This window comes from Promicromonospora iranensis (assembly GCF_028994805.1).
Classification (GTDB): Bacteria; Actinomycetota; Actinomycetes; order Actinomycetales; family Cellulomonadaceae; genus Promicromonospora; species Promicromonospora iranensis.
This window is the reverse complement of sequence record NZ_JAJQQP010000013.1, coordinates 56,018-153,064: the sequence shown is the minus strand read 5'-3', so window position 1 is coordinate 153,064 and position 97,047 is coordinate 56,018. Positions and strand designations below refer to the sequence as shown.

At 72.9% G+C, this 97,047-nt stretch carries 92 protein-coding genes, 3 pseudogenes and 1 riboswitch (1 of these 96 running past the window's edge); of the genes and pseudogenes, 44 read left to right on the top strand and 51 right to left on the bottom strand.

From position 1 onward, the window contains the following. Together LUM46_RS21360 and LUM46_RS21355 are read left to right on the top strand one after the other, a co-directional pair. Positions 1–204, top strand: a pseudogene (locus LUM46_RS21360) (alpha/beta hydrolase); the annotation flags it as partial. A 263-nt stretch (positions 205–467) separates the two neighbouring features. Then, a complete protein-coding gene (locus LUM46_RS21355) occupies positions 468–1,295 on the top strand; it encodes a hypothetical protein (RefSeq protein WP_274996737.1) in 828 nt (275 codons plus the stop codon). Between the two features lies 1 nt (position 1,296). Here LUM46_RS21355 and LUM46_RS21350 read toward each other — a convergent pair whose 3' ends face one another. Next, on the bottom strand, positions 1,297–1,530 hold the full coding sequence (locus LUM46_RS21350) for a hypothetical protein (RefSeq protein WP_274996736.1): 234 nt from the start codon (positions 1,528–1,530) through the stop codon (positions 1,297–1,299). Between the two features lie 82 nt (positions 1,531–1,612). On the opposite strand from LUM46_RS21350, the gene LUM46_RS21345 reads away from it, so the two are divergent. Next, positions 1,613–2,365, top strand: coding sequence for an alpha/beta fold hydrolase (locus tag LUM46_RS21345; RefSeq protein WP_274996735.1), 753 nt, complete (start codon positions 1,613–1,615; stop codon positions 2,363–2,365). 43 nt (positions 2,366–2,408) lie between these two features. Here LUM46_RS21345 and LUM46_RS21340 read toward each other — a convergent pair whose 3' ends face one another. Then, complete coding sequence (locus LUM46_RS21340; RefSeq protein ID WP_274996734.1) at positions 2,409–2,933, bottom strand: DUF1990 domain-containing protein; 525 nt, start codon at positions 2,931–2,933, stop codon at positions 2,409–2,411. A gap of 208 nt (positions 2,934–3,141) precedes the next feature. Here LUM46_RS21340 and LUM46_RS21335 point away from each other — a divergent pair, with 208 nt between their 5' ends. Beyond that, positions 3,142–4,152 (top strand): alpha/beta fold hydrolase, encoded by a 1,011-nt coding sequence (locus LUM46_RS21335; protein WP_274996732.1) that lies wholly within the window; start codon positions 3,142–3,144, stop codon positions 4,150–4,152. On the opposite strand, the gene LUM46_RS21330 is transcribed toward LUM46_RS21335, so the two are convergent. Both LUM46_RS21330 and LUM46_RS21325 read right to left on the bottom strand, forming a co-directional pair. Next, positions 4,079–5,326 (bottom strand): cytochrome P450 family protein, encoded by a 1,248-nt coding sequence (locus LUM46_RS21330; protein WP_274996731.1) that lies wholly within the window; start codon positions 5,324–5,326, stop codon positions 4,079–4,081. The genes LUM46_RS21335 and LUM46_RS21330 overlap by 74 nt on opposite strands. Before the next feature lie 130 nt (positions 5,327–5,456). Next, positions 5,457–6,704 carry a cytochrome P450 family protein gene (locus LUM46_RS21325; protein ID WP_274996730.1) on the bottom strand — a complete coding sequence of 416 codons (1,248 nt, stop codon included), beginning with the start codon at positions 6,702–6,704 and terminating at the stop codon, positions 5,457–5,459. Between the two features lie 234 nt (positions 6,705–6,938). Between LUM46_RS21325 and LUM46_RS21320 the strand changes: the two genes are divergently transcribed. Next, positions 6,939–7,952 carry a hypothetical protein gene (locus tag LUM46_RS21320; RefSeq protein WP_274996728.1) on the top strand — a complete coding sequence of 338 codons (1,014 nt, stop codon included), beginning with the start codon at positions 6,939–6,941 and terminating at the stop codon, positions 7,950–7,952. A 166-nt stretch (positions 7,953–8,118) separates the two neighbouring features. Here the strand turns inward: LUM46_RS21320 and LUM46_RS21315 are convergent, their stop codons facing one another. Further along, positions 8,119–9,012, bottom strand: coding sequence for a hypothetical protein (locus tag LUM46_RS21315; RefSeq protein WP_274996727.1), 894 nt, complete (start codon positions 9,010–9,012; stop codon positions 8,119–8,121). Positions 9,013–9,145: 133 nt separating this feature from the next. Between LUM46_RS21315 and LUM46_RS21310 the strand changes: the two genes are divergently transcribed. From LUM46_RS21310 to LUM46_RS21300, 3 genes are all read left to right on the top strand, one after another. Then, positions 9,146–9,496, top strand: coding sequence for a GntR family transcriptional regulator (locus LUM46_RS21310; protein WP_374726989.1), 351 nt, complete (start codon positions 9,146–9,148; stop codon positions 9,494–9,496). 128 nt (positions 9,497–9,624) lie between these two features. Further along, positions 9,625–10,425: a DUF899 family protein gene (locus tag LUM46_RS21305; RefSeq protein WP_274996723.1), complete on the top strand. Its 801-nt coding sequence runs from the start codon at positions 9,625–9,627 to the stop codon at positions 10,423–10,425. A 187-nt stretch (positions 10,426–10,612) separates the two neighbouring features. Continuing rightward, entirely contained in the window at positions 10,613–11,353 is a 741-nt protein-coding gene (locus tag LUM46_RS21300; protein WP_274996722.1) for an alpha/beta fold hydrolase, read from the top strand. A 41-nt stretch (positions 11,354–11,394) separates the two neighbouring features. Here LUM46_RS21300 and LUM46_RS21295 read toward each other — a convergent pair whose 3' ends face one another. The 3 genes from LUM46_RS21295 to LUM46_RS21285 form a co-directional block, all read right to left on the bottom strand. Further along, entirely contained in the window at positions 11,395–11,847 is a 453-nt protein-coding gene (locus LUM46_RS21295) for a hypothetical protein (RefSeq protein WP_274996721.1), read from the bottom strand. A gap of 79 nt (positions 11,848–11,926) precedes the next feature. Beyond that, positions 11,927–12,826 carry a serine hydrolase gene (locus LUM46_RS21290; RefSeq protein WP_274996720.1) on the bottom strand — a complete coding sequence of 300 codons (900 nt, stop codon included), beginning with the start codon at positions 12,824–12,826 and terminating at the stop codon, positions 11,927–11,929. After that, positions 12,823–13,767 carry a LysR family transcriptional regulator gene (locus LUM46_RS21285; protein ID WP_274996719.1) on the bottom strand — a complete coding sequence of 315 codons (945 nt, stop codon included), beginning with the start codon at positions 13,765–13,767 and terminating at the stop codon, positions 12,823–12,825. Before LUM46_RS21285 ends, LUM46_RS21290 begins: the two co-directional genes overlap by 4 nt. A 97-nt stretch (positions 13,768–13,864) precedes the next feature. Between LUM46_RS21285 and LUM46_RS21280 the strand changes: the two genes are divergently transcribed. Continuing rightward, positions 13,865–14,896, top strand: a complete 1,032-nt coding sequence (locus tag LUM46_RS21280) for an MBL fold metallo-hydrolase (protein WP_274996718.1) — start codon at positions 13,865–13,867, stop codon at positions 14,894–14,896. A gap of 62 nt (positions 14,897–14,958) precedes the next feature. Next, positions 14,959–15,390 (top strand): hypothetical protein, encoded by a 432-nt coding sequence (locus LUM46_RS21275; RefSeq protein WP_274996717.1) that lies wholly within the window; start codon positions 14,959–14,961, stop codon positions 15,388–15,390. A gap of 33 nt (positions 15,391–15,423) precedes the next feature. Here LUM46_RS21275 and LUM46_RS21270 read toward each other — a convergent pair whose 3' ends face one another. After that, positions 15,424–16,401 (bottom strand): hypothetical protein, encoded by a 978-nt coding sequence (locus LUM46_RS21270; protein ID WP_274996716.1) that lies wholly within the window; start codon positions 16,399–16,401, stop codon positions 15,424–15,426. Positions 16,402–16,534: 133 nt separating this feature from the next. Between LUM46_RS21270 and LUM46_RS21265 the strand changes: the two genes are divergently transcribed. Continuing rightward, on the top strand, positions 16,535–17,257 hold the full coding sequence (locus LUM46_RS21265) for a TetR/AcrR family transcriptional regulator (protein WP_274996715.1): 723 nt from the start codon (positions 16,535–16,537) through the stop codon (positions 17,255–17,257). A gap of 21 nt (positions 17,258–17,278) precedes the next feature. Here LUM46_RS21265 and LUM46_RS21260 read toward each other — a convergent pair whose 3' ends face one another. After that, complete coding sequence (locus tag LUM46_RS21260) at positions 17,279–18,175, bottom strand: NADP-dependent oxidoreductase (protein ID WP_274996714.1); 897 nt, start codon at positions 18,173–18,175, stop codon at positions 17,279–17,281. A 114-nt stretch (positions 18,176–18,289) separates the two neighbouring features. Between LUM46_RS21260 and LUM46_RS21255 the strand changes: the two are divergent. Beyond that, a pseudogene (locus tag LUM46_RS21255) lies at positions 18,290–18,604 on the top strand (MarR family winged helix-turn-helix transcriptional regulator); the annotation flags it as partial. A 157-nt stretch (positions 18,605–18,761) separates the two neighbouring features. On the opposite strand, the gene LUM46_RS21250 reads toward LUM46_RS21255, so the two are convergent. The 4 genes from LUM46_RS21250 to LUM46_RS21235 all read right to left on the bottom strand — a co-directional run bounded on the left by LUM46_RS21250 (position 18,762) and on the right by LUM46_RS21235 (position 22,423). Beyond that, positions 18,762–19,988: a YibE/F family protein gene (locus LUM46_RS21250; RefSeq protein ID WP_274996713.1), complete on the bottom strand. Its 1,227-nt coding sequence runs from the start codon at positions 19,986–19,988 to the stop codon at positions 18,762–18,764. Between the two features lie 45 nt (positions 19,989–20,033). Beyond that, complete coding sequence (locus LUM46_RS21245; RefSeq protein ID WP_274996712.1) at positions 20,034–20,867, bottom strand: HAD family hydrolase; 834 nt, start codon at positions 20,865–20,867, stop codon at positions 20,034–20,036. Positions 20,868–20,996: 129 nt separating this feature from the next. Further along, positions 20,997–21,572, bottom strand: coding sequence for a putative glycolipid-binding domain-containing protein (locus LUM46_RS21240; RefSeq protein WP_274996808.1), 576 nt, complete (start codon positions 21,570–21,572; stop codon positions 20,997–20,999). 92 nt (positions 21,573–21,664) lie between these two features. Then, positions 21,665–22,423 carry an SDR family NAD(P)-dependent oxidoreductase gene (locus LUM46_RS21235; protein ID WP_274996711.1) on the bottom strand — a complete coding sequence of 253 codons (759 nt, stop codon included), beginning with the start codon at positions 22,421–22,423 and terminating at the stop codon, positions 21,665–21,667. Positions 22,424–22,609: 186 nt separating this feature from the next. Between LUM46_RS21235 and LUM46_RS21230 the strand changes: the two genes are divergently transcribed. From LUM46_RS21230 to metE, 5 genes are all read left to right on the top strand, one after another. Then, the gene (locus LUM46_RS21230) at positions 22,610–23,554 is read left to right on the top strand and encodes an AraC family transcriptional regulator (protein ID WP_274996710.1); all 945 of its coding nucleotides are present in this window, start codon (positions 22,610–22,612) and stop codon (positions 23,552–23,554) included. A 49-nt stretch (positions 23,555–23,603) separates the two neighbouring features. Beyond that, a complete protein-coding gene (locus LUM46_RS21225; RefSeq protein ID WP_274996709.1) occupies positions 23,604–24,527 on the top strand; it encodes a phosphotransferase family protein in 924 nt (307 codons plus the stop codon). A 9-nt stretch (positions 24,528–24,536) separates the two neighbouring features. Then, entirely contained in the window at positions 24,537–25,028 is a 492-nt protein-coding gene (locus LUM46_RS21220) for a GNAT family N-acetyltransferase (RefSeq protein WP_274996708.1), read from the top strand. A 204-nt stretch (positions 25,029–25,232) separates the two neighbouring features. Beyond that, on the top strand, positions 25,233–26,396 hold the full coding sequence (locus LUM46_RS21215; protein ID WP_274996707.1) for a Cmx/CmrA family chloramphenicol efflux MFS transporter: 1,164 nt from the start codon (positions 25,233–25,235) through the stop codon (positions 26,394–26,396). Between the two features lie 160 nt (positions 26,397–26,556). Next, a riboswitch (SAM riboswitch) is annotated at positions 26,557–26,659 on the top strand. 8 nt (positions 26,660–26,667) lie between these two features. Then, positions 26,668–29,076, top strand: a complete 2,409-nt coding sequence (gene metE, locus LUM46_RS21210) for a 5-methyltetrahydropteroyltriglutamate--homocysteine S-methyltransferase (protein ID WP_274996706.1) — start codon at positions 26,668–26,670, stop codon at positions 29,074–29,076. A 130-nt stretch (positions 29,077–29,206) separates the two neighbouring features. Here metE and LUM46_RS21205 read toward each other — a convergent pair whose 3' ends face one another. The 6 genes from LUM46_RS21205 to LUM46_RS21180 all read right to left on the bottom strand — a co-directional run bounded on the left by LUM46_RS21205 (position 29,207) and on the right by LUM46_RS21180 (position 36,303). Further along, on the bottom strand, positions 29,207–30,754 hold the full coding sequence (locus tag LUM46_RS21205; RefSeq protein WP_274996705.1) for an RICIN domain-containing protein: 1,548 nt from the start codon (positions 30,752–30,754) through the stop codon (positions 29,207–29,209). A 195-nt stretch (positions 30,755–30,949) separates the two neighbouring features. Continuing rightward, on the bottom strand, positions 30,950–31,954 hold the full coding sequence (locus LUM46_RS21200) for a LacI family DNA-binding transcriptional regulator (protein WP_274996704.1): 1,005 nt from the start codon (positions 31,952–31,954) through the stop codon (positions 30,950–30,952). A 2-nt stretch (positions 31,955–31,956) separates the two neighbouring features. Next, complete coding sequence (locus LUM46_RS21195; RefSeq protein WP_274996703.1) at positions 31,957–33,168, bottom strand: sugar ABC transporter permease; 1,212 nt, start codon at positions 33,166–33,168, stop codon at positions 31,957–31,959. After that, on the bottom strand, positions 33,165–33,950 hold the full coding sequence (locus LUM46_RS21190) for an ATP-binding cassette domain-containing protein (protein ID WP_274996702.1): 786 nt from the start codon (positions 33,948–33,950) through the stop codon (positions 33,165–33,167). Before LUM46_RS21190 ends, LUM46_RS21195 begins: the two co-directional genes overlap by 4 nt. Next, entirely contained in the window at positions 33,947–34,996 is a 1,050-nt protein-coding gene (locus LUM46_RS21185) for a substrate-binding domain-containing protein (RefSeq protein ID WP_274996701.1), read from the bottom strand. The genes LUM46_RS21190 and LUM46_RS21185 overlap by 4 nt, the downstream gene beginning before the upstream one ends. A 122-nt stretch (positions 34,997–35,118) precedes the next feature. Then, positions 35,119–36,303 carry an ROK family transcriptional regulator gene (locus LUM46_RS21180; RefSeq protein ID WP_274996700.1) on the bottom strand — a complete coding sequence of 395 codons (1,185 nt, stop codon included), beginning with the start codon at positions 36,301–36,303 and terminating at the stop codon, positions 35,119–35,121. Positions 36,304–36,592: 289 nt separating this feature from the next. On the opposite strand from LUM46_RS21180, the gene LUM46_RS21175 reads away from it, so the two are divergent. The 7 genes from LUM46_RS21175 to LUM46_RS21145 all read left to right on the top strand — a co-directional run bounded on the left by LUM46_RS21175 (position 36,593) and on the right by LUM46_RS21145 (position 44,315). Then, a complete protein-coding gene (locus LUM46_RS21175; RefSeq protein WP_274996699.1) occupies positions 36,593–37,861 on the top strand; it encodes an ABC transporter substrate-binding protein in 1,269 nt (422 codons plus the stop codon). A 131-nt stretch (positions 37,862–37,992) separates the two neighbouring features. Then, positions 37,993–38,895, top strand: coding sequence for a carbohydrate ABC transporter permease (locus tag LUM46_RS21170; protein ID WP_274996697.1), 903 nt, complete (start codon positions 37,993–37,995; stop codon positions 38,893–38,895). Further along, a complete protein-coding gene (locus LUM46_RS21165) occupies positions 38,892–39,782 on the top strand; it encodes a carbohydrate ABC transporter permease (protein WP_274996695.1) in 891 nt (296 codons plus the stop codon). Before LUM46_RS21170 ends, LUM46_RS21165 begins: the two co-directional genes overlap by 4 nt. 135 nt (positions 39,783–39,917) lie before the next feature. After that, on the top strand, positions 39,918–40,319 hold the full coding sequence (locus tag LUM46_RS21160; RefSeq protein ID WP_274996694.1) for a GNAT family N-acetyltransferase: 402 nt from the start codon (positions 39,918–39,920) through the stop codon (positions 40,317–40,319). A gap of 85 nt (positions 40,320–40,404) precedes the next feature. Then, the gene (locus LUM46_RS21155; RefSeq protein ID WP_274996693.1) at positions 40,405–40,581 is read left to right on the top strand and encodes a hypothetical protein; all 177 of its coding nucleotides are present in this window, start codon (positions 40,405–40,407) and stop codon (positions 40,579–40,581) included. A gap of 229 nt (positions 40,582–40,810) precedes the next feature. Continuing rightward, complete coding sequence (locus LUM46_RS21150; protein ID WP_274996692.1) at positions 40,811–42,649, top strand: HNH endonuclease signature motif containing protein; 1,839 nt, start codon at positions 40,811–40,813, stop codon at positions 42,647–42,649. A 433-nt stretch (positions 42,650–43,082) separates the two neighbouring features. Then, a complete protein-coding gene (locus LUM46_RS21145) occupies positions 43,083–44,315 on the top strand; it encodes an amidohydrolase (RefSeq protein ID WP_274996805.1) in 1,233 nt (410 codons plus the stop codon). A 9-nt stretch (positions 44,316–44,324) separates the two neighbouring features. Here LUM46_RS21145 and LUM46_RS21140 read toward each other — a convergent pair whose 3' ends face one another. Genes LUM46_RS21140 through LUM46_RS21130 form a run of 3 tightly spaced genes read right to left on the bottom strand, consistent with a single transcriptional unit; the run spans position 44,325 to position 47,318 of the window. After that, on the bottom strand, positions 44,325–45,140 hold the full coding sequence (locus LUM46_RS21140; RefSeq protein ID WP_274996691.1) for a TIGR03619 family F420-dependent LLM class oxidoreductase: 816 nt from the start codon (positions 45,138–45,140) through the stop codon (positions 44,325–44,327). 29 nt (positions 45,141–45,169) lie between these two features. Next, positions 45,170–46,219, bottom strand: coding sequence for a proline racemase family protein (locus LUM46_RS21135; protein WP_274996690.1), 1,050 nt, complete (start codon positions 46,217–46,219; stop codon positions 45,170–45,172). Then, positions 46,206–47,318, bottom strand: coding sequence for an alcohol dehydrogenase family protein (locus LUM46_RS21130; RefSeq protein WP_274996689.1), 1,113 nt, complete (start codon positions 47,316–47,318; stop codon positions 46,206–46,208). The genes LUM46_RS21135 and LUM46_RS21130 overlap by 14 nt, the downstream gene beginning before the upstream one ends. A gap of 123 nt (positions 47,319–47,441) precedes the next feature. Here LUM46_RS21130 and LUM46_RS21125 point away from each other — a divergent pair, with 123 nt between their 5' ends. Continuing rightward, the gene (locus LUM46_RS21125) at positions 47,442–47,915 is read left to right on the top strand and encodes a hypothetical protein (protein WP_274996687.1); all 474 of its coding nucleotides are present in this window, start codon (positions 47,442–47,444) and stop codon (positions 47,913–47,915) included. A gap of 5 nt (positions 47,916–47,920) precedes the next feature. Here LUM46_RS21125 and LUM46_RS21120 read toward each other — a convergent pair whose 3' ends face one another. After that, the gene (locus LUM46_RS21120; protein WP_274996686.1) at positions 47,921–48,568 is read right to left on the bottom strand and encodes a TetR family transcriptional regulator; all 648 of its coding nucleotides are present in this window, start codon (positions 48,566–48,568) and stop codon (positions 47,921–47,923) included. 65 nt (positions 48,569–48,633) lie between these two features. Here LUM46_RS21120 and LUM46_RS21115 point away from each other — a divergent pair, with 65 nt between their 5' ends. After that, a complete protein-coding gene (locus tag LUM46_RS21115) occupies positions 48,634–49,479 on the top strand; it encodes an SDR family NAD(P)-dependent oxidoreductase (RefSeq protein WP_274996685.1) in 846 nt (281 codons plus the stop codon). Positions 49,480–49,501: 22 nt separating this feature from the next. Here LUM46_RS21115 and LUM46_RS21110 read toward each other — a convergent pair whose 3' ends face one another. After that, positions 49,502–50,098, bottom strand: a complete 597-nt coding sequence (locus tag LUM46_RS21110) for a TetR/AcrR family transcriptional regulator (protein WP_274996684.1) — start codon at positions 50,096–50,098, stop codon at positions 49,502–49,504. A gap of 151 nt (positions 50,099–50,249) precedes the next feature. On the opposite strand from LUM46_RS21110, the gene LUM46_RS21105 reads away from it, so the two are divergent. Beyond that, a complete protein-coding gene (locus LUM46_RS21105) occupies positions 50,250–51,128 on the top strand; it encodes an SDR family oxidoreductase (RefSeq protein ID WP_274996683.1) in 879 nt (292 codons plus the stop codon). Here the strand turns inward: LUM46_RS21105 and LUM46_RS21100 are convergent. Continuing rightward, positions 51,094–51,597, bottom strand: coding sequence for an ACT domain-containing protein (locus tag LUM46_RS21100; RefSeq protein WP_274996682.1), 504 nt, complete (start codon positions 51,595–51,597; stop codon positions 51,094–51,096). The genes LUM46_RS21105 and LUM46_RS21100 overlap by 35 nt on opposite strands. 64 nt (positions 51,598–51,661) lie before the next feature. Here LUM46_RS21100 and LUM46_RS21095 point away from each other — a divergent pair, with 64 nt between their 5' ends. Continuing rightward, positions 51,662–52,366: an ArsR/SmtB family transcription factor gene (locus LUM46_RS21095; RefSeq protein WP_274996680.1), complete on the top strand. Its 705-nt coding sequence runs from the start codon at positions 51,662–51,664 to the stop codon at positions 52,364–52,366. Here the strand turns inward: LUM46_RS21095 and LUM46_RS21090 are convergent. Then, positions 52,363–52,815 (bottom strand): winged helix-turn-helix transcriptional regulator, encoded by a 453-nt coding sequence (locus LUM46_RS21090; protein WP_274996678.1) that lies wholly within the window; start codon positions 52,813–52,815, stop codon positions 52,363–52,365. The two genes, LUM46_RS21095 and LUM46_RS21090, sit on opposite strands and share 4 nt — an antisense overlap. A gap of 101 nt (positions 52,816–52,916) precedes the next feature. Between LUM46_RS21090 and LUM46_RS21085 the strand changes: the two genes are divergently transcribed. Then, entirely contained in the window at positions 52,917–53,774 is an 858-nt protein-coding gene (locus tag LUM46_RS21085; protein WP_274996676.1) for an SDR family oxidoreductase, read from the top strand. Between the two features lie 96 nt (positions 53,775–53,870). Further along, entirely contained in the window at positions 53,871–54,884 is a 1,014-nt protein-coding gene (locus LUM46_RS21080) for a zinc-binding dehydrogenase (protein WP_274996675.1), read from the top strand. A gap of 31 nt (positions 54,885–54,915) precedes the next feature. Here the strand turns inward: LUM46_RS21080 and LUM46_RS21075 are convergent, their stop codons facing one another. Then, positions 54,916–55,080 (bottom strand): hypothetical protein, encoded by a 165-nt coding sequence (locus LUM46_RS21075; protein WP_274996673.1) that lies wholly within the window; start codon positions 55,078–55,080, stop codon positions 54,916–54,918. A 45-nt stretch (positions 55,081–55,125) separates the two neighbouring features. On the opposite strand from LUM46_RS21075, the gene LUM46_RS21070 reads away from it, so the two are divergent. Further along, positions 55,126–55,806, top strand: coding sequence for a TetR/AcrR family transcriptional regulator (locus LUM46_RS21070; protein WP_274996672.1), 681 nt, complete (start codon positions 55,126–55,128; stop codon positions 55,804–55,806). Positions 55,807–55,839: 33 nt separating this feature from the next. Here LUM46_RS21070 and LUM46_RS21065 read toward each other — a convergent pair whose 3' ends face one another. The 3 genes from LUM46_RS21065 to LUM46_RS21055 form a co-directional block, all read right to left on the bottom strand. After that, complete coding sequence (locus LUM46_RS21065) at positions 55,840–57,333, bottom strand: PepSY-associated TM helix domain-containing protein (RefSeq protein WP_274996670.1); 1,494 nt, start codon at positions 57,331–57,333, stop codon at positions 55,840–55,842. Positions 57,334–57,478: 145 nt separating this feature from the next. Next, positions 57,479–58,117 carry a hypothetical protein gene (locus LUM46_RS21060; protein WP_274996668.1) on the bottom strand — a complete coding sequence of 213 codons (639 nt, stop codon included), beginning with the start codon at positions 58,115–58,117 and terminating at the stop codon, positions 57,479–57,481. A 78-nt stretch (positions 58,118–58,195) separates the two neighbouring features. Next, entirely contained in the window at positions 58,196–58,897 is a 702-nt protein-coding gene (locus tag LUM46_RS21055) for a FadR/GntR family transcriptional regulator (RefSeq protein WP_274996667.1), read from the bottom strand. A 78-nt stretch (positions 58,898–58,975) separates the two neighbouring features. On the opposite strand from LUM46_RS21055, the gene LUM46_RS21050 reads away from it, so the two are divergent. Further along, a complete protein-coding gene (locus tag LUM46_RS21050; RefSeq protein ID WP_274996666.1) occupies positions 58,976–59,632 on the top strand; it encodes a gluconokinase in 657 nt (218 codons plus the stop codon). 66 nt (positions 59,633–59,698) lie between these two features. Here the strand turns inward: LUM46_RS21050 and LUM46_RS21045 are convergent, their stop codons facing one another. Both LUM46_RS21045 and LUM46_RS21040 read right to left on the bottom strand, forming a co-directional pair. Next, positions 59,699–60,352, bottom strand: a complete 654-nt coding sequence (locus LUM46_RS21045; protein WP_274996665.1) for a response regulator — start codon at positions 60,350–60,352, stop codon at positions 59,699–59,701. 1 nt (position 60,353) lies between these two features. Further along, positions 60,354–61,691, bottom strand: coding sequence for a sensor histidine kinase (locus LUM46_RS21040; RefSeq protein ID WP_274996663.1), 1,338 nt, complete (start codon positions 61,689–61,691; stop codon positions 60,354–60,356). Between the two features lie 131 nt (positions 61,692–61,822). Here LUM46_RS21040 and LUM46_RS21035 point away from each other — a divergent pair, with 131 nt between their 5' ends. Then, the gene (locus LUM46_RS21035) at positions 61,823–63,418 is read left to right on the top strand and encodes a glycosyltransferase family 2 protein (protein WP_274996662.1); all 1,596 of its coding nucleotides are present in this window, start codon (positions 61,823–61,825) and stop codon (positions 63,416–63,418) included. 88 nt (positions 63,419–63,506) lie between these two features. On the opposite strand, the gene LUM46_RS21030 is transcribed toward LUM46_RS21035, so the two are convergent. The 7 genes from LUM46_RS21030 to LUM46_RS21000 form a co-directional block, all read right to left on the bottom strand. After that, the gene (locus LUM46_RS21030; RefSeq protein ID WP_274996661.1) at positions 63,507–67,502 is read right to left on the bottom strand and encodes a LamG-like jellyroll fold domain-containing protein; all 3,996 of its coding nucleotides are present in this window, start codon (positions 67,500–67,502) and stop codon (positions 63,507–63,509) included. A 465-nt stretch (positions 67,503–67,967) separates the two neighbouring features. Beyond that, positions 67,968–70,199: a glycoside hydrolase family 31 protein gene (locus LUM46_RS21025; RefSeq protein WP_274996660.1), complete on the bottom strand. Its 2,232-nt coding sequence runs from the start codon at positions 70,197–70,199 to the stop codon at positions 67,968–67,970. Next, positions 70,196–72,268 (bottom strand): glycoside hydrolase family 127 protein, encoded by a 2,073-nt coding sequence (locus LUM46_RS21020; protein WP_274996659.1) that lies wholly within the window; start codon positions 72,266–72,268, stop codon positions 70,196–70,198. The genes LUM46_RS21025 and LUM46_RS21020 overlap by 4 nt, the downstream gene beginning before the upstream one ends. Positions 72,269–72,313: 45 nt before the next feature. Beyond that, positions 72,314–73,144: a carbohydrate ABC transporter permease gene (locus LUM46_RS21015; protein WP_274996657.1), complete on the bottom strand. Its 831-nt coding sequence runs from the start codon at positions 73,142–73,144 to the stop codon at positions 72,314–72,316. Then, positions 73,141–74,106 (bottom strand): carbohydrate ABC transporter permease, encoded by a 966-nt coding sequence (locus tag LUM46_RS21010; RefSeq protein ID WP_274996656.1) that lies wholly within the window; start codon positions 74,104–74,106, stop codon positions 73,141–73,143. Before LUM46_RS21010 ends, LUM46_RS21015 begins: the two co-directional genes overlap by 4 nt. 97 nt (positions 74,107–74,203) lie before the next feature. Further along, on the bottom strand, positions 74,204–75,469 hold the full coding sequence (locus tag LUM46_RS21005) for a sugar ABC transporter substrate-binding protein (RefSeq protein ID WP_274996655.1): 1,266 nt from the start codon (positions 75,467–75,469) through the stop codon (positions 74,204–74,206). 112 nt (positions 75,470–75,581) lie between these two features. Continuing rightward, complete coding sequence (locus LUM46_RS21000; RefSeq protein ID WP_274996653.1) at positions 75,582–76,604, bottom strand: LacI family DNA-binding transcriptional regulator; 1,023 nt, start codon at positions 76,602–76,604, stop codon at positions 75,582–75,584. A gap of 251 nt (positions 76,605–76,855) precedes the next feature. Between LUM46_RS21000 and LUM46_RS20995 the strand changes: the two genes are divergently transcribed. Then, on the top strand, positions 76,856–78,601 hold the full coding sequence (locus tag LUM46_RS20995) for a carbohydrate-binding protein (protein ID WP_274996651.1): 1,746 nt from the start codon (positions 76,856–76,858) through the stop codon (positions 78,599–78,601). A 109-nt stretch (positions 78,602–78,710) separates the two neighbouring features. Here the strand turns inward: LUM46_RS20995 and LUM46_RS20990 are convergent, their stop codons facing one another. Next, positions 78,711–79,274, bottom strand: a complete 564-nt coding sequence (locus tag LUM46_RS20990) for a MarR family winged helix-turn-helix transcriptional regulator (RefSeq protein WP_274996650.1) — start codon at positions 79,272–79,274, stop codon at positions 78,711–78,713. Positions 79,275–79,392: 118 nt separating this feature from the next. Here LUM46_RS20990 and LUM46_RS20985 point away from each other — a divergent pair, with 118 nt between their 5' ends. Together LUM46_RS20985 and LUM46_RS20980 are read left to right on the top strand one after the other, a co-directional pair. Then, entirely contained in the window at positions 79,393–79,839 is a 447-nt protein-coding gene (locus tag LUM46_RS20985) for a pyrimidine dimer DNA glycosylase/endonuclease V (RefSeq protein ID WP_274996649.1), read from the top strand. Beyond that, positions 79,836–82,064, top strand: a complete 2,229-nt coding sequence (locus tag LUM46_RS20980; RefSeq protein ID WP_310243148.1) for an MMPL family transporter — start codon at positions 79,836–79,838, stop codon at positions 82,062–82,064. The genes LUM46_RS20985 and LUM46_RS20980 overlap by 4 nt, the downstream gene beginning before the upstream one ends. A 5-nt stretch (positions 82,065–82,069) precedes the next feature. Here LUM46_RS20980 and LUM46_RS20975 read toward each other — a convergent pair whose 3' ends face one another. Beyond that, positions 82,070–82,915, bottom strand: a complete 846-nt coding sequence (locus LUM46_RS20975; protein WP_274996647.1) for a TetR/AcrR family transcriptional regulator — start codon at positions 82,913–82,915, stop codon at positions 82,070–82,072. A 75-nt stretch (positions 82,916–82,990) separates the two neighbouring features. Here LUM46_RS20975 and LUM46_RS20970 point away from each other — a divergent pair, with 75 nt between their 5' ends. After that, positions 82,991–83,590 carry a GNAT family N-acetyltransferase gene (locus LUM46_RS20970; RefSeq protein ID WP_274996646.1) on the top strand — a complete coding sequence of 200 codons (600 nt, stop codon included), beginning with the start codon at positions 82,991–82,993 and terminating at the stop codon, positions 83,588–83,590. Between the two features lie 10 nt (positions 83,591–83,600). On the opposite strand, the gene LUM46_RS20965 is transcribed toward LUM46_RS20970, so the two are convergent. Continuing rightward, entirely contained in the window at positions 83,601–84,410 is an 810-nt protein-coding gene (locus LUM46_RS20965) for a ferredoxin reductase (protein ID WP_310243145.1), read from the bottom strand. After that, positions 84,403–85,065, bottom strand: coding sequence for a sulfite oxidase-like oxidoreductase (locus tag LUM46_RS20960; RefSeq protein ID WP_274996645.1), 663 nt, complete (start codon positions 85,063–85,065; stop codon positions 84,403–84,405). The genes LUM46_RS20965 and LUM46_RS20960 overlap by 8 nt, the downstream gene beginning before the upstream one ends. On the opposite strand from LUM46_RS20960, the gene LUM46_RS20955 reads away from it, so the two are divergent. From LUM46_RS20955 to LUM46_RS20945, 3 genes are all read left to right on the top strand, one after another. Then, positions 85,038–85,736 (top strand): NPP1 family protein, encoded by a 699-nt coding sequence (locus LUM46_RS20955; RefSeq protein WP_310243178.1) that lies wholly within the window; start codon positions 85,038–85,040, stop codon positions 85,734–85,736. The genes LUM46_RS20960 and LUM46_RS20955 overlap by 28 nt on opposite strands. Before the next feature lie 120 nt (positions 85,737–85,856). After that, a complete protein-coding gene (locus tag LUM46_RS20950; RefSeq protein WP_274996644.1) occupies positions 85,857–87,224 on the top strand; it encodes an NAD(P)/FAD-dependent oxidoreductase in 1,368 nt (455 codons plus the stop codon). After that, positions 87,214–88,839, top strand: a complete 1,626-nt coding sequence (locus tag LUM46_RS20945) for a cytochrome b (protein ID WP_274996642.1) — start codon at positions 87,214–87,216, stop codon at positions 88,837–88,839. The genes LUM46_RS20950 and LUM46_RS20945 overlap by 11 nt, the downstream gene beginning before the upstream one ends. Before the next feature lie 33 nt (positions 88,840–88,872). Here LUM46_RS20945 and LUM46_RS20940 read toward each other — a convergent pair whose 3' ends face one another. After that, positions 88,873–89,709 carry a phosphotransferase family protein gene (locus LUM46_RS20940; protein WP_274996641.1) on the bottom strand — a complete coding sequence of 279 codons (837 nt, stop codon included), beginning with the start codon at positions 89,707–89,709 and terminating at the stop codon, positions 88,873–88,875. On the opposite strand from LUM46_RS20940, the pseudogene LUM46_RS26730 reads away from it, so the two are divergent. The 3 genes and pseudogenes from LUM46_RS26730 to LUM46_RS20925 form a co-directional block, all read left to right on the top strand. Continuing rightward, positions 89,655–89,975 (top strand): annotated as a pseudogene (locus LUM46_RS26730) (hypothetical protein); the annotation flags it as partial. The gene LUM46_RS20940 and the pseudogene LUM46_RS26730 sit on opposite strands and share 55 nt — an antisense overlap. A gap of 26 nt (positions 89,976–90,001) precedes the next feature. Next, the gene (locus LUM46_RS20930; protein ID WP_274996639.1) at positions 90,002–91,438 is read left to right on the top strand and encodes an FAD-binding oxidoreductase; all 1,437 of its coding nucleotides are present in this window, start codon (positions 90,002–90,004) and stop codon (positions 91,436–91,438) included. A 116-nt stretch (positions 91,439–91,554) separates the two neighbouring features. Continuing rightward, positions 91,555–92,361, top strand: a complete 807-nt coding sequence (locus LUM46_RS20925) for a DUF4184 family protein (protein WP_274996637.1) — start codon at positions 91,555–91,557, stop codon at positions 92,359–92,361. Positions 92,362–92,405: 44 nt separating this feature from the next. Here the strand turns inward: LUM46_RS20925 and LUM46_RS20920 are convergent, their stop codons facing one another. The 3 genes from LUM46_RS20920 to LUM46_RS20910 form a co-directional block, all read right to left on the bottom strand. Continuing rightward, positions 92,406–92,600 (bottom strand): hypothetical protein, encoded by a 195-nt coding sequence (locus LUM46_RS20920; protein ID WP_274996635.1) that lies wholly within the window; start codon positions 92,598–92,600, stop codon positions 92,406–92,408. A gap of 275 nt (positions 92,601–92,875) precedes the next feature. Continuing rightward, positions 92,876–93,529, bottom strand: a complete 654-nt coding sequence (locus tag LUM46_RS20915) for a hypothetical protein (protein WP_274996634.1) — start codon at positions 93,527–93,529, stop codon at positions 92,876–92,878. A 155-nt stretch (positions 93,530–93,684) separates the two neighbouring features. Then, the gene (locus LUM46_RS20910) at positions 93,685–94,221 is read right to left on the bottom strand and encodes a hypothetical protein (protein WP_274996633.1); all 537 of its coding nucleotides are present in this window, start codon (positions 94,219–94,221) and stop codon (positions 93,685–93,687) included. A gap of 493 nt (positions 94,222–94,714) precedes the next feature. On the opposite strand from LUM46_RS20910, the gene LUM46_RS20905 reads away from it, so the two are divergent. Next, entirely contained in the window at positions 94,715–95,143 is a 429-nt protein-coding gene (locus LUM46_RS20905; protein ID WP_274996632.1) for a hypothetical protein, read from the top strand. Between the two features lie 65 nt (positions 95,144–95,208). On the opposite strand, the gene LUM46_RS20900 is transcribed toward LUM46_RS20905, so the two are convergent. The 3 genes from LUM46_RS20900 to LUM46_RS20890 all read right to left on the bottom strand — a co-directional run. Beyond that, the gene (locus LUM46_RS20900; protein WP_274996631.1) at positions 95,209–96,084 is read right to left on the bottom strand and encodes a phage major capsid protein; all 876 of its coding nucleotides are present in this window, start codon (positions 96,082–96,084) and stop codon (positions 95,209–95,211) included. A 167-nt stretch (positions 96,085–96,251) separates the two neighbouring features. Next, positions 96,252–96,791: a hypothetical protein gene (locus tag LUM46_RS20895; RefSeq protein ID WP_274996630.1), complete on the bottom strand. Its 540-nt coding sequence runs from the start codon at positions 96,789–96,791 to the stop codon at positions 96,252–96,254. Next, positions 96,781–97,047 carry the 3' portion of a hypothetical protein gene (locus LUM46_RS20890; RefSeq protein WP_274996629.1) on the bottom strand. 57 nt of this gene lie beyond the right edge of the window, so the window shows 267 of its 324 coding nt (coding positions 58–324); the start codon falls outside the window, past its right edge; the stop codon is at positions 96,781–96,783. The genes LUM46_RS20895 and LUM46_RS20890 overlap by 11 nt, the downstream gene beginning before the upstream one ends.

Genomic DNA, 97,047 nt, shown 5'->3' with positions numbered 1-97,047 from the left:
ATCACGATCCCGGTCGAGTTCGTGCTGCAGCTGGACGACGAAGGCAGTCCGCGGGACTCCGTCATGAAGCTGTTCGACGCACTCGGCTCCACCGAGAAGACCCTGCACGCCAACCCAGGCAGCCACTATCGAGTCCCGTCCTTCGAAATCGACAGCTCCGTCCGGTTCTTCGCCCGGCACCTCGGCACCGCGGGCAGCTCCTGACGTCACTCTCCAGTACTACATCCGCAGATCGGGTCGGTGGGCTGCGGTGATGCTGCCTTCGCCTCGTTGATAGCGGGCCCTGCGGGCGCCGTGCTGGTGCCGTCGGCGCCACCGGGTCGCGTTGGGCAAAGTTTGGGTTTCAGGTGGCGCCCGGAGGCCGTTCCTGTCCACCCCTGTCCCAACACGGTGAAGCACCGGCACAGGTAAACGCCGCGCCCGCCGAGGTAGTCGACCTAGAACGGGCAGAGCAGTACCTTTTGCCCATGAGCAGCGACAGCGACGCACCTCCGAGCGAGGGCGGCGAGAAGACCGAGCGGATGGACCGCCTCCGGGCTCTGTTGACCAAGCCCATCAAGATTCCCGAGTCCGCGTCGAGCGACAGCGAGGACGCCGACTACGCCGCACCCGTGGCAGCTGCCGCGGCGCCCAAGGGGGCCAAGACACCGATGACACCCCAGGCCAAGGGCGACAAAGCCCCTGTCGAGACCCCGCCCGCGGTCAAGGCGGCGGCCGAGGCCCTCGATCGCCTCAGCGACGAGGAGAAGGAGGCCGTCGTCGACGGCGCCGCGCAGTCCGGCAGGCCGAGCAGGTCGCGCCGCACCTGGGCGGACGCCTACCTCGCCAAGCCGGACAAGCCCCTGACCCCCGAGGAGGTCCGCGCCGAGCTGACCGTCAACCTCAAGGATCAGGCCACCGAGCTGCGCGAGCTCATCGCCAAGGACGTTGCCGCACAGGCGAAGGCGCAGGAGCAGGCGCTCGCCCAAGCCCTCGAGCAGGCACAGGAGACGGCGGCCGCCGAGCTCGCCACCGCGACCGAGCAGACCGCCGCTTCCGCTCGCGAGGAGGCAGCTCGGCTGCGGGAGCGGGTCGACGAGCTCGCCGCGACCACCGCCACGCTGCGCACCGACCTCGATGCGGCGCGCGCCGTCGCCTCAGCCGCTCAGGCCGCTGCGGACTCCGCCGCGGCGTCGGCGGCGACCGCCCGCGAGGCGGCCGACGCCGCCACCAAGAAGGCGGCGACCGCCACCACGTTCGCCTGGGTCGGCATCGCCCTGGCTCTGGTGGCCGCGGTGGTCGCCGTGGTGGTGTAGCTCAGCGCGGGTCGTCGAGATCGGTACCGGCGCGCAGCACGAAGCGCCGGTGCCGCCGCTGTCCATGGGTGTGGCCCCCGTAGTACGTGGGCGACTCACGGACCGGCGCGTACGTGACCCGGGGACCGCTGAACAGCTCGTCGAGCAGCGCCGCGAAGGCGGTGTCGACGGGCGAGCCCACGGCCTGCGCGCCCGCCGACGGGCCGGGCACCTGACCTTCCGTAGATTCGTACATGTGTTCGACCCTACCCGTCGCCCGCACGGGAGTCCACCGAATGCGGTGGCCAGTTTCGCGCCGTCACCGCTACCGTCGGCGGATGATCCTCAGCCACGACACCTCGGGCTCCGGGCCTGCGGTCCTGCTTCTGCACGCCGGCGTCGCCGACTCCCGGATGTGGGACCCCCAGCGGGCATCGCTCGCGCAGCACCACCGCGTGATCCGGTGCGACCTGCGTGGCTACGGCGACACTCCCCTCACCAGCGCGCAGTACGACAACGCGGGCGACGTGAAGGCACTGCTCAGTTCCCTGGGCGAGCGGCCCGTGGCGATCGTCGGGGCCTCCGCGGGCGGGAACGTGGCGCTCCAGGTCGCCTCCGAGTGGCCCGATCTCGTGTCCCACCTGATCCTGCTGAACTCGGCCTTCGCCCTGCCTGCCACCCGCTCCCTGCAGCGGTTCGCGCGGCGCGAGGACGCGCTGATCGAGGCCGGCGACATCGACGGCGCCACCGAGCTCAACGTCGCCACCTGGCTCGGGCCCGACGCCGACGACGACGCCCGCGAACTGGTGCGCACCATGCAGCGCCATGCGTTCCAGGTCCAGCTGAGCGTCGAGGAGGACCATGAGGAGGAGGGCCCGGACATCGACCTGGAGGCCATCAGCGCCCACACCCTGATCGTGTCCGGCGGCCAGGACCTCGACTACTTCCGCGCCGTCGCGAACCACCTCGCCGGGCACATCCCCGGCGCCAAGCACACCCAGCTCGGCTGGGCCGGCCACCTGCCCAACCTGGAGCGCCCCGACGAGGTGACGGCCCTCATCAGGGACTTCCTGGCCGAGTTCCCCCGCTGAGCTTCGTCGGGCCACAGCCCCGCGGCAGGCTCGATGGCCGGGTCTACCCGCGGGCGCTGGTGAGGTAGCCGCGGGTCACGCGGTCCTGCACGCGGTGGGCGATCCGCGGCAGGATCCGGGAGCCCCAGAAGTCGTGCCGGGCCACGGCGTGGATCTCGAAGACGAGCCGGTCGCCGTCACGCAGCACCCGGAACGACTCGACCCCCGTCTCGGGGTGGTCCGGCAGCGTCGCGTAGGTGAAGCCGGCCTCGTCGGGCGTCCGGACGACGTCGACCACCCGGCACGGCGCGGCGAACCAGAGGGGGCCCACCCGCACGGCCTGCACCACCGTCGTGCCGACGTCGGCCGGCCCGGTCGGCAGGATGATCAGCCCGGCGCCGCGATGGACGTGCCAGCCGAACAGCGCGTCGGCGGTGGCGGCCAGGGACGCGGCCGGTCCGAGCACGACCCGCTCCCGCAGCACCCGGGCGCGCGACGGCGGCTGGCCCAGCCAGCCGAGCTCGGCGGTCGGCTGCCGGCCGACCGAACGGTCGAGGATCCGCGCGAGGTCGGGCCGGGTCAGCTGCACCCGGAAACCTTATCTGCCAGGCAGATCTGCCAGGCGGCCGACGCCGGACGGCCGCGAGCCACCCCGACACACTGCACGCGACACGCCGCGGATGCCATGCAGTGTGTCGGGATGGCGCGTTTCGGGACACGCCCAACCCGCAGACCCGGGCAAGGACTCACCCCTTCGGCACCGATGAGTTCACCCCTCCGCCGACGTCGGGCCTCGTATGACCGAGACCCTGCTCGACGTACCGGGCGCGCAGCTGTGCGCCGAGACCTTCGGCGACCCGGCCGACCCGGCGATCCTCCTGATCGGTGGCGCAGCGTCCGCCATGGACTGGTGGCACGAGGACTTCTGCCGTGCGCTGGCCGACGGCGACGCCGCGCTCCCGGCCGAACCCGCAGGCACCGCGGACCCTGCCCGGCACCCCGGAGCATCCGGCCGCTTCGTGATCCGCTACGACCACCGGGACACCGGGCGGTCCCGGACCGACCCGCCCGGGGCGCCGTCGTACGGCGGGGACGATCTGGCGCTGGACCCGGTCCGGGTGCTCGACGCGCTCGGGATCGGCCGCGCGCACCTGGTCGGGGTGTCGATGGGCGGCGGGATCGCGCAGCAGGTGGCGATCGAGCACCCGGACCGGGTGGCGTCGCTGACCCTGATGTCGACGAGCCCGCTCACGCCCGGCGCTCCCGGCCAGGGCGCGGACGCCGCGGAGCTGGCAGCCCTGCCCGGCCCGTCCGCGGAGGTCCGGGCGATGTTCGACAGCCCGCCGCCGGACCCCGACTGGGGCGACCCGGAGGCCGTCGTGCGGTATCTCGCGGAGGCCGAGCGGGCGTTCGCCGGGACCGGCTACGACGAGGCGGCGTCGGTCGCGACGGCCCGCCAGGTGGTGGAGCGGTCCATCGACCCGGCTGCGGCGGCGAACCACCACCTCGTCGAGGGCAGCCCGGTACGCGGCACGCTCGCCGACGTCGACGTGCCCACCCTGGTGCTGCACGGCGAGGCGGACCCGCTGTTCCCGCCGGAGCACGGCGTCGCGCTCGCCGCGGCGGTGTGGGGCGCTCGGCTGGTGCTGCTGTCCGGCGTCGGGCACCAGTACCCGCCGCGCATCGCGTGGGGTGTGGTGGTGCCCGAGATCCTCGCGGTCACACGACCCCCGGTCACCGAGCCGGGTGCTGCGCCTCGAAACGGACCGGCAGTTCCCGCGGCACCGACGACCACAGCGTCCCCGTAGCGCGGAGCGTCTCGGGCGGCACGGTCAGCGTGACGCCGCCGAGGCGGCGCAGCGCCTCCCCGACCGCCACCTGGGCGATCACGGTGGCCGGACGGCGCGCGGGGCAGGCGTGCGGGCCCGCTCCCCACGTCAGGTAGGAGAGGTGGCCGGACTCGAGCCAGATGTCGTCGCTGGAGCCGCGCGACTCCGCGCTCGCGCCCAGGATTCCCGGCACCACCGCGTCGCCCGCCCAGATCTTGCGGCCGCCGAGCGTCGTGTCGGCCAGCACGAAGCGTGGTCCGGTGTTGGTGGCGGGAGGTGTCGAGCCGAGAGCGGCCGCCAGGGTGTCCGACGCCGAGAGCCGGCCGCCCGCCCGCCCGTCGAACCGGGGGTCGGTGAGACGCAGGCGCAGGGCCTGCGTGATCCACGCGACCTCGAACTCGCTGCCGAGGATGAGCGTCGCCGAGACCGCGCTCTGCGCGTCCAGGTCGGTGGGCGCGCTGGGGTGGCGCAGGATCGCGGAGGTCAGGTCGTCCGACGGCTCCGCGCGGCGGCTCGCGATCAGGTCCGCGATGAGGGCGCGCTGCGCGTTGAGCGCCGCGCCGCCGGCCGCCCCCTTCGCCTGGAACACCCGCTGGGCGTGCCCGAGCATCGCCCGGGACTGCTCGGCGTCGAGCCCGAACATCGTGGACATCACCAGGAGCGGGACGGCCCGCGCGTAGTCGTTGACGAGATCGGCCTCACCCTCGGCCAGCAGCCGGTCGAGCGCGACGCCGCACCACTGCTCGACGATCGTCGCGAGCCGGTGCTCGTCGATGCCCTCGAACGCGTCGTCGATCAGACGGCGCAGGTGCCGGTGCCGCACACCGTCCACGTAGTAGATGCCGTCGCGCGGGGCGAGGATGCCGCCGACGCCGCTGTCCGGGCGGACGGTGCCGTCGGCAAGCAGGCCCCAGTTGCGCGAGTCCCGCGCGAAGAGGCTCTCGTTGCGCAGCACGGTGACCAGCTCGCGGTGCCCCAGTACCAGCCACGCGGGCACCCCGGGCTCCAGGAGCACCGGTGCGACGTTGCCCCACCGGGCGCGCAGCCGTTCGTACACCGCCGCGGGATCGGCGCTGGTCGTGGTCTCGATGAGCGGCGTCAGGTCGTCCAGGTCGATCAGGCGCTCCGACTGGGTGGTCGTCGTGACTGTCATGGCTCCCCGGGTTTCTGGGCGCGACTGCGTCGCACTCCAACATCGTTTAGGCGGAATGTACCGCATGTCCGATGCAGGATCATCAACCAGAACTTGTCACGCTCCTGGTCCGCCCCCGTGTGCTCCCTGCTCAGGCGCCTCGGACCGGCGCGTCGAAGCGCACCGGGAGCTGCCATGGCATGGACGACCACAAGGTTCCCGTGGCGGGCAGCGAGTCCGCCGGGACCGTGAGCGTCACCCCGCCGAGCCGACGGAGCGCCACCTCGACCGCCACCTGCGCGATCACCCTGGCCGGCCGGCGCACCGGGCAGGCGTGCGGGCCTGCACCCCAGGTGAGGTACGCCAGGTTGCCGGGCTCGAGCCAGAGGTCGTCCCCCGACGCGCGCGACTCCGCGCTGGCGCCGAGGATGCCGGGCACGAGGGCGTCGCCCGCCTCGATCCTGCGGCCGCCGAGCGTCGTGTCGGCCAGTGCGAAGCGTGGCCCGGTGTTGCTTGCGGGCGGGATGGAGCCGAGCACGGCCTCCAGGGTGTCGGACGCCGACAGCATGCCTCCCGAGCGTCCGTCGAACCGCGGGTCGGTCAACCTCATCCGCAGCGCCTGCGTGATCCACGCGACCTCGAACTCGCTGCCCAGGACGAGCATCGTCGAGACCGCGCTCTGCACGTCCTCGTCGGTGGGCCGGCTCGGGTGCCGCAGGATCGCCGACGTCATGTCGTCCGAGGGCCGCACACGGCGCCTGGCGACCAGGTCCACGATGAGGCTCTTCTGCGCAGCGAGCGCCTCGGCGCCCTCGGCTCCCCTGGCCCGGAAGATCCGGCGCGCGTGGCCGAGCATGGCCCGTGCCTCCTCCGGACCGAGCCCGAACATCGTGGACATCGCCAGGAGGGGGACCGCCCACGCGTACTCGCTGACGAGGTCGGCCTCGCCCCTGGCCGCCACCCGGTCCAGCGTGCTCTCGCACCACTGCCGGACGGTCACGGCGAGCCCGTGCTCGTCGAACCCCTCGAACGCGTCGTCGACGAGGCGTCGCAGGTGCCGGTGCCGCGTCCCGTCGACGTAGTAGACGCTGTCCCGCGGGGCGAGGATCGCGCCGACGCCGCTGCCCGGGTCCAGGCCGCCTGCCGCGACCAGGCTCCAGTTGCGCGAGTCTCGCGAGTAGAGGCTCTCGTTGCGCAGCAGCGTGGCCAGCTCCCGGTGCCCGAGCACGAGCCAGGCCCGCACGTCGTCCTCCAGGAGCACGGGTGCCACGTTGCCCCACCGGCCACGGAGCCGCTCGTACACCGCCGCGGGATCGGCGCTCCGGGTGGTCTCCGTGAGCGGGGTCAGACCGTCCAGGTCGGCCAGACGTTCGGACAGAGTGGTCGTCGTGAGTGTCATGGTTCCTCGTTCTCCGCGTGCTCGGGGCGCGCACCACCTCGACCGATCGGATCGGAACGTATCGCACAGCGGCCGCGCTGTAACCAAAAGTCCGACGGACCGGCAGGACAGCCACCCCGCGAAACGGACAAATAGTCATCCGATTGCCATACATCGGACGCCCGCTGGTCATGCGGCGGGTGAATTCTTCCCTCGACGATCCATCTGCCGGAACGACCGGAACGAGGGAAGAACATGTCTGGACCTGCACGAACATCGAGGCTCGCGTGGGGTACGACGGCGGCCGTGGTCGCCCTGGGCGTCGCGGTGGCCGGATCCGCCGCGGCGAGCCCGACGGCACCCACCCTTGACGCATCGGCGGCGAGCCACGCCGAGCTGGCACAGCGCTGGGCACCCATCCACTACCAGGACGTCGACCAGACCGGGACGAACGCGTTGGGCGGACGCTCGGACTACATAGCGGCCTACGACTTCGACGGTGACCTGGACGCACGCAACAACTGGGACAACACCGCCGACCACCCGCTGGCCGCCACCGCGTACTACTCCGTCCAGGAGACCGGCAGCCACTGGTTCGTCACCTACATGTTCTTCCACCCGCGCGACTGGTCGGACTCCCTCTTCGACACGGAGCACGAGAACGACGCCGAGGGCGTCATGGTCGCCGTGCAGAAGGACGGCTCGACGTTCGGCGTGCTGCGCGGCGCGGTCACGGTGGCCCACACCGACTTCTTCTCGTACACGCCGGCGGGCAGCACGTGGGGCGCCGGCGCCGAGAGCCTGGACGGCACCCTGCAGCTGGCGACCAGCCCGCACGACGGCCTGCCCCACCCGGTCACCGCCCAGGAGGCCAAGGGGCACGGCCTCAAGGCGCGGCCGGGCTACGACATCCGGGGCGACGGCGTCGTCTACCACCCCGCGGGCCGCGCCGAGGTGCCCGAGCACCCGGACGACCGCGACGTGTCCTACCGGCTCGTGGACGTGCACGCGCCCGGCGGGCTGTGGGCGCAGCGCGCCGAGGGCCGGCTGTTCGCGAGCCACGGCACGTTCGCCGGTGACAGGTCGGGCAGCTGCGGCGACGGCGGGATCTCCTGCTCCCAGAACGCGGCGAACGCGCCGTGGGGCTGGGACGACGGCGACGACGGTCCGGGACGGGGCGCTCTGGCCACGGACCCGGCAGGGCTGTCGGCCAGCTACTTCCGCATCCCGGAGCCCCTTGACCGCACCTACGTGAACAACCCGTACTGAAGACAACCCGTACCAGCCTGAGGTTCGAGTCGAGGTTGAGGGTTAGCCAAGGTTCAAGTTCAGGTTGAAGGTGAGTCCGGGTCCACCTCCGGGAGCGAGCCCGCCGTGCGCGGCCCGTTCCCGGAGGCGGGCGGCCTGCGCCGCGACCGGGCGGCGGCAGCGCCGGTCAGGCCAGCCGGGCGCTGACGACGAGCTCCTGGCCGACGTCGAGCCGCACGTCCGCCAGCCGGACGCCGTCCGGCAGCTTCTCCGCGAGGTCGATGTCCCGGCTCGTCGCGGCCTCCACCCGGCCCTTGATCGTGCCCAGCAGCGCCGCCACGAGGGGGTTGCCGCTCCCGAGCTGCACGTCGCGGACGGCGAGCACCATGTTCTCGTCCACGCTGACGGACGCCGTGGCCTGCACCCGGGCGGACAGGAACATGCCCTTCTTGATCGCCGCGTCCACCCGCAGCGCCGCGGCGCGCGGGCCCCGCGACACCAGGTCCACGTCCAGCCCGGTCAGGGTGATGCCCTGCTGCTGCAGCAGCACGCTCAGCAGCCCTCGGGCCGTCGCGACCAGGCCCGCCTTGTCGACGGCGACGCGCGCGTGACCGGAGACCGGGTACGCCTCGCTGGGCTCCACCGGCAGGACGCCGACGCGGCCGTCGGAACCCTCCACCCAGTCGAACCGCAGGCCCTCGAGCTCGGCGGTGACGTCCACGGGCAGGTCCACCGCGACGAGCCGGTGCGCGTCCACGCGGAGGCGGCGCAGGGTCCCTGGCTCGCACCGGACCACCTCGGGCTGCCACCGTTCCGAGCCCGCGGCACCGGCCTGCCCGGGCGCACCGCCGGCGACGACGACGCCGGTGAGGTCGATATCCGCCGACACGATGTCGGCGCCGTCCAGGACCGCGTCGATCGACGCCCGCTCGAGCCCGACCGCCCGGCCGCCCAGCTCCTCCGCGAGCGCCGCCCGGACACGTGTGGCCAGGTCGGCGCCGTCGGTGGGCCGGGGCGCGGTGCCCAGCGGGACGGGGTCCGGGGTGGAGGTGCGGGCGGGATGCTGTGCGGCGTCACTCATGGACGCGAGACTAACCGCGAACGCGCCGCGACGGTCGAGCGAGGCCGAGGTCCGGTGTGCTTCCCGGGCCCGACGTCGAGGCGACCCCTGCGCGCACCGCGTCGCCGACCGGCGCGCTTGTACTGTGGTTGCCGTGATCAGCCTCGATGCCGACTCCCCCGTCCCGCCGTTCGAGCAGGTGCGCACGACGCTGGCCCAGCAGATGGCCGACCGGACGCTCCCGGTCGGCACCCGGCTCCCGACGGTGCGGGCGCTGGCGGCGGAGCTCGGCATCGCGGTCAACACCGTGGCCCGCGCGTACCGCGAGCTGGAGGCCGCGGGCCTGGTCGAGACCCGCGGCCGCGCCGGCACGTTCGTGAGCGCGGCCGGCGACCAGCGACTCTCCCTCGCCCAGGATGCGGCCGCCACGTACGCGGACACCGTCCGCGCGCTCGGCATCGGCCGGAACGAGGCGCTGGAGATCGTCTCGGCGGCGCTCCGCTAGCAGCGGGCCGTGCCCTGTCGATTCTCGTGGGGGGCGTTCGTCGTAGTGGTGGGCTGCCGACCGATGACCTTTCGTCCGGCCGGTCGTCAGTCCTCCTGGAAGAGCTGCGATCGAACGAGGAGAGCACCATGACCACAACGCACGAGAGCCACACCGGGCCGGCGGGCACCGCCGAGTCGGCCGCGGCCGTCCCGCCCGTCGTCAGCAAGGAGGAGTGGCAGGCCGCCCGCGACGAGCTGCTGGTGCGCGAGAAGGCGCACACCCACGAGGGCGACGCGATCGCGGCCGCCCGGCGTCGGCTGCCGATGACCGAGGTGGACGCCGGGGCCACCGTCGTAGGACCGGACGGGCCCACCACGCTGCTCGACCTGTTCGAGGGCCGCGAGGAGCTGATCGTCTACAAGCACATGTGGCACCTGGGCGAGCCGTTCGAGAACCAGTGCGAGGGCTGCACCCTCACCTACTGGGCGGTGCAGAACCCGGCGTACCTGACGGCACGCGGCGTGTCGTTCGCGGTGTTCGCGAAGGCGCCCTCCGCGGAGCTCGCACCGTTCGTCGAGTTCATGGGCTACCCGCAGCACTGGTACTCGGTCCTCGAGTCGGAGGACGAGGTCGTGGGCGGCGGCGAGTTCGGCACGTGGCTGTGCTTCCTGCGCGAGGGCGACCGGGTCTTCCTCACCAACTCGGTGACCGGCCGCGGGGCGGAGGCCACGATGCCGGCGCTCGCGCTGCTCGACATGACGGCGCGGGGCCGTAAGGAGGCCTGGCAGGACTACCCGGAGGGCTGGCCGGAGGGCAAGGCACCGGGCTGGTTCTGGCGGACGGGCGAGGACGGCGTCGGGAACAGCTGGACCGGCGGCCGCCCGGCGATCCAGTGGACCCGCCCCGGCGTGACGCCGGTCGTGGGCGGCGAGCACCACCACCACTGAGCAGGCCCCACCGAGCCGGGGTCGCGCTCGACGTCGGCGCAGGTCCGCGCGGATCGCCGCGCGGACCTGCGCCCGAGCGGGACCCGACCCGGTCGGTCGCCCCGGTCCGCGGACTTCCGCCGACATCTGTTCCCGGGGACCGCTGGGGTCTCCCGCTCGCCCTCGCCAGGTCGGCATACTTGCCCGGATGACCACTGCACCGATGCACCCGGTCCACCACGTCGACGTCGGCCGTCTGCGCCTCGCCTACCGGGAGGCGGGCGACCCCGACGCGCCGACGCTGCTCCTGCTGCACGCCCTCGGCGAGAGCTCACTGTCCTGGGACCCGCTGCTGGACGACCTCGCGGCGCTCGGCTACCGCGTCCTCGCGCCCGACGCGCGGGGCCACGGCGAGAGCGACCGTCCCGGCGAGTACACGTACGAGCTGCTGGCCGCCGACGTCGTCGCGTTCTGCGACGCGCTGGCACCCGCGCCGGCGACGCTCACCGTCGTCGGACACTCGATGGGGGCCGCGACCGCAACCCTGGTGACCACCCTCCTGGCCGACCGCTCCCCCGGCCGCTCCCCCGGCCGCGTGGCACGCCTCGTGCTGGAGGACGCCACCCCGGTCCGACCGGGCGGGCCGACGTTCGAGCCGTTCGAGAAGCCGGACCACCCGGTGCCGTTCGACTGGCCGGTCGTCAACGCCCTGCGCGCACAGCGCACCGACCCCGACCCTGCCTGGTGGGCGGACGGCCTGCGGATCGACGTGCCCGTGCTGGTCGTCGCGGGTGGCCCGGGCAGCAGCGTCGACCAGGCGGACCTCGTGGACCTCGCGGCGGGTCTGGCCGACGGGCGCCTCGTCGAGATCCGTGTGGGCCACATGGTGCACGACGAGGCGCCGGCCGAGTTCCTCGCCGCGGTGGGCGAGTTCCTCCGCGAGCCCTGACCCGCCGCGCCCACACCTCGAAGCCCACCGGGGCCGGGCACTCAGACCGCCGCGACGTCCGAGCGCCTGGCCCCGTCCAGGCTCAGGCGTACCCGCGGCTGCAGCATCGTGACCACGCCGGCCACCACGAACGCGATGTGCAGCACCCGGATCGCGGGCATCACGGCGGACGTGTCACCACCCAGCGTGTCGTACCAGCTCCCGCCGGCGGCGAGGTCGGCGGCCATCGGCAGCACCATCGAGGCCAGGCCCAGCACGCCGAGCCCTGCGAGGAGGGCCCACCACGCCCACCGGCGCCCGCGGGCGAGGAACCACGCGCACGCGAGCGCCGCGGCGAAGATGACGCCGCGGAACGCCATCTGGGCGCCGAGGGCGCCGTCGATTCCCTGCTGCGCCTGGATCGCAGCGACGGACACGGCGCCCTCGGCGATCCCGGCGAGGACGGCGAGCGCGAAGGCGGTCGCGGACAGTGTGCGGAGCTTGGTATCGGTCATGCGTCCATCCTGGTCAGGACGCAGTGCGGCGGGTACCCGGCAGGCCTACGTCCTGAGCGGTGGGTTGTCCCGACCCTGGTCAGGCATCGTCCGGCAGGCGCAGCGGGCCCACGGCGATGCGGGCCAGCTCCCCGATCGCCGCGTCCACGCCGGGCAGGTACCGCTCGGGCCGCGCCGCCCTGGTCAGCACGACGACGCCCACCGGGTGCTCGTGCGGGAACCCCACCACCGCCGCCTCGTGCCGCAACCTACCGAGGGTGCCGGTCTTGCCGAGCAGCGCGACGTCGTCGTGCGGGAAGCCGCTGCCGGCACGGTGCCGCCACGCCTGGTGCGCGAGCGCGTCCCGCACCAGGTCGTGCGCCGCACCCTGGCCGTTCCACAGGACGCGCAGCACCTGGCCGAGCTCGGCCGCCGTGGCGGCGCTCGCGAGCGCCGGGTCGTACTGCGAGGTCTCGGCGGCGCGGTCCGGGTCGGCGAGAGCACGCTGTGCGGCGGCCCAGGTCGCGGCACCGGTGTCCCGCAGGATCGCGCGCGTCTCGTCGGCCGATCCCTGCCGCACCGACGTCGCCGGCAGGCCCAGCACGCCCAGCCGCTCGTGCACGCGGTCGCGGCCCACGAGCGCCAGCAGCGCGTCGCCGCAGGCGTTGTCGGACACGGCGAGCATCAGGCGCACGACGTCACGCGCGGTCAGCACCACGTCGTCGAGCAGCATCGCGACTCCCGTCGGCCCCGGCATGCGGGAGGCGGCCGGCAGCCGCACCGGCTCGTCGGCCGCGAGGTGGCCGGCCGTCACGAGGTCCGCCCAGACGAGCGCCAGCGGCAGCTTGTACAGCGAGGCGATGGCGACGGGCTCGGCGTCGTCGAGGGCCACCGTCCCCGACGGGCCCGCCAGCCGCGTCGCGTGGACCCGGGCCGTGACGCCGGCGTCACGGGCGACCGACCGGAGCGCAGCGGTCACCGCCGGGCCGTCGAGGCTCATCCGGCGGCGCCCTGCGGCGGGCGGGGCACCGGGTCCGACGGCGGGCCCGACGGCGGGCCCAGCGCCGCGCGAACCGCCTGCGCCACCGCTTCGTGATCGACCTCCGGTCGCCGCTGTGCCGCGAGCGGCAGCGCCACCCGCAGCCGGAGCGGCGGGCCCGCCGGACCGCCGGGAGCGATCAGGCCGTCCGGGAGCACCGGCACCAGGCCTGCCGCCGCGCCCAGCGCCCAGCGCTGTGCCGCGTCCCGCGCCTCGACGACGTCGCCGCTGTGCCCCGCGCGCCGCAGCGCATCGATGAGCTGGTCGTGCGCCGGCGGCTGGTGGTGCCGGGGCGGGACGGCGACCGGCAGCGGCACGTCCGCCGGAGTCGGCTGCCGGGCGTCGGCGTCCCGGCCAGTCATGTCCGGGCCGCGCACCAGCCGGGTCGGCACCACGAGCACAGGGCCGGCAGCCAGCCCGTCGAGCACACCGGGGTGGCGCACCACGCCGACGTCGAGCAGCCCGTCCCGCAGCAGGTCGACCACCTCGACGCTGCCCGCGACGGTCGGCGCCACCAGGGTTCCCGCTGAGGACGGGCCCGAGGTCGGACCCGGGGTCGGACCCGAGGCGAGCGACCGGAGCAGGTACGGCACACCGTCCTCGAGGTCGGCCGCGATACCGAGCCGGACCTGCTCGGGCAGGGCGAGGTCGCGGGCGGTGGACACGAGGTCGTCTGCGGCGTCGAGCAGGTCGCGTGCGGCGGGCAGGAGCCGGCGTCCGGCTGCGGTGATCCGGACGCCGCGCGCGTCCCGGTCGAAGAGCCGCACCCCGAGGTGCCGTTCCAGGCGGCGGATGCCCTGGGACAGCGGCGGCTGGGTCATGCCGAGGTCAGCGGCGGCGTTCCCGAAGTGCCGCACGTCGGCGACGGCCCGGAAGAAGCCCAGGTGCTTCAGGAGGTCCACGCCCAGAAGCCTAGCCGCGGGCCATATCAAGAACGTCTCAGGTCACGTCCGTAAGACTCTTTGACTCTCGTCCGGAGCCTCCCGGAGGGTGTGCCGCATGACGACCCCTACCTCGAAGCGCGCGCTCAGCCGCCGCACCCTGATGACCGGCGCCGGGACCGCGGCCCTCGGCGTGCTGGGCGGTGTCACGGGCGCCCGCGCCCTCACCGACCGGGCAGCGGCTTCCCCGGCCGCCCACGCCCTCGCCGCCCCCACCACCCAGGAGGCTCCGGCCGGGTTCGCCTCGTTCGCCTGGCTCGGCACCTCGGGCTGGCGCGTCCGGACGCCCACGACCACGGTGCTGCTCGACCCCTACGTCACGCGCTTCGACACCGGGCTCGCCGCCGGGAGGTTCAGCGCGACGACCCGCCTGAGCGTCGACGCCGCCGCGCTCGACGCGGCCCTCGGCGCGCCCGGCACGCCCGAGGGCGCCGTCGACTCGATCCTGGTGACGCACACCCACTGGGACCACTTCGCCGACGTGCCCCACCTGGCCCGCACCCGCGGGGCCACGGTGTTCACCACCCTCACCGGGTACCACCTCGCCCTGGCCATGGGCGTGCCGCGGGAGCAGCTCGCGGTGGTCCGCGGCGGCGAGGAGATGCATCTCGGGGACCTGGTCGTGCGCGTGGTGCCGGCCCTGCACAGCCGCACCGCCTCGGGCGCCCTCCTCTTCCCCGGCCTGCACACGACGGTGCCCGCCAAGCCGCGCACGATCGCCGACCTGCCGGAGGGTGACACGCTGTCGTACCTGCTCCGCTCCCCGCAGGGCCGGTCCGTGCTGCTGCTCGGGGGCAGCGACTACGACGACCAGGCGCTGCGCGGGCTGCGCGTCGACACGGTGGCACTCCCGGTGCCGAGCACCGACGTCACCACCGACTACGCGGGCCGCCTCCTGACCGCGCTGGACCATCCCGGCCAGATCGTCCTCGTGCACTGGGACGACTTCGAGTCGCCGCTCACCAACCCGCCGCTCGCGGCCGAGAGCACGGAGGTGCGGATGGTCGGCCTCATCGAGGAGATCCGGCGGCTGTCGCCGCGCACCGAGGTGGTCGTCCCGGAGTACCGCACGCCGCTGCAGCTGCTGTGACCGGTCGGCCGCCGACGCCGGGGCGAGCGGCGGCCACCCCTCCGGATGCGAGACTTCCTCCCATGCACGACGACGAGTGGTCCCGGCAGCGCGCCGAGGCGGTCCGGCTGCAGGCCGAGCGCCTGCAGGCCCGCCAGGACGCCGAGCACACCCGGGCCGAGGCCTTGCTGCGCGAGTTCGTGGCCGCCGCCCGGGACGCCGGGCTCCCCCCGGAGCCCCTGGTGGTGCAGGGGTACGGCGGCCGCGGCAGCGCACGCACACCGCTGCAGGGCTGGTACCTGCGCGTCGACCGCACCGCCGGCATCAGCGCCGACGGCGACTTCTACGTGCTCACCGCGCCCATCGGCCTGCTCGACCGGGTACGCGGGGTGCGGCCGGAGCCCCGGCGCCCACCGTTGCTGCTGGGTGCCGGGGGCAAGGACGGCGACTCCATCGCACTGGCCGACGCCCTGGAACGCCTCCTGCCGGGGTGGCGCACCACCTCGGCCGGCTGAACCGGCCGGCTGAACCGGCTGGCCAGCCGGCCCTCAGGACCCGGTCAGCACCCGCTCCCGCCGCTCGCCGAGCTCCGCGAGGCGTGCCTCCAGCGCCGCCGCGCGCTCGGCCGCGCCCCGGCGCACCTGGCCGACGGCGCCCAGCGCCGTGCGCACCCGGTCGCGCGCCTCGCCGATCCGGCTCATGACCGACCAGTCGCTGAAGATGTTGTCGAACCAGACGTCGAACATGTCCTCGAGACTGTCGGAGGCGATGCCGCCGACACCCTGCTCGCCGAGGTCCCCGAGCTCGCGGGTGAGCGCGCGCAGCGCCTCGTCGGCGTCCCGCATCAGCACGACGGCCTGGTCCATCTTCTCGCGCTTCATCATGTCCGAGAGGAACCCGCCTCCGCCGAACGTGTCGTACGCCGCCCAATTGCTGGCGCCGTCCAGATGGCCCAGGGCACCGGTGAGCGCCTGCTCGGCCCGCTCCGCCGCACGGACGACCTCGTGCAGCTCCGTCAGCTCACCTCGCGACGTACCGACCTGCGTCGCGAGGCCGCCGAGCTCGGCCGCGCCGTCGGCGCCGGACGCGACCACCCACGCCTCCTTGGCCGCCAGCGCCGCGGTCCGCCGGGCGTCGACGTCGCCCAGTGCGGCCAGCGCGGCACGGACCTCGGTACGCTCCCGCTCGGCACTGCGCACCAGTGCTTGCGCGGCGGCCACCCGGTACTCGGCGGCCCGGTGCTCTGCCCGTTCCGCCTCGAGCCGCTCGTCACGGTTGCCGCGCAGGGTCGCCCAGATCAGCGTCGGACTGAAGTCCTCGAGCTTCTGCACGTCCGCAGCCTCGCCCGCGAGCGTCTCGGTGGCCCGCGCCAGCCCTGTGGTGGCCGTGGCGAGCGCTGCCTCCGCGGCGGTGAGCCGCCCGCTGAGCCGCGCGTGCTCGAAGACCGCCTCCTGAGCCGCCTCGAGCTCGGACTGGACCTGCCGAGCCTGCGTCGGGACCTGGGGCTGGTGCGCTTCCGTTGCCATGCCGGTCAGGCTATGACGTGGGCGGCCCGGGCGGTACGAAAGGCCGGCCCACGAGGCCGAGCAGGAACGGGGTGGGCGCCACGAGCCGCACCGCACCCGTGTCGCCGAGCGGCGCTGGCGCTAGGCTCGCGCCATGTCCGTGGACGACGACGACACCCGGCCCCTGACCCGGCGCGAACGGCTCCGGCGGCAGACCGTCGACGAGATCGTCCAGGCGGCGCTGGAGCTCGTCGACACCGGTGGTGCGCACGCTCTGTCGCTCGCCTCGGTCGGCAAGGCGATGGGCATGACGCCGCCCGCGCTCTACCACTACTTCGCGTCCCGCGAGGCGCTGCTCGACGCCCTGGTCCTGGCCGGCTACACCGACCTCGGCACCGCCGTCGAGTCCGCGGCACGGCAGGCGGTGGACCGGCCGGCGGCGGAACGCCTGGCCGCCATCGCCCACGCCTGGCGACGCTGGGCCCTGGACCACCCACGCCGGTACTCGATGCTCTTCACCGGCAGCCGGCGCGAGTCGGTGGACCCGCTGGAGAATGTCAGCACGATCAGCCAGAGCATGCTCGCCCTGGTCACGACACTCCAGGAGGTCGCAGTCGACGCCGTCACCCCCGGGGCCGGGGCGGCCGTCACCGACCGGTCGCAGCTCGAGCACGACCTGTCCCGCTGGGGCGGGTCCCTCGGCGCCCCGCCGGAGGCGGCGCCGACGTCGCTCCGGCTCGCGCTGTCCACCTGGTACCGCGTGCACGGGCTCGTGTCCCTGGAGATCGTGGGCGCGTTCGACACCATGGGGCTCGACGGCGAGCGCCTGCTGGCCGCGGAGCTGGAGGGCCTGGTCCGCGAGGCCGCTCGGGACTGAGCCCGGCTCGACGCGGGCTCGTCACGGCACGAGAACCACCTTGCCGCCGGTGTGGCCGTCGTCGACCAGGCCGGCCGCCCGGGCTGCCTCCGCGAGCGGCAGCACCTTCGCGACCGGCACGGACACGTCGCCGCGCGCGACCAGGCCGATGACCTCGGCGAGGGTCTCTGCCGAGTGCTCCGACCGCTCGGAGAACTCGACACCCAGCCCGAGGGCCGCCGGGTCGGCGAGGGTCAGCACGCGGTCGGTGCCGCCCCGCAGCTCGATGCTGTCCGGCAGGACGCCGCTACCCGCGGCGTCGAGCACCGCGTCCACGGTCGGCGCGAGCGCGCGGACGCGCTCGACGAGCCCTTCGCCGTAGGTGGTGGGCGTGGCCCCGTACCCCGCGACGCGCTCCTGGTTGGTCGGCGAGGCGGTACCGATCACGCGCACGCCCGCCGCGACGGCGAGCTGGGTCGCGAGCCCGCCGACGCCACCGCTCGCGCCGTGCACCAGCAGGGTCTCCCCCGGCTTCGGGTCGAGGATGCGCAGCGCGCGCCGGGCCGTCTCGGCGACCACGGGCAGCGCCGCCGCCTGCGTCGCGTCCATGCCTTCGGGAACCGGCGCCCACACGGTCAGGACGGCGAGCTCCGCGGCGCCGCGCCCCGCCGGGCCGGCGACCCGGTCGCCCCGGGCGACCCCGGCGACGTCGGGCCCCACCTGGTCCACGACGCCCGCCACCTCCAGGCCCGGGACCGCCGGGAGCGGCGTACGGAACGCGGCCTCCATGGCGCCCGACCTGACCGTCCCGTCGAACGGGTTGAGGCCCACGGCCTCGACCCGGACCCGCACCTGACCGGGTCCGGCCGCCGGCTCCGGCACCTCCCCCAGGTGCAGGACCTCCGGGCCACCGAACTCGTCAAAGACCACTGCGCGCATCGTGCTCCCCTTCGTTCCGCGATTTCGTCCCGCAATCTTGCTGTTCGGGACAGGTAATTTTCCGGACGGCGCCAGGTCATCCCGCTCGGACCAGTGGACGAGCCGAGTCCTACCATGGAGAACATGGCACCTGCCTCGGACAGTGAAGCGAACCCGTACGCCACCGGCCCGCTCAGTCTCGCCATCTTCTCGCTCGCGCGCACACACCGGGCGCTCGCCGCGGACCTGCTGCGCCCTCTCGGCCTCCATCCCGGCCAGGAGCTGCTGCTCATGTTCCTGTGGGAGCACGGGCCGCAGCGGCAGACCGATCTCGCTCAGCACGTCGCCACGGACTCGGCGTCGATGACCCGGACCGTCCAGCGGCTGGAGCGGTCGGGCTTCGTGCGTCGTCGGCCCAGTCCTGACGACCGGCGCGTCACCCTGGTGGAGCCCACACCCGCGAGCCTGGCACTCCGGCCGCGCGTCGGCGAGGTCTGGGCCCAGCTCGAGCGGGCGACGGCGGGCGACCTCGGTCCCGTCCTGCGCGACGAGGCGGCGACGCTCCTGCGCACCCTGGAGCAGAACGTCGGCAACACCGCCATGCCCGCTACGTCGCCGCCGTCCCGGAAGGGGGCGCCGACGCCCACGCCTCGGAGACCGGCGCCATCAGCTCCGGGTCGGAGGGCGGCTCGGGCCTCGTCGAGCCCTCGGCGGCCGGACCCGGGACGGTGAGCGTCGCGATGGCGGTGGTGACCGGGATGGCGAGCACGAGCCCGATCGAGCCCACGAGCGTGCGCACCACCTCCTCGGCGATCTCACCGGAGGTCAGCGCGGTGGCCGGCGACTGGTCGACGAGCCAGACCATCATCAGCAGCGGCAGGGCGGCACCGACGTAGGCGAACGCGATCGTGTACACGGTCGAGGCGATGTGGTCGCGACCGATCCGCATCGCACTCGTGAACAGCTCGCCGCGCGACGCCGTCGGGGCCATGCCGCGCAGCTCCCACACGGCCGACGCCTGCGTGATCGTCACGTCGTTCAGCACGCCCATCCCGGCCAGCACGATGCCGCACAGCGCGATCCCGCGCAGGTCTGCCCCGGGCGCGCTGGACGGCAGGAACGCCGACATCTCGTCGTTCGTACCCGTGATCTGCGCGGCCCCGGAGGCCCAGGCTGCGAGCAGGGCGGTCAGTCCGAGGCCGACCAGCGTGCCCAGCAGCGCCGTCGACGTGCGGGCCGACAACCCGTGCGCCAGGTACAGCGTCACGAACATCACCAGGGACGACGTCACCAGCGCTACCCCGATGGCGGACTGTCCCGCGAGCAGCGCGGGCATGGTGAAGCCCAGGAGCACCACGAACGCGAGCCCGAGCCCGGCCATGGCGGCCAGGCCGCGCCAGCGCGCGACGAGCAGCACGACGAGGGCGTAGACGACCGCCAGCAGCGCGATCGGCAGCTCGCGCTGGAAGTCCATGAACACCAGCGGGTCGACGCCGGGCTGTGACACCCCGGAGATGTCGACGGCGGTGATCCGGTCGCCGTCGGCCAGCGGGACCGACGGGCCGGGCGACTGCATCCGGGAGGCCTCGCCGCTCGGCAGCTCGACCGGGATGCTGCCGGTGTCCGGGTCGGCCGGCCCGGTGACGGTGACGTCGACGAACGACGTGCCCTCTGCTCTGGCCGGCACCCGGTCGGGCACGTCGCCCGCGTTCGGCCAGAGGAGCCACAGCCCGGCCAGCGTCAGCAGCAGGGCGGAGACCAGGATCATGACCAGCAGAAACGTCGTACGCGGCGCGGCCGGGCCGGCCGCGCCGTGCGAGTGAGCGTGCGCCATGCGCACATCCTGACCCACGGGTGCGCCGGGGGCGCGGCGAGCGGGTCAGGCAGTCGGGAGCAGGAGCGCGTCGAACAGCGCCGTGGCGGCGCCGTCCTCGTCGAGGGTCCCCGTGACCCGGCCGGCGACGGTGCGGACCACCTCGGGCGCGTGCCCCATCGCGATGGACACGGCGGCCCACCGAAGCATGTCGAGATCGTTCTCACCATCGCCGACGGCGACCGTGCGGGAGGCTGCGACCCCCAGCTCGACCCGGATGTTCTCGAGCGCCGTCGCCTTGCTGACCCCGGGGGCCGTGACATCCACCCAGTCCACGCGGGCGGGGATCGCAGTGACGCCCGACGCGCGCAGCGCCGGTGCGAGGCGCAGGGCCCACTGCCCGTACACCACGACGCGCGGCGTCGGCCGCGCCCAGACGCCTTCCAGCGCGTGGAGCACCTCCTGGTGCCCGGCGAGCTGCCGCTCGGGGAACCGCCTGGTGACGCGGTACCCGGTGCCCACCACCTCGGCGGCGAGCCCCAGGTCCGGGCGGGTCCGGGCGACCAGCCGGCAGACGGGCTCCGCGTCCAGGGGCACGACGTCGGCGATCGCGTACCCGTCCGGCCGCACCCGTGCGGTCACCGCGCCGTTCGCCGCGACCACCCAGCCGTCGTGGACGCCGAGCTGCCGGGCCACCTGCACTGCCCCGGACAGCGACCTGCCCGTGGCGACCACCAGGTGGTGCCCGGCAGCGCGGACGGCCGCTATCGCGTCGAGCACGGCGGGCGTCGGCCGGCGACCGGCGCGCACGAGCGTCCCCTCCACGTCGCAGGCGACGAGAGCGGGTGTGGACGTGGGCACGTCCGAGAGTGCTGCGGCCCCGGAGGTGGTCGCGGTCACGATATTCCCCTGGTGATAGGTGGCGGGAACATCATCACCCATACTGGGACATTTTGGAACCAGCGTCTCAGCGTGCGAGGACTCCGCCGCAGGTCAGCGACCTGGTCAGTGACCTGGTGAGCGATCCGGTCAGCGCTCGCGGGCGGCGATCCCGGGGTACTCCAGGATCAGGCCGGCGGTGTCGTACGCGAGCTCGCACGCGAAGCCGAACGTCGACGACTCGTAGTCGAACGTGATCGCGCCCGCCGTCCGGCCCCGGAGCCGGTACTCCTGCTCCAGCCGCTCGACCGCCAGACCGTCCGCCCGGACGAAGGCGGCCGGCACGCTGTGCGCCTCCCCTGGGGCGGCGTCGAGCCGGTGGACCGGCAGCGTGTTCGTCACCGCCGACGACTCGAGGTCCACGTCCTGGCAGCCGTCGAGGTCGGGGCGTGGGACGCCGTCGACCAACCACCGGACGCCCTCGCCCCGGTCCGCCCGCTCGAGCGTGGTCCGGACCACCCTTCGGGCCGAGGACCCCTGCACCTCGGCCCGACGGGTACGCCACTGGCGGTCGACCTCGATCCGGTACCCGACCGACCACGCCTCCGGGCCCTCGACGGCGGTGGTGTGGCCACGGAGCACGTGACCGTCAGGCACAGGCTCCACGAAGAGCACCTCGAAACCGGCCCGCACCCCCCTGTGGGTCCAGGCGGACACGTCAGGCATCGGATCCAACCGCATGCCACCCACCCTATCCACGCTCGCCCCTCGCCCACGTGCCGCCACCGACCGTGCGGGGACCGTCCTCGTCCAGCGCGCTACAGGTTGAAACCCCCCGAGACCTCGATGTCCTGCGCCGTGATCCAGCGCCCGCCGTCGGACAGGAGGAAGGCGATCACCGAGCCGACGTCGTCGGGCTCGCCCAACCGTCCCAGCGCGGTGCGTCCGACCATCTGCGCGGTCATCTCGGGGAACTCCTCGAACGCGCCCCCGGCGAACGGCGTGCGGGTCGGGCCCGGGGACACCGAGTTCACGCGGATACCGCGACCACCCAGCTCCTTGGCGAGGTAGCGGGTCAGCACGATGACCGCACCCTTCATCGACCCGTACGCCGAGTACCCCTCCGACAGCCCGGACGGGAGCGCGGAGTTGCTCGACGTGTTGACGATCGCCGCGCCGTCGTCGAGCAGCGGGAGCAACGCCTGGGTCACCAGGTACGGCCCCTTGAAGATCACGCGGTAGAAGCGGTCGAGCTCCTCCTCCGTGGTGTCGGCGAACATGGTGCCGCCCCCGAACCCGGCGTTGTTGACCAGGCCGGTGACCTTCCGCGTGCCCCAGGTCTCGGTGAGCGCCTGCTCGACGGCGGCGCGGAACGCGGGGAAGGTCGCGCTGTCCCCGACGTCGAGCGGCAGGGCGACCGCGGTACCCCCGACATCCTGGATCCGGGAGACGGTCTCGGCCGCGCCGTCCTTGTTCGAGTGGTAGGTGGCGATGACGCCCGACCCGCCCTCCGCCGCGCGGATCGCGGCTGCCTGCCCGATGCCGGAGCTGGCCCCGACGACGATGGTGATCGACATGTTCTGCCTCGCGTTCTTGTTGTCGAATAGTGCTGGCGGCCGATGGCCATGAGGTGAGCGAGGTGCCGCCCGTCTCGTGACCAAGTCAAGGCGATGACGGGGCACGATGGTGATAGCGTTCCTCGCGCGTTCTTGCCTGATCCTGCTCGGACGACGATCCGGACCCGAGAGAGGAAGGTGGGCCTCGTGCACCTCGACGAGCTACGCACCCTCATCGACTCCGCCGCCCCCACGGGCACGAGCGAGCCCTTGCCCGGGGTGTTCCTCTCCCGGCAGACCCGGCCCGGCACACCCGAGGCGTCCACCACGGGCACCACGTTCGCGCTCGTCGCCCAGGGGGCGAAGGAGCTCCGCCTGGGCGACGAGACGCTCTCGTACGGGCCCGGGGACTACCTGGTCACCTCGATCGACCTCCCCGTCATCGGACGGTTCACCGAGGCGAGCCCGCAGGTCCCTGCCCTGGGCTTCGGACTGACCCTCACCGCGGCGGCCATCGCCGAGCTGCTGCTGTCCACGGACGGACCACCCGGCGGCCGGAACCGGTCTCGGCGCGACTCCGCACCAGAACCTGCCCCGAGCTCCCGCCCCGTACTGATCGGCCCGGCCACGCGGGCGCTCGCGACCTGCCGGGCGCCCGCCGAGCTGATCGACGCCGTCGGGCGGCTGGTTCGCCTGCTGGACCGACCACGGGACCTGCCCGTGCTCGGCCCGATGGTGCAGCGTGAGATTCTCTGGCTGCTGCTCACGGGCCCACAGGGCCACATGGTTCGTCAGCTCGGCCTCGCCGACAGCAAGCTCACCCGCGTGGGCCAGGTGGTGCAGTGGATCCGGCAGCACGCCGCCGAGCCGATCCGCGTCGAGGACCTCGCCCGGCGTGCCGGCCTGAGCGTCTCCGCCTTTCATCGGACGTTCCGCGCCGTGACCGGGTCGAGTCCGCTCCAGTTCCAGAAACAGCTCCGGCTGGTGACCGCGCGACAGCTCCTCGCGTCGCAGAGCTCGAGCGTCACGCAGACCGCGTTCGTCGTGGGCTACGAGAGCGCCGCGCAGTTCAACCGGGAGTACCGCCGCCTCTTCGGCGCGCCGCCGGGACGGGACCGGGCAAGGCTCGCCGAGGAGGCCACGGCCGGCTGAGACCTGGCGCCCCCACGGCCGGTAGTGTCCGCGCGGTATGGAGGTCCCGATGGCCACTGATCTGCTCACCTCGGCGCTGACTGCGTTCGACATCGTCCGCACCGGGGACGCCACGTCGGCCGAGGCGAGGTCCGGCGCCGGGGTCCACCGGGTGCGGATCTCTGCCGGGGAGCTGGGATACCTCAAGGTCACTCCCGCCGCGCTGGGCGAGAAGGCGGTCGCCGACGCGGAGCGCGAGCTGCGGTTCTACCGTCAGGTCGCGTCCACCGTCCCGGTGGCGACCCCCACGCTCCTCGGCGCCCTGTCCACACCGGAGGGCATCGCCCTCCTGCTGTCCGACGCCGGGACGGAGCGCCCGCCGTCGGCCTGGACCGGCCAGGACTGGTCACGGCTCGGCCGCGATCTCGCCAGGGTCCACGCCACGCCGGTGCCGAGCGGGGCGTGGGCACGGCCGGATCCGCTGGCCACGGCCGTCAGCACCCTGGACCTCGACCAGGTCCGGGCCTTCTGGACGCCGACCCTGCCGGACCTCGAGTCATGGCTGGCGAACCGGGACCAGGTCATCGCCCGGCTCGGCGCACAGCCAGAAGTCTTCGTCCACGGGGACTGCCACACGGGCAACGTCGTGCACGCCGACCGAGGGCTGGCGTTCTGCGACTGGCAGTCCGCAGGGCTCGGCCGGGCCTCGGCAGATCTCGCCTTCCTCAGCGTCCGGGCCACGCCCGCCGGTGTGCGGATCCCGTCGTCGCTCGTCCGTGACTACCTCGCTCACCGGTCAGCCGACCAGGACCCCGCAGCGCTCCAGGCGACGACCCTGCTCGAGGAGCTGGCCGTCTACGTCTTCGAGTGGCCGCCCTTCGCCGCCTACAACGACTCGGCGGGCGTGGCCCGGGTGCGGCGGCGCGCACGAGCCCTGGCCGACCAGCTCGGCGACGCCGGCATCGACGCCGGGATCGGCCGAGAGCCCGGCTAGGATCCCGGCGTGCTCCGCCCCGCCACCTCCGCCGACCTCGACGACCTTGCCGCGTTCCTCCGCTCCGCCGATCTGACGGTCGCCGCCCTCGCGGAGCCCACCGTGCACCTGTGGCTGGAGCGCGACGAGGCGGGGGCCGTGCGCGCCACCACCGGGTTCGAGCTCGGGCCGACCGGCGAGCACGTGCTGGTCCGCAGCCTCGCCGTCCGCCCGGACCTGCGGGGCGCCGGGGACGGGCTGCGACTGGCTCGCTTCGCCCTGGACCGCGCGGCCGACGCCGGAGCGCGTCAGGCCTGGCTGTTCTCCCGCCGCTCCGGCGGCTTCTGGCAGAAGCTGGGCTTCTCGGGCACGACGACGGACGACCTCGCCGCCGCGCTCCCCGACGCCCACCAGGTGCGCCTCTTCCGCTCGACGGGCCAGCTCGACCGAGAGGTCGCCTGGCACCGGCTGCTGCAGGTCGATGCCGGTCGCGCGCCCACGCCGCACGGTCTCGCCGTATAGGCTCGCCGTATGAGGTCTCCAGAAGCATCCAGGTTCGGGCTGCCGGTACTCCGGTAGCCCGAGATGCCCCTGTAGAGACCGTCGAGGCTCCGCCTCGTCCACCCGTTCGGCCGTGACGTCCGGCGAGCGGGACGCGTCCGCGCATCCGAAGGGCCCCGTAGTGCCGCCCAGGCCTACCCGTTCCCTTTCTCCTCGGAGGCGCTCATGCCTGTCCTGCTCTACGTGCTCGCCGTCGCAGTCTTCGCGCAAGGCACGTCGGAATTCGTCCTCGCCGGGCTCGTACCCGGCATCTCCACCGACCTCGACATCTCGATCGCCCGGGCCGGCTACCTGACCTCGGGCTTCGCCGTCGGCATGGTCGTCGGCGCTCCCCTGACGGCCGCTCTCGGCCGCCGCCTGCCGCCCCGCTGGACCCTGTCGGCGTGCCTGCTGGTCTTCGTCGCCGCACATGTCACCGGCGCGCTGAGCGACCAGTTCGCCGTCCTCCTCGGCACCCGGTTCGTGGCCGCCGTGGCCAACGCCGGGTTCCTCGCCGTCGCACTGTCGACCGTGCCGACCCTCGTCCCGCCGGGCAAGCAGGCCCGGGCGCTCGCCGCGATCCTCAGTGGTACGACGCTCGCCCTGGTCGCCGGCGTCCCCGCCGGGGCATTCCTCGGCGGGCTCTGGGGCTGGCGTGCGGCACTCTGGGCGATCGCCGGGGTGTCGGCGCTCGCACTGGTCGCCGTCGCCGTCCTGACGCCGAGCGGGCTCGGCTCGCGGGAGCCGCACCCGCGCGTGAACCTGCGTGCCGAGCTCGGCACGCTCCGCTCGCCCGCCCTCACGCGGCTCCTCGTGCTCGGTGTGCTGGTGAACGGCGCGACGTTCTGCGCGTTCACTTTCGTGGCGCCGCTCGTGACGGACGCCGCGGGCGTCGACCCGGTCCTGGTACCGGCGATCCTCGCCCTGTTCGGGCTGGGCGCCTTCGGTGGCATCTCGGCCGCGGGCCGGCTCGCCGGCACGCACGGGCACCTCGTGCTCGGCATCGGCACACCGGCCCTCGTGGCCGGCTGGGCGCTGTGGGCGGCGCTCGCCTCGAGCGCACCGGCCGTGTGGGTGCTCGCCCCGGTGCAGGGGGCGCTCTCGTTCGCCGTCGGCGGCACGCTCATCGCCCGCAGCATGGCGGCCGCCCACGGCGCGCCGACCATGAGCGGCGCGTTCTCGACGGTCGCCCTGAACCTGGGCGCCCTGGCCGGGCCGGTGCTCGGGGGCCTCGCGATCGGGCACCTCGGCCTCACCGGCCCCGTCGTCGTCAGTGCGGCCCTGGCCGGGGGCGCCGTCATGCTCTGGTTCGCGGAGGGCCGGCGTGGAGCGGCTACTCCCGTGGGCTGACGTCGTGCGTGCGCTTCCGCGGGCCGACGGGAGCGCACGCGCTTGGCACACTTTTCTGATCGTTCTCCTGAATGCTCAGAGTCGCTACCAGGAAGAACAGCTCCGTCCCGAGGGGTGGACGGTTTTTCGACCACATCGCGGGCATGCTTACGATCCAGGCTCATCATCCAGAGCGGTCGAGAGTCCTGGCTCAACGACACCGCAGCAACCTGCCTCCGGATCGCCAATGCCGGGCAAGGTGCTAACGCCAGGTCCGATGGAGCTGATACGCATGGCAGTCACGCACTCGCACCTTTCCCCCGCCACGGTCCTGGGCTACCCGCGCATCGGCCGACGTCGCGAGCTCAAGCGCGCCGTCGAGGCCTTCTGGGCCGGCCGCACCACGGCCGCCGAGCTGGAGGCCACCGCCGGTGACCTGCGGCTGGCCACCGCGCGCCACCTCGCCGGCCTGGGCCTGGACGCCGGCGCGGCCGCCGTCCCCGGCTCGTTCTCGTTCTACGACCAGGTGCTCGACTCCGTCGCCCTGCTGGGCGCGGTGCCCGAACGGTTCCGGGACCTGGTGTCGGGGGCCTCGACCGGCACGACCGGCACGGGGGCGCTCTCCCTGGAGGGCTACTTCACACTGGCCCGCGGCGAGGGTGACAAGCCGCCGCTCGAGATGACCAAGTGGTTCGACACGAACTACCACTACCTGGTCCCGGAGATCGGGCCGGACACCCCCATCGGGTTCGTGGACGACCGGGCGGTGCGCGAGTTCACCGAGCTCGCCCGCCCGGCGGACGGCGGCCAGGCCGTCGTGACCCGGCCCGCGCTCGTGGGGCCGGTGACGTTCCTGCTGCTCAGCAAGGCGGCCGACAACGCACCCGACGGCTTCCGACCGCTGGACCGGCTCGACGACGTCGTCGCCGCCTACGCCGAGCTGCTGCGCGCGCTGGCCGACGCGGGCGCGCCCTGGGTGCAGCTGGACGAGCCCGCCCTGGTCACCGACCTGCTGGACACCCCGTTCGACGAGGTGTCCGACGCCGTCCGCCGGGCCTACGCGCGGCTCGCCACCGACCTCTCCCCCGCGTCCCGCGCCGAGGGTGCGGGCCCGGCGGAGCGTCCCGCGATCCTGGTGACCGCGCCGTACGGCGACCTGCGCAGCGAGGTCGGCGACGGCCTCGCGCTGCTCGCCGGCACCGACGTCGAGGCCATCGCGATCGACCTCGTCAAGGGCGCCGTGCCCGACGGCCCGCTTCCCGGCCTGGAGACCAAGACGCTGGTCGCGGGCGTCATCGACGGGCACAACATCTGGCGGGCAGACCTCGACGCGCGCCTGACGACGCTGGAGAGCCTGTCCGGCCTCGGCGCGGGCGCCGTCGCCGTCGGGACCTCGACGTCGCTGCTGCACGTGCCGCACGACGTCGCCGACGAGCCCCGCCTCGACCCGGGCCTGAAGTCGTGGCTCGCGTTCGCCGACCAGAAGGTCGCCGAGGTCGTCACGCTGGCGACCGGCCTGACCCAGGGCCGGACGGCGGTCGCCGACACCCTCGCGGAGTCCGCCGCGGTGGTGCGGTCGCGGTCCCAGGCGCCCGGCGTCGTCGTGCCGGAGGTCCGGGACCGGACGGCGGCCCTGACCCCCGCCGACGTCGAGCGCGCGCCGTACGCCGAGCGGGCCGCGGCCCAGCAGGCGAGGCTCAGCCTGCCGCCGCTGCCGACCACGACGATCGGCTCGTTCCCGCAGACGGCGGAGATCCGCCGCACGCGTGCCGCCTGGGTCCGCGGCGAGCTGTCCGACGCGGAGTACACGGCCGCCATGCGCGCGGAGATCGCCAGCACGGTTGCGCTCCAGGAGGAGCTGGGCCTCGACGTCCTGGTGCACGGCGAGCCCGAGCGCAACGACATGGTGCAGTACTTCGCCGAGCAGCTCGACGGCTTCGCGACCACCGTGCACGGCTGGGTGCAGTCGTACGGCTCGCGCTGCGTGCGGCCGCCGATCCTGTGGGGCGACGTGTCGCGGCCCGCGCCGCTGACCGTGGACTGGACGGCGTACGCGGCGTCGCTCACCAGCAAGCCCGTCAAGGGCATGCTCACGGGTCCCGTGACGATCCTCGCGTGGTCCTTCGTCCGTGACGACCTCCCGCTGGGCGACACGGCCGACCAGGTCGCGCTGGCGCTGCGCGACGAGGTGACGGACCTGGAGGAGGCGGGCATCGGCGTCGTGCAGGTGGACGAGCCCGCGCTGCGCGAGCTGCTGCCCCTGCGCCGGTCCGCGCACGCCGACTACCTGGACTGGTCCGTGCGCTCGTTCCGTCTCTCCACCGCCGGCGCGGGTACCGCCACCCAGGTGCACACGCACCTGTGCTACTCGGAGTTCGGTCAGGTCATCGGCGCGATCGACGGCCTCGACGCCGACGTGACGTCCGTCGAGGCGGCGCGGTCCCGGATGGAGATCGTGCCCGAGCTGGCCGACGCCGGGTACGGGCGCGGCATCGGACCGGGCGTCTACGACATCCACAGCCCGCGCGTGCCGTCCGTCGAGGAGGTGACCGAGCTCGTCACGCTCGCCGCCAAGTCGATCGACCCGCGGCTGGTCTGGGTCAACCCGGACTGCGGCCTGAAGACCCGCGCGTACGCGGAGACCAAGGAGTCGCTCCGCAACCTGGTGCGGGCGACCGAGGAGGTCCGCGCGACCCTCTGACCCTCTGGCCCTCTGCAGATGACCCTCTGCACTTCGAGGCCTAAGTTTCTCCGCTCTGAAGCGTTTCAGAAGCGAGAAACTTAGGCCTCGAAGGGGATGCGGGTCGGGGGCCGTCAGGGTGTTCGGGGCGTCAGCCGACGCGCCACTTCTGGGCCGACGTGCCGTTGCAGGTCCAGATCTGCAGCGGGGTGCCGTTCGCACTGTTGCCGTTCGGGACGTCCACGCACTTGTTCGCGAGGATCGAGACCAGGTCCCCCGCCCCGCTGAGCGTGAACCGCTGGGCCGCGTTGCCACTGCAGTTCGCGAGCTGCACGGCCGTGCCGTCCGCCGTGCCGGCCCCCGCGACGTCCATGCACTTGCCGCCGGCCCGCAGCGTGCCGTCGGCGTGGAAGGTCCAGCGCTGCGCCGCCGTGCCGTTGCAGGTCCAGATCTGCAGGCGCTTGCCGTCCGTGAACTCGGAGTTCGGCACGTCGATGCACTTGCCACCGACGCCGACCAGCGCGCTGCCTCCCCCGCCGGACGTCGTGGTGAGCTGGAGCCCGTAGGCACTCAGGATCGGGTTCAGCGGCTGGTAGATGAACCGGCCACCCGACGAGCAGTCGCCGATCCGGCCCGAGGTGACGCCCTGCGCCTGGTCGCCCGACAGCACCGAGCCGCCCGAGTCGCCGCCCTCGGCGCACGCCGAGCCGGTGGCCATGCCGGGGATGTCGCCGTTGCCGTAGTTGATGGTGACGTTCTTCTCCTGGATGACGCCGCAGCGCCAGCCGGTCGTACGGCCCGACCGGCACACCGTCGCGCCGATCCCCTGCTCGGCGGAGCCGGCGACCGCCGCCGTCCCGCCCGCGTAGTTGTTCACCCGCGGGGTGGGCGTCCAGTTGCTGTTGGTCGCCACCCACGCCCAGTCGCGGCCGGGGAAGACCGACGCCCGGTAGGTGCCGAGGGCCGCGCCGTCCGGCGCGTTCACCGGGTTGCCGGCCGCGCCGCAGTGCCCGGCGGTCACGAACCCGCCCTGCACGGCGAAGCCGATCGAGCACAGGGTGACGAACCCGTCGCCGGTCGGCCGGTGGAACTCGTCGCCGCCGCGGATGTCGCGCGCGAGCTCGGGCGCGACCTTCGACCTCTCGACCCGCACGACGCCGGCCGGCAGGTCCGCCTCGGCGATCATCGCCCGGGCCTCGGCGACGTCGGCGGCCTTGACGACGACCTCGTTGGTGGTGGGGTCCGCGTACCAGGAGTGCACGGTGTCGGGGGCGCCCACCTCGTCGAGCGCCTCCTTCCACGACGTGAGCGCCTCGAGGCTGTGGTCGACGACGACGGCGTCGGCGCCCGCGCGCTCGGCCACCCTCGCCGCCGCGGCGCTGGTGACGGCGACGCGCAGGGCGTCGGCGCCGTCGGGCAGCCAGGTCCCCGCGTAGGCCTCGCCGAGCCGGGCGGTGAGGTGCGCCTCGACGATCGCGGCCTCGGCGTCGAGCGCCAGCCGGCCAGGGATCTCGGCCCGCGTGAGCCCCAGGTCGCGCGCCATCGCGCGGACCTGGGCGTCGGGCAGCGTGGTGCCGGACTGCTGGGTGGTGCCGGACTGCTGGGTGGCGGGCGCCTCCGGGGGCGGCGCTGCCCCCGCGGCTCCGGCGCCGGTGAGTGCCGTGCCGACCATCAGCGCGGCGGCTGACAGCGCTATCAAGGAACGGGACGTTCTCAAGGATCGTGACATGGTGTGCTCCTCGTTCAGGCCTGGGGAACCTCGTGTGCCTGGGAGCGTATTGACGCCAGGTCACCACCAGAACGGGTGGGACGGCGTCGTGTGGAAAGTACCTATCAGTCCCTTATGCCCGCCCACGCGGGCGATGCCAGCGCGGCTGGTGTCAGCGCGGCCGCGTCAACGGGGCCGTCGCTCCCCGCTCCCCCGGGGCACCACCCGGGTCGGCAGCACCACGAGCTCCACCGGCCGGTCGCGGTCGGCGGACCGCGCGACGGCCAGCTCCGCGGCCCGGCGGCCCATCTCGACGGCGTCGTACGCCACGACGGTGATGCCCAGCAGGTCGGCCAGCTCGAAGTCGTCGAAGCCCACCACGGCCACCTGGTCGCCGCCCGAGGCGTCCCGCAGCGCCTGCAGCGTCCCGACGGTCGCCCGGTTGTTGGCGGCGAGCACCGCCGTGGGCGGCTCCGGTGCTGCGAGCAGCTCGACCACGAGATCACGGGCGGCCGCGGCGTCGTGCGCGCCCGAGCGGAGCCACCGCTCGGCGTCGGGCACGCCGGCGTCCTGCATGGCCGCGAGGAACTCGGCGCTGCGCTCCTGGTAGGTCCACAGGTGGGGCGCGTCGCCGACGAAGGCGATGCGGCGGTGCCCGTGCGCCAGCAGGTGGTCGACAGCGGCCCGCGTGCCGCCGCGGTTGTCGATGACCACGGTGTCCACGTCCATCCCGGCCGCCGGCCGGTCCACCACGACGACGGTCAGCCCCGCGGCGATCTCGCCCCGTAGCGCCGAGTGGTCGGCGCCCGCCGGCGTGACGATGAGGGCCCCGACGCGCCGTTCGAGCAGCTCGCCCGTCAGCGACCCCTCCCGCTCGGGGTCCTCGTCGGACGACGCCGTCAGCAGCTGCAGCCCGTGCTCCCGCAGCTCGCGCTCGATGCCGCTGGCCAGGGCGGAGTAGAACTCGTTGGCCAGGTCTCCGGTGATGAACCCGACCAGTCGCGAGAAGCCGCCGCGCGCGAGGTCGGCGGCGACCGCGTTGCGCCGGAAGCCCAGCGAGGTGGCGGCGTCGAGCACGCGCTCGCGCGTCGCGTCCGCCACGTTCGGCTCGCGGTTGAGCACCCGGGACGCGGTCTTCAGGCTCACTCCCGCGGCCTCCGCGACCACTGCCAGCGTCGGACGACGAATCATGGTCAGGCCTCCCGGCGCTTGCGCAGCAGCATGTCGATGATGATCGCCAGCAGCAGCACGGCCCCGGTGACCATGTAGCGCGCGGCCTGGTCCACGTTCATCAGCGTGAGCCCGTTGGCGATGGACTGGATGACGAGCACGCCGAGCACCGCGGACCAGGCGCTGCCGCGCCCGCCGAACAGGCTGGTGCCGCCGATGACCGCCGCGGCGATCGCCACGAGGTAGGTGTCGGCGCCCCCGGTCCCCTGGTTGGCGGCGCCCAGCCGGCCGGCGGCGAGCACCCCGCCGAGCGCGGCGAGGGTCGAGCAGACGACGAAGCACAGGACCACCGTGCGCCGTACCGGCACGCCGGCGAGCATCGCGGCGCGCCGGTCGCCGCCGACCGCCCGCACCGACCGGCCCCACCGGGTGCGGCGCAGCAGGACGTCGGTGATCACGACCAGCAGCGCGAAGAGCACCACCGACCAGCCGAGCCCGCGCGCGCTTCCCAGGTACAGGTAGGCCACGATCCCGGACAGCACCGCCGCCAGGACGGCGGTGCGCACGACGATCTGCGGCAGGCTCGCGCAGGCGAGGTCCGCGCGCCGCCGTCGGGCCCGGGCGACGACCTGGAGCACGGCAGAGGCCACGACCGTCCCGCCCACGAGCGCCCACGCGACCCCCGCGGGCAGGAACCCCTGCTGCACCGAGCGGACGAACCACGACTCGAACGGCAGGTTGATCGAGCCGAGCGGGCCGAGCACCCGCAGCTGTACCCCGGCGAGGAACAGCAGACCGGCCAGCGTGAACACGAAGCTGGGCAGCCCGAGCCGGGTCGAGAGCGCACCGTACGCCAGCCCCACCACCGCGCCGCAGGCCAGGGCGACGGCGATCGCGAGCGCCACGGGCCACCCGAGGGTCACGGAGCCGACGGCGACCACCGCCGCGGCCAGCCCGCTCAGCGACCCGACGGACAGGTCGATCTCGCCCACCAGGAGCACGAGCACCACGCCGAGCGCTATGACGCCCACGGGCGCGCTCTGCAGCGTGAGGTTGACGAGGTTCTCCGGCGCGAGGAAGGCCGGGTTGACGGCGCCGAGGATCAGCCAGATGCCGACGAGCGCCGCGACGATCGGCAGCAGGCTGCTGCCGCCGCGCATCCGCTGCCAGACCGCGCCGGACAGGGCGCCGCCCGCGGGCAGCCCGGAGCCTGTGGTGTGCGTCTGCGCGGTCATCGGCGCACCGCCCGGTTCGGGCCCGGGTGCTTGGCGCCGGGCCGGACCGCCCCGGGCCGGACCGCGCCGGTCATGGCGGCGAGCAGGTCCTCGTAGGACGCGTCGCCGTCGAACACGTCGTGCACGCGGCCGAGCCGCAGCACCAGGATGCGGTCGGCGACGGCCTGCAGGTCGCCGGCCTGGTGGCTGACCAGGACGACGGCGTGGCCACGCTCGCGCAGCCGGACGATCAGGTTGAGCACCTCGGCCGTCTGGCGCACGCCGAGCGACGCCGTCGGCTCGTCGAGGACGACGACGCGCGGCGAGCCGAGCAGCGCCCTGGCCACCGCGACGACCTGGCGCTGGCCGCCGGACAGGGCGCGGACCGGTTCGCGCACGGTGGGCACACTGGCGGCGAGCTGGTCGAGCAGGCGCCATGCCTCGCGTTCCATGGCGACCTCGTCGAGCAGGGGCCCGCGGCGCGTCTCGTGCCCGAGGAACAGGTTCTCGACGACGTCCAGGTCGTCCACGAGCGCCAGCTCCTGGAAGACGGCGGCGATGCCGAGGGCCCGGGCGGCGGCGGGCGAGCCCAGCACCACGGGCCGCCCGTCGAGCAGCACCTCGCCCGCGTCGGGCCGGTAGGCGCCGGCCAGGACGCCCGCGAGGGTGGACTTGCCCGCGCCGTTGTCGCCGACGACGGCGAGGACCTCGTGCTCGTGGACGTCCGCGTCGACGTCGACCAGGGCGCGGACGCCGCCGAACCGCTTGGACACGCCGCGCAGGGAGAGGATCGGGTCGCTCATGACGCCTCCTGCCCGATGAGGCCCGCGCGCTCGCACGCGGCCTCGTACGCGGGCACGCAGATCTGCTCGGTGGAGTAGACGCGCCCGTCGACGATCACGTGCTGGACGTCGGCGGCGGCCACGGCGCGGGGCGCCAGCAGCATCGTGGGCACACCCTTGATGACCACCGCCGCACGGGGGTCCTCGCCGCGCAGCAGGCGCACCGCGAGCTCGGCGGCGGTCTGGGCCTGCTGGTCGGTCGCCTTGTAGACGGTCATGTACTGGTCGCCCGCGAGGATGCGCTGCACGGCGGCGAGCTCGCCGTCCTGCCCGGTGGTCACGGGCACGGGGTCGAGGCCCGCGGCCTTCGCCGCGGCGATCGCGCCGCCCGCTATGCCGTCGTTGGCGGCGAGGATGCCGTCGACCTGGCCCGGGTACCTGGTGAGCATGGCCTCGGTCCACTCGGTCGCCTTGTCCGGGCTCCAGTCAGGCGTGTAGTGCTCGGCGAGCACGTCGATGTCCTCTCCCTCGAGGGCGCGGCGGGTGCCGGCCGCGATCGCGAGCGCGTTGGGCTCGGTCGCCGAGCCGTGCACCAGCAGTACTCCCGGCCGCTCGCCGTCGGCCGTGTCGCCGACCCTCTCGTTGACCGCCCCGACCAGGGCCGAGCCCAGCAGGAAGCCGATGAACTCGTAGTCGTACGACACGTAGTAGTCCGCGCCGTCCACGAACCGATCGTAGGCGATGACCTGTGCACCCAGCCGCTCGGCCTGCACCACGATGCCGGCCGCGGCGACGGTGTCCACGGCGTCGAGCACGAGCACGTCGGCGCCCTGTGCGAGCATCGACTCGGCCTGCTGGAGCTGCGCGGCGGCGTCCTGCCCCGCGTTGGCGTACAGGACCGTGCAGCCCGGGCAGCGGCGGTCCACGACGGAGACGAAGGTCGGGCGGTCGGACGCCTCGTAGCGGGCGGTCTGGGCCTCCGGCAGGAGCAGGCCGATGGTCCCCTCGGGTGCGGCACCCTCGGCGGCGGCCTGGCCACCAGCCCCCCCGCTGGAACACCCCCCCAACCCAAACAAAAGCCCAACCCCCACAACCCACCCCACCCCCCGTTGAGTGCGTGATATTTGTGGGCTCGAACCGTTTCGAGGGCGCAAATACCCAGCACTCAACGAGCGGGGGGTGGGGCGGGTCATGAGCCCACCCCGAGCGTGCCGAACATCCGCGCCTGGTCCAGGGCGGCCGCCAGAGCGCCACGGACGCCCGCGTCGGCCCCCAGTGCCGACGGGACCACCTCGACCGGGCCGCGGGAGGTCGCGACGATGCGCTGGCCGAGCGAGGTGCGCAGCGGCTCGAGCAGGACCTCGCCGGCCTCGGCGAGCGTGCCGCCGATGACCACCACGTCGGGGTCCACGAGGTTGCACAGGTTGGCGAGGGCGATGCCGAGGTGGCGTCCGGCGTCGAACACGACGCGGCGGCTGCCGGCGTCGCCGTCGAGCGCCCGGGCCACGAGGTCCGCGAGCGTGAGGTGGCCTGCCTCGCGCGGGAGCATCGACAGGAGGCTGGTGGCGCCGATCAGCATCTCGAGGCAGCCGCGGTTGCCGCACCGGCAGATGGGCCCGTGCTCGTCGACGGACACGTGCCCGATCTCGCCGGCCACCCCGGACCGGCCGTGCACGGCCCGCCCGCCGAGGACGAGGCCACCGCCCACGCCGTGGGACACGCGGACGTAGGCGACCGAGTCGTAGCCGGCGCCCGCGCCGAACCGGGCCTCCGCGATCGCGGCGAGCGTCGAGTCGTTGTCGGCGGTCACGGGGACGTCCAGCTCGGCGCCCAGGATCTCGTCGACGTGCACGCCGTCCCAGCCGCGCATCATGCCGACGGTCACGACCTGGCCGGTGCGGATGTCGACGGGAGCGGGCACCCCGACGCCGACGGCGAGCAGCTCTGACGGGTCGGCGTCCACAGACTCCATCATCTCTCTGATCAGCATCGCGACGCGCTGCAGACCGGCGTCGGCGCGGTGGTCGGGGGCGAGTGGCATGCGCTGCTCGGCCAGGACCCGCATGGACGCATCGGCGAGAGCGACGCTCAGGGAGCGCATGCCGAACCGGATACCGGCCACCAGCCCGAGGTTGCGGGCGAGCGTGACCTGCAGCGCGCGACGGCCGTTGCGCGTGGACTGCGCGGTGTGGAGCACGCCGGCGGTGGTGAGCTCCTTGACGATGTTCGAGATGGTGGCCGGGGACAGCCCTGTGACGCCGGCCAGCTCGATCTGCGTGAGGGAGCCACGCTGCTGGACGGCGCTCACGATCCGGGCTCGGTTGGCCTCACGCAGTGAGGTCTGCGAGCCCGGGGTCACCCGATCCGCGCGCACAGCGCCCAGGGTAACCGCCTTCCCGGCGGTATGACGGGTTTGGATACAGGAACTGAACGTTCAGGTCACGATCGGGCGACGCTTGCGTTCAATTCTTGACACCAACGATGCCTGGCCGTTCGATAGGAGCCGGGTTCACGGGCGTACAGGCGCGCCCGGCCGGTCACAGGAACGACGTGGTCCTGGCGCGAAGTGACTTCACCTTCGGCGCGCACGACGATGTCGGCCCGGGTCGGTGCTCCAGCGACCGAGGAAGGTTGAGGGACCCCAGATGCGTTTGAACCGGAGGATGACCGCGACGGTGGCGACAGCTGCTGTTCTCGGTCTCACGCTGGCCGCGTGCGGCGGCGGCGACACAGGTGGCGACAACGGCGGCGAGGGCGGCGGCAGCCAGGTCGAGGTGTTCACCTGGTGGGCGGCAGGCTCCGAGAAGGCCGGCCTGGACGCCCTGGTCGGCGAGTTCGAGAAGCAGCACCCCGACATCGAGTTCGTCAACGGCGCCGTCGCCGGTGGTGCGGGCTCCGCGGCGAAGGACCTGCTGCAGACCCGTCTGCAGGCGCAGGACCCGCCGGACACGTTCCAGGCCCACGCCGGCATGGAGCTGCAGGACTACATCGACGCCGCGCAGATCGAGGACGTCTCCGACCTGTACGACGAGTTCGGGCTGACCGACGCGTTCCCGGCCGACCTGGTCGACCGGCTCTCGTCCGACGACGGCGCGATCTACTCCATCCCGTCGAACATCCACCGCGCGAACGTCGTCTGGGCCAACCCGACGGTGCTCGAGGAGAACGACATCGACCCCGCGGCCGAGTACGCGGACCTCGACGCATGGATCGCCGACCTCGAGAAGCTCGACGCCGCCGGCGTCACGCCGCTGTCGGTGGGCACCACCTGGACCCAGGTGCACCTGCTCGAGACCGTGCTGCTCGCCAGCCTGGGCGCCGAGGCGTACAACGGGCTGTGGGACGGGAGCACCGACTGGGAGGGCGCCGAGGTCACCGCCGCGCTCGAGAACTTCGAGACCCTCATGGGCTTCACCAACGACGACCGCGACGGGCTCGACTGGCCCGAGGCCACCCAGATGGTGATCGACGGCGGCGCCGCGTTCAACGTCATGGGCGACTGGGCGGTCGCGGCGTTCGAGGAGCAGGACAAGGCGCTCGGCACGGACTTCACGGCGGCCCCGGTCCCGGGCACCGACGGGACGTTCGACTTCCTGGCCGACTCGTTCACCCTGCCGGTCGGCGCCCCCCACCCGGACGGCGCCAAGGCATGGCTCGAGACCGTCGGCTCGCTCGAGGGCCAGGTCGCGTTCAACCAGGCGAAGGGCTCCATCCCGGCCCGCACCGACGCCGACCCCGCGGACTTCTCGGAGTACCAGCAGACCGCCATCGAGTCGTTCGCGAACGACACGATCGTGTCCTCACTGGCGCACGGCGCGGCGACCCCGGTCGCGACGCTCAACGCGGTCTCCGACGCGACGAGCAAGTTCACGACGGGTGCGTCCGACCTGGCCGGGTTCCAGTCCGAGCTGGCGGCCGCCGCTCAGGGCTGACACCCGGGCGCTGACCGTTCTCGCGTCACGCGCACCGCCGTACGTCGCGCGCCGTCGGGCCTACCCGACGGCGCGCGGCTGCGCCCACCATCTCGCCCATCCATCTTCGCCCATCCATCTGGGGTACCTACATGCTCAACACACTGCGGCGACTCGGGCCACCGCTCCTCCTGCTCGCGCCGTCCCTGATCCTCGTCGGCGTCTTCGTCTACGGGCTGATCGCAGCCAACTTCTCCACGTCCTTCCGGGACGACCACACGGCCGCCACGGCCACCGGGCAGGAGCCGGCCGCGTTCGTGTGGTTCACGAACTACCTCGACCTCCTGGCCAGCGAGGACTTCCAGCACTCGCTGATGAACCTCGTCCTGTACACGGTCGTGTTCCTGGCGGGCACCATGGTCATGGGCTTCCTCTGGGCCTGGATGCTCGAGAAGCCGGTCAAGGGTGAGGGGCTGTTCCGCTCGGTCTACCTCTTCCCGATGGCCGTCTCGTTCGTCGCCTCCGGTGTGGTGTGGCGCTGGCTGCTCAACTCCAACCAGGACGAGCAGGCCTCCGGCCTGAACCGCCTGTTCCAGATGGTCGGGCTCGACGCCCTGCAGAACAACTGGTGGAACAACGTCACGTTCGGCATCATCGCCATCGCGATCCCCGCGATCTGGCAGCTGTCCGGCTACGTGATGGCGCTGTTCCTCGCCGGTTTCCGCGGTATCCCGAACGAGCTGCGCGAGGCCGCCCGGATGGACGGCGCCAGCGAGTGGAAGCTGTACCGCCATGTCCTGTTCCCGCAGCTGTCGCCGGTCGCGCTGTCGGCGCTGATCATCATCGGCCACATGTCGCTCAAGGCGTTCGACCTCATCATGTCGATCTCCAAGCCGGCCAACTACCAGACCAAGGTCCCGGCCGTCGACATGTTCGTGTTCAAGTCGAGCTTCGACTACGCGAACGCGGCCGCCGTCGGCTCGATCCTGCTGATCATCGTCGCGCTCGTCATCGTGCCGTACCTGATCCGCACGAACCGCGAGGAGAAGCGATGACCGCCGCCGCCGACCAGCTCGCCGCGCCCCGTGTCCGGAGGGATCCACCCCGGCCCACGAGCAAGGACCGGTACGCGCTCTCGCGCACCCTGAAGTACGCGGGACTGATCTTCTTCCTGGTGGTCGTCCTCATCCCGGTGTACGTGCTCCTGGTGACCAGCTTCAAGGGCACCGGCGACGCCGACCCGAGCCGCGCCTGGGCCCTGCCCGAGGTCTGGACCCTCGACAACTGGGTCACGGCCTGGACCGCGCTGTCACCCGCGATCCTGCGCAGCGTCGCCGTGGTGGTGCCGAGCGCGATCATCGCCGCGTTCCTCGGCTCGCTGAACGGGTTCGTGCTGGCCCGGTGGAGCTTCCGCGGCGCGGACCTCGTCTTCACGCTGATCCTGTTCGGGATGTTCATCCCCTACCAGGCGGTGATGATCCCGCTGAACCAGCTGATCCTCGACCTCGGCATACCGACCGGCGTGCCGACGCTGATCATGCTGCACGTGGTCTACGGCATCCCGATCACCACGCTCATCTTCCGGAACTACTACATGACGGTGCCGCACGAGCTCATCGAGGCCGGACGCGTCGACGGCGCCGGCATGCTGCGCACCTACTGGTCGATCGTCCTGCCGCTCTCGGTGCCGAGCTTCGTCGTGGTCCTCATCTGGCAGTTCACCTCGGCGTGGAACGACTTCCTGTTCGCGGTCTTCTTCTCCTCGTCGCAGAACGGCCCGGTCACCGTGGCGCTGAACAACCTCGCCAACGGTGCGCTGCTGCAGAACTACGGCGTCTCTATGGCGGGTGCGCTGTTCGCGTCGCTGCCGACGCTGCTGGTCTACATCGTGCTGGGCAAGTACTTCGTGGGCGGCCTGATGTCGGGCTCGGTCAAGGGCTGATCCCGGGTTCGCCGGTTTTCGTGTGGTCGGTAGAAGGTCAGGTGGTCGGTAGCCCGGGCTACCGACCACCTGACCTTCTGCCGACCACGTGTCCCTGCCCCCTTCCGGGCTGACCAGACGTGTGATGATCAGGGCATGTACCGCCTGGTGGACGAGCCGCCCAGCCTCGACGAGTACCTCGACCTGCGCCGGTCGTCCGGCCTCTCGCCCAAGAGCCCCGAGCAGGGTGCGCTCGCTCTGACCGGCAGCTGGTACTTCTGCCACGTGCGGTCCGACGCCGACCGGGCGGTCGCGATGGGCCGGATCATCGGCGACGGCGGCTGGTACTTCCACGTCGCCGACGTCGCCACCCTGCCCGAGTTCCAGCGGCAGGGGCTCGGCCGGATGGTGATGGACCGCCTGCTCGACGAGATCCGCGCCAAGGCGCCGGCCGACCCGTACGTGACCCTCGTCGCGGACCCGCCGGGACGCCGGCTCTACGAGAGCCTCGGCTTCGTCGACGTCGCGCCCAGCCTCGGGATGCGGCTGAGCCTGTAGCCGCCGACCGGCCGAGGACCGGGCGGAATCGAGGCCGGCGGAAGACGGCGGACGGGTAGCCCATCCGGGCTGGCTCTGGACCTCCATGACCCGTCCGGCCGCGGCCGAGCGGACGGCGTCGTTCCCGACCAGCCCTCCGACCAGCCCTCCGACCAGCCCTCCGACCAGCTTCGTCGGCCGTGGCCCGAACGCCACCGGCAGCTCCTCGGACCCGACGAGCCATGCCCGCTCGCGCAGGCTGTCGAACACCACCTCGCCCTGAGACAAGAGACCGGACCTGAGCGGCAGCCCGGTGACCGGCGCTCGCTCTGCCTTGGTCTGGTCTGGTCTGGTCTGGTCTCGGGCCATCTCGCCTATGGCCTGGGCTCTTCTGGCGCGCCCTGAAGGGTTATCCACAGATTTCATTTTGGCCGTGCGATGCGTACGGGCGTTCGAGATAATAGATGCAGTAAGGATATGAGAACTAGAAACGGCGAGGGGGGTGGGGTCCGGTGGAGCAGTCGACGTCGACGGATGGTGTTCCCGGCCCTGGCCTGCCCCCGGGCGAGTCGATCGAGGCGACGTTGGCCCGGTTCGAGAATGTGATGGACGAGCTCGCGGTCCTGACCGATCCGGAGGTGTTGGACGGGTGGGACGCGCCGACCGTGGGCCGGCTGATGGAGGCACACACGCGGATCCGTGCACTGACCGGCCGCCTCGACGGAGTGCGATACACCCTGCTGTCGAGGATCGAGGCGGACGGGTCCTGGCGCTCGGGCGGGATGGCCCGCGCGTTCACCACTTGGCTGCGGATCCGAGAAGGTGTGTCAGCGGTGACGGCGGGTAAGGACATGACGATGGCCCGCCGCCTGGCCACGGCGCTGCCCGGGACCCGGGAGCGACTGGTCGCGGGCACCCTCGGTGCGGACCATGCCCGTGTGATGACCAAGGTCGCCCCCACCAGCGAGACCCGCACCGACGCGTTGGCGTGGCTGATCGACACCCGCACGGGTGAGCGGGCCACCCCGGAGGCGTTCGTGCAGACCGTGCCCGTGGACTTCCCCGACCCGGCCCAGGACCCCGACGGGGAGCACACCCGTCAGCTCATCACCCAGGTCCTGGAGGACGCCGTCACCGAGGGCACCTTGGTCACGGGTGAGGGTCTGGTCCTGCGGGAGGCGGGTTCGTTGAACGCGGACCAGTTTCGGATCGTGGCACGCCGGTTCGCGACGATCACCGACCCCGACACCGATGACGTGGATGACGACAAGGCAGCCCTGGGCGAGTTCCTCGACCTGGCCAAAACCTTCGGCGGCTACCACCTCGCAGGCTTCCTGACCGACGAACACGGCCTCCTGGTCACCGGAGCGATCAACGCGATCCTCGGCGCCCCGTCGGCCGAGGACACGCGTACCTCGACGCAACGCCGCGCACAGGGCCTGGCGGACGTCGCCCGGGTGGTCCTGGACACCAACCAGGCCTCCCCGGGGGCGGCGATCCCACCCCACCTGAACGTCACGGTGTCCTGGACCGAGCTGATCGCCCAGGCCACCCGTACCCGCGAAGGCCTGTGCCTGACCTGCGGCCAAACCGCACCAGGCCGCACAACACCAAGCCGCACACCCAGCCGCGCGACCGGCGCAGAAGCACCCGGCTCAAGCGCAGGCACAAGCACAGGTGCAGGTGCAGGTGCAGGTGCAACGGGCACGAGCACGGGTATGGCTCCGACGAACGCAGACCCGCCAGCCGCCAGCCCAGCAACTAGAGGCCCAGCAGCTGAAGACCCAGCAACTGGAAGTGCCGTGACGGTGTCCGGGCTGCTGTCCGGTGGTGGCCCCGTGTTCACCGAGACCGGTGACCGCGCACCACGAGCACTCCTGCGCCGTTTGGCCTGCGACAGTGCCGTCACCCGGATCGTGTTCGGACCCGACGGCGCCGTCCTGGACGTCGGCCGCGCACAACGCACCGTCACCGGACAGATGCGTCGAGCGGTGATCGCCAGAGACCAGCACTGCGTCTTCCCCGGATGCGACCAACCACCATCACGGTGCGAAGTGCACCACGCGATCACTCACTGGGCCCACGGCGGAAACACGTCCGTGTCCAACAGTGCGTTGTTGTGCTGGTACCACCACCAGCTCGTCGACACCCAAGGCATCACCATGCACTGGACCGGCAAACCCACCACCACCACGGGAACCACCACCGCCGACAGCACCACCGGCACCACCACGAGCGGCACCGTCCCGGGTGCCCTGATCGAGACCGGGTGGGCCTTCACCGACGCCCGCGGACACCGCATCACCCTGCCCGAACCCATCGAAGCCCCACCCCAAGCCGAAGCCGCCTGACCCGCCCGGGCGGTGCGCCGACCCGACCGACCACGGAGCTCCCGAACACCAGGCTCCAACCGCGGAGCCATCCACCGCCGGGCCACCGACGGCCGACCGCCGAAAGCGCCTGGCCCCGGCGACCCAGGCGACGGCGGGCTGCGCAGGCTCGGCGGCCACCGCACTCTGGAGGCGAAGCGCAGCTGACCAAGCCTCAGGGGGCGGTACGTGGTCGGTGGCACGTCAGGAAGTCGGCAGCTCAGGTTGCCGATCTCCTGACGTTCTACCGACCACTCTGTTCCGACCACTCAGTTCCGGACCGCCCGTTCCGGACCACCCCGTTCGGCCGGGGAGCCCCCGCGCAGCCGCGTCCGCCCGGTGGCATGGTGGGCGCATGATGGTTCCCGCGGCACCAGGCATCGATGTCGACGCTGTCCTCGCGCCACTGGGCTCGATGCGCCAGCGCCTCCGCGAGACCTACGTCGACCTCCACGCCCATCCCGAGCTGTCCTTCGAGGAGCACCGCACGGCGGCCCTGGCCGTCGAGCGGCTCGCGGCCCTCGGCTTCGTCGTGCACGCGGGGGTCGGCGGGACCGGCGTCGCAGGAGTGCTCGTCAACGGCGACGGCCCGTGCGTGCTGCTGCGCGCCGACATGGACGCCCTGCCGGTCACCGAGGACACCGGCCTGCCGTACGCCAGCACCGTACGGACCACCACCACCGCGGACGGCGTCGAGTCGGGCGTCATGCACGCCTGCGGGCACGACGTGCACGTCACCGCCCTGCTCGGCGCCGCCGACCTGCTCAGCCGGAGCCGGCCGGCCTGGTCCGGCACGCTCGTCGTCGTCCTCCAGCCTGCCGAGGAGCTGGGCCAGGGCGCCCGCGCCATGGTGGACGACGGCCTGTACGACCTGGTGCCCCGCCCGGACATCGTGCTGGGGCAGCACGTCGCACCCGTGGCGGCGGGCCTGCTCGGCGTCCACGGCGGACCGGCGTTCGCCGGCACCGACTCCGTGGACATCCGCCTCGTCGGACGGGGCGGCCACGGGTCCCGGCCGGAGGCCACCGTCGACCCCGTGGTGCTGGCGGCGTCGACGGTGCTGCGGCTGCAGACCATCGTCTCGCGGGAGGTGGCGGCGGGCGACGCCGCCGTCGTGACCGTGGGGACGCTGCACGCGGGGACCAAGGAGAACATCATCCCGGACGAGGCGCGGCTCGGGGTGAACGTCCGCTCCTTCGACGAGACGGTCCGCAACCGGGTGCTGGCGGCCATCGAACGCATCGCGCGGGGCGAGGCCGCCACCGCGGGAGCGCCGCAGCCGCCCGAGATCACCATCCGCGACGCGTTCCCGCCGGTGATCAACGACCCCACCGAGACCGAGCGCACCCGGGGCGTGCTGGCGGCGCGCTTCGGCGCCGAGCGGGTCATCGATCCCGGCCCGGTCTCGGGCAGCGAGGACGTCGGCGTGCTCGCCACCGCCGCCGGCGTGCCGATCGTGTACTGGCTGCTCGGCGGCTGGGACCCCGCGGCCTTCCAGGCGGCGGTCGAGGCCGGCACGGTGGACCAGGACATCCCGTCCAACCACTCCCCCCGGTTCGCGCCGGTGCCGCACCCGACCCTGGAGACGGGCGTCGAGGCCCTGGTCGTCGCGGCCCTGGACCGCCTCGCGCCGCCGGCCCCGGCCTGAGCCGACGGCTCAGCGAGCCGCCATCGCACCGGCCAGGGCCTCCATCCGCCCGAGAGTCCCCTCGTACGCCCCGAGGTGTACCGCGAGCTGGGCAGCGCCGGCCTCCCGGTAGGCGACGACGGCGTCGGCGACCTGCTCCACCGGCGTGCTGCCGTCCCAGCCAACCCGGAGCGCGGGCACGACGTCGCCGCCGCTCGGCAGCCCGGCGAGCGTCCGCACACGCTCGGCGAACGCGCCGGGGCCTGCGGGGATGCCCTGCCAGACGTCGCCGTACCGCGCGGCCCTGCGGAGCGCGGCGTCGCTGTTCCCGCCGATCATGACGGGCACCTTCCCCTCGGGGACCGGCGCGAACACGCCCTCCTCGTAGGAGAACCGCCTGGCACGGTAGGGCGCCGTCCCACCCGAGAACAGGTGCCGGAGCAGAGCCAGCACGTCGTCCGTGACGGCGCCGCGCTGCCGGTGGTCCGCGCCCACGGCGTCGAACTCCGGCACGTTCCAGCCCACCCCGAGGCCGAGGACCACCCGCCCGCCGGAGAGCTGGTGCAGGGTCGCCACCTGCTTGGCGAGCACGAACGGGTCGCGCAGCGGTGCGACGAGCACCGACGTGCCGAAGCGCAGCCGCTCGGTGACCGCGGACAGGTGCCCGATCGTCACCAGCGGCTCGTACACGCCGCCGAAGGTGGCGCCGTACTCGCCGGGCGGCAGGACGTGGTCGGGCAGCCACGCCGTGGTGTATCCGAGGTCCTCGGCCGCCCGCGCCAGATCGACGAGCGTCCGCACGGGCATCGTCGGCGACTCGTCGGGCAGCACCACCTGTAGCTCCATGCCAGACCCGAACCGACGCCACGACGTCGTCATTCCCCGGCGGGCCGCGGCAGCAGCACGTTCGCCAGGTCGCTGGGGTCCACCAGCGGGTCGTCGAGGTCGACGGTGATGCGGGAGTGCGCGATCAGCCGGGCGCGGCCGGTGATCGTCGAGTGCAGGGCCGCGTAGTCGCCCACCCGCGCGTCGTTCAGCACGGCGCCGACGAACCGGCTGCCACGCGGCGAGATCGTCTCCAGCGACTCACCCTCGCGGATCTCGCCCCGCCGGGACATCAGCGCCAGTCGCGCCGAGGTGCCCGTCCCGGTCGGGCTCCGGCAGAGCACACCCGGGTGCACGTAGGTCGCCGACGGCGACTCCATGCGCCCCGGCTCGAGGGTGCGGACCGGACCCATGAAGTGGGCGAACGGCAGCGGGCCGACGTCGCCCAGCTCCGGGTGCTCCTGCCGCAGCCCGGGCCGGGCGGCGCGCACGAAGGCGTCCCCGAAGGCGGTCAGCGCGATCTGCTCCTCGGCGGTGATGGCGAAGCCGTGCCGGGACGCGTCGATCATGGCGTAGTACGCGCCGCTCCACACCAGGTCGAACGCCACCGTGCCGTAGTGGGGCACTTCCACGCTCAGGCCTTCGTCGGCCACGTACGCGGGCTCGCCCTGGGTGGTGATCGAGTCCACCCTGCCCTCGGAGACCCGCGCGGTGATCAGCGCCAGGCCGGCGGGCGACTCGAGCACCACGTTCTGCAGGCCCTCCTGCATGGGGATCGCGCCGCTCTGCAGCAGCGCCGTGGCGGTGCAGATGGTGTTGGACCCCGAGTACAGCGGGTAGCCCATCGCCTCCATGATGATGTAGCCGGCCTGGGCTCCGGGGCGGCTCGGCTCGACGATCAGGTCGATGGACATCGCCGGGTCGCCGTACGGCTCGGACAGGAGCAGACGCCGCAGCCCGTCGCCCTCGTTCTGCAGATATCGCGCCTTCTCGAGCACCGTCGCGCCCGGCAGCGGCTCGACGCCGGCGACGACGATGCGGCTGACGTCCCCGCCGGACTGGGTGTCGATCAGCTCCAGCGTGCACTCACGGTGCTGCATGCGGTGCTCCGATCTCTGCCCAGTGCCGGTCGGGGACGACCACGAGCTTGCCGATGTAGGCCTTGCCCAGGAACGCGGTCTGCGCCGCGTGGAAGTCCGAGAGCCGGTAGGTCCGGTCGAGCAGCGGCCGGACGGCACCGTCCTCGATGTAGCGCACCAGCCGGCGGAACGCGGTCCGGGTGCCCTGGGACGAACCGTGCAGCTCCAGCTGCTTGAGGTACATGGTGCGGAGGTCGAGGTTCACCACCGGTCCGCCGATGGCGCCCGCCGTCGTGTACCGCCCCTCCGGCCGGAGGATCCGGAGCAGGTCGTTGAACATCGGGCCGGCGACCAGGTCGGCCACCACGTCGACCGGGCCGTCGACCACGCGCTCGGCCTCGGCCACCAGGTCGGGAGCGTCCCGCAGGATGACGTCCTCGGCACCGATCTCCCGCAGCGCGTCCTCCTTGCCAGGGCTCGTGACGGCGTACGGCACCGCGCCGCGCACCCGCGCGAGCTGGATGATCGCCGACCCCACGCCGCCGGAGGCGCCGGTCACCAGGATCCGCTCGTCCTTGGCCAGCCGGGCACGGTCAAGCATCTGCTCGGCGGTCAGGTACGCGCAGCAGAACGTCGCCAGCTCGGCGTCGCCGATGTCGGAGGTGATCTCGTAGGCGTTCTCGGCCGGGACCACCGTGTACTCGGCGTACCCGCCGTCGCGCCCGTGGCCGATGTAGTCGATGTCCGCCAGGCTGTCGTCACCTTCCGGGCGGTTGTAGATGCTGAAGTCCACCATCACGCGCTCGCCGATCCGCGCGCTCGGCACGCCCTCACCCACGTTGACGATGCGGCCCACCGTGTCGGTGCCCTGGATCCGGGGGAACGTCAGCGTGGATCTGCCCCGCCGCCAGGTGGACACCTCGGCGGCGTCGGCCTCCGTGCCGTAGGCGCCCTCCCGCACCCACACGTCGGTGTTGTTCATGCCGCAGGCATGCACCTCGATCAGCACCTCGCCGGCGTCCGGCACCGGCGTCGGCACGTCGTCCCGATAGACCAGCTGGTCGAGACCACCGTGCCCGACGAGCTGTACGGCTTTCATCACCTCAGGGATCGCTGCCATTTTGTGAGTCTAGGGGCGCCCCTTCCGACGTCGCATGCGTGCGCCCCGCGCCGTTCTCCATGCCGGACCGCCTGCTCGGAGCGGGGTTCCCCCACGAGCGTCCGGCGTGGTTGGCTTCGGCCCGTGGAGATCATCGTGACCAGCGTGGTCGCCGTCGTCGGAACGCTGCTCGGCTCGCTCGCGACGCACTACTTCCAGCGGCGGAACCGGGCGGACGCCGAGCGCTTCGAGCGCAACGAGCGCCTGCGCCAGGAGCGGGTCAGCGCGTACACGACGTACGGCGGCGCGCTGGTCAGCCTGCGCCGGGCGCAGATCGACCGCCGGTACGCGGTCCAGGAGCAGCGTCAGAACGCCGACCCGGATGCGATCCGCTACGAGACGTACCGGCTGCGGACGAACGCGCTCGAGGCGATGTTCCGCGTCCAGCTCGTCACGGAGTCCCCGCAGCTGATCGAGCTGGCGCAGCACGCGATCGACAGCGTCGACCTGCTCACGCTGCGCACCCCTGCCGAGGACTTCAAGGACGCGCGCGACGTGTCCCGACAGGCCATCTTCGACTTCGTGGAGGCGGCACGAAAGCACGTCGAGGTGGCGTAGGCGCCTCAGTCCCGCGGCCCGACGGCGGCCATGGCACGGTCGACGAGCACCGCGATCGTCTCCGTGGCCCCGCCTGCGAGCCACGCGTGCTCGGCGGCCAGCACGCAGCCCAGCGCGGCCGCGACGACGGCGCGCGGCGTGGGGTCGTCGACGGCCCAGGGCGTGCCCGCCGCGTCCGCCCGCTCGCGCACGACGGTCTCCGCCGCGGCCTCGACCCGCTCGATCTTCTCCAGGTAGCGCGCGCGCAGGCCCGGTGTCTCCAGGATGATGCGCTGCATGGGCGCGGCGAGCCCGCTGCTCCCGGCGGCGTCGAGGTGCGCGATCATCGCGTCGAACGAGTGCCGCAGGGAGACCCAGACCGCTTCCCCGGCGGGCCGCTCACGCAGCGCGGCGAGCACCTCGTCGGTCACGACGTCGAGCTTCCCGAGCACCACGTCCTCCCGGGTCGAGAAGTACCGGTAGAGCGTGCGGCGCGACATCCCGGCAGCCTCGGCGATGTGCCCCATCGTCGTCGCCTCGTACCCGCGCTCGACGAAGAGCCGCTCCGCGGCCTCGGTGATCTCCTTCTGGACCGCCCGTCGGGTGCGCTCCCGCAGGCCGGTGCGGGGCTGGTCCGTGGTGCTGTCCGTGCTGCTGTCCGCGCTGCGCTCCATGGGGCAGGACGTTACACGATGCGCCGCGGTTGACACACTGTGCCACCCGCTGCATGCTGTGCCGTATGGACAGCACATTCCCCAGGACCATCGTCATCACCGGCGCGAGCGACGGGATCGGCGCCGCCGCGGCCCGTCTGCTCAGCGCTGCGGGCCATCACGTGGCGGTCGTCGGGCGCTCACCGGAGAAGACCGCGAAGGTCGCCCGCGAGGTGGGCGGGGACCACTTCGTCGCCGACTTCACCCGCCTGGCGGACGTGCGCCGCCTGGCCGCCGAGCTCGACCACGCGTATCCGCGCATCGACGTGCTGGCGAACAACGCGGGCGGCATCCTCGGCGACCGCACCAAGACCGCCGACGGTCACGAGCGGACGCTCCAGGTCAACCACCTGGCGCCGTTCCTGCTGACCGGCCTGCTCCTGGACAAGCTCCTCGCGAGCCGCGCCTCGGTCATCCAGACCTCGAGCGCCGGCGCGCGGCTCTTCGGGCACCTCGACCTGGACGACCTCGACCACGACCGGGACTTCACGCCGCACCGCGCGTACGGTACGGCCAAGCTCGAGAACATCCTGTTCACCACCGAGCTGCACCGGCGCTTCCACGACCAGGGCCTCTCGTCGGCGGCATTCCACCCGGGTGTCGTCGCGACGAGCTTCGGCACGGAGAGCACGAGCCTCTTGCGGCCCCTGTACCAGAACCGGATCGGCAAGCTGGTCCTGGCCACGCCCGAGAGGGGCGCCGCGCAGCTGGTCCGGTTCGCGCAGACCGAGCCCGGCGTCGGCTGGCAGTCGGGTGAGTACTACGAGCGCGGCCGCGTCGCACGGCGCGTCAACCCGCAGGCGCGCGACGCCGACCTCGCCCGCCGACTGTGGGACCGCACCGCGGAGCTGACCGGGGTCGCGGCGGGCTGACGCGGGCGCTCCGCCAGCCGGGTCAGGCCTCGAAGCCGGCGCTCGCGCGGCCGACCGCGTCCCGGATCGCGGCGGCCCGCGCCCCGGGCCGCTCGACGGCGACCGCCGCCGCCGTCGCGGCCCCCATGCAGGCCCCGAGGTGCGCCGCCATCAACGGCCAGCCGGCGGGGTCAGGGAAACGCAGACGGAGCGCGCCGACCAGGTCGGACTGGGCGCGCTGCAGCCGCACGACGAGCGACGCCGGCAGCCCGCGCGCCGCGGTGACCAGTTCGGCACGGAGGTCGGCGAGCTCGTCCGTACCGGCAGTCGGGTCTTCGAAGAGGTCGACCAGCACCGCCATCACAGCTGCGACACCCTGGGCAGGGCTCGCCTGTGCGGGCAGGCCGTCCAGGGCTTCGGCCGCCCGGCCGACGTGGCCCTCCAGATAGTGGAAGAGCACGTCCTCCTTGGACGGGAAGTGCAGGAAGAACGTGCGGCGTGCGATTCCCGCCCCTGCCGCGATGTCGTCGATCGACGTCGCGGCCACGCCACGCTCGCGGAACAGGCCGGTGGCCGCGCGGACGATGGCGCCCCGCGTCTCGGCCCGTCGTCGAGCACGAGCTCCGGTCTGCTCCCCCATGGCTCCTACCCTAGCGCGCGATGCACTAGTGTATTGATGCACTAGTGCATCAATACACGCCAGCAAGCACCGGCCCAGCAAGGGTTGACTCAGCAGGGCCGGCTCACCAGGGGCTCACCAAGGGCTCACCGGGGGCTCACAAGGAGGAGACATGACGGAGCACACCGGCCGGACCTATGTGGTGACCGGCACCGACTCGGGGATCGGCGCCGTCCTCGCGACACGGCTCGAGGCGAGCGGCGCCCGCGTCATCCGGTGCGGCATCGGGGAGGCGGCTGACGTCCGGGCCGACCTCACCACGCCCGAGGGCCGCGGCTCCACCGTCGAGCAGGTCCGGAGCCTTGCTCCGGCGGGGATCGACGGTGTCGCGCTCGTGGCGGGCAGCGGGAACGCAGACGTCGCCGTCCGGCTCAACTACTTCAGCACCGTCGCGCTGCTGAGCACCCTGCGTGACGACCTGGCGCGTGCGCCCCGGCCGCGCGCAGTGGTCGTGAGCTCCTCGTCGTCGCTCTCCGCGGGTGATGCCGATCTCGTCGACGCGTGCCTCGCCGACGACGAGCGCCGCGCCGTAGCCATCGCCGGTTCCCTGGTGGCACGGGGACGTGGGACAGTCGTCTACCGGTCGACCAAGATCGCCCTCAACCGGTGGCTGCGCCGCACCTCCGTCGACGACGACTGGGCCGGTGCCGGGATCCTCCTCAACGCGGTGGCGCCGGGCATCGTCGAGACCGAGGCCGCCCGGCGCGGCGTGCTCGCGGACCCCGCGAACGCCCGGGTGCTCCAGGACGCTCTACCGCAGCCCCTCGGGATGCCTGGTCCTGTCGAGCCGGTCGCCGCGGCGATCGCCTGGCTGCTGTCGCCGGACGCCGGGTTCACCACGGGGCAGGTGCACTTCGTGGACGGCGGGGCCGAGGCGGTCCTGCGGGGCGAGGCGCCGTTCGCGACCGGTGTCCGGTACGGCCCGCTGCGGATGGTGCGCATGATCGCCTGGACCGTCATCGGCCGGCTGCGCGCCCTCCGTGCGCGGTGAACCCGCGGCTCCCCCAGTGCGCCACCACCTCGCGGCACGTCGCCGCGTCCTCGTCGGCCACGAGGAGGACCAGGTTGCCGGCGTGGTCGCTGTACTGGACCAGCACGTTCACGCCGGCGTCGCCCAGGCGCCGCGCGAGCGTGCCGAGCTGACCGGGCACCTCCTGGTCCAGCTGCGCGAGCACGACGTCGCGCACCACCGCCGGCCCGAGCCCGGCGTCGCCGACCGCCCGGAGCGCGCGGGCGCCGTCGTGCACGAGGTAGTGCGCCACCGCGCGGCCGTCGAGGGTGAAGACGCCGCCGCCCTCCAGGCTGACGCCCGCCTCACCCAGGGCCTGGCCCAGGTCGGCGAGCGCCCCCGGGCGGTCGGGCAGGTGGACCTCGATGTCCTGCATCAGTGGTGCGGTCATCGCTCGTGTCGTCATCGCTCGTGCCGTCATCGCTCGTGCCGTCATCGCTCGTGTCGTCATGGCGGGACCGTAGGACGGGAACGCTTCGGTGGACGCCGAAATGTCGCGGCCGTACGGTCGGGCCATGACCCCGCCCCTCAGCAGGGACAGAGACTTCACCACGCTGGGTCGGGCACTGTCCACCCCGGCCCGCTCGACGTTCCTGAACCTGCTCATGGACGGCTCCCGGCGCCCGGCGGGTGAGCTGGCGGGGGCGGCGGGAGTGAGCGCGTCCACGGCCTCGGGCCACCTGTCCGTCCTGGTGGACGCCGGCCTGGTGATCTCCGAGACCCGCGGACGGCACCGGTACTACGCGCTCGCGGGCCCGGAGGTCGCCGCGGCGCTGGAGTCCCTCGGCATGGTCGCCGACGCTGCCCCGGTCTCGGGATACCGCCGCAGCCGGCGGGCGGAGTACCTGGCCGCCGCCCGGTTCTGCTACGACCATCTCGCGGGCCGGCTCGGCACCGCGCTCACCGACGCCTGGGTCCGGTCCGGCTGGCTCGCGGGCCGCGACGAGCTGGTCCTGACCGACGTCGGCGCCGTCGGGCTGCGTGGGATCGGGGTGGACGTCGACGGCGCCCTCTCCGCGCGGCGGCCGACGACGCGAGCGTGCCTGGACTGGACGGAACGGCGGCCGCACCTGGCGGGGGCGCTCGGCGCCGCGGTCGGCACGCGGTTCCTCGACGCCGGGTGGGTCAACCGCCACCGGTCCGGCAGGGGCCTGGACGTCACCCCCGCAGGCCACGACCTGCTTCGCGGGGCCTGGGGCATCGACCCGCTCGCTCATTAGGTCGCCGCAGACTCCCCCGCAGACTCCCGCGCAGACTCCCGCGCAGCCTCGGTCACGTTGGCCTCCAGCAGGTCCGCGAGCGAGCGCAGCCGCTCCGCGACGCCCTCGCCGAGCGGCGTCAGCGCGTACTCGACACGCGGCGGGATGGTCGTGACCACCTCGCGGGTCACCATGCCGTCCCGTTCGAGCGCCTGCAGCGTCTGGGAGAGCATCTTCTCGCTGACCCCCTCGACCCGCCGGCGCAGGGCGTTGAAGCGGTAGCCACCCTCGCCGAGCGCGAGCAGGGCGAGCGAGGCCCACTTCGAGGTGACGACCTCGAACGCGGCACGGGAGCTGCAGTCGCGCGCGAAGACGTCGGCCACCAGCTCCTGCGCGGGAGCGGCGTCCGGCGTTGCGGAGCCCCCGGGGGCGGCTTCCCGGGCGGCGGACTCCTGATCGGTGATGCTCACGGACCCAGGATACCGCGCACCGTCGGAATATAGTGTACTTTCGAATTGTTAGTGCTTCCTGCTGGCAACCACTTGAGCAATCTTGAGCAATGGAGAGTGACATGACCACCTACGCCGTCACCGGAGCGACCGGCCCCTTCGGCCGTGCTGTCGTCGAGGAGCTCCTGTCCCGGGGCGTTCCCGCCTCGGACGTCGTGGCGATCGTCCGCACGCCCAGCAAGGCCGCGGATCTTGCCGGGCGCGGCGTCCAGGTCCGTGAGGGCGACTACTCGCGACCCGAGACGCTGCCCGCGGCCCTGGCCGGCGTGCAGCGCCTGCTGTTCGTCTCCGGCAGCGAGGTCGGGGCGCGCGTGCCCCAGCACACCGCGGTGGTCGACGCCGCCAAGGCCGCCGGAGTGGAGCGCATCGCCTACACCAGCATCCTCAAGGCGGGCAGCACCTCCAACCCGCTCGCGGGTGAGCACGAGGCGACCGAGGCCGCGCTGCGCGCGTCGGGCATCCCGGTGACCCTGCTCCGCAACGGCTGGTACACCGAGAACTACACCGGACAGCTCGACCAGTACCTCGAGCGCGGCGAGATCGTGGGAGCCGCCGGGGACGGCAAGGTCTCGGGTGCCGCGCGCGCCGACTACGCCGCGGCGGCGGCAACGGCACTCCTGACCGACGAGGGCGACGAGGTCGTCCACGAGCTGGGCGGCCCCGCGTTCACCCTCGCCGACCTCGCCGCGACGATCAGCGACGCCACGGGGACGAAGGTGGCCTACCGCGACCTGTCGGTGGAGGACTTCCAGGCCGAGCTGCAGCAGCACGGGCTCGACGCCGGCACGGCCGGGTTCGTCGCGGGCCTCGACGCGTCGATCGCCGCCGGCGACCTGGAGACCGACGGCGACGACCTGGCCCGCCTCCTCGGCCGCCCCGCCACCCCGCTGGCCGAGGCCATCCACGCCGCCCACTCCTGACCGGAAGCCCCGGAGCCGGGTGGTCGGCGAATTGCCGACCATCCGGATCGGGCACCGGGGCTCCGGCACCGCGATCCTGCGTGTTGAATGGGGTGCATGCGAGGAGCAATCATTCATGGCCCCGGGGACGTCCGCTTCGAGGAGCGCGCCGATCCCGTCATCGTGGAACCCACCGACGCCGTCATCCGCACCGTCGCCTCCTGCGTGTGCGGCTCGGACCTGTGGCGCTACCGGGGCGTCTCACGGGTCAAGCGTCCGACGCCGATCGGGCACGAGTACGTCGGCGTCGTCGAGCAGGTCGGTGCGGCGGTCACGACCGTCGGGGTCGGCGACTTCGTCGTCGGCGGGTTCCTGCACAGCGACAACACCTGCGCGGTCTGCCGCAAGGGCATGCAGGCCAACTGCCTGCACGGGGGCGGCTTCGACGGCTGCCAGGCAGAGAAGATCCGCATCCCGAACGCCGACGGCACGCTGCTCGCCACCCCCGGCGAGCCGGACGCCGACCTGATCCCGAGCCTGCTGAGCCTCTCCGACGTGATGTGCACCGGCTGGCACGCGGCGGTCTCGGCCGGCGTCGGGCCGGGTTCGAGCGTCGTGGTGGTCGGCGACGGCGCCGTCGGGCTCAGCGGCGTGCTCGCGGCGGCGCGGCTCGGTGCCTCGACGATCATCGCCATGAGCCGGCACGCACCCCGCCAGCAGGTCGCCGAGGAGTTCGGCGCGACCCACGTCGTCGCCGAGCGCGGCGCCGAGGGGCTGGCCCAGGTGCTCGAGCTGACCGAGGGTATCGGCGCGGACGCGGTCCTGGAGTGCGTCGGCACCGAGGAGGCCCGCGCGCAGTCGGTGGAGCTCGTCCGCCCCGGCGGCACGATCGGGCTGGTGGGTGTCCCGCACGGGGACCTGCCGACCGACACCCTCTTCTGGGGCAACAAGGGCATCCGCGGGGGCGTCGCCCCCGTGCGCGCCTACCTCCCGCACCTGCTGGACCTGGTGTGGAAGCGCGAGATCGACCCGGGCAAGGTCTTCGACCTCACGCTGCCGCTGTCCGAGGTGGCCGAGGCGTACCGCGCGATGGACGAGCGGCGCGCGATCAAGGTGCTGCTGCAGAACTGACGGCGCACCGCGGCGGACGGGCCGACGCCGGTCAGTCCGCGAGCGCCGCCGTCGGGTCGACCTCGACGAGCTGACCGGGGAAGCCGAGGGCGGCGGCGCCCAGCAGGGTGCTCGTGGTGGTGAAGGCCTGGGCGATCGGGCCGGCGTTCAGCTGTTGCCAGACGGCGGGCAGCGTGGCCAGGGCGTTGATGTGCATCGTCCGAGTGTCGCAACACGGCCGCTGCCGCGCGATCCTGTTCACATGGAACAGCCCGTCCGTTTCGGCGAAGCGAGAGCATCGACCGAGCAGCCCTCTGTCCCGCACTCCACCCACGAGCTGCGCTCCGACGCGCGCGACAACCGCGACCGCATCCTGCAGGTGGCGCGCAAGGTCTTCGCGGAGGAGGGCATCGACGTCTCGATGCGCGAGCTGGCCCGCCGCGCCGAGGTCGGTCCCGCGACGCTGTACCGGCGTTTCCCGACCAAGGAGGCTCTGGTCACCGAGGCGTTCCGGGAGCAGATGGCGACCTGCACCGCGATCGTCGACGACGGCCTCGCGGACCCCGACCCGTGGCACGGGCTCAGCGGGGCGATCGAGCAGGTGTGCGTGATGCACGCCCAGGACCGGGGGTTCACGGCCGCGTTCGTCTCGGCGTTCCCGCAGGCCGTCGACTTCGCTCAGGAGCGCACCCGTGCCCTGCGGTCGCTGGCCGAGCTGATCCGGCGGGCCAAGGAGTCCGGTGGGCTGCGGCGCGACGTCGTGCTGGACGATATCGTCGCGCTGATCATGGCCAACTCCGGCCTCCGGGCCACGTCGCGCCAGTCGGCGGTGGCCGCCTCGCGCCGGTTCGTGGCGCTGCAGCTCCGGTCGATCGGCGCGCGGCCGGACGACGGGCCCCTGCCGCCCGCCGTCCGACTTCCGCTGATGGCCGCGATCCGCTGACCTGCGATCCGCTGACCCCGGGGCCGCGGTCCCTCAGCGGGCTCGCGCGGCCCGGCGGCCGGCGACGCCGACGAGCAGGTCGATCAGGACGAACCCGGCGAGGGTCCAGCCGACCAGCGGCAGCCACCAGCCGACCAGGACCGCCCCGGCGAGCACCGCGCCGGTCCCCCACCAGGGTGCGCCGCGCAGGGCTCCCCGTCGCGGCGGCGTCCCGCCCAGGGGCCGGGGTTCCCGCGTCGGGCGGCGCTTCCACCACATGAGGTAGCCCAGCACGACCATCGTGGCGATGCCTGCCGCGAGCACGAACAGGGCCAGCTGGTGGGGCAGGCCGAACAGCGAGCCCATGTGGGCGTCGATCCCCCAGCGGGTGAGCTTCGCGGCGACCGGGAACTCGGCGAAGTCGACACGGTGCACCACCTGCAGGGAGCTGGGGTCGACGGCGACCGCGTCCACCTCGGTCGGGTAGCTGCGCTGGATCTCCTGCACGACCCAGGCGGTCCCTGGCTCGGCGGGCGGCCTGATCTCGACGAGGCCGGTGTTGACGTTCACCGCCTGGGACGTGGCGAGGACGGCGTCGAACAGCGCGGCGTCGGTCGCTCCCCCGGCACCGGCCGACAGGTGGCCGGCATGGCCGCCGTGACCTTCATGCCCCGCGGCCCCGCCGGCGGCCGGCCCGGCGTCGCCGTCCGGCAGGTGCGTGTCCACCGCGGGTGTGCTCCAGTCGAGCGCCGCCCGCAGGGCGTCCACGGTGCCGCCCGCATGCTGCGACCAGGTGATGCCCGTCACCGAGAGGAACAGCGCACCGAGCAGCACCCAGATGCCGACCGAGGCGTGCCAGGTGAACAGCCTGCGGTAGCCGTTGCGTCCCCGGGCAGGCCGTACGAGGTCCTTCCTGGCGCGCGACGTCCGGATGCGCCGGAGCCACAGCCCGAGGCCGGCGAGCGCCACGATCCCGAGCCAGGAGGCGGCGAGCTCGCTGTACAGGCGGCCGACGTCGCCCAGGTGGAGGCTGCCGTGCAGCTGCTCGACCCAGGTGCGCAGCGGCAGGGCACCGCTGGTGCCGTAGGCGGTGAGGTCGCCGCGGACCTCGCCGGTGCCCGGGTCGACGAACACGGCGCGGGACTCGCTGGCGCCGAGGCGGTCGTCGGCGAACATGATCCGCGTCGTGTCGCCCGGCTCGGGTGCGGGGCGCACCGCGGACGGCGTCGCCGCACCGTCGCCGATGTGGTCCCGGGCGATGTCCACCTGCGCGGCAAGACTGAGCTGCGTGTCCGTGGCGGGAGCGTGCAGCGCGTGCCGGTAGACGACCTGCTCGAGCGCGGGGGTCAGGGCGTACAGGGCGCCGGTGACCGCGGCGACGAGGATGAACGGGCCGACGAGCAGGCCGGCGTAGAAGTGCAGGCGGAGCAGCAGGGCGCCGAACCAGCCTTGCCGGCGGCCGGAGCGCGCCGGTCGGGCGGGGACCGGCCGGCCGGGGCGTCGAGGGGCGCGCTCGGTCTCGGGCGCGACGAGGACGGTGGTGGTCATGGGTGTTCGCTTTCAGGTCATGAGGGCGGCACCGACGGCGCCCGCCCGGGCGCGTCCACGGCAGGACGGCGGGCAGGGCCGAGCCGGTCGGTGCTCAGGGAAAGGTCACGCGGAAAGGTCACGCGGGAAAGGCTGCGCGGAAAAGTCAGGTCGCGAGCGCGCGGGGTGGACCACGGCGCCGCGACGGCGACACCTCAGGACGAGCGGGAAAGGATCCCGTGAACCAGTCGGGCGCCACCACGCGCACGACCGGGAACGAGGGGACGGCGTCGACGGGCGGGCCGAACCGGCGGCGCACCCAGTCCGCCGTCTGCCCGGCGATGTCGCGCAGGCGGAACAGCGCACGCTCGCCGCCGTACAGGCCGGCGACGGTCGCCGCGGCCGCGGCCCCGTGCCAGAACCACATGGCCGGCTCCGCGCCGGGCAGCACGCCGGGCACCACGTCGCCCGACGCCGGGAGCGCGTCGACACCGTGCATGCCGTGGCCCGCCCGGCTGCCCGCGGGCGCCGTCCCGGCGGCACCGGACCCGGCAGGCGCGCCCAGCACGAACAGCGTGTGGAAGAGGACCTGGCTCAGCGCGACGGACGCCGTCGTCCGCCACAGGGAGAGCCGGCGGCCCGCGAGGGCCGTGCACACCGCGAGCGACAGGGCCCCGGGCACGAGGATCCCGAGCCACCCCGGGAGCACACCGCCGCCGAGGAGGTGCGCCAGCAGCGCCACGGCCGTCGCGGCGGACGCCACCACGGGACCGCGCGCGTCGCGGAGCCGTCGGGACGAGTGCACACCCCATTCATACCGGAGGCGCCACCCCGGCGCACTGCCTGCGCCGCGCGGACCAGCCCCCGCGGCCGGGGCCCGCCGTCAGGACCTGGTGCCCTCGCCCAGCGCCCCGCGCACCTCGCGCACGATCCGGGCCATCGCCTCCTCGGCGGCCGCGCCGTCCCCGCGGGCGACGGCGAGCGCCACCGCCTCGTGCGCGTCCAGCGCCTCCGGCTCGGGATAGGCGGGCATCAGGCCGAGGTGGGTGCGCCCGGAGATGACGACGGCGACGACGTCGGCGAGCGCGCTGAACAGCTCGTTCCCGCTGGACCGCAGGAGGAGCTCGTGCAGCTGGATGTCCAGCGCCAGGAACTCCTCGCCGTCGCCCTTGCCGGCCTCGCCGAGCTCGCGCATCCGGCGCGCGGTGGCGACCAGTTCGTCGCGGACGGCGGCGGTGGCCCCGCGGGCGGCGCACGAGGCGGCGAGCGGCTCGACCGCCTGGCGCAGCTCGGTGAGCGACCGCAGCTGCGACGCACGCCCCGGCCCGGCCAGCCGCCACTCGATGACGCGGGGGTCGAGCACGTTCCACGCGTCGTGCGGCAGGACGACGATGCCCACGCGTGGCCCGGAACGGACCAGGCCGAGCCCTTCGAGCAGGCGCATCGCCTCGCGCGCGACGGTGCGCGACACCCCGAACTCCGTCCCTATCCCGTCCAGCGTCAGCGTCGCCCCGGCCGGCAGCGCCCCACCGGTGATGCGACGGCCCAGGGCCTCGAGGACGGGGCTGTGCAGCACTGGGGACATCCTCCAAGACTAGAGCGCCACGACCTTGATGATATTCATCACGTCACAATGGTGTCACCAATGGGTGAGGATAGGGGGATGGACACAGACGTCACCGGGACAGCGATGTACTCGACCCGAACCACCAGTGGGACATCCAGCAGCGGGACGGGCTCGAGCCGCCCCGGCCCCCGGGCGATCGTCGTCATGGGCGTGGCCGGCTCGGGCAAGACGACGGTCGCCGCACTCCTGGCCGGCAGGCTCGGCGCGTCGTTCGCGGAGGGTGACGACTTCCACTCCCCCGCCAACGTCGCCAAGATGGCCGCCGGCCACCCGCTGGACGACGATGACCGCTGGCCGTGGCTGAACAGGATCCGCGACTGGTTCGCCGCGGAGCTCGCCGAGGGCCGGAGCGCGGTCGTGCCGTGCAGCGCCCTGCGCCGGAACTACCGTGACCTGCTGGCGACCGCCGGCAGCAGTGCGACGGGCAGCGACTCGACAGGCACCGACTCGACAGGCGCTGTGCAGTTCGTGCACCTCACCGGCTCCTCCGAGCTGCTGCGCGAGCGCATCCAGGGGCGCGCCGGGCACTTCATGAAGCCTGAGATGCTCGACAGCCAGCTCGCCGCCCTGGAACCCCTGCAGGACGACGAGCCCGGGTTCGTCGTCGACATCACCCCGCGGCCGGACCAGATCGTCGAGGAGGCACTCCGCCTGCTCGACATCCCGTCGAGCACCGAGCACGGGGGCCGCTGACCTGGGGCCGGTCGGGTGCGCGGCGGGACGGGCCGCCGCGCAGAAGGGCCTCGGGATGGGGTGCGGTCAGCCGCGCAGGTACGCCAGCACCGCCCGGACCCGGCGGTGGCCCGCGTCGTCGACCGTGAGGCCGAGCTTGGCGAACACGTTGCCGATGTGCTTGGCCACGGCCGCGTCGCTCACGACGAGCCGCTCGGCGATCTCCGGGTTCGCCCTGCCCTCCGCCATCAGCGCGAGCACCTCACGCTCGCGCGGTGTCAGGGTGTCGAGCGGCGACGAGCTCCGGTCGAGCAGCGACCGGACGATCTGCGGGTCGATGACCGTCCCGCCGGCCGCGACGACCTCCAGCGATGTCATGACGTCGCTCACCCGCCCGATGCGGTCCTTGAGCAGGTAGCCGATCCCGCCCGACGAGCCGGCGAGCAGGTCCCGCGCATAGGCGTCGGCGACGTACTGGGACAGCAGCACCACCGGCAGCGCCGGATGGTGGCGCCGCAGCTCCACCGCCGCGTCGATGCCGTCGTTCTGCAGCCGCGGCGGCATCCGGACGTCGGTGATCACCAGGTCGGGCAGCGCACCGTGCGCGCCGTCCGCCAGCACGAGCCGCACCAGCTCGTCGGCGTCGTCCGTCACGTGCACCACCTGGTGCCCCACCCGTTCGAGCAGCCCGACCAGGCCCTCGCGCAGCAGGATCGAGTCCTCGGCCAGCACGATCCGCACGTCAGGCGACCTCCGTCACGGCGGGCTGAGTCACGGGGTGAGCCACAGCGGGCGGAGCCGCCAGTGGTGCACGGGCCGGCAGGAGCAGGGCGACCGTCGTCGGCCCGCCGGCCGGGCTCGACACCGTCAGGCTGCCTTGCGCCGCCTCGGCTCGCTCCCGCAGCCCGACGAGCCCGGTGCCCGAGCCGGTGCCCGAGCCGGTGCCGGCGCCGCCGATGCCGTCGTCGTGCACCCGGACGACCAGCACCCCGCCGTCGCGAGCGAGCACCACCCGCGCCGTCCGCGCCTGGCTGTGCCGCGCGACGTTCGTCAGCGCCTCGCTGACGACGAAGTAGGCGCACAGCTCGATCTCCGCGTCGAAGCGGTCCTCGACGGTGCTCTCCAGGGCCACCGGCACCGGCATCCGGGAGGTCAGCTCGTGCACGGCCGCCGTCAGCCCGTGGTCGGCGAGCACCCGCGGGTGGATGGCGCGGACGGTCGAGCGGAGGTCCTCGAGCGCGGCCTCGGCCAGGTCGTGGGCCCGGCCCAGATGGTCACGCAGGCGCCCGACGTCGACCCCGGTACGCGCCAGGTCGCCGGCGTCGAGCTCGGCCGAGCCGAGGGCGATCGCGAGGGTGACCAGCTTCTGCTGCACGCCGTCGTGCAGGTCACGCTCGATGCGCCGCAGGTCGCCCTCGAAGGACCGGACGAGACGGGTGCGCGAGGCGGTGAGCCGCTGGACCTGCCGGCGCAGCTCGGCACTCCGGGGCGCGAGCAGCGCCCGGGCGAGCGCGGCCTGCGCCTCGGCGAGCAGACCGTGCACGTACCCGAGGGTGGGAAACCCGACCAGCGCGGCGAGGAACCCGAGCACGCTGCCTGCCGGGTTCTCGGCCCAGACGTTGTCGCTGCCCACGAAGCGGCTCGGCAGCGTCACCAGAAGGAGCGCCGACCAGAGCGTGAGGATCTGCGCGGCGGCACCCACCCACCCGAGCGGGACGGTGACGACAACGTAGGCCACCTCGCGCCAGGTCGCCGCCTCCCGCAGCCGGAACGCCGCTCTGCCAAGACCGCGACGGTCGGTGGGTACGTGGGGGTCGGCGATCGTGTCCTTGCCGAGCAGCCGCACCCGGGAGCGGTCCAGCCGGGCGATCAGCGGGCTGAGCGCCAGCATGAGCAGGAGCAGCACACCCACCACGACGGGGAGCCGCTGGTCCTGGAGGAAGCCGCTGAACACGAGGGCGGCGAAGGGGCCGGGAACCAGCGCGCTCACGAACGTGAACAGCCACGCTCGTGGCAGCCAGCGCGACACGAGGTAGCCACGCCGCCGCAGGGCGAGAGCAAGACTCGCGGATCGGCTCACCCGCTCACGGTACCGCCGGGGAATCCGGCCCGGGACAGTGCCCGGTGGACCTCCGGGGTAGTGCCAGGTCTACCCCCGGTCTCGCCCGCGCGCCAGTGACCCACCGGCCCGCCCCCGGTGGGATAGGACGCATGCTGACGACCGGCCCCGACGAACCCCACCCGGACGGCTCCCGTCCCCGCCCACGACACGGGGAGAACGTGCCGGGACCCCTCGCCACGCTCGGTCCCGCGCTCGCGCTCGCCGTGTCCTGGACCGTCCTCTCGGCGGCCGCGTGGCTCGTCCTGGTATCGGCGACACGCCCCGCGAGCCCCTTGACCTGGACGACGACGACGCTCGCCGCCACCGCGATCGCCGCCGCCTGGCTGGTGGGCATCCGAGCCGCCGTGCTCCTGGTCGCCGCGACCCGGCGGTCGCACCCGTCCGTCGGACGGCGCGCCAGGATCCCGCGCCCCGAGCTCGACGACCTGGTGGTCGCCCTGCTCTACACCACCGCCGACGACTTCCGGGCCGACGTCGTGGAGCGCAGCATGCGTCAGACGCACCCGCGCACCCGGACCGTCGTCCTCGACGACTCGCGGGGCGCCGGGACTCGTGCCGCCGTCGACGCCGTCGTGTCCCGCACCGAAGCTGCCGCCGGGACCGTCGGCGCCGTCCAGGTGGTCCGCCGGACGGACCGCCGCGGGTTCAAGGCCGGCAACATCAACAACTACCTGCGCCACCATGCGGACGACGTGGACGCCGTCGTGATCATCGACGCCGACCAGGAGATCGGTCCGGACTTCGTGCGCACCGCCCTGCACCACCTCCACGCGATCCCTCAGGTGGCGGTCGTGCAGGGCGCCATCCGCTCGCGGCGGGGCGAGACCCGGTTCGTTCGCGACTTCCGCCGGATGTTCGACACCCACCTGCGTGCGGTATCAGCGGGCCGCGCCCGGTTCGACATGGCGACCTTCGCGGGCCGGGGCGCGCTGCTCGACGTCCGTGCGCTGCGCGACGTCGGAGGGCTCCCCGAGGTCGTCACCGAGGACGCCGCACTCACCCTCGAGCTGGCGCGCCGCGGACGCACCGTGCGCTACGTGCCCGGCCTCGTCTCCGTCGAGGACGCGCCCACCGACTACACGGCGTTCACCACGCAGTTCGGCAAGTTCACCGAGGGCGCCATGCAGCTGCTCGGCCGCGACCGCGGCCTGCTCTTCGACGCCCGGCTGCGCCCCGCACGACGGCTCGACGTCTTCCTGGACCTGGTCTCGCCGCTCGTGGGCGCCGTCATGCTGGTCTCGCTGTTCGGGTTCGCCCTCGCGGCGGCGGCCGAGCGGATGCCGGGGATACCGGTCCCGCTCGGTGCGTCGCTCGGGATCCTCGGGTCGGTGCCCCTGCTGCCCGAAGCGATCCGGAGCGTCCGGCGCGGCGGCCCGGTGACGGCCGCCCTGTTCCTGCTGCGCGGCGGCCTGCTCTACGCGTCCGTCGCGATCGTCACGCTGCGTGCGGTCCTGCGCGTGGGTCTCGGAATCCGCGCGCGGTTCGTCGTCACGCCCAAGAACAGCGACCGGGCGGGCCTGCGCACCGTCGTCCGCCGACGACGGCCCGAGCTCGCCGCCGCTGCCGCGTCGGTCCTCGTGGCGGTGCTGATGACCGGGACGGTCGCACCGGCGGGGGCGTTCTGCGTCGTGGCGGCCACCGCCGTCGGCTACTCCCTCGTCGGGGGACGCCTGGCCCGCTCGTGATCAGCCGCCCGACGCCCGCCGGTCGAGCTTGTCGGGACAGAGGTCTCGACAAGCCCGACCGGCGGGCGCGGTCTCCAGCGGTGCCGCGTCAGTCGCAGGCCACCGCCGGGTAGGCGTGCTCGGTCGCGACGCCGTCCGCCGTCACCGTCACCGACCCGGCCTTCAGCGCGGCCTTGCGCGCGCTGAAGGACTGGCGCCAGCTGTCACCGGCGGCCAGTTCCTGGGTCGCCCGCTTCCCGAGCGTGCCGTCGATCCGCACGTCCAGCGGCTCGTCCGAGACGTTCCGCGTGCTGACCGTCACGAACGCGCGCGGCCCGCGGCAGATCGACTCCGTCGTCACCTCGATGGTCGACGCGGCCAGCGGCGCCGCGAGCGGCGACACCGTGATCCGGTCCACGATCGGGGCCCAGCGCGACCGCAGCGGGAAGTCGGGCCAGACGTCCGAGGCGTAGGTGACGCCGTCGAAGTTCGGCGCCTCCTCCGAGCTCAGCGTGATGGTGTTCGCGCCCTCCTCCAGGTCGAGCACCACCGTCTTCTCCCAGAAGTTGTTCTCGTGGAACGAGTGGGGGAAGAGCACGGGGGCCGACGCGCCGCCGTTGACGGAGATGTCCGCCCGGCGGGCGATCGGGTCCGGGTTGTAGTGCGACGCCGGCGACTGCTCCGGGTTCGAGTACCGCAGCACGACGGCGTGCGGCCCGGCCTGGCCGGCGTCGACCCGGAACGTCAGGGTGCTGCCGTTGCCCGGGTCTCCCCCGACGTCGGTCACCGCCTTGCCGCCCTCGGCGAGCGAGAGGTCGGCCACCGTCGCCGAACCGGTGAGCTCGGCGTCCTCGGCCTGGTACTCCGCCGCCCCGAGCTGCCCCGTCCCGAGCGCGGTGGTCAGCCGGTCGACGACGACGCCGTCGGCCCCGCCGGTGAGCACCACCTTGTTCACGCCACCGGTCAGATGCGCGGCCACCTCGTGGGTCTGACCTGCGCGGCCCGCTGCGAGGTCGAGCACCTCGCGGCCGTTGACCGCGAGCGTGCCGGTGCCCGCGCCCAGGGTGTCGACGCCGAGCGTCGCCTCGCGGTCGACGGCGCTGTAGACCCAGAACGTCGCGGTCTCGCCGTCGGCCAGCTCGACGCCGCCGGCGCCGGAGACCGTCGCCGGGTCGGCGCCGTCGGGCGCCGTGTACAGCGCCCGCCCGCCGTCGAGGGTCGCGTGCTCCGCCTCGTACACGGCGGTCCCGGCGTCGGGGTTGGGCAGGGCCAGGGTGATCCGGTCGAGGATCGCGTCGCCCGTGGTGGTGCGGCTGCCGTCGAGACTCCGGGCGGCGAGCGAGATGGTGTGGGTGCCCGCCGTGAGCTCGACCTCCGTGTCGGCGTGGTCCCAGACCACCCACTTGTAGCCGAGCGGCAGGTGGAGCTCCTGCTCCGCCGCACCATCGACCCGCACGAACACGTTGGTCGGGCCCTGCTCCGCCACGGCGTCGAACGTGTTGAGACTGTTGGCGAAGACGGAGAGGTCGTAGGTGCCGTCCTCGGGCACCGTGACCTCGAAGTCGAGGACGCCGTCGGAGCCGGTGCGCAGGCCGCCGACGTCGTACCCGCCGGAGGTGTAGAACTTGCCCACGTCGGCCGGCGAGCCCTCGGGCCCGTTCAGGCTGTAGCCCGACCCGGTGTAGGTGGCGTCCTCCGCCTCGTAGCTGCCGTCCCAGAGCGTCGGGGCGGTGCTCGTCGACTCCCCGACGCCCGCGGGCGTCACGACGATCTCGTAGGCGGACGACTCCCGCAGCAGCGGCAGCGTCTCGCCGTCGAAGTCCACGGCGACCTTCCCGTCGGTGACCGGCATGGTGGTCTCGGCGATGTGACGCGGCTGCGCGGAGTCGCCGAGCTGGCCGGTCCAGGGGATCTCGCGCACGGTGACACGGACGTCGTCGCCGAACACGGCGTCGGGGACGTTGACGAGCTCGACCGGGGCGGCGCCGTCGGCCCCACCGATGATGGTGCGCGACAGCGCACGCTCGGTGTCCAGCGCGGAGACGCCCTGCAGCGTGTAGTTCTCCCCCGGGAACGGCGGCGTGACCGCGACGGTGTTCCCGCTCATCTGGGCGTACGCGTTGAACAGCCACCACTGCCCGTTGCCGCGGTCGGACTGCACGGCGGAGTCGGAGAGGTTGCCGTCGATGTTCCAGTACGCGATGTCGGCGTCGACCTTGGAGTCCTCGATGGCCGAGATCCACTGGATCATCTGGCCCGGGACCGAGGTGTGGTAGTTGAACGCGTACTCGTTGATGTTGATCGGCAGCTCGGTGCCCGCCAGCTCGGTGCCGGCGAAGACCTCGGCCTCCCAGTCACGGTAGGTCGCCACAGACTCGCGGATCTTCTCCGGGTGCGACAGCTCGTGCCAGGTGATGACCTCAGGGACGGTCCCGGCCTCGACCGTGTGCTCGAGGAAGCCCTTGACCTGGCCGAAGAGGATGCTCGTGTTCGGTCCGGCGATCCGCGCCTCCGGCATGCGCTCCTTGATGAGCGCGTGGACCCGGTCCCAGGCGGCGAAGTAGTCGGCCGGGTCGTCGAGCCACGACGTGCCGTCGTAGCTCCACTGCCCGGTGCCGAACATGTTGCCCTCGGGCTCGTTGAACGGGACGAAGACGACGTTGTCCTGGTACTCGGCCGGCATCTCGAGCACCTGGTCGACCTGCAGGGCGATCTTGTCCACGAAGCCGTCGAGCTTTTCCTGCGGGGTGTCGCCCGGCCACTCGTACGGGAAGCCGCGGTGGATGTCGGTCATGTAGACGTAGACGTCACCGTCGGTGGCGTCGGCGAGCGGCCGGACCACCTCGAGCGCGTCGGCGCCCGGGTGCTGAGGGCCGTCCTGCGCCTTCGTCGAGACGGTCCGGATCCCCATCCCCTCGATGAGGTTGTCGCTGGGCAGCCCGTCGCCGTAGAGCCCGTACAGGGTTCCGGAGGCCCCACCGTGGAACGTCCCGGTCTCCGCGCCCAGGTCGACCCGCAGCTCACCGCGGTGCACGGTGACGGTCGCGGTCACCGGTGTGCCCGCCGCATCGCCCGAGACGGTGAACTCCCCCGTCTGCGCGTACTGCGCGGGATCGATCTCGTCCCAGGTCACCGGGACGTCACGGTCGTAGCCGTCGGTGAACGAGGCACGCACGGCCGCCGGCAGCTCAGGCGCTGCCGCGACCGTCGTGCGCACCTCGAAGGCGTCCTTGGTCAGCTCCACCAGGTCGGGCCGCTCGTCCACGAGCTCGGCCACCTGCCCGCTGCTCAGCGCGGCCCGGTACAGGCGGAAGTCGTCGATCGCGCCGTCCAGGAGCGGGTCCGGGTAGAACGACCGGCCCAGGTACCCGGCGGACTGCGCGGCGTCCGTGAGCAGGTCGCCCGCTGCCAGGTTCGACCGCGCCGAGCCGACGGCCACGCCGTCGAGGTAGGTGGTGAGCCGGTCCGCGTCCGTGTCGAGGGTCACCGTGAGCGTCACCCAGTCGCCGGCCCGCAGCGGGCCGTAGCCGCTGTTCTGCGCCTCACCGCCGCCGCCGTTCGTCGTCAGCGCGGTACGCAGGCGGCCGTCGCCGTTCGACGGCGTCGCGAACAGGTAGCGCGTGGTGTCCGTGCCGAGGTCGAAGACCCGCTGCCACGCCCCGCCCGTGCCGTCCCAGCGGACGCGCGCCGACACGGTGACGTCGGTGGCGCCCTCCAGGGCGCCGCGCGGGATCGTCACGTAGCCGCCGCCGGACCCGCCGGGCAGGTCGAGCGCCGTGCCACCGCCCTCGACGTCGACCAGGCCGGTGGTGCCGGAGATCGCGCCGTCCAGCCCGTTCCCGGAGGTGTCGGGCACGACGGCGTCGGCGACGTCGTCCATCGTGTAGTGCAGGTGCGGCGCGGGCAGCTCCTGGGCCGCCGCCGTGTCGGTCGCCAGGCCGGTGCTCGCCGTGGCCGGTGCGGCGAGCGCCGCCCCCGCCGTGCTCCCGGCGAGCGCCAGGGCCGCGAGCGCCGCGACGGCGGCGCGCCGAGGCCTGCGCGGCGCTGGTCCGTGGGGTGCTGGTCCGCTACGCGGATCGCCGCTCGCTGAAGGTGATGTGCTCATCGTTGAGTGCCTTCCTTCTCATCGTGGGGTGGAACAGGTTCAGGGGGTGGAACCGGGCTCAGGGGGTGGAGTCGGGCTCAGGGGGTGGAACCAGGCTCAGGGGGTGGAGTCGGGCTCAGGGGGTGGAGTCGGGCTCAGGGGTTGGGGTCGGGCTCAGCCACGTGGCACGGAGCGCTGAGATCGGTCCCTTGCCGGTGTCGGGCTCCTCGAGATCGGTCGGTTGATGACCTGAATCTTTGACATCGGTCGCTTGCTCTGAGATCGGTCGTTTGATTGACCGATCTCAAGGCAAACGACCGATCTCGCATCAGGCCCGGTGCAACGGACCGAAACCAGGCCTGGACGGCGCAGCGGACCGGCCCTGTAGCGGCACCTCGACGAGCGAACCGGTTCGACGATCCCCAGCCGGACGGCCGGACGCCGAGTCGGTACGCTCCGCTGCCCACCGGGCTGCACCGACTGCATCTAGGCCGGCCCTGCGGCGGTCGGCGCGGTGGTCGGCGCGGTGGTCGGCGCAGTGGTCGGCGCAGTGGTCGGCGCAGTGGTTGGCGCAGTGGTCGCCGGCTCAGCTACCGCCGACTCAGTCGCCACCGGCCCGCCGCTGGGTGCACCTGGCACCACGCGCCCGGTCACCCGCCCGGTCGTGCGGCCGACCACGTGCGGCAGCGCGCCGTCGCGCAGGAACACGGGCACGACGTCGAGCGGGGCGGCGGCGCGCACGGTGGTGCCGCCGTCGTGCACCTGGCCGGTGGCGGCGTCGGTCCAGCGGGCACCCGCCGGGAGGTAGACGTCGCGCTCACGCACGCCCGCCGCGAGGACGGGCGCGACCAGGACGTCCGGACCGAGCAGGAACTGGTCGTCGACGTCCCACGCCCGCCCGTCGCCGGGGAAGTCGTGGAACAGGCCGCGCATCACGGGCTGGCCGTCGGTGTGCGCGGCGCGCATCGCGTCGCGCACGTAGTCGCGCAGGGCCTCGCGCAGGTGGACGTAGCGTTCCAGCACGCCGTACACCTCCTCGCCGAAGCTCCACAGCTCGTTGGGCCCGCCCGAGGGCAGGCGTGGCGAGCCGTCGGCGGCGGCGACGTCCTGACGGGGCAACCGGTCGCCGTGCAGCCGCATCACGGGGCTGAACGCGCCGAACTGGAACCAGCGCACGAGGAGCTCGTGGAACGCGGGGTCGGTGACCTCCCCGCGGTGGAAGCCGCCGATGTCGGTGGTGAACCACGGGATGCCCGCGACCCCCATGTGGATGCCCGCGGTGACCTGCCGGGCGAGGTCCTCGAACGTCGAGGAGATGTCACCGGACCAGACCAGCGCGCCGTACCGCTGGCTGCCGGCCCAGGCGCACCGCACCAGGTTGACCACCTCGGTCTCGCCGTCGGCGCGCTGGCCCTCGTAGAAGGCCCGCGCGAATGCCTGCGGGTACACGTTGCCCACGCGCAGGGCGGGGCCGAGGTGGTAGCGGAACGCGTCGTAGTCGTAGACGCCGTACTCGGGCTCTGCCTCGTCCAGCCAGAACGTGCGGATGCCGTGGGCGCCGTAGTTGCGCCGGCAGATGTCCCAGAGCCAGCGCCGCGTCTCGGGGTTGGTCACGTCGAGGAAGGTGCTGGGGCCCTGGAACGACATGTGGACGTCGAGCCCGCGGTCGGCACGCACCAGCAGGTTGTTCCGGCGCAGGTGCGAGTCGTTCTCGGACTCGAGCGACACCTGCGGCCAGACGGAGACCATGAGCTCGGCACCGAGCTCCTTCAGCTCGTCGACCATCGCCGTCGGGTCCGGCCAGAACTCGTCCTCGAACCGGTAGTCGCCCATCTTCGGCCAGTGGAAGAAGTCCGCGACGATGACGTCCAGCGGCAGCCCGCGCCGGTGGTGCTCGCGCGCCACCTCCAGGAGCTGCTCCTGGTTCCAGTAGCGCAGCTTGCACTGCCAGAAGCCGAGCCCGCGCTCCGGCATCATCGGGGCGTGCCCCGTCGCCTCGGCGTAGGCCCGCGAGATCTCCGCGGGCGTGCGCCCGGCGGTCACCCAGTAGTCGAGCTGCTTCGTCGACTCGGCATGCCACTCGGTGCGGTTGCGCGCGAACGTCGCGCGCCCGATCGCCGGGTCGTGCCAGAGGAACCCGTACCCGCCGCTCGACAGGACGAACGGCACGCTCGCCTGGGAGTTGCGGTGCGCCAGCTCGAACGTGGAGCCCTTGAGGTCCAGCACGTGCTGCTGGTATTGGCCCATCCCGTACAGCTTCTCGGCCGGGTCGGACTCGAACGACGCGGTGAGCGTGTGGCCGTCGTCGCCGAGTCGCGGGCGGAAGTTCCGGGCGCGCAGCTGGAGGGAGCCGCCGCGGTCCAGCTCCCGCAGCAGCAGGCGGCCGTCGGCGTCGTAGAAGGCCAGGTCACAGTGCGACACCTCGTAGCCGACGATCTCGCTGAACCCCGTGCTGGTGGTCAGCTCGACACGGATGCCGCCGTTGACGAGGGTCGCGCCGTCGGCCCGGAGCTCGACGCGCGCGGCGTCGCCGTCCGCCGCGACGGCGGGCGGCAGGAGCGCCCAGTCGGTGTCCTCGACATCGCCCAGGACGGTCGCGCGCACGCGCACGCTGTCCTTGCCCCACGGCTCGACCACCAGGGTCTCGCCCCCGCTCCGCCAGGTGAGACGGGCGCCGTCCGCGCGGACCGGCGAGTCCGGCGTGGTGAGGTCGGTCATCGGGTCTCCTCGTGTCGGGCCGTCGGAACAAAGACGCGCATGGTCGACGGGCCGCGCTCGGCCCAGCGGTGGTAGGGCACCAGGGCCAGGTCGAACGCACCGGGTGCACCGGCGCCCGGCGTCGGCGCGAGGGCGCCTCCCGGACCGCCCGAGCCGAACGGCGGGGTACCCGCCCCGTCCCCGGGCAGCGGCACGACGGCGGCGCGGACCACCGCGCCGTCGCCCTGCGCCCGGGGCGCGACCGCCGGGTCGAGCCGGACCTGGTCGAGCAGCACGCCGTCGGGCAGGTCCACCGACTCCAGCGCGAGCACGAGCGGGCCCCGTTCGACGGCCACGGTCCCGCGCACGGCGTCGACCCGCGGGTCGGGCCAGGTCAGACGGGGGCCGACGGGCAGGTCGAGCGTGACGACGTCGCCCACCGCGAGCGTAGGAGTCCCGGCAGCGCCGGCCGTCGCCCACCCCGGTCGGACGGCGGTGGTGGAACCGTCGGGGCCGGTGAGCGTGGCGTCGTCGGCCCAGTGCGGTACGCGCAGCCGCAGCGTGACGGGCCGCTCGGGGACGGCGGTGACCTCGACGCGGATGCGACCGTCGTGCGGGTAGTCGGTGCTCACCCGCAGGACGAGCTCGTCACTCGACCCCGGGCCTGCCGAAGGGTGGTCCAGCGCCACCCGCAGCTCACCCGCGGCGTACTGGGCGAGCGATACGACGACGCCGCCGTCGGGCGCCTCCTCGACGAACGCCGCGTACGCCTGCCACGAGGAGAGCGTGCGCGCGACGTTGGTCGGGCAGCACGACACGTCGAACCACGGCGCCCGCACCCCGCCCTCGGCGCGCGGGTTGACGGCGTCGGGTTGCACGTCGGCGCCGGGCTCGCGCTGCTGCAGCGGGTTGGCGTAGAAGAACGCGCGCCCGTCGGTGCGGGGCGAGGTCGCCACGACGTTGTACAGGGTGCGCTCGATGAGGTCGGCGTAGCGCACCTCGCCCGTGGCGAGCAGGAGGCGCCACGAGACCATGACCGACGCGACGCCGGCGCAGGTCTCGCAGTACGCGCGGTCGGGCGGCAGCTCCCAGTCGTCGCCGAAGCCCTCGTCCTGGTGCCGCGAGCCCATGCCGCCGGTGAGGTACGTGCGGCGTTCCACGGAGCGTGCCCACTGCCGCTCGACGGCGGCGCGCAGGCCGTCGTCCTGCGTGTCCACGGCGACGTCGAACGCCCCGGCCGCGAGGTACAGGGCGCGCACGGCGTGGCCGCGCCAGACGTCGGCGTCGCGCACCGGTACGTCGTCCTGGAAGTACGCGGGGCTGAGCAGCGCGATCGGCGCGAGCGTGCCGCGCCCGCGGCGCTCGACGAAGATCCGCGCCTGCTCGGTGTAGCGGGGCTCGTCGAGCGCGCGGCCGAGCTCGGCCAGGCCGAGCTCGATCTCGGGGTGCCCGCAGATGCCGTCCCGGCCGTCGCCGCCCCGGCCTTCCGCGCCGAACTCGCGGCACACGTGGTCGGCGGCGCGGCGGGCGACCTCGACCAGCAGGTCCCCGTCCCCGCCCCGCTCCCCTGCCGACCCTGCGGTCCGCACCCGGGCGACGGCCGCCTGCAGCAGGTGGCCGGTGCAGTACAGCTCGTGACCCGTCGAGAGGTCGCTGTACCGGCCGGCCTGCCCCGCGTGGCCGAAGCACGTGTTCAGGTAGCCGTCCTCGTCCTGCGCGGCCGCCACCCGGTCCACCACCTTGCGCAGCAGGGCATCGACCGCCGGGTCGCCCGTGCGACCGTGCTCCCAGGCCAGCGCCTCGAGCAGCTTGTAGACCTCGGAGTCGGAGAACTGCCAGCCCGGCCGTTCCCCGCCCGTGGTGCCCTCGGCGACGTGGTCGAAGTTGCCGAGCCAGCCGAGCTGCTCCATCCAGTCCAGGCAGTGCTGCAGCGTGGCCCGCGCGTTCGTCTCCTGGAGCGCGCCCCAGAAACCGCCGTCGAGCCGCAGCTCGCCGACGCCGAGACCGCGGCGCGGGCCGCGCGGGGCGACCGGGCGCGCCCGGGCCGCCTGACGCTGCGACGCGGTGGGCGTCGAGTGGTGCTGTGTCACAGGGTTCCTTCGTCTCTCTGCTTCATCGGCGTGAGTCCTTGCCCGTCAGTCCTTGACGGCGCCGGCCGTGACGCCCGCCGCCACGTAGCGTTGCGCCACGACGAGCAGGACCGTCGCGGGCACCGACGCGACGACGGCGGTCGCCATGATGGCGTTCCACTGCGTCGTGTTGTTGCCGATGTAGTTGTAGATGCCGAGCGTGATCGGGATGAGCTCGCCGTTGCGGTTCAGGGTCGACGCGAAGATGAAGTCCGACCACGCCCACAGGAAGGCGAAGAGCGAGACCGTCAGCGTCGAGTTGCGGCTCACGGGCAGCACGATCGAGCGGAACGTGCGCCAGGCGCCCGCGCCGTCCACCCGGGCCGCCTGCAGCAGCTCGCGCGGGATGCCCGACATGAACGCCGTGTACAGCAGCACGCCGAACGGCACGGCGACCGTCGAGTCGGCGATGATCAGCCCGCCGACGGTGTTGAGCAGGCCCAGGCTGTTGTAGACCGCGTAGAACCCCATGGCCATGACCACCGCCGGGATCATCTGCGCGACCAGCAGCAGGAAGTTCAGCGTGCGCCCGCCGCGCAGGTTGAGCAGCGCGAGCGCGTACCCCGCCGGTGCGGCGATCACGACGGTGAGTGCCACGCAGCCGAGCCCGACCAGCAGGCTCGTCCCGAGAGCCGGGAGCTGCTGCTGGAACACGGCCGTGTACCCCTCGAACGTGGGGTGCAGAGGGAACCAGTGCGGCGGGTCGGACCGCAGGTCGCTGGTCTGCGTGAGGGAGACGTTCACCATCCAGTAGACGGGGAACAGCATGAACGCGGTGAGGACAAGGCCGAGGGCGGTCTTCCACCACGGCTTCTGCACGAGACGACGGCCGGTCATGAGTCCTCCTGACGGCGCTGGAGCTGCAGGTGCAGGAATCCGAAGACGAGGGCGATGAGGATGAGCAGGTTGCCGACCGCGGCGGCGGGCGAGAAGTCCGGCTGGCCGGTCCCGAACGCCTCCCGGTAGGACCAGATGGCGAGCGTCGTCGACGCGTCACCGGGCCCGCCGGTGGTCATGATCCAGATGACGTCGACGACCTTCAGCGTGTAGATCAGCCCGAGCAGGAGCGTGATGGCGGACACCGGGCGCAGCAGCGGGAACGTGATGCTCCAGAACTGCTTCCACGGCCCGGCGCCGTCGAGCGACGCCGCCTCGTACACCTCTCCCGGGATGTTCTGCAGCCCGGAGTACAGGATCACGAGGTTGAACGGGATGCCCAGCCAGATGTTCGCGATCGTCACCGACAGGAGGGCGGTGTCCGGGGAGGTGAGCCAGTTGATCTGCTCCCCGCCGAACGCCGCGAGCACCGAGTTCACGATGCCGTTGTCGCTGTTCAGCATCCACGCCCAGGTCGACGCCGACACGATGAGCGGCAGCAGCCACGGCACGAGGAACATCGCCCGCAGCAGGCCGGACAGCCGGAACCCGGAGCGGAAGAACACCGCGAGAGCCAGGCCGATCGCGTACTGGAACACGATGGAGACGACGGTGAAGACCGCGGTGTTCCACAGCGCCGTCGGGAACGTCGACGAGCTGAACACCTCGGCGTACTTCTCGAACCCGACGAACTCGGCGTTGCCCTGCACGAACGCGCGGATCGTGTAGTCGTGCACGCTGAGGTCGATGTTGCGCCACAGCGGGTAGACGTAGAAGAGGATCAGGTACACGAGCAGCGGCGCGGCAAAGCCGACGGCGGTCCACTGGGAGACCGCGGGGCCACGCCGGCGGCGCGGTCTCGGCGGCTGCCGGTCCACGCCGGAAGGCGCGCCCGCCGTGGCCAAGGCCTCGGTGGTGGTCATCAGAGCGTCCTTAAGTCTTTCAAGCTGAGTGCTGGGTATTTGCGGTTCGAGAGGTGTTCACGGCGCAAATACCCAGCACTCAACGACGGCGGGTGGGTTAGCTGGTGGCCGTTTCTGCTTCCGTCTGGGCCGTGGTGAGAGCCTCTTCCGGCGTGGCCGCGCCCGAGAGGGCGTTCTGGACTGCCGTCCACAGGGCCTCGGAGATCACCGGGTAGTCGGCTCCGAGGTCGTCGCTCGTGCGGCCCTTGGCGTTGCGCACGGCCTCGACCCAGGGCTCGAGCTCCGGCTTCTCCTCGACGAGCGCGGCCTGGCCGTCCGCCGTCGGCGGCACGTAGTAGGCGAACGTGTTCGCCGTCTCGACGAAGCCCTCCGGCGTCGTCATGCACTCGACGATCTGCCGGGTGACGTCGTAGCGCTCGGTGACCTCCTGGACGGGCGCCATGATGAACTCGCCGCCCGTCGGTGCCGGCGCGACGCCGCCGTCGCGACCGGGCAGCTGGACGGTGCCGGCCTCGAAGTCGGCCCCGGCGGCGCTGTCGACCTGCCAGGTGCCGTTCACGGCGAAGCCGAAGTCCCCGGTGAGGAACTCCTCCCAGACCGTGTTCTGCGAGTTGTTGATCACCGAGTTGGGCGCGTAGCCCTCCTCCAGCCAGCCCGTCCACAGCTCGAGCGCGGCGACGGCCTCCGGCGAGTCGAGGTCACGCAGGTCGGCGCCCGCGCCCCAGAACCACGGCAGGAACTGGAACGAGCCCTCCTCGGTGCCGATACCGGCGAAGGTGATGCCCTTGTCGCCGTTGTCCGTGACCGTCTTCAGGGCGGCGGTGAGCGACTCCCAGTCGGTGATCGAGGCCGGGTCCACGCCCGCGGCCTCCAGGACCTCCGCGTTGTAGTAGAGCGACAGCGTGTTGGCGCCGATCGGGATGCCGTACGTCTCCCCGTCGACGACGCCCGCCGCCAGCAGGTTCTCGTCGATCGCCGAGGTGTCCAGGCCGAACTCCTCGACGGTGGTGAGCATGCCGGTGTCCGCGAGCGTGGACACCGCCGGGTTGTCGAGCAGGATGACGTCGGGGGACGTGCCCTCCTGCGCCGCGAGCAGCGCCTGGTTGGTCAGCGCCGTCGTGTCGTACGCGGTGCGCTCGATGGTGACGCCGGCCTCCTCGCCGCAGGCCTGGACGCGGCCCGTCCAGTCCGACGAGTCGTCGTGCTGGGGGTAGGGGTCCCACCAGGTGTAGGTGGCGTCGCCGCCGCCCGCGGTCTCGCCGCCCGCGGCGGCACCGCCGGATGAGCAGGCGCTGAGCACGCCGACCAGGGTGAGCGCGCCGACCGCTGCGAGGGTGGTGGGCTTGCGCCGGGTGTGGTACATGGTTCCTCCTTGAACGGGTCCGGTCGACGACGCCGTCGTCCGGCTGGGGGGTGCTTGCTTGCTGGGGGGGGTAGCTGGGGGTAGCTGAGGGCTGGCCCGTGGTGCGGAGCGGTCAGGCCGGCCGCGGCACGCCGGTGCTGCCGCGGTCGACCAGCTCCGGCGTCACGAACCGCACGACGTGCGGCTCGTCGGCCGCCACGTCGCCCTCGATGCGACGCACGAGCTGGCGCACGGCCATGCGGCCGAGCCGGTCGGGTGCGCTCTCGATCGAGGAGTAGGGCAGCGAGAAGGTACGGGCGAACTCGTCCGAGTACCGGCCCACGACCGACAGGTCGCTGGGCGCGGTCAGCCCGCGCTGGTGCAGGACGGTCGGCAGGGCTGCCGCCGCCGCCTCGTTGTTGATCAGCAGCCCGGTGACATCGGGGTACGTGTCGAGCAGGGCGCTCAGGTCCTGGCCGACGTCGGGCTGGTGCGACGACGCGGACACGGTGTGCAGCGTGATGCCGCGCGCCCTGGCCGCTTCGAGGGCCGCGTTCTGCAGGCGCCACACGTAGGCGCCACCCCGCTCGATCACGTGCTCCGGCTGCGACACCAGGGCCATCTCGCGGTGCCCGAGGCGGTGCAGGTGGTCCACCATGAGGCGGCCCGCCTCCTCGAAGTCGAGGTCGAAGACGTCGACGCCGGTGCAGTCGGCGGGCAGCCCGACCAGCGCGCCCGGCTGGGCCGCGGAACGCAGGATCGGCAGGCGCTCGTCGCGCTCGGCGACGTTGAGCAGCACGACCCCGTCGACCATCCGTGAGTCGGTGATGCGGCGCAGGGCGCGCGTGCCGTCGGCGTCGGACACCAGGAGGATGTCGTAGCCGAGCTCGCGTGCCGTGTTCGAGACACCCAGCATGTACTGGAGCATCGCCGGGGCGAACTCGTCCTCGAGGAACTGGGCGAGCAGCCCGATCACCATCGTCTGCGAGGTGGCCAGCGCCCGCGCCCCGGCGTTCGGCGTGTAGCCGAGCTGCCGGACGGCGTCCTCGACACGGCGGCGCACGTCCGCCGAAATCGCTCGCTTGCCCGACAGCGCGTACGACGCCGTGCTGCGCGACACCCCTGCCGCCTGGGCGACATCCCCGATGGTGGCCACTTCGCCTCCTTGCGTTGCTGCTCGTGTGTGCGTCATTGCTCGTGCCGGCTCGCTTCTGTTGCGAACCGGTTCGACTCTAACCACACCCTTCCCGGGTCCGCAAGATCGAACTTTTTGGACTCTTGCGGCGCACGGCGTTCGAAACTAACGTCTTGGCAGGCGGGAACGTCGAACCGGTTCGCAGCTTCCGTCGCAGAAGTCACCCGCAGTCCCGACCCACGACCGACCCGCAGTCTCAATGAGGAGATGCCATGAAGCTCGCCCTGAAACGTGTGCTGCCCCGCCGCGCCCCCGCGCAACGGGCCCTGTCCCGCCTCAGCGTTCTCGCCCTGATCGTGGGCGCCTCGCTGGTCTCCCCCGCCGGCCCGGCGCAGGCCGCGGGCAACACCCTCACGGTCGACGTCGGCTCCGTGGTCCGGCCGGTGACCCACGTCGGGTCGGGCGGCCTGTACGGCGTCGGGTCGAACACGAAGCCCACCACCGACCAGCTCCTGCCCCTGAGCCCTCACGGGTTCACCCAGCCCCCGCCGGGCACCACCCACCTCGGCAACGGCGCCACCGAGCCGTGCTGCGACGCCCTCGGCGTCGCGGACAACATCACGCGCGCCGGAGCGCAGCAGCTCATCCGCATGCCGGACATCTACCCGACGTTCCCCTACCGGTGGCAGGGCTGGGCCGACTGGGAGCAGAAGGTCCGCACGATGGTCCAGGACCGCCTCGCGGCCACGTCGACGACGAACATCCGCGGCTGGGAGCTGTGGAACGAGCCCGACTGGACCTGGGACACCGCCGCCGCCGGGTCGTTCAACGCCGGCTGGACCCGCACGCACCGCCTGATCCGGTCGCTCGACCCCGTGACGCCGATCGTCGGCCCCAGCGACTCGTACTACAGCCACGACCGGATGGTGTCGTTCCTGCGGAACGCGCGCGACACGAACACCCTGCCCGACGTCATCGTCTGGCACGAGCTCACCGACATGGACTGGGACAACTTCGACGACCACGTCGCCGACTACCGGGCCATCGAGCGCTCGCTCGGCATCAGCCCGCGCGAGATCGCCATCAACGAGTACAACTCACTGAGCCAGATGGACATCCCGAGCGTCGCCGTGCACTGGATCTCGGTGCTGGAGCGGCACGGTGCCCGCGAGGCGCACCGCGCGTACTGGTACGAGGCCGGCACGTTCGACGGCCTGTTCACGCTCCAGGGCCAGCCCACCGCCTCGTACTGGGCCTACCGCTGGTACGGCACACAAGCGGGCAACGTCGTGCGGACCACGCCGCAGAGCTGGCTCGACGGCGTCGCGGCGTACGACTCGAGCCGCAAGATCGTCAACGTGGTGCTCGGCGGGGACAGCGGCAACAACAGCGTGCGGGTCAACGGCCTGGGCTCGTTCGGCTCGTCCGTCCGGGTGACCGTGAACGCGGTCCCCGGCAGCGGGCGGCACACCCACGTGGCGGCACCGACCGTGCTGTCGACGTCGACCATGCCGGTCTCGAACGGCACGGTCACCGTCCCGGTCAACGGGATGACGGCGGAGGGCGCCTACCAGGTGGTCGTCACCCCGGCCGGCGGCCCGACGTCGGCCTGGCAGCAGGTCTACGAGGCGGAGAACGCGAACGTCGTGAACGCCCAGACCCGGGCGTCGTCCGGCGCGTCGAACGGTTCCTACGTCGGCGGCATCGACGGCACCGCCGACATGCGCTCGCAGAGCTTCGTGGACTTCACGGTCAACGTCCCGACGGCCCGCACCTACACGATGGCGGTGCGGTACGCGAACGGCACCGGGGCGACGTCGACCCACGGGCTGGCCTACAACGGCGGCGCCTTCTCCACCGTGTCCTACCCACCGACGGCGGGCTGGGGCCAGTTCGGGACGACCACCGTGACGGTCTCGCTGCGCGCCGGCTACAACATGATCCGGCTGGCGAAGGGCTCCCCCAACTTCCCGGGGGGCACGGGCTACGCGGAGCTGGACAGCATCACGCTGTCCTGACCGAGAGCTCCCGCCTCCGCGCGGTCACCCGGCGATCCGGTCCGGCCGGCCCAGTGATGGGCCCAGAAACTCGTCGTTCCTGGGCCCCATCACTGGGCCGGCGGCACGCTCAACCGTGGTCCGTGTCGTGGTCCGTGTCGTGGTCCGTACCCGCCAGGTCGTCGAGGAAGCGCGTGACGATCTCACGCTCCTCGGCGGAGAGCCGCGCCGCGGCGTCGAACCGGCGGGCGTGGCTGCGCCCGACGGACTCGCGCGCGGCACGGCGCGTCTCCTCGGTGACCTCGATCGCGAGGCTGCGCCGGTCGGAGGGGTGCGGGAACCGACGCACGTGGTTACCCGCCGCCAGCCGGTCGATCAGCTTCGTGGTCGACGCCGTCGTGATGCCCAGGTGCTCGGCGATCGCGCCCGGCGTCACCACGCGGCCGTGGTTCTGCATGGCGATGACGAAGCGCAGCGCGCGCATGTCGGTGTCGCCGAGCTTCATGTAGCGCCGCGAGGCCTCGCTCATCCGCCGCTCTGTCTCGCGCCAGCGGCGCAGCGCCTCCAGGACGCCCACGACCTGGTCGACGTCGGCGTCGTCCATGCCCGCGCGCCGCACGATCTCCTGGTGCGGATCCATCACGCGCGGATCCATCATCGACGGCTCGGCGTCCGGGCGGGTATCGGGATCCACGATGGGATGCTACCCCTTCGACTTATTGCTTCATTTGCTTGAATGTAGCCTGGCTAGCTAAATTGGCACCCACACGGCCGGAAACCGATCCGGCCGACATCGAAGGAGGTGCGGGCGCATGCGGCTCTGGTCGTTGGATCCGGCCATGCTCGACCGGCAGGGTCTCGTCGCGTGCTGGCGCGAGGCGCTGCTCGCGCAGGCCGTGCTGCTGGGTCGCACCAAGGGGTACACGCAGCACCCGCAGCTCGAACGCTTCCGGGAGCACCCGCAGCCCGCCGTCGCCATCTCTGCCTACCTCCACGGCCTCCGGGACGAGGCGACCCGGCGCGGTTACACGTTCGACCCCCAGCGGATCTCGCAGCCTCTCGACGAGCACACCCGGAGCGCCGCCCGGATCGTCGTGACCGCCGGACAGCTCGATCTCGAGTGGCAGCACCTCCTGCACAAGCTCGCCGTCCGCTCCCCTGCCCACCGCGCCCACGTCGTCTCGGCCGAGCCGCCGTCCCCGCACCCGCTGTTCGTGGTCGTCCCCGGCCCCGCGGCGAGCTGGGAGCGCGCCTCGTGACCGCCGGTTCGCGCGTGCCGCGCTGGCTCCGGGTCACGTTGCCGGCCGTGCTCATCCTGGTCTGGCTCGTCGGTGCGGCGATCGGCGGCCCGTACTTCGGCCGCGTCGACGAGGTCTCCTCCAACGACCGCACGGCCTACCTGCCCGCCACCGCCGAGGCGACCGAGGTCCAGGAACGGCTCTCCGGCTTCACCGAGGGTGACGCGGTACCCGCGATCGTCGTCTTCGTCGCCGCGGAAGGCTCGGGCGACAACGACGGCGAGCTCACCGACGACGACCTCGCCACGATCGGCGAGACGCTGACGGCGGTCGGCGAGCTGGACGTGGTCGACGGCGAGGTGTCGCCGCCGATCCCCGCCGAGGACGGCGCCGCGGCGCAGGCCTTCGTGCCGCTGTCCGGCTCCGCCGACCTGGGGGAAGCCACCACGGAGCTGCGGGACACGCTCCGTGCCGGCCTGCCGGACGGCGTCGACCTGTACGTCACGGGACCCGCCGGTTTCTCCAGCGACCTGGTGACCGCGTTCGCCGGGATCGACGGGCTGCTGCTCGGTGTCGCCCTGGCGGCGGTGCTGGTCATCCTCGTGGTCGTCTACCGTTCGCTGCTGCTCCCGCTGGCCGTGCTCGCGACGAGCATGTTCGCGCTGTGCCTCGCGCTGCTGACGGTCTGGCACCTGGCCCGGTCCGGCGTGCTGCTCCTCAGCGGGCAGACCCAGGGCATCCTGTTCATCCTTGTCATCGGGGCGGCGACCGACTACGCACTCCTGTACGTCGCCCGCTTCCGTGAGGAGCTGGTCCGCACGCCCGACCGGTGGACCGCGACGTGGCGGGCGCTGCGCGGGTCGTTCGAGCCGATCCTCGCGTCGGGCGGCACGGTCATCGCCGGCCTGCTCTGCCTGCTGCTCAGCGAGCTGCGCTCCAACAGCACGCTGGGGCCGGTCGCCGCCGTCGGCATCGTCTTCGCGATGCTCGCCGCGCTCACCCTGCTCCCGGCTCTGCTGCTGATGCTCGGCCGCGCGGCCTTCTGGCCCCGGCGTCCCGCCTACGACCCGGCCGCCGGCCAGGCGGGAACCGCGGGCGGCGCGGAGCGTGGCCTGTGGGGGCGGGTCTCGCGCGCCGTCCGGACGCGACCACGCACCATCTGGGTCACGACCGCGGCGCTCCTCGCACTGGGCTGCGTGGGCGTCACGCAGCTCCAGGCCTCCGGCGTGCCGCAGTCGGAGCTGGTCCTCGGCGCGTCCGAGGCACGGACCGGGCAGGAGCGGCTCGCCGAGCACTTCCCCGCGGGCTCCGGGAGCCCGGTCTACGTCGTCACGCCCGAGGACGAGCTGCAGCAGGCGGCCGACGTCCTGCTCCAGGAGGACGGCATAGCCCAGGTCGCCATCTCTGCGGACACCCCGAGCGGAACGGCCCCGGTGACCGCCGACGGCATCCAGGCCGGCCCGCCGGGCGGGCCGGGCGCGCAGGACGGGCCGCCGGCCGAGGCAGCCGGCGAAGCTGCCGCACCGCCCGTGCCCGAGCCGGTGGTCTCCGACGGTGCGGTGCTCCTCCAGGGCACGCTGGACGACGCCGCGGACTCCGCCGCCGCCGAACAGACGGTGCGCGACCTGCGCACCGCCTACGCCGACACGGTTCCCGAGGCGCTCGTGGGCGGCGAGTCCGCCACCGACCTGGACACCAACGACGCATCGATCCGCGACCGGACCCTGATCGTCCCGATCGTGCTCGTCGTGATCCTGCTGATCCTCATGCTGCTGCTGCGCGCCGTGCTCGCGCCCGTGCTGCTCGTCCTCACCACCGTGCTGTCCTTCGGGACCGCCATGGGCGTGGCCGCCCTGGTGTTCAACAACCTGCTGGGTTTCCCGGGGGCCGACCCGGCGGTGCCGCTGTTCGGGTTCGTCTTCCTCGTCGCGCTCGGGATCGACTACAACATCTTCCTCATGACCCGGGTCCGGGAGGAGTCGCTCGCGCACGGCACGCGGGAAGGCGTGCTGCGCGGGCTGCGGCTGACCGGCGGCATCATCACCTCGGCAGGCCTGGTGCTCGCCGCGACGTTCACGGCGCTGGCGGTCATCCCTGTGCTGTTCCTCGCGCAGCTCGCCTTCATCGTCGCGTTCGGTGTCCTGCTCGACACCTTCGCGGTGCGGTCCTTCCTCGTCCCGGCCCTGAGCTACGACATCGGCCGGGCGGTCTGGTGGCCCTCCCGGCTGGCCCGCGGTCCGCGGTAGCCGGCTCACGGCTCGTCGTCGGACGGGGTGAGCCCGGCGAGCACCCGGGCCAGCCCGTCGCGGAACCAGGCGTCGACGTCCGCGTCGAACGTGTCCGGGAGGCTGCCGCCGCTCGCGGCGTCGAGCCATGGATGATGCCAGCGGGCGCCGGTGCGGTCGAGCCGCCTCGCTTCCTCGGCCCACCAGGCCCGGTAGGCCGTCCCGGACCGTCCCGCCTGCTCGTGCTCCGCGAGGAGCATGACGGCCATGCCCTGGACGTACCCGCTCAGCGCGATGTACCGCGCGAGGGCCGTCGGCGGGTCGAGCCCGAGCTGCCCGAACGCCTCGGTGCTCGCCCGCGCGGCGTCGAGCACGGCCGGGACGAGCGGCGGCCGGCTGCTGGCGAGCACGGACACGAGCCACGGGTGCTCCCGGTAGGTCGCCCACTCCTCCGCGGCGAGCCGCGCGAGAGTCTCGACCGGGCCGTCCGACGCCGGCACGGTGCCGCGACGGCGCGCCAGGAGCTGCTGGACCAGCGTTGCCACGAGGCGGTCGCGGCTGCCGAACGCCCGGCGTGCCTCCGGCAGCGCGATACCCGCGTGCTGGGCGACGGTACGGAGCGTCACCGTGTCGAGCCCGTGGGCGTCGGCCAGGCCGACTGCTGCGTGGACCAGGTCCGCGCGAGCGTCGCCGGAGCCGGAGCCGGGCTCGCCGCCCCGGCCGACAGACGGCTGCGCCGCCGACGCCGCGAGGCGGCCGCCGTCCCGACGACGCCGGTACGCCCGCGACTGGCAGGACCGGGAGCAGTAGCGTCGCGGTCGCCCAGTGCCCGAGGCCGGGCCGAGACCTCGCCCGCACTCCACGCAGGTCATACCTCGCCCTTTCGTCGCACAGCTCGTGAGACGAAACTACTTCGCCGGTGGCCCGAGGTGCACGAGGCTGGAGCTATGTCGATGCCTCACCTGATCGTCCGACCATCCGTGCCGTCGGAGTTCACCTCGGTGCTCCCCGTGTGCGTCGAGGCCTTCGCCGACGAGGCGGTGTCCGCCTGGGTCGAGCCCGAGCCGGGACGCCGGAAGGAACACACCCGGGAGCTCTTCGAGCCCGCGCTGCGGGCCGCCGTCGACGCCGGGCAGCTGCTCGTCGCGTTCCTTCCCGGCGGGGACCCTGTCGCCGCATCGGTCTGGGTCGACCTCGACGGCGCACCGCCGGAGCCAGAGCTTCCCGACGACGGCCGGTCGGCCAGCCGGCGACTCGCCGCCGTCCTCGCGGCCACGGACGCCCGGCACCCCGACGTGTCCCACGTGTACCTGTCGGCCATGGCCGCGCTCCCCCACCGGCGAGGGCTGGGGGCCGGGACCGCCCTGCTGCGGCACGGTCTCGAGCGTGCGCAGGGCCTGGGCCTGCCGGTCTACCTGGAGGCCTCGACGCCGCAGAACCGGAAGCTCTACGCGCGGCACGGGTTCCAGGACCACGGCGAGCCCATCCCGCTGCCCGAGGGAGGGCCGCTCCTCCAGCCCATGTGGCGCGGAGTCGACGGACCCTGACGGACCGGCCTCAGCCCGCAGCCGGCCCGAACCGCTCGGTCCGGACGCGGGCCGGATCGTGTCCCTGGGCCACGACCATGCGCGAGACTGCCTCGACGAATCCCGTGGGACCGCAGATGTACACCCGGGGTTCCAGCTCGGCCGGCCAGCCCCAGGACGCCACCTCGGAGTCGGTGAGGCGTCGTGGGCCACGCAGAGCGGTGAGCGAGACCGCCCTGGTGAAGATCGTGCTGGCCTCGAAGCCGTCGCCACGGGCGGCGAGCCGCTCCAGCTCGTCCGGGTACAGCCGGTCCTCCGGCGTACGCACCGAGTAGATCAGCCGGAACGGCGTACGGTCACCGGACTCCCGGCGTGCTCGGGCCATGGCCATCACCGGCACCAGACCCGACCCGCCGGCCACGAGCAGCACGGGAGTGCCGGCGTCACGCACCGGGTCCCAGACGAACCAGCCACCGATGGGGCCACGCACCTCGATCGCCGAGCCGAGCGGGAACTGGTCGACGAGGTACGGGGACACCTCACCGTCGCGCACGCGCTGGACCGTGACCTCGACCCGACCGGTCCCGGGCGCCGCCGGACCGCTCGCGAGGGAGTACGACCGCTCGGCCGTGTAGCCGTCGGGTGCGGTGAGGCGCAGGTCGAGGTGCTGACCCGCCAGGTGGCCCGGCCAGCCCGGGACATCGAGCACGAGGGTCACCGCGGACGCGCTCTCCGCCCGCCGCCCCACCAGCGTGGCGACCTGCCAGCCGGAGGGGACGGCGTACCGGTCGCCGAGCCGCGCCCCCCGAGGCTCAGCCTCCGCGGACCGGGCCTCAGTCACCCTGGTACCTCTGCTCACGCCACGGGTCGCCCAGGTCGTGGTAGCCGAGCTTCTCCCAGAAACCCGGCCGGTCCGTCGGCATGAGGGTGAGCGAGCGTACCCACTTGGCCGACTTCCAGAAGTACAGGTGCGGCACCAGCAGCCGGGCCGGGCCGCCGTGCTCGGGGTGCAGCGGCGCCCCGTCGAAGGTGTGCGCGATCCATGCCTTGCCGCCCAGGAGGTCCGCCACCGGGAGGTTGGTGGTGTACCCGCCGTAGGAGCCCACCATCGCGAACTCCGCCGTGGACTCCACCTCGGCGAGCAGCACGTCGAGGGAGACGCCGCGCCAGCGGGTGCCGAACTTGGACCAGCGGGTGACGCAGTGGATGTCCACGGTCGGGGTGTCCTGGGGCAGCGCCATCAGCTCCGCCCAGGTCCAGGACTTCGTGGCGCCCACCTCGTTGGTGACGGCGAAGCTCCAGGTCGCGGTGCTGACGTTGGGCGTGGGACCCGCCGAGAGGACGGGAAATCCCTCCTCCGCGTACTGCCCCGGAGGGAGAGTCACGCCCTCCGGGCGGGCCCGGCCCCGAAAACCGGGGGTGAGGGCGGCGCCGGGGTCGTGGTCGAGCCCGGCAGGATCGGAGCCGCCTGGTACGGGCGGGGTCGCGCTGGTCATGCCTCAAGGTAGCCGGTATCGAGCAGTCGTTCTCCCCCGCCTACGACTACGACGGCGACGGCTGCTACGCCACGCCCGCCATCGGCCCGGACGGCACGATCACACCCGGGCTGAACATCGGCGGCGCCGTCAACGGGAACTGCCGCGACCAGTCCGACCTGGACAACTCGCAGACGTACTCGCGCGAGAAGTGCAACAACGGCTGGTGCGCCGTGATGTACGCGAGCTACTTCGAGAAGGACCAGACCATGAACGGGCCGATCGCGATCGGCAGCCACAAGCACGACTGGGAGCACGTGGTCGTGTGGGTCGACCAGGGCTCGAACCAGGTCGAGCACGTCTCGATCACCGAGCACAGCGGGTCGGCCACCTACCCCCGGTCGGAGGTCCTGTTCGAGGGCTCGCACCCCAAGATCGTCTTCCACAAGGACGGGCCGAGCACGCACCTGTTCCGGCTCGCGAACGGCAACGACGACCCGCCGGAGAACCACTACGGCGACTGGCGCTACCCGCCGATCGTGGGCTGGGACGGCTGGCCCAGCACGTCGCTGCGCGACCGTCTCATGACCGCCGACTTCGGCGGGGCGACCATCAAGATCGACGACGGCGACTTCGCGTCGTGGCTGGAGCGGATGAAGCCGGCCGGGATCCCGTTCGACCCGGCCGCATAACACCCGGCGCCAACCCGCCTGTGATCCTTCCCCGATCCCTCCGCGCGTCGCATGTGACCACCACCACGTCACATCTCGCGGCGCTGCGTTGTCGATCAGGTAAGACCACAGGAGGTTGTCATGGAGAAGATCCTGATCGTCGGCGGCGGCTACGCCGGCTTCTACACCGCGTGGGGGCTGGAGAAGAAGCTCCGCCGGGGCGAGGCGGAGGTCACCCTCGTCGACCCGCACGGCTACATGACCTACCAGCCGTTCCTGCCGGAGGTCACCGCCGGCTCGATCGAGGCGCGGCACGTCATGGTGTCGCTCCGCAGGCACCTACGGCGCACGACGATCGTCGCGGGCCACACGACGTCGATCGACCACGCGCACCGCACGGCGACCGTCCGGACGAACGACGGCGCCCTGCGCGAGATCGGGTACGACACGATCGTCGTGACCGCCGGGGCGGTGACCCGCACGTTCCCTGTCCCGGGGATCGAGCAGGAGGCGATAGGCCTCAAGCACGTCGAGGAGGCGGTGGCGATCCGCGACCGCCTCCTGACCGCGTTCGACCACGCCGCCCTGCTCCCGCCAGGTCCCGAGCGCCGCCGGCTGCTGACGGTGACCGTCGTGGGCGGCGGGTTCACCGGGGTCGAGGTGTTCGGCGAGCTGCTGTCCCTGGCCACGAGCCTGCTGCGCGCCTACCCGGAGCTCAGCCGCGACGACCTGGCGTTCCACCTGGTCGACGCGAACGACCGCATCCTGCCCGAGGTCACCGACAAGCCCGGCCGCTGGGTGGTGCGGCACCTCGAGCGCCGAGGGGCGCGCGTCCATCTGGGCACCCAGGTCGTCTCGGCCGCGGACGGCCGGATCATGCTGTCCACCGGCGAGTCCTACGGCAACGGGCTGCTCGTCTGGGCGGCCGGCAACGCCAGCAACCCCGTCGTCGCACGGAACACGGACCTGCCGGTCGACGAGCGCGGCCTCGTCCGCGTCCGGGCCGACCTCCGGGTCGGCACCGACGACGCTCCGGTGGCCCACGCCTGGGCCGCCGGCGACAACGCCGCCGTGCCCGACCTCGCCGCCCCGGTCCCCGGCGCGCGGACGGTGCCCAACGCACAGCACGCGGTACGCCAGGGCCGGCTGCTGGCGAAGAACCTCGTCGCGGACCTCCGAGGCAAGCAGCCGCGGCAGTATCTCCACCACAGCCTCGGCACGGTGGCGACCCTCGGCATCGGGCAGGGCATCTTCCAGTACCGCCGCCTGGTCATCACGGGGTTCCTGGCCTGGCTCATGCACCGCGGCTACCACGTCCTGGCCGTCCCCACCTGGGAGCGCAAGGTGCGCGTGCTGCTGGTCTGGGTCTCGGCGATGTTCTTCGGGCGAGACATCATCCCGCTCGCCACGGTGCAGCGGCCGCGGGCGGCCTTCCTCGCGGGCGGCGACCCGTTCGCCGGCGTCGACGGCGAACGTCCCGAGCTGAGCGTGGTGCGCGATGCGAGCTGACCGCGACCGTCGTCGGACCGCGTTCCTCGCGATGCTCGGCCGGCGCCGGGTACAGCTGCGCTGGTCGAACCTGTTCGGCGTCGTGACCTTCGCCTGCCTGATCGTCCTCGCCGTGACGGGGGTGCTCCTGGCGTTCTGGTACACGCCGTCGAACGAGCTCGTCACCTATGACGGGCCGTACGGGCCGCTGCGGGGAGCGACCGTGACCGAGGCCTTCGACTCGACGATGCGCATCTCCTTCGAGCAGACCGGCGGCCTGCTGGTGCGCCAGACGCACCACTGGGCAGCCCTCGTCATGCCGGCCTCGATGATCGTGCAGCTCCTGGTCACGTTCTTCACCGGCGGGTTCCGCCGTCCGCGGCAGCTGAGCTGGGTGCTGCTGGTCGTGGCCTTCATCCTGGTGCTGGTGGCCGGCTGGAGCGGGTACGCGCTCCCCGACGACATGCTGTCCGGAACCGGCCTACGGATCGTGGAGGGCGTCGTCCTCAGCATCCCGTTCATCGGCACCTGGGTGGCGAGCTGGATGTTCGGTGGGCCGTTCCCGGGGCAGATCATCGAGAACCTGTACCCGGTCCACGCCGTCGTCGCACCGGGACTGCTCGTGCTGGTCATGGTCGTGCGGGGCGTCCTCAGCCTGCGGCACGGGCAGGCGGCGCACCCGCGGTCCGCCCCGGCCGCCTCGCTCGGCCTGCGCCTCTGGCCCGACGCCGCCCTGCGGGCCGCCGGGATGACCGGGATGACCGCCGCGGTGCTGGTCCTGCTCGGGGCGACGTCGACGATCAGCCCCGTCTGGTCCTACGGGCCCGCGTCCGGGGGCGAGGTCGGTGCGGGGAGCCAGCCCGACTGGTACATGGGCTTCCTCGACGGCGCGCTCCGGCTCGTGCCGGTCGGCTGGGAGGCCGAGTGGCTGGGCTGGACCGTCACCTTCGCGACGCTGGTCCCGCTGGTCGTGATCGCCGGCTACTTCGCGGTCCTGATCGTCTACCCGTACCTCGAGGCGTGGGTCGACCAGGACCGCGCGCCGCACCACGTGCTCGACCGGCCGCGGAACGTCCCGGTCCGTACGGGCATCGGCGTGGCCGGTGTGCTCTTCTACGGGATCCTGTGGGGCGCCGCGAGCGCCGACATCGTCTCCACGGAGCTCAGCGTCCCGTTCGAGACGATCATCACGACGCTGCAGGTCGCTCTGCTCGTCGGTCCCGCGCTGGCGTTCGAGGTGACCCGGCGCGTCTGCATCGGGCTGCAGCGCAAGGATCGTGAGGTCGCGCTGCACGGGCACGAGACGGGACGGGTCGTCCGGATGTCGAACGGCGGGTACGCGGAGATCCACCAGCCGGCCGGTGACGCGGAGCTGGCCCTGCTGTCCGTCACCCCGGTCCCGGCGGCGCCCGGGCGGGCGGGCGGCGACGGGCGGCTCAGCGGGCGCGAGCGGCTGCGCGGTGCGCTGTCGCGGCGGTTCGGCACGGGTCATGTCGTCCCGGTGGTGGAGCACGACCGGGTCTTGGTGGCGGGTCGGGCGGGCCAGGTGGGGCAGGCCGACCGGCCGGCCGGAACGGAGAGCCGCGGCACGGGCGGCGGTGCTGGCAGCGGGACCGACCTGACCCGGTCCGGGTGAGCCGGCCCACCGTTGTCGGGCAGCCGCGCCCGGCTAGCTGCCGAGCGGACCGGCCTCGTGCCGGGCGCGGCGCAGCCTGTCGACGAGCCGGGCACGCTCGGCTCCGACGCCCTCTGACAGGCGCGCCGCGCCGTGCACCACCAGCCAGGGCTCGACGTCACGCAGCGGGCCGCGCGCACCGCGGGCGTACGCCCGCGCATAGGCGCGCGTGAACGCCCCGCGCCCGGCCGCCATCAGGCCCCGCGTCGCCGGTCGGGTGCCGGGATCGGCGTCGGCCCAGCGCAGCAGCAGGAGGGAGCGTGCGTGGTCGGCCTCCGGGACGCCGCGGGCGGCGTTGGGCCAGTCGATGACGACCACCCGGCCGCCGTCCACCATGACGTTGCCGGGGTGGTAGTCGCCGTGGCACAGGCGGTCGCCGGACGGCAGCCCGTCGAGCACCCGCAGCGCGAAGCCCTGCAGCTCCCGCGGCAGGGGCGCCGACTCGATCCGCTCGGCAAGGACCTGGCGGACGTCGGGCAGCTCCGCGGGCGCCTGGGCGTCGTGGACGGCGAGATGGGTCTGCGCCAACGCGCGGGCGAGGGCCGGCATCCGCCACGGCCGACGTCGCAGCTGGTCCAGCAGGTCGCTGCCGGCGACGCGCTCCAGCACGAGCCCCGGCCGGCCGCGGTGCTCGACGACGTCGACCAGCTCCGGGGCGATGTCGTGTCCCGTGAGGCCGGCCAGCGCCGCGGCCTCCGCACGGTGCCCGGCGTAGCCCGGGCGGTACAGCTTCAGCACCGCGTCGACGCCCCACGCGTAGACCTCGGCCTCACGGCCTGCGCCCAGCCGGGGCCCGATCCCGGCGTCCTCGCCGGTCGTCGAGTGAGTCATCCGGACAGTGTGGTGGGTCGGCGGGTGACGTCGCCAGCTTCACCGAGGAAGCCACGAAGAACGCCTTCATCATGCCGTTCATCGCACACGTTCTGGGCTACGACGTCTTCAATCCTGACGAGGTGATCCCTGAGTTCACCGCGGACGTCGGCACCAAGAAGGGCGAGAAGATCGACTACGCCATCGTCAAGGACGGCGAAGTCCAGATCTTGATCGAGGCGAAGCCGGTGGGCGCACCCCTCGCCCTGAACCACGCTTCACAGCTGTGCATCTCGGGGCAGAATCAGGAGGCATGACACGAGACCCCGGGTCCCGCGCCCCGCACGACACGTCCACGCCGGGCACGACGGCGGCCGACACGACGGCGTCCGGCACCGCGCCGGCCGCTGCGTGGCGAGCGCTGGAGCAGTCGATCGACGGCGAGCTCCTCCGGCCTGATGCCGCCGGGTACGCCGCGGCGAGCCGGCTGTTCAACCGGCGGTTCGACGACCTGCGGCCGGCCGCCGTCGTGTTCGTCCTGTCGGCCGACGACGTCGCGGAGTGCCTGCGGTTCGCCCGGGCGCACGGCGTGCCGGTGGCGGTCCGGAGCGGCGGCCACTCGTACGCCGGCTGGTCCAGCGGGAACGGCCGGCTGGTCATCGACGTGCGACGGATGAACCACGTGACGGTGCACTCGGGCGCGGCGCTCGTCGGCGCCGGCGCCGGCCTCGGCGACGTCTACGCGGCGCTCGACGAGCACGGCGTCACGATCTCCGGCGGCACCTGCCCGTCCGTCGGTGTGTCGGGCCTGACGCTCGGCGGCGGGCACGGCCTCCTGTCGCGTGCCTACGGTCTCTCGTGCGACAACCTCGTCGAGGCGACGGTCGTGACGGCGGACGGCACGGTCCGGACCTGCGACGCGGAGGAGGAGCCGGACCTGTTCTGGGCCCTGCGCGGGGCGGGGAACGGCAGCTTCGGCATCGTCACGGAGCTGCGCCTGAGGACCCACGCCGTCCACGAGTCCTCGTCCGCGGACCTGGCGTGGCCGTGGTCGCAGGCCGAGGAGGTGCTCGCCGCCTGGCAGGACTGGGCGCCCGACCTGCCGGACGAGATGTGGTCGGCCCTCCGCCTGCAGAAGGACGTCAATGGCCCCTCGGTGTCCGTCGTCGCCTTCGCGCTCGGTGGCCACGACGCTCTCGCCGAACGGCTGCGGGAGCTGCCCGGCGGGCGCACGGTCGATACGATCCGCACCGAGCCGCACCTCGACACGGTCCGGCGGTTCGCCGGGGACACGCCCGAACCGGCCGACCGGCCCTGCTACGACGTCCGGAGCGGGTTCTTCGCACGGTCGCTCTCCGCCGAGGCGGTCGCCGCGGCGATCACCACCGTGGAGAACGCCCCTGCCGGCATCGACGCCTCGATGGCGACCGTCGCGATGGGCGGCGCCGTGAACCGCCGGCCCCCGCACGAGACGGCGTTCGTCCATCGCCACCACCGCTTCCTCGGACAGTACGAGGCGAGCTGGGAACCCGGCAGCGCTCGCCCGGAGTCCGCCGCGGCCGAGCACTGGCTGGGCGCCGTCTACTCTGCCATGTGGCCGCACTCGTCCGGGGAGGCGTACCAGAACGACTTCGATCCGCGCCTCCCGGACTGGCGCCGCTCGTACTACGGGTCCGCGGTGGGCCGGCTCGAGGAGCTCAAGCGACGGTACGACCCGGACCGGATGTTCGACTTCCCGCAGGCGCTCTGACCCCGAAACGCTGGCTGGAGGGGAGACGCTCGCGGGCCGCCGCGCCGACCGAAAGAGCGTGGCGGTACTGTCCGGCAGTCGCCACCGCGCACCGCCCCGGCTCCGAAGGACCTCCCGTGCCGTTCACGCTCGCCCATCCCGCCGCCGTGCTACCCCTCCTGCGGCGTCCCTTCAGCGCCGCGGCGCTGGTGGCCGGCGCCGTGGCCCCCGACATGCCGTACTTCGCGCGCAGCACGCCGATCCTGGTGACCGCCCAGTCCTGGTACGAGCCCTACCTGAACGCCACGACGTCGCACGGCCTGCTCGGGGCGTTGACCGTCAGCCTGCCCTACGCGATAGCGCTGTGGGGCCTGTTCCTGGTGGCCCGCCGCCCGGTCGTCAGCCTGCTGCCTGCGCCCGTCGACCCACCGCCGCCCGAGCCGGGCGCCGCGAGCGCGCGGCTCCGGCGTGGCGGCTGGGTGCTCCTGTCCCTGCTGATCGGCATCACCACGCACCTGGTCTGGGACTCGTTCACGCACAGCGACGGCTACGTCGTCATGCACGTGCCGTTCCTGAGCACGCCGCTGGCCGGCGACCTCACGTGGTCCCGAGCGCTGCAGCACGTCAGCACCGTCGGCGGGCTGGTCGTCATCGCCGTCTTCCTGTGGCGACGCCGATCCCGTCTGCTGCCCGAGGCTGCGGCCGGACGGCGGAGCGCCTGGCGGCTCGTTTCGATCGTCGGAGGGGCGGCCGCTGTCGGCGCCGTCGCCGGGACCCTCGGGTGGTGGAGCGGCGGTTCCGGGCTCAGCGCGCGGGACCTGGTCGAGACGGTGCTCTCCGACGCCGCGACCGGCGCCGGCGCTGCGCTCATCGCCGCCCTGTTCCTCTACGTCACAGCGTGGTGGGCGGTTCGGGGCGCCCGGGCGGTGCGTCAGCCGCGCTGACAGCCACGCTGGTCCCGGTCAGCCCGGACTTCACCCGACACCTCTCAGAAGGGTGGTTCGTCGAGGTGCGCCTGCTTGGTCGGGCCCGTCTCGTCGGTCGCGCTGGTGGCGTAGGGCCGGGGTAGGCGTTGGCCCGTCAGCTCTCGGAGGGTGAGGTCGCTGCTGGTGTCGGGGTCGACGTCGTCGAGGTCGATGTGCGCGTCCAGCACCGTGGGCGGCCGGGTGTGGGTACGGCCCATGGGGGTGGTCCAGGTGGTGGTCCCGGTGTCGGGGTCGCGGGCGATGCCCCAGCCGGCGTGGGTCTTGAGCAGGTGGTGTGACCCGTATTCCTAGCGGGGGTTACGGTTCTTCGGACCTCTGACCTGGGCAAGCGCGTTCGCAGGAGACCGCTTGCGGCTTCGTTGCGCGGCATGTGCCGCCGTGCCGGACGGTCCGCTGGGGAGGCGATGCAGGCGCGAGATCTCACGCAGGTCCTTGGTTCGTGCCCCGAGTCGGGTCACATGCGCAGCAAGGACTATGCGTCCCGGTCGGTGGCCTGTTCGCTTGTTCGGCGGAGGTAGTTCCACATGGTCGCCTTAAGCCGCTCCACCACCTCGCCTTCGGCCGCCTCCTCGTCCTCGGGCAACCGGAGAAGCTCACCGCCTGCGAAGGACGCCCACCAGCGGTCGAAGTGGTTCTGGAACATGACCGCATGGTGGTCCAACAGGTCTGGCTGGCTCTGGCCGTCGTCGGGCACCAGCTCGACTCGGCCGCCAGGCGAGAGAAGCCGCCGAACTGTCGTCTTGTACGACGGTTGGTTTTGGTTGGTGCTCACCGCATAGACGCGGACCAACCGGATCGGACGGCCAGAGTTGTTCGTCACGGCGAAGAAGCCGTGGTCAAGATCTACCTCCAGCGAGATGAGGGCGGCTTCCATCTTCTCGTTCGCCTGGTCGGCTTCCTCTCTTGCCTCCCGCGCGCGCTGCTCGGAACGGTAGGCGGTGCAGACCGCGAAGCCGAGGGCGAACAGGGTTAGGACGACGGAGAGCATGCTGACCCATGCGTCGATCTGCGTCCACGCGAAGGGTTCCCCGTTCCACGTCCATCCCGAAGCCTCGGCGGTGGGTTTGGGAGCCGTGCACGCCGCGAGACCAAGCGCCAGGGCAACGGCGGCGGATGCGGTGTACATAGGAGGAACCTCTCTGGGGTTGAGCGCGCTGCCTATAGAGAGCGGCGAGGTACCCGGACATGACACGGATCCCGCTCCGAGGATGGGCCACTGAACGGCGACCCCTGGCTACCACGCCGTCGTCGCCGTCACTCGCGACCGCGCGCTCTGCCACGTCACGCGGTCATCTGTGCCGAGTGCGAGTTCTGCGGCCGGCGGTCGAGCCTGCTCCGTACCGCGTCTACAAACATTTCCAGAGCTAGCCGATCGGCCTCCTCCATGGCCTCACGTGTGTCCTGGTCGGGCGTCATCGCCGGGTTGAGCACAGCGTCCGCCAGCTCGTAAATATCCTGCGAGATCAGACGCAGTCGCGCCATAGCATTCCTGGCCTGTTCCTCAGCCTCGGTCTGTGCATGAAGTGCTTCGAGGCGCAATTGCCTGCGCTCTTCGACACCCGGAGTATCCCAGGTCCCCGCCCGCTGTTGATGGCTCTTGAAATCCTCAGTGCGCTCGAAAAGTAGGATTCTGTGGGCGACTACCGCCCCCCGCGCGGCGATAAAATCGACCGCGGCATCACGCAAGTGAACGTGCTGCGTTTCCTGACGGCGTGCTTTCGCCTCGGCCGAGTGGCGCCACAATGCGAACAGACCATTTGCAACGGCAGAGACGATGCCTGCGGCGACTGCCGCACTCCAAATCGGTGACCAGTCCATGGCCCGGGACGGTACCTGGCGCTCTGCGCGGCTTTCGGCGGCGCGCCGGCGCATCCAGGGGCGAACCGGACGACGTCGGTGCCGGGTCGAAGTCACACCCAAACCTGGCATCGCTAGCACCCAGGGGCGTGCCCCACTCCGTCGCCTTGCAGCCCTTCTCGGGTAGGACCGATCAAGTGAGTCCACCGCCACCACAGGGCGCAGTGCGCCGTGCGGTTTCGGACGCTCTAGGGGGATCGACCCTCACCGAGGCGGGGTTTCCTGACGGCCGGAGGGGGTCACCCCCTTGGGGACTGGGTGAACCTGCTTCGACCTGGGGTGATCTTCGCTTGCTCACCTCACCGAGCGTCGTGGTGCGTGCCACCGTCGGAGCATGGAATTCGAACCCGCCGCCAAATATGTTGGCGCCCTACTTCCCAGAATCCGACAGTGCCCCGGATGGGACATCCGAGACCGCGACACGCCCGACTGGTACCGCCGAGCGCTGTCGTCCGTGGCGCTGCTCGCCCAGATGGGCGAGGTCAAGCACGTCACCGGTGACCTGGCCGACGGCCGCGGCGAGCTGCACCTATTCACCAAGCACGCCGTCATCACGCTCGACGTCACCACGGCGAGTGCCGTCGATGGTGAAGCAGAACGAGGAACCCGCCGCATCGGTACCGGCGGATTCCCGGTGGACTCCGACAACCCGACAGCCACCGTCACCATGTACCCACGCTCTGGGCTGCGGTCGATCGATGTCGGTGGCGCAGAGTCGATCAGTGGAGGGGCGGAGCACGGGTATTACTGGCCCGGCCAGTTTGCCGTCGTCGCGAGGTACGCCGACGACCGGACCATCACGTTCACGCGTCGCGAGGACAGCACCGACGACCTCGTGACGTTCCTGCCCGAACTTCTCGCCGACCTTCCGGCCTCCCGCTGACCGCCGCCAGTCCGTGGGCCGGACCTCGGTAGGAGCCTTCCGAGGTCCGGCCCGGTCCAAACCCGCTACGGCGTCACGGTGACCTTCTGGATCGCGGCGGCGTGCGGGTAGGCGAATGCAACGCGGGTGATGCAGCGCAGCCCGACGGAGTCGCTACCGAAGTAGGCGGCGTCGGACCGCTCCAGGGTGGCGTCCTGCCGTACCGCAATGAGCACGCGCCCGGACGGCACACCCCACACCGTCCCGGCGGTGACGGCCGGGGAGATGTACAGCGGAGCACCCGCGATCGTGTAGACCGGCAGGCCGTCGGCGTCGTTGGCCGACGGCGCGAGCAGCGGCCGGTTCGAGGAGGCCTCGTCCTTGAGGGTGGCCAGCTCCAGAGCGTCGGCCGGGTTGGCGACCCAGGACAGCCGCACCGACGGGTCACCGAGCCCGGCGACGTTGAGCGCGCCCTGGATAAAGGCGTCCAGGTTGGTCAGGCCCCCGGCGATCTCGGTCACGCCGGTGACGTCCTCCAGGCCCTGGGGCTGGAGGGTGGGTGCGGCGGTGTTGGTGCCGAAGAAGGCGAGGTCCATCTTGCGCGCGATGTCGCGGGCCAGGCCCTGCCCGACGAACTCCTGCGCGGCAGGGTCGGAGTCGCGGGCCATCTCGTTGGACACGACGGTGAGCGCGGCGAGCTTGCGGTACGGGGCCTCTTCCTGGTCCAGCACCGGCGAGGACTGCGAGATCGCGGCGCCCTCGGCGGTCCACGCGGCCGTCGGGTCGGCGGTGATGACCGGGACGCGGAACACGCCGGAGGGCTCGATGGCGCCCCGGATGATCGCGGGCGGCCCGCCGACGGCGGCAGCGGCGACGGACATGCGCTGGGCGGGCTGGACGACGAGCTGCGAGACGGCGTCGGGCAGGAACGAGGGGTTGGCGTTCGAAGTGTGCAGGGGCACGGTGCACCCGGGCTTTCCGGCGCCCGCCCGGACACGCAGGCGGCCGCCACAAGAACCTTGTTAGGTCCCCGTGGCGGCCGCTGGCCGATCCTCGGGTCTTCTCCCGGAAGCACTCGACGCGGTGTGGTCCGGCCCCTGGCCTGCGACCTTCCGCGTACGGGTCCAGGCTACGCCCGCGTTGCCCGCCCGCTCAGCACGTCGGACCACGAGGGTCGGCTACCGACGTCGCCGCCCCGGGTGCGGCCTTGGATCGGGTCGGGCGGCCGGTGGAACAGGTGCGGGCGGGAGCGGCCCAGCTCGGCCAGGTGCGTGCGGATCCGGTCGGGTGACAGGTGGCCGGACTCGTCCAGGACCGCGTCCCAGGCGGGCAGCACGTCCGGCTCGTCCAGCGCCGACGGTGCCAGGTTCGAGTCTCGGATCAGCACGTCCCGCAGCAGTGCCGCACGCGCCGAATCGCGCTCCGAGACGAGTTGGTCACGCTCGACTTCTACGTCCCGCAGCCGACGCCGGTACCGGGCGGCCTCCGCGTTCGGCGCGGAGCGGTCGCCCTCCGACTCGCCTGGGCGCGCGTCGGGCTCCGTGCGGGCGGTTGCGCCGTCCTGGCCCTCGGCGTCGCTCTGCGGGGCGTCTGCGGGCTCTGGGGCGGGTACTGGGTCCGGCGTCTCGCCAGCCGGAGGCGCGGCCTCCGCTCGGGGCTTATTCGTCATCGTGGTCTTCCCCGGTGTTGGAGATCTCGTCGGGGTCGGTGCCGTGCTCCAGTGCTACGGCCGTGGCCGTGACTTGCGCCCAGAACTCCTGCGGCGCCGTGCCGTCGGGAGTGGCCCGCTGGACCAGCCCGACCGCCCAGTACGTCAGCGCCTTCACGAACGGCAGCCACCGGCCGTCGGCCTGGACCTCCAGGGCGATGGAGCCGATGCCTTCGGGCGTGCCGGACAAGGCGTGCCCGATGTGGACGGCGGCGCG

What these genes read in the sequence shown, in the direction of transcription:
- LUM46_RS21355 (WP_274996737.1), top strand. Translation starts at nt 468, where the DNA reads ATGAGCAGCGACAGCGACGCACCTCCGAGCGAGGGCGGCGAGAAGACC.
- LUM46_RS21350 (WP_274996736.1), bottom strand. Translation starts at nt 1,530, where the DNA reads ATGTACGAATCTACGGAAGGTCAGGTGCCCGGCCCGTCGGCGGGCGCG.
- LUM46_RS21345 (WP_274996735.1), top strand. Translation starts at nt 1,613, where the DNA reads ATGATCCTCAGCCACGACACCTCGGGCTCCGGGCCTGCGGTCCTGCTT.
- LUM46_RS21335 (WP_274996732.1), top strand. Translation starts at nt 3,142, where the DNA reads ATGACCGAGACCCTGCTCGACGTACCGGGCGCGCAGCTGTGCGCCGAG.
- LUM46_RS21330 (WP_274996731.1), bottom strand. Translation starts at nt 5,326, where the DNA reads ATGACAGTCACGACGACCACCCAGTCGGAGCGCCTGATCGACCTGGAC.
- LUM46_RS21325 (WP_274996730.1), bottom strand. Translation starts at nt 6,704, where the DNA reads ATGACACTCACGACGACCACTCTGTCCGAACGTCTGGCCGACCTGGAC.
- LUM46_RS21320 (WP_274996728.1), top strand. Translation starts at nt 6,939, where the DNA reads ATGTCTGGACCTGCACGAACATCGAGGCTCGCGTGGGGTACGACGGCG.
- LUM46_RS21315 (WP_274996727.1), bottom strand. Translation starts at nt 9,012, where the DNA reads ATGAGTGACGCCGCACAGCATCCCGCCCGCACCTCCACCCCGGACCCC.
- LUM46_RS21305 (WP_274996723.1), top strand. Translation starts at nt 9,625, where the DNA reads ATGACCACAACGCACGAGAGCCACACCGGGCCGGCGGGCACCGCCGAG.
- LUM46_RS21300 (WP_274996722.1), top strand. Translation starts at nt 10,613, where the DNA reads ATGACCACTGCACCGATGCACCCGGTCCACCACGTCGACGTCGGCCGT.
- LUM46_RS21295 (WP_274996721.1), bottom strand. Translation starts at nt 11,847, where the DNA reads ATGACCGATACCAAGCTCCGCACACTGTCCGCGACCGCCTTCGCGCTC.
- LUM46_RS21290 (WP_274996720.1), bottom strand. Translation starts at nt 12,826, where the DNA reads ATGAGCCTCGACGGCCCGGCGGTGACCGCTGCGCTCCGGTCGGTCGCC.
- LUM46_RS21280 (WP_274996718.1), top strand. Translation starts at nt 13,865, where the DNA reads ATGACGACCCCTACCTCGAAGCGCGCGCTCAGCCGCCGCACCCTGATG.
- LUM46_RS21275 (WP_274996717.1), top strand. Translation starts at nt 14,959, where the DNA reads ATGCACGACGACGAGTGGTCCCGGCAGCGCGCCGAGGCGGTCCGGCTG.
- LUM46_RS21270 (WP_274996716.1), bottom strand. Translation starts at nt 16,401, where the DNA reads ATGGCAACGGAAGCGCACCAGCCCCAGGTCCCGACGCAGGCTCGGCAG.
- LUM46_RS21265 (WP_274996715.1), top strand. Translation starts at nt 16,535, where the DNA reads ATGTCCGTGGACGACGACGACACCCGGCCCCTGACCCGGCGCGAACGG.
- LUM46_RS21260 (WP_274996714.1), bottom strand. Translation starts at nt 18,175, where the DNA reads ATGCGCGCAGTGGTCTTTGACGAGTTCGGTGGCCCGGAGGTCCTGCAC.
- LUM46_RS21250 (WP_274996713.1), bottom strand. Translation starts at nt 19,988, where the DNA reads ATGGCGCACGCTCACTCGCACGGCGCGGCCGGCCCGGCCGCGCCGCGT.
- LUM46_RS21240 (WP_274996808.1), bottom strand. Translation starts at nt 21,572, where the DNA reads ATGCCTGACGTGTCCGCCTGGACCCACAGGGGGGTGCGGGCCGGTTTC.
- LUM46_RS21235 (WP_274996711.1), bottom strand. Translation starts at nt 22,423, where the DNA reads ATGTCGATCACCATCGTCGTCGGGGCCAGCTCCGGCATCGGGCAGGCA.
- LUM46_RS21225 (WP_274996709.1), top strand. Translation starts at nt 23,604, where the DNA reads ATGGCCACTGATCTGCTCACCTCGGCGCTGACTGCGTTCGACATCGTC.
- LUM46_RS21215 (WP_274996707.1), top strand. Translation starts at nt 25,233, where the DNA reads ATGCCTGTCCTGCTCTACGTGCTCGCCGTCGCAGTCTTCGCGCAAGGC.
- metE (WP_274996706.1), top strand. Translation starts at nt 26,668, where the DNA reads ATGGCAGTCACGCACTCGCACCTTTCCCCCGCCACGGTCCTGGGCTAC.
- LUM46_RS21200 (WP_274996704.1), bottom strand. Translation starts at nt 31,954, where the DNA reads ATGATTCGTCGTCCGACGCTGGCAGTGGTCGCGGAGGCCGCGGGAGTG.
- LUM46_RS21195 (WP_274996703.1), bottom strand. Translation starts at nt 33,168, where the DNA reads ATGACCGCGCAGACGCACACCACAGGCTCCGGGCTGCCCGCGGGCGGC.
- LUM46_RS21190 (WP_274996702.1), bottom strand. Translation starts at nt 33,950, where the DNA reads ATGAGCGACCCGATCCTCTCCCTGCGCGGCGTGTCCAAGCGGTTCGGC.
- LUM46_RS21175 (WP_274996699.1), top strand. Translation starts at nt 36,593, where the DNA reads ATGACCGCGACGGTGGCGACAGCTGCTGTTCTCGGTCTCACGCTGGCC.
- LUM46_RS21170 (WP_274996697.1), top strand. Translation starts at nt 37,993, where the DNA reads ATGCTCAACACACTGCGGCGACTCGGGCCACCGCTCCTCCTGCTCGCG.
- LUM46_RS21165 (WP_274996695.1), top strand. Translation starts at nt 38,892, where the DNA reads ATGACCGCCGCCGCCGACCAGCTCGCCGCGCCCCGTGTCCGGAGGGAT.
- LUM46_RS21160 (WP_274996694.1), top strand. Translation starts at nt 39,918, where the DNA reads ATGTACCGCCTGGTGGACGAGCCGCCCAGCCTCGACGAGTACCTCGAC.
- LUM46_RS21155 (WP_274996693.1), top strand. Translation starts at nt 40,405, where the DNA reads ATGACCCGTCCGGCCGCGGCCGAGCGGACGGCGTCGTTCCCGACCAGC.
- LUM46_RS21145 (WP_274996805.1), top strand. Translation starts at nt 43,083, where the DNA reads ATGCGCCAGCGCCTCCGCGAGACCTACGTCGACCTCCACGCCCATCCC.
- LUM46_RS21140 (WP_274996691.1), bottom strand. Translation starts at nt 45,140, where the DNA reads ATGGAGCTACAGGTGGTGCTGCCCGACGAGTCGCCGACGATGCCCGTG.
- LUM46_RS21135 (WP_274996690.1), bottom strand. Translation starts at nt 46,219, where the DNA reads ATGCAGCACCGTGAGTGCACGCTGGAGCTGATCGACACCCAGTCCGGC.
- LUM46_RS21130 (WP_274996689.1), bottom strand. Translation starts at nt 47,318, where the DNA reads ATGGCAGCGATCCCTGAGGTGATGAAAGCCGTACAGCTCGTCGGGCAC.
- LUM46_RS21120 (WP_274996686.1), bottom strand. Translation starts at nt 48,568, where the DNA reads ATGGAGCGCAGCGCGGACAGCAGCACGGACAGCACCACGGACCAGCCC.
- LUM46_RS21115 (WP_274996685.1), top strand. Translation starts at nt 48,634, where the DNA reads ATGGACAGCACATTCCCCAGGACCATCGTCATCACCGGCGCGAGCGAC.
- LUM46_RS21110 (WP_274996684.1), bottom strand. Translation starts at nt 50,098, where the DNA reads ATGGGGGAGCAGACCGGAGCTCGTGCTCGACGACGGGCCGAGACGCGG.
- LUM46_RS21105 (WP_274996683.1), top strand. Translation starts at nt 50,250, where the DNA reads ATGACGGAGCACACCGGCCGGACCTATGTGGTGACCGGCACCGACTCG.
- LUM46_RS21100 (WP_274996682.1), bottom strand. Translation starts at nt 51,597, where the DNA reads ATGACGACACGAGCGATGACGGCACGAGCGATGACGGCACGAGCGATG.
- LUM46_RS21095 (WP_274996680.1), top strand. Translation starts at nt 51,662, where the DNA reads ATGACCCCGCCCCTCAGCAGGGACAGAGACTTCACCACGCTGGGTCGG.
- LUM46_RS21085 (WP_274996676.1), top strand. Translation starts at nt 52,917, where the DNA reads ATGACCACCTACGCCGTCACCGGAGCGACCGGCCCCTTCGGCCGTGCT.
- LUM46_RS21080 (WP_274996675.1), top strand. Translation starts at nt 53,871, where the DNA reads ATGCGAGGAGCAATCATTCATGGCCCCGGGGACGTCCGCTTCGAGGAG.
- LUM46_RS21075 (WP_274996673.1), bottom strand. Translation starts at nt 55,080, where the DNA reads ATGCACATCAACGCCCTGGCCACGCTGCCCGCCGTCTGGCAACAGCTG.
- LUM46_RS21070 (WP_274996672.1), top strand. Translation starts at nt 55,126, where the DNA reads ATGGAACAGCCCGTCCGTTTCGGCGAAGCGAGAGCATCGACCGAGCAG.
- LUM46_RS21065 (WP_274996670.1), bottom strand. Translation starts at nt 57,333, where the DNA reads ATGACCACCACCGTCCTCGTCGCGCCCGAGACCGAGCGCGCCCCTCGA.
- LUM46_RS21055 (WP_274996667.1), bottom strand. Translation starts at nt 58,897, where the DNA reads ATGTCCCCAGTGCTGCACAGCCCCGTCCTCGAGGCCCTGGGCCGTCGC.
- LUM46_RS21050 (WP_274996666.1), top strand. Translation starts at nt 58,976, where the DNA reads ATGGACACAGACGTCACCGGGACAGCGATGTACTCGACCCGAACCACC.
- LUM46_RS21035 (WP_274996662.1), top strand. Translation starts at nt 61,823, where the DNA reads ATGCTGACGACCGGCCCCGACGAACCCCACCCGGACGGCTCCCGTCCC.
- LUM46_RS21030 (WP_274996661.1), bottom strand. Translation starts at nt 67,502, where the DNA reads ATGAGCACATCACCTTCAGCGAGCGGCGATCCGCGTAGCGGACCAGCA.
- LUM46_RS21025 (WP_274996660.1), bottom strand. Translation starts at nt 70,199, where the DNA reads ATGACCGACCTCACCACGCCGGACTCGCCGGTCCGCGCGGACGGCGCC.
- LUM46_RS21015 (WP_274996657.1), bottom strand. Translation starts at nt 73,144, where the DNA reads ATGACCGGCCGTCGTCTCGTGCAGAAGCCGTGGTGGAAGACCGCCCTC.
- LUM46_RS21010 (WP_274996656.1), bottom strand. Translation starts at nt 74,106, where the DNA reads ATGACCACCACCGAGGCCTTGGCCACGGCGGGCGCGCCTTCCGGCGTG.
- LUM46_RS21005 (WP_274996655.1), bottom strand. Translation starts at nt 75,469, where the DNA reads ATGTACCACACCCGGCGCAAGCCCACCACCCTCGCAGCGGTCGGCGCG.
- LUM46_RS20995 (WP_274996651.1), top strand. Translation starts at nt 76,856, where the DNA reads ATGAAGCTCGCCCTGAAACGTGTGCTGCCCCGCCGCGCCCCCGCGCAA.
- LUM46_RS20985 (WP_274996649.1), top strand. Translation starts at nt 79,393, where the DNA reads ATGCGGCTCTGGTCGTTGGATCCGGCCATGCTCGACCGGCAGGGTCTC.
- LUM46_RS20975 (WP_274996647.1), bottom strand. Translation starts at nt 82,915, where the DNA reads ATGACCTGCGTGGAGTGCGGGCGAGGTCTCGGCCCGGCCTCGGGCACT.
- LUM46_RS20970 (WP_274996646.1), top strand. Translation starts at nt 82,991, where the DNA reads ATGTCGATGCCTCACCTGATCGTCCGACCATCCGTGCCGTCGGAGTTC.
- LUM46_RS20960 (WP_274996645.1), bottom strand. Translation starts at nt 85,065, where the DNA reads ATGACCAGCGCGACCCCGCCCGTACCAGGCGGCTCCGATCCTGCCGGG.
- LUM46_RS20950 (WP_274996644.1), top strand. Translation starts at nt 85,857, where the DNA reads ATGGAGAAGATCCTGATCGTCGGCGGCGGCTACGCCGGCTTCTACACC.
- LUM46_RS20945 (WP_274996642.1), top strand. Translation starts at nt 87,214, where the DNA reads ATGCGAGCTGACCGCGACCGTCGTCGGACCGCGTTCCTCGCGATGCTC.
- LUM46_RS20940 (WP_274996641.1), bottom strand. Translation starts at nt 89,709, where the DNA reads ATGACTCACTCGACGACCGGCGAGGACGCCGGGATCGGGCCCCGGCTG.
- LUM46_RS20930 (WP_274996639.1), top strand. Translation starts at nt 90,002, where the DNA reads ATGACACGAGACCCCGGGTCCCGCGCCCCGCACGACACGTCCACGCCG.
- LUM46_RS20920 (WP_274996635.1), bottom strand. Translation starts at nt 92,600, where the DNA reads ATGGGCCGTACCCACACCCGGCCGCCCACGGTGCTGGACGCGCACATC.
- LUM46_RS20915 (WP_274996634.1), bottom strand. Translation starts at nt 93,529, where the DNA reads ATGTACACCGCATCCGCCGCCGTTGCCCTGGCGCTTGGTCTCGCGGCG.
- LUM46_RS20910 (WP_274996633.1), bottom strand. Translation starts at nt 94,221, where the DNA reads ATGGACTGGTCACCGATTTGGAGTGCGGCAGTCGCCGCAGGCATCGTC.
- LUM46_RS20895 (WP_274996630.1), bottom strand. Translation starts at nt 96,791, where the DNA reads ATGACGAATAAGCCCCGAGCGGAGGCCGCGCCTCCGGCTGGCGAGACG.